Source organism: Paenibacillus sp. Leaf72 (genome assembly GCF_001422685.1).
GTDB lineage: Bacteria > Bacillota > Bacilli > Paenibacillales > Paenibacillaceae > Pristimantibacillus.
In genome coordinates, this window is the sequence record NZ_LMLV01000012.1 from 115,344 (window position 1) to 230,686 (window position 115,343).

Below are 115,343 nucleotides of genomic sequence, written 5' to 3' on the forward strand. Positions count from 1 at the left end.
ATACGGATGCTTATACAGAAGTGTCTGCGGCGCTCAAAGTATGCATGATCAACATGTCCAAGATCGCCAATGACTTGCGCCTGATGGCTTCCGGGCCGCGTGCCGGATTCGGGGAATTGAATTTGCCTGCCCGCCAGCCGGGTTCGTCCATCATGCCAGGCAAGGTCAATCCGGTTATGGCGGAGGTTGTCAATCAGGTGGCGTTCCAGGTCATAGGCAATGACCATACGATTTGTCTGGCTTCTGAAGCCGGTCAGCTTGAGCTTAACGTCATGGAGCCAGTACTCGTATTTAATTTGCTTCAGTCCCTCAGCATGATGAATCAAGTATTTAAAGTTTTTCGCGCTCATTGCTTGGAAGAAATCGAAGCGAATGTCGAGCGCTGCAAAGAGTATGTGGAGAAAAGCGTCGGGGTTATCACTGCGCTCAACCCGCATCTTGGCTATGAGGTTGTAGCCCGAATTGCGCGAGAAGCGATTTTGACAGGCCGTCCGGTTCGTGAGCTTTGCCTGCTTTACAACGTGCTGACGGAAGAGGAGCTCCAAATCATTCTTGATCCGTATGAGATGACGAACCCGGGCATTGCGGGAGTGGAGCTTTTGGACCAAAGATAAAAAAGCAATTTCTAGAAATAGAGTGACCCACAAAGGAGAGAGCGAGATGTCCGTAACAAGTGGTGCCAGTACCTATATGATATTTCGGCTGCAAATAGATAAACAACTAACTTCTCTCGGCGATATCGCTGCTGCAATTGAAAGGACAAGCGGGGATATCGTGGGGATTGACGTTATCTCGTCGAGCCGTACGAGCACCGTCCGCGATATTACCGTTAATGTATCCGATCAGGCACACAGCAAGCAGATTGTCGAATCGCTTGAGAAGCTGCAAGGCGTTAAAGTCATTCATGTGTCGGACCGGACCTTCCTTGTGCATTTGGGCGGTAAAATTGAGATCACCTCCAAAATACCGGTGAAAAACCGTGATGATTTATCGCGGGTATATACACCCGGTGTCGCCCAAGTTTGTACAGCGATTGCGGAAAAGCCGAATAAGGCCTACTCGCTGACGATCAAGCGCAATACGATTGCCGTTGTTTCTGACGGAACAGCTGTACTCGGACTTGGCGACATCGGGCCGATGGCGGCCATGCCGGTGATGGAAGGCAAGGCCATGCTGTTCAAAGAATTTGCTGGTGTGGATGCTTTTCCGATATGCCTGGATACGAAGGACACCGAAGAAATTATCCGCATCGTAAAGGCCATCGCTCCGGCATTCGGAGGCATCAATTTGGAAGACATTTCGTCACCGCGCTGCTTTGAAATCGAGGAGCGTTTGAAGCAGGAATTGGACATCCCTGTGTTTCACGATGACCAACACGGAACCGCTGTGGTCATCTTGGCCGGGCTGCTCAATGCGCTCAAAATTACCGGTAAGCAAATGTCGGATATTAAAGTCGTTGTGAACGGTATCGGCGCAGCAGGCATTGCTTGCTCGAAGATGCTTCTGGCCGCAGGCGTGCGCAATTTGATTGGTGTGGACCGCGAGGGCGCCATTAATCGGAACATCCCGTATGGCAATCCTCATTGGAAGGCGTTTGCCGAGCTGACGAATCCGCATCTGGAGACAGGCAGCTTGTCTGAAGTGATCAAGGGAGCGGATGTATTTATCGGCGTATCGGCTCCGAATATTCTCAAGGTCGAAGACGTACAGTCCATGGCGAAAGACCCGATCGTCTTTGCAATGGCGAACCCGGTACCGGAGATCGATCCAGAGCTGGCCGAGCCTTACGTTCGAGTGATGGCGACAGGGCGGTCCGACAAGCCGAACCAGATCAATAACGTGCTTTGCTTTCCGGGCATTTTCCGCGGTGCCTTGGATTGCCGGGCGAGTGAAATCAATGAAGCGATGAAGCTTGCAGCCGCTCAGGCGATCGCATCCGTTGTGACGGATGAAGAATTGAGCGAAACGTATATTATTCCGAGCGTATTCAACCAGAAAGTAGTGGAAAAGGTAAGAGAGGCCGTTATAGAAGCAGCCTATAATACCGGAGTTGCCCGAAAAAAATTGAGAGATTCCAATAAAGAGTAATTTCGGCTACTATTACGGTGCGTTGCGAAGCTTACTCATAGGAGCAGTTATCACAAAAGTGTTCTTTTGTGATAACTGCTTTTTATCATTTAGGCAGTAAAACTGGTTTACCCATATTACCAAGAACTTTTTCCAAAATATGACATGTATCCTGCTTGAGCTTGTCCTTCAAATACTCTTGGATGTAAGGGACAGCCAGTTTGCGGGGAAGGGTACCGTCAATAGAGCTGGATGAGTCTATCTCAATGATTGTCTTATCGGGAGTGCAGAGACCTACAGCTACAGAAAGCACTGTGACTGAGACCACGCAGTTTTGGAAGCTCATTCCTTTTTTGGCGGACTGAGCTTCCGCTATTCTAGCTCTTAATCCCATTTCAGGTCGTAAGCGGACAGGAGATTCGCTATTGCTCTCACATTCCTCTCAAAATGAAGATAGGCAGCACATTAGCGGCTCCTGTGTCCGAAGCCTGTACCAAAACCAGTGATTCGGTTGAATTAGCGGATGCTGTGTCCTCCAAGTTATGCCATTCTCGATAGTAGAGGGTAGAAGTTGAAACGCTGGTTTCTTTCGGGATCCAGCTCGCTTACGTTTGCATACAGGACCTAGCAACAAGTCTTTCATTATTCTTTCACGGGGATTTGTTAAAATTTCAACTAGGGAATTTTAACCAAAATTTTTGGCATGAAAGAAGGCGTACATATTGTCATCCAATCAATTGAGAAAGCCGGTTTACCTTGTACTTATCCTTGTGCTGCTAATGGGATTGCTTACACCCTATGGGCAGAGCACCGTCTATGCAGCACAAGAGGGCATGCGAAGTGTGAAGGGAGTACAGATTTCCGCAGGAGCCAACCATTCCGTCATGTTAAAAGCGGATGGTACCGTCGTCGCATGGGGACTCAATAGTGGGGGCCAAACGAATGTACCGAGAGGCCTTGCTAATGTAATCTCTGTTGCTGCTGGGAGTGAGCATTCACTCGCTCTGAAAGCAGATGGGACAGTTGTCGGATGGGGGAACAATAGCTCGGGCGAAATAACAGTGCCGAATGAATTAGCAGCGGGAGGGGTGACAGCGATTGCTGGAGGAGGAGGTTCTTCACTCGCCTTGAAAGCGGATGGCACGGTCGTTGCATGGGGTCAGCCTGGCGCAACGAATGTCCCTGCTGGCCTGAGTGACGTAGTATCGATTGCCGCAGGGTCCTTATTTGCGATGGCATTAAAAGCGGATGGCACGATTGTTGCATGGGGAAACAACGCTAGTGGTCAAACGGTAATTCCAAATGCAGCGGCAGATGGCAAAGTCATATCGATCTCTGCAAGCAGGGCGACTGCGACTGCTCTGAAAGCGGATGGTACTGTTGTTGCTTGGGGAGAAAATGATGCAGGTCAGACGAACGTACCGGCGGGACTGCATGATGTGGTTGCGATTGCTGCCGGCTGGTTTCATACACTCGCCTTGAAAGCCGATGGCACAGTGGTCGCGTGGGGGAGCAACGCTAATGGTCAGAGGACCGTTCCAGCGGATCATGCTTCGCCCATTAAAGGGAGCAGAATCGCAGCGGGCTGGTCTCACACGCTTGCCTTGAAATCGAATGGTACCCTCTCCGCTTGGGGAGACAATGGCGATGGACAAAGTGCGATACCGGCTGGACTGGGAAGCGTGGAGTCGATCGCTGGAGGAGCGAATCATTCACTCGCGCTGAAATCGGACGGCACTGTTGCTGCGTGGGGAAGCAACAGCAATGGTCAAAGTAGTGTTCCTATTGGACTGGAAAATGTAGCATCGATTGCGGCGGGAGCGAATCATTCGCTTGCGCTGGAAGCGGATGGGACGGTCACTGCATGGGGAAACAATGCTTATAATGAAAGCACGGTTCCGATCGGACTCGATGAAGTGATTGCAATTGCTGGAGGAGAATTTCACTCGCTCGCCTTGCAATCAGACCATACGGTCGTCGCGTGGGGAAGAAATCATTACGGTCAAAGCACAGTTCCGGCTGGACTGGATCAAGTTGTGTCCATTGCTGCCGGCGCCAACCATTCGCTAGCCCTGAAATTGGACGGCACTGTCGTTGTCTGGGGAAATAATAATAGTGGCCAAAGAGCGGTGCCGAATGGATTGGCAAATGTAGTGTCCATTGCCGCTGGCGCTGAGCATTCGCTTGCCTTGAAAGCAGACGGAACCGTCGTCGCATGGGGAAGCAATGCTAGCGGTCAGATTAACGTGCCAGCTGGATTGGCAAATGTAGTGTCCATTGCCGCTGGCGCTGAGCATTCGCTCGCTTTGAAAGCAGATGGAAGCGTCATTGCCTGGGGTAACGACGATTTTGGCCAAAGCACCGTACCGGGCAAGCTGATCGATTTGAAGCTGCAAGAGGGCGATTTTACGGAAGCCTTTGACGTCACTGTTACCTCCTACACCTATTATTATGACGGGCAGTCTTTGTCCAGTGCCCATATAACACCGACGATGACAGACCCTGACCAAATTTTGGTGTATGTGAACAATCAGTCTATATTGAGTGGCGGTGCGGCGACAATCAATGTAGCGGGAGCGACGGCTGATACGGTCATTCCTGTTCGCGTCGAGCCCTATTTCTTTCCTAATCAAAGGTATACGATTACGCTAGAGATTGATTCAACTCCACCAGTGGTAAAGTTCAGCACTGATGGAGGGTTAACGCCTGCAACAAGCGTCTCAAGCAAAGTAACGGTTAGTGACACGCAAAGCGGCGTGGAGCCTGCCTCGCTGCTGTATGCTTGGACGCAAGGAACAGCCGTTCCGACGGGAGGCTGGACGGCCTTCAGCAGCGAGGATACGTTAAGCCAAACAAATGTTGATGGCGATTGGTACTTGCACATTCAAGCCAAAGATAAAGTGGGTAATATTGTAAATTCTGTATCCAATCCTTTTGTGCTGGACAACACGGCACCGACAGTAACGGTAACCAGTTCAGCAAGCCAAACCGTGAATGCGGCTTTTCCGGTGAACATATTCTTCAACGAGAATGTAAATGGTTTCACCGTGGATGACCTTGTAGTCGTTAACGCTACAGCATCTAATTTGGTTTCCGTTAACGCATCGACTTACACAGCGACCATTACACCGCTGACGAGTGGTCAAGCTGTGACGGTATCGATTGGTGCGGGTGCAGCAGTAAATGCCGCAGGACTGGAAAATACAGCATCCAACATGCTCAGCCTGTTGTTTAACACGGCACAACCCGTCACTGCATTCGGTGGCTTTACCGATCAGCAAGCATTCGTTGTGCCGCCTACTCAAGTCTCCGTGACTGTGAGCGAATCGGTATATTGGATTAATGATGGGGCTCCACTCACCTCTGCAAATGCAAAGCCTCTGATTAGCCTGACGAAGGACGGACAAGCATTTACTTCTTATACGACAACGTTTGATGAATCTTTGCTAACGTATACGTTGACGTTTAATGGCACGCTTAACAATGGCTTATACAGGGTGAATGTGGCTGGAGGCGAAGTGGAAAATGAATATGGCAATGCGCTTGATGCAGCAACTGCAAGCTTTAGCATAGTGAGTGCAGCAACGCCGCCATCCGTAACACGTTCTAGCAATGCAAACCTAGCTTATTTGAACGTCTTTGCAGGCGGTAAGGCAGTAGAGCTGTCGCCTGTATTTACACCCGGGACTACGGAGTATAGAACGAAGACGGATGCAAAAGAAGTTGAGCTGCAATTGGCACCTGCTCATGTCATGGCAGCGGTTAGATTGCTGGGAGAACAAGTAATAAAGACAACTTCTGTACCTTTGGTCATGGGAGAAAATGTGTTCGCCATCACGGTTCAAGCCGAGGATGGAACGATAAAAACGTATACGTTAAAGATTAATCGTATTTCTGATAATGGAAATACAGGCTCTGCATGTACATTTGAAGATATTAATAATCATTGGGCTGCATCAAATATTTGCGAAGCAGCGAAACTTGGAATTGTGGAGGGTATGAGTGCCGATGCCTTCGTGCCTAATGGCTACGTAACACGGACGGAGTTTGCTCTTATGCTGCTTCGCACCCTTCAAATTCCCATTGGCAATAAATCGATTGCGATGCCCTTTAGCGATAAGGACAGCATTCCAGCCTGGGCACAACAGGCCGTTCAGACAGCGGTAGCTGAGGGTATTCTCGAAGGGTATTCCGATGGAACATTACGGCCGCAGCAAACGGTAAGCCGAGCGGAAATGGCTGCGATGGTCTCCCGGGCAATGAAGTGGGAGATTGACACTCAGGAAGCTGCTTCCTTTACCGATGATGCAAATATTCCAGCCTGGGCCAAAACGCATGTTCACAATGCTCGCGCGAATGGGCTGATAGAGGGCCGGGAAGGCAATAAATTTGTGCCAGCTGGACTTACAACTAGAGCCGAAGCTACTGCCCTGCTGTTGCGGCTTTGGAACTTTCTTTATTAATCCAACAAATTTTTATTTAATAGGCTGCAGTACTCATCCCCCGATGCTGCAGTGCCCATCCCCCGATTTATAACTTAGATTGGCTGAGTATGTCATTGGTTAATGATATGCTCGGCCAGTCTTTTTTTTGACTTTCTCTATACGCTGCGGCTTTAGCCCCTTATCCCATGCTGTCGAATAATTGGGTTTTTTGATGAAATAGGAGGAGGCATATATTGCGCTCCATGGTTTCGTATTCGTATACTGTATGAAGAGAGTAAAAAGTTATTATTCTATTTATGTCAAATATAGAGGGACTATCCTTATGGATTCCACAATAGAGCTCGTCTCTATGATTGCTTCATTAATCATGATGGGGATTATTTTATTATCGGAGTATGGTTTTAGAAGAGTGCGCGGAGTGGGCTATCTCATCGGTTTGACGATTTGTCGAATGATTTTCTCCGGTGCCATCATTATGGAGCAGAGCCGTTCTCTATTAACGGAAAAGCTGATTTTTCGTAATATTCAGCATACGATGCTTAATTTAATGGTGCCTTTCTTAATTCTATTTGTCTATTATTTGATCGGTTCCGACAAGATCATTAAGCTTCGCTGGAAGGTCCTGCTGTTCACGGTATTTGTGCTATGGTCGCTGCTGGTGTGGCTCAACCCTGAGCTTCATTTGATTTTTCGCACGATTGAGCTCTATAATGGCGAATTAATAACGACAAGAACTATTTATTCCATCATATTTACGCTAGTTTGCTACAGCATCGTGGCTGTATGTATTTATTTTTTAATTCATTATGTGCGTAATATTCGAGATGATTTTCGCAAGCCAGGCATGTGGGTTCTATGTCTAGGATCATTGCCTCTGGTGCTTGAGATTATTAAATTCGTGAATCCTGAAATGTCGTCATGGCTGCTAAGGCTCTCGGTTTATTGTGGATTTACAGGTATGATCATGCTGGTCATTGCCATGCGGTATAAGTTTTTCTCTATTGTTCCTTATGCCAGGGATGCCGTGCTCGATACGCTTCAGGAAAGTATATTGATCGCGAATGCTTCAGGAAAGATCATCGACAGCAATAAAAAGGCTGTTCAGTGGTTTTTAGAGCTGGGCCATGCCGAGATTTATGACCGGGAAATGGCGGAGCTGCTAGCACCATGGCCGCAATGGCAGAAGTTGTGCATGTCCATGCAGCAGGGCAGTGTGGAAATTGACACTTGGCTTAATGGCGAGAGGAAAATTTACAGCATAAACGTGTATCCGCTGCAAAAGCAGAGCAAGCATACGCAGGGCAGTATTTCCCTTATCTTCGATATAACAGAGAAGCAGCGCCATCTGGAGCAGATCGCACAGCTTAACCAGCTGAAGGATCAACTGTTTACGATCGTCTCGCATGATATCCGCAGTCCACTGGCATTACAGTTCCAACTGATTGAGCTTCTAGAAGAGGACAGAGCCAGAATGGAGAGCGATCACCGGGAAATCGTTAGGCGCTAGGTGGCCAGATCCGCAATACGCTCGGCATAGCCAATAATTTGCTGGAGTGGTTCCGCAGTCAGCGGGAAGATGTGTCCCTCCGGCTACAGCTGCTGGAGCTGTCTGAGGTTGTGGAGGAGTGCATCCATCTGCTGCATATTACAAGCGAGGCCAAGCAAATAAATGTACATCATACCATTGCTGCACAGACTTATGTGTACGCTGATCAGCAGGTGCTTGGCTTAGTTATCCGCAATTTGTTATCCAACGCGATTAAATTTACTGGGGTGGGCGGCTCCGTTCATATTGACGCCCAGCTATCAGAGGACATGGTAATCGTTTCAGTTCACGATAACGGAGTTGGGATGGACGAGAATCAGGTTCACAGGCTGCTTAGTGAGCAGCAGTTGGACGCATTGACGGGTACTTTAGGGGAAAAGGGAGCGGGACTTGGACTGCTTGTAAGCCGGCAATTCGTCAAACTAGGCGGGGGAAATTTATGGGTGGAAAGCAAACTAGGACAAGGTAGCCTATTTCAATTCAGCGTGAGAGGCGGAACAGAGCGATGAAGGTGGTTATCGTTGACGATGAGCCTGCTATGCTGCTTGCTATGAAGCGGTTGTTATCCACTATGGATGACGTGGAGCTTGTTGGAAGCTTCCAGAAGGCAGCTGAGGCGCTGGACTTTGTTCGGGCAAATGACGTGGAGCTGGCGTTTCTAGATATCAAGATAGCGGGGGATGATGGGCTCAAGCTCGCCCACAGCTTGCGTTCCCTTCGTGCTAAGCTGGATATCGTATTTACGACATCCCATTCTGAATATGCCATTCAAGCTTTCGATGTTTATCCGTTGGACTACATGGTTAAGCCGGTTACCCGCAAGCGCTTAGCCCAGACCATTACACAAGCGGCGAGCAGACAGGATGCTTCTTCCCATCCTACGGGGGACCTCTCCTCTAATCGACTAGTGGTTCGTGGTTTAGGGTGTTTCGAGGTGAGCAGCAGGCAAGAAGGTACCGTAAGATGGATTTCTAAAAAAAGCATGGAATTATTCGCCTATTTGCTCATCAACCATGGCCGCAGCACCTCTAAAACCCGTATTTTAGAGGACATTTTCTCAGAAATGCCTCTTAAAAATGCAGAAACGTATCTCCGTACAGCGGCATACCAGCTTAGAAAAGTCTTGTCGCCGCATGGGTTGAAAGAGGTGGTCATTTCAGCGCAAGAGCAGTATCGGATTGACTTGAATCAGGCTGATGTCGATTTTATTCAATTTGAGCAGCAGGCGAAGGCTTTATATGAAATCAATGAATCCAATGCAGCGACAGCTATAGAGCTGGAGAAACAATTTACAGGCGATTTGTTTGATGATAAATCCTTTGAGTGGGCGGCTGTCGAGCGTGAGAGGCTGGCCATTATCTATGATTCCTTGGCGAAGCGTCTCGCAAGCTGGCTGCTGGACCAGAAGCGTTATAGAGAAGCGGCGCAAATAACGAGAAGAATCGTAGCGCGCAATGAATTTGAAGATGAATCAAATCTGCTGCTGCTGAAAATCCTCGTGGCTATGGGAGATCGGCAATCCATAAGCGGCTATTATGAGCACTATACGCAATTGCTGTTTGATGAGCTTGGCCTGCAGCCTTCAGAGGAATTTCTTCAGATTTATAAAATATACCAGTGATCGCCTCCTCCTATATGGAGGGGGTCTTTTTTATAGAAAAATACACATAAAAAAAGGGCTGCTGGAAAACCTCCCAGTAGCCCTTTCCTCCCGAAATCCCTCATAACGAGCTTAAAATCATTTTAGGCTTGCTTCGCCTTGTAGCTGTTCAGCCACTTGTAAGCGGCAACGGCCAGCACCGAGCCGGCAAGCGGGGCAATAAGGAATACCCACACTTGGGATAACGCCTCGCCGCCAAGCAGCAATGCGGGTCCCAAGCTTCTTGCCGGATTGACGGACGTTCCGGTTAAGGCGATGCCAAGAATATGGACAAAAGCGAGCGTCAGCCCGATAACGAGGCCCGTTACATTTCCATTGCCCTCCGTAGAGGTCACTCCCAGTATCGTATAAATAAATACGAAGGTTAAGATGATTTCGACAATAAATGCCATTAGTGCTGAAATTCCGATTCCGTACCCAGGGCCAAAACCGTTCTGGCCGAGCCCTGTCGTAGGCAGGCCTGCGGAGACGATGATGGCGTACAAAACGGCGGAGCCTGCAATAGCGCCAGCGATTTGCGAAACCACGTATCCGATGAAATCCGCCCCCGATAGCTTCCGGCTAATAAGCATGGCGAGTGAAACCGCCGGATTGATATGACACCCCGATATCGGTCCGATGACGTAGGCCATCGCCACAATAGACAGCCCGAATGCCAATGCAATGCCCAAATAGCCAAGCTCAGCTCCCGCTGTAGCCGCACTGCCGCAGCCGAATAGAACAAGGACGAAGGTTCCAATAAATTCGGCTGCATATTTTTTGAATGATGCGTTCATAACTTACCTCCCAAGGATTAAAAATCTTTTTGATTATAAAGGAGGCTTATCTACAAAAACTGAACATGGTGCGGAGAAGCGCTCAATTAGAGGTTATATACAACCAGAGACGGTGCCCAATTTCATTCATGCGATGGATTTAGAAGGATCGACAGTGAAGTAATATGGAATGATCAGCTGAAATGATATGGAATGGAAAGGAACACATGAGATGAAAACCGTTTTAAAACCAGCCTTAATGATTAGCACCATCCTGATTGCACTAATCCTGCTAGCGCTCTTCTTCCCGACATGGACGCCCCGTATAAAAGGCGAGAATAGTATAAGTGTGCTGGAACACGTGGATCTGAACGGTACCAAACAAGAGATTATGATTCGGGGCAACGATCGGAATAATCCGGTTATTTTGAATGTGCATGGAGGGCCAGGTGCTTCGGAAATTCCTTTTGCAAAAAAAATGCAGGATCTACTGGAAACGAAGTTTACCATCGTTAACTACGATCAAAGGGCGAGCGGCAAATCCTATCATTTTTCCGAGGACTATTCTAACCTTTCCTCTGATTTGCTGGTGAAGGATCTGCTCGCGGTAACGGATTACATAGCAAAGCGGCTTGGCAAAGAAAAGATTATCCTGATCGGGCATTCCTACGGCACCTATCTTGCTACGCAAGCTGCTTCCAGAGCTCCTGAAAAGTACGAAGCCTATATCGGAATCGGTCAAATGGGGGATACGGTAGAAAGCGAGATCGACGCTCTGCATTACGTTTTGGAACAGGCTGGGCAAGAAGGAAATGCGGAGGATGCAGCTCAACTGCAGCAATTGCAGGAAGCTATTGAGAATGGTGATGCTCTGACTCCTCGCGACTATGTTAATAAATACGGCGGGGCTTCCAGACTAACCAAAATTCCAGACGCTATGACATCATCCCAAGCAGCTCGGCATTATTTTGACAGCATTGAAGCTGAACACAAGGAATTCCTTCCTTATGCGGAATCGGCGCATTACCCGCAATATGAAGAAAAGGAACGTTTTGTTAAGTGGATGTCGGATACCTTTCTAGATTAGTAAAATAACGAATAGGCTCCCCCTATAGCAGACAAGTTTGTCATAAAACCTGTGCTGTAGGGAGAGCCTATTCACCTTCTCATATTGAAAGCACAATATAGCTGGCTGGCCTTGGTGGCCTTGCTATAACGTTTAGCCTTTGACCGCACCAGCGGTCAGGCCTTTCATGAACGTTTTCGAACCAAGAATAAACAGAATCAGGACGGGAATCGTCGTCATCGTAAGGGCAGTCATTCGCGCTGCGTAATCCGTCCGGTGAACAATACCCAGATTTGAGATAAAGATCGGAAGCGTGTACCACTCGGACTTGTTAATCGTGACGAGCGGCAGCAAATAGTTGTTCCATGACCATAGAAACACCAGCGTTGCCAGCGTCGCCAAGCCCGGTTTCATTATCGGCAGTACAATGCGAATTAAGATACCCGGCTCGGAGCAGCCGTCAATACGCGCGCATTCCAGTAAATCGGTTGGAATCGAATCGCGCATGAACTGGATCATAAAAAATGCACCGAACGGAAATGCCGCCCAGACGAGAATGACCGGCCACAGCGTATTGCCGACACCGAGATGTCTCATTTCAATAATATAACCGATTAATCCGACCTGGGTCGGTACCATCATCGTAATAATAACGAAGGTCTGAAGCAGCTTGCGACCGCGGAATTCAAATTTCGCCACGGCATAGCCGATGAGTGTGCTGGTGAGTGTCGCCAGCAAGACAGAGGCAACGGATACGATCAAGCTGTTTCCGTATACTTTTAGAAAATCGGCCTGCAGGACCGTCTTCAGGTTTTCTCCCAAATAGTTGCCCGGAAGAATCGGAATTCCCTTGAATAAATCCTCGCTGTAATGCGTTCCCATCACGATCATAATATAGAACGGAAAGAGCGAGAGCAGGGAGATGACAATTAGACAAAACCACATGCTGGCTGTTTTCATCGTTTGTCCTCCTTAGGTGCTGTGAGTTTATAGCTAAGAATGGAGAATAATACGATTAGCAGGAACAGCGAGTAGGCAATGGCCGAAGCATAGCCGAAACGTGTATTGGAACCGAATGACTCATCCACAAATTTCCAAATAATAGTGAGGGCTGTGTTATCAGGACCGCCTACCTGTGCGGAGCCCGACCATCCGCCGTAAAGCAGCTTTGGCTCATCGAACAATTGCAATCCATTAATAACGGAGGTGACGACGAGAAATACGATAATATTTCGCAGCAAGGGCATCGTAATTTTGCGGAAGGTATGAAGTCCCGTAGAGCCATCCATCTTGGCCGCTTCGTATACGTCTTGCGGAATGACGGTCATGCCGGCCATGAAAATAATCATAAAATACCCGAGATTGCGCCAAATGACCATTAGAGCAATAATAGCCCGGGAGCCCCATGGGTCTTGAAGCCAGTAAAAACCTTCTTCCAATAGGCTGAATTTCGTAAGGAGCAGGTTCACAAGACCGGTCTGCCAGTCAAACATGTAGGAAAAAATAAAGCCGATGGCTACCGGAGTCGTAATATATGGCAGTACATTAATGGTCTGAAATAATCTCTTGCCGCGCGTCAAATGGAAAGTCCAATACGCCAGCGTGAGCCCTAAAATCAAGGTTACTGGAATAAACATCGCCATCATAATCAGGGTGTTCCACAAGGACTTAATGAACAAAGGGTCATTCGTCCAAAGCTGCACATAGTTTTTAAAGCCGATAAACGTCTTGTCGCCTATGCCGTTCCAGTCATGCAGACTGAGCACGAATGAGTAAAGGACTGGATACAATTGAAACGCCGCATACGTCAGCACGAAAGGCAGGGCGAAAAGATAGGGCCACATGCGTGGCCCCCATCTGCGTTTGCTGGATGCGGCGGAAGTCTTAATTATGCGTTCCGCATTCACGGTCATCCCTCGTTTTCCCAAAATTTACTTGATGGTCGCGTCGGACGCTTTGTTTTTCGTTTCTTGGATGAACTTTTGCAGCGCGGAGTCGGCAGTGACCGATCCATCCTTCATCCATAGCGGGTACAGCGCGTTAAACACAGAGTCTACGACGGAATCGTATTTGGACTGTGCTTCGCCTTTCATATCTGGAACGATATTTTCGACGAAGTATTTCGCAAGATTTTGACCGCCGAAAAATTCATCATAAGGCCCCGGCGCGTCGATGAGAGCTTTTTGGGTTTCATAGAACGACTTGGAGCTGGTCATGTTGCCGAACGTCTTAAAGTTGAAGGCCGAGCCTTCATCGGACAAGTAAGCGTATTGGATAAATGCCCAAGCGGCCTCTTTAACTTTGCTGTCCTTGTAAATGCCGATCGCCGTTCCGCCGCGGGTGAATCCGCCTTCTGGCGCTTTGAGAAGACCCCAGCGTCCCGAACCGTCCGGATCGTTCGCGGATATATGCCATTTGGCTCCCCATGGCGCCATTGGATAGAACATGAACTCGCCTTTCGCCATGGAAGCAGACCAAGCTGGCGTCCACAGTTCATTTTTGCCGATAATGCCAGCGTCACGCATCTCAAACAAGCGGTTCAAAGGCTTTTGCAGCTTGCTCGTCAAATCGATTTCTGTGCCGTTTACGTAGGAAGCAAAATTCTGACCTTTCAAAGCGAGAAAGGCGTCACCCAGACCAGGGAACATGAGCACCTTGTCAGCACTTTTCTCTTTAAGCTCCTTGCCGGCAGCGATGAAATCATCCCAAGTGGAAATCTTTTTCTCTAGCTCAGCTGGATCATCTGTGCCCCAGTATTGCTTCGCCAAATCTCTCCGGTAAGCGAAGCCAGCAGGCGTTAGCGATTGATCAACGGCAATGACTTCGCCCTTGGAATTAGAGACGTAAGGCACAACGTAATCTATAATGGTGCTTTTATCGAAGTTATAAGGCGCCGCTTCCAGATTGTCGAGCACACCAAGGTCAAACAGCTTGCCGCGGTAGGCCGACTCCCCAAGAATGACGTCCGGAACGTCAGAGCCGGAAGCGATACCGCTTTGCAGCTTCTGCAAGTAATCGTTCGGATTAACGACCGTTACTTCGACTTTGATGTTCGGATATTTTTTATTAAATTCTACGATCATGCCCTTCTGAAACGCTTCATCCCAATCCCAGACTTTAACGGTGCCGCTAATCTGTGTTGGATCGGTGCTGGCCGCAGTCGACGCCGCAGGAGCAGCAGTGCCTCCGTTGTTGCCAGTACCGTTGTCTCCAGTGGTGTTGTTGCCGCCGCAGGCTGCGAGCAGCCCAGTCAGCATCAGCACAGATACGAAACCGCCCACCCATTTGGCCTTCTTTTTGATGTTCATGTTGGTGAGTCCCCCTAAAATAATTTTGTAAGTGCTTACACTGCTATCGTAACTCAGGACCCTGTTAGGCGGTAATCAGCCAAAACGGTGATTTCGTATAAAATCCGGTGATCAAGTCGATTTCACCCGCGAAACGGWAGCTTTGCCGCCAGAGGGCAGCGTCAGCCGTTTACGCTTGAAATATAGGAAAGCATATGATTTTTCCATCCTTTCTCTATATTTCTCATATGATTTTTCCATCCTTTCTCTATATTTCTCCGCGAAACGGWAGCTTTGCCGCCARAGGRCRGCGTCAGCCGTTTACGCTTGTTCCATCCAAGGAAGCTTAATTCGTATCAGGGTGCCCTCTCCCCATTCGCTAAATACTTCCAGCCGCGCCGAAGCGCCAAAATGGGTTTGCAGCCGCTCCTGAATGTTGGACAGACCGATTCCCCTCGTACGCTCAGGCTCTTGTCCCACCTGTCCTATTTGCATCCTCCAGCCTTCCTCGGGCACCGTCATGCCTTGCCCGTCGTCCTCCACTTCCAAAACAAGCTGTTCCCCTTCCCGGTAAGCCCGCACAATAATCGTGCCCTCTTCCAGATCCGACGGAATGATGCCGTGCACTATAGCGTTCTCCACGAGCGGCTGAAGCGCCAGCCGGGGAACCGAACGGTCAAGCAGCGTCTCATCCACCTCCCAGACGAGCCGGAATTGGCCGGGGTAACGCGTCTGCTGGATGACCGTATATTTGTCGATAATCCGCTTTTCTTCCGACAACGGCGCGCGCACAGCTCCCTCCCCCGTCTTGATCGTGTTTTGCAAAATAGAGATGAGCGCCTGCGTCACTTCGGCCGCTTCTGCTCCGCGATTGGCATGCGACAAGTAAATGACGGTGTTCAAGGAGTTGTATAGAAAGTGCGGATTGATCTGGGCCATCAATAAATCGATTTGCATTTGCCGTTTCACCGTTTCGTTCTGTACGGCAGTGTCCATCAGGCTTTTCAAGTCTCTAACCATTCGATTGAAGCCTGTTCCCAAAATTTCCAGCTCGTCCCCGCTGCGGATTTGGACGCTTGTCCCGAGATCGCCGACCGCTACGCGCTTCATCGCATTTGTCAGCCGGATCAATGGTCTCATTAGATTGACGATAATAGGAAGCATGACGACGAGCGTTACGATAATGGCGGTAATAATGATGATGATATAGAAAAAGAAAACGCGATTAATTTTCATAAATAATTTGCTCTTAGACAGCAAAGCCGCCTGTTTCCATCCCTGGCTCATCGCATCGTCGGTCAACACGATGGTGCGGGCGTCCTCCGCGAACGGCTGGCCGGAATGCAAGGTGCTCGCCATAAACGCCCGGTCTGCATCCGGCAGCTTCTCATTCGCCTCCAACAGCAAAGCCCCTGAGCCGGTGAACAGCTCGATTTGCTCGAAATCCTGAGCGCTTTGCAAGAAGACGTTGGATAGTTCGGAATAGGCAATATCGATAACAAGATAGCTATCCGCCTCTAAGTCCTGCCCGATCGGACGGTATTTCAGCACGTAACTAAATACTTGGCGGTTGCCGCTAATAAAGAAGAAGGAGTGCGGCTCGCTATAGGCAGCGCGTGTATCTTTCATTTTCACAAACCAGTCCTGCTTCAAGTACTCGGAGAAATATTCCTCATATCCGCTATAATTCGAATAGGTTTCCTCGTTCGGTGCAACGATCACGACATTCAGAATAAAATTGCTGAGCGCCACGAACCGCCCGAGCTTTTCCTGTACGGCCTGCTTGCGAAAATAGTTCACCTCAATATCCTCGCTTGCTGGCGCGTTAATAAGGGCGGTTATCTCCTCGTCGGATACGATGTACTCTGCTGTCTTGACGACCTGCTCCTGAATTTTCTTCAACTGGAACGAAATTTGCGCGAGCTTCGTCCGGCTGTCCTTAATCGATTGCTCGCGAATAATGTCCTTTGCGTAGTCATAGATGAAGAAGCCGCTAAGAATAAGCGAAATGGAGACGACTAGAACGGTGCTGGCGATAATTTTGGTGCGTATCCTCATGCGCATTGCAAGTTCACCTGCGTTTCTCCATATATTCGAGCGGGGTCATGCCCGTCGTCTTGCGAAAGACTTGGCTGAAATACTGCCCATTGCGGAAGCCGACCCGGTCAGCGATTTCATACACCTTGAGATTCCCCTCTTCCAGCAGCTGCTTAGCCTTCTCCATCCGGATTTCTGTAAGCCGGTCGAGTGCCGTCTGGCCCGTCTCCAGCTTGAACAAGTGGCGGAAGTGGTCGCGCGAAATGCCGAGCTGCCTTGCAATCGCATCTGCATCGAGCTCGGGATCGCCGTAATGCCGTTCCATCTGCTCGAGTGCCTGGCGCACTTTACGGGACACCGCGGGCAGCCCGGATGTCGCTTCTGCAAGCGCATTTAACTCCGACAAAAACCAATCGCGAATCCCCGTAAGCGAGGTCCAATCGGCTGTTGTGCCGGGGCCATCTGCCCAAGCTTCTGCTAGAGAAGGCAGTCCGCAAGTGGAGCGATAGCGGTTCAATACGGCGACCAGCTGCCGGCACAGATCGGCGAAGCCAACCGCATCCTTTGCCGCCAAAGCTCGCGCGAACAAAGCCGAAATCTCCCGTGCTGCTGCTTCATATTGGTGGCCCGGCAGCAGTTCTTTCGTCTTCGCCAGGCCTTCTTCCCACTCCAAATGTATGGGGGCGTTCTCTTCTGCACGCGGAAGCTCGTTCAGCCGGAACAGGTGGCTAGGGGCATAGAATATGGCCTGCGACAGCCATTTCAAAGCTTCAGCCAGCTTTGCCGGAACGTCTGCCCGGTTTGGCAAACCGTAGGCCATCGCCATTGATGCAGAGCGGCCCGTCAACTGTTCTATCGTCCGGCGTGCCTCGACCGCCTTCTCCTCCAGCAGCTCTCGCATCTTGCCCTCACCCCTGCTGCTCTTATCCCCGTAAATAAGAACAAAGCAGCTTTCTAGAAAGGGGATCGCCGCTAGCAGGCTGGAATCTCCTGTATCGGGCCACTCTGTCGGCCATTCGGGTTTACCTATAGCCGTGCCGGGCAGCAGCGGAGTAATTCGGGCAGGCTCAAGCACCAGCAGATGAAGCCGGTCGAACGCTTCGCCCACCTCAGCCGTCGCCGTCCTCCACTGTGCGTCCGACAGAGGTCTCCCGCCGAGCCAATCAATGAGCAATCGGCCGCGATCATTTTTTCGGAGCCGCTTATCGCTCTCGATCTCTTCCCTTAAGCCGCCAAGCTCCCGCTTGACCGCTTCCGCATCCATCTCATGCTTAATCCAATAATTCGAGACGCCGAGCTTTAGCGCTTCCTTGGCGTACTCGAATTCCTTGTAGGAGGTGAGCAGCACGATTTTCAGCACCAGTCCCTCTGCCAGCAGCTCCCTGCTAAGCGCCAGCCCATCCTTTCCGGGCATGACGATATCCATAATGATCAGGTCCGGTCGGTGCTCCCGCGCCAATTTTACGACCTGCGACGGCTTATTCGCCGTGCAGACGATCTCATATCCGAGTTGCTGCCACGATATTAAATTTTTCATATGCTCGATCGCCAGCACTTCATCATCCACGAGCATCACTTTAACCCAGTTCATCTTTTCCTTGCCTCCATATTCTTAATACTTAAAATGAAGTTATCATTTTTTTGTGCCATGTAACTAAATACGACTGAGCCTGTCTCTTTCAAATTCTTTCTCTATGTAAAATAATTTCCTGTATGCCCTATTTCATTCATGGAGGGCTCGTAAATGACAGATAAATTAGAGGACTCAAGGTGCTCTTAGAAATAGACTAACTTTCGCCAAGTATACGACGAAAACCTGAATAATTGTATTTTTATATGACTGTTCCTCACTAACGTTGCGATCCAGACCTGATTGTAGACAGCTTTCTCACTCGTGCCGTTTGATACGGCTTATATTTTGTCGGCTAGCCGACTGTTTTTGTTTTGAACCATGGATTATAATTGCAAATACCGATAGGTAAACTTTGAATTCACCAACAGCTAGAGAAGGGTGGAACGACGATGGACCAAGAGGGTATGTCCTCCTATTGGGAAGGAAACGTAACGGATAGCGGTGAAGCCGAGCAACTCACGTTGGCAAAGCTCTTCCAGGAGTTTGGCTCTTCTCGTGTCATGAAGAAGAACTCCTTTATCTTCAGGAGCGAGGAAGAAAGTCAGGATATCTATTTTGTCCAGGACGGACTGGTGAAGATTTCGCAGTTTGCGCAAGAGGGCCAGAGCATCACCTTGTTCCTGAGGCACAAGGGCGAGGTGTTCGGTGCGGCCGAGGTGCTGACGGGGCAGAAGAGACAACGCTATGCGCGATGCATCACGGACAGCTGGATCCTCTCGATTCCGGCTTCCCAATTCACCAGCTTGCTGAAGAGACATCCAGATGCCCTCTATGCGCTAACGGTGGTCAACGCCCGTCGTCTGCTGCAGACACAGCGTTACGTTGAGACGCTCATCTCACGGCCGGTTGCTTGGAGGCTGGCTCAACTACTCATGCAGCTCGGAGTTCGTGTGGGGAAGGAGACGGTCGTCACGCTTTCGCTTACCCATGAGGAGATCTCCTATGTCATCGGCTGCAGCAGGCAGACGGTTACGGAGACATTGGGTCGATGGCGGGAGGAAGGCATCATTCGCTATGAGAGGAAAATGGTTGTCATTCACGATACCGACGAGTTCCAACAGCACTTGTAACGATGTGGAAAGCCATGGGGGGGCGGGAGCATGATCCAGGTAGAGGGAGTAGGTAAGACGTTCGCGCAACGGGGCAGAGCGGGCTATACTGCGTTGAAAGACATTGACTTCAAGATTGGAAAGGGAGAGTTCGTCTCCATCCTCGGTCCTTCCGGCTGCGGCAAGTCCACGCTGCTTAACCTGGTAGCAGGGCTGGAGCGGGCGGATTACGGCCGAGTAGAAGCGAATGGCAAGGAAGTCACGGCCCCAGGGCCTGATCGGATCGTCGTATTCCAAGACCATGCACTGTATCCTTGGCTTACCGTGCTGGAGAACGTCGCATTCGGTCTCAAGCAAAAGGGAATCAAAAAGAAGGAGCGCCGCGAGCGAGCCATGGAGCAGATCCGGGCTGTCCATTTGGGGAAGTTCGCGGACCGCTATCCTCATGAGCTGTCGGGTGGGATGAAGCAGAGGGTGGCAATAGCGCGGGCGCTCGTCATGGACCCAGAGATTCTGCTCATGGATGAGCCGTTTGCTGCACTGGACGAACAGACTAGGCTGCTGCTGCATAAGGAGCTGGAGCAAATATGGCTGAGCACGGGGAAGACCATTCTGTTCATCACGCATAACATCCGGGAGGCGGTCATACTGTCGGACAGAGTGCTCGTCATGTCTACCCGGCCGGGACGGATTAAGAAGGAGTTCCGCGTACAGGCGGCACGGCCGCGGGAGCCTGGCGATTCTCTTCTGCACCATATCGAGAGTCAGATTATGGATACATTGGCCGCTGAACTGGAGAAGGTGGCGAAGGAGGAATATGGCAATGACTACACTCTGGAGAAAAGCCCTCTTTCTCATTCTACTGCTAATAATCTGGGAGACGGCATATAGGACGATGCATTGGGGCTGGCGCTTTCCATCGGCGCTGCAGACGGTGCAGACATTCTACGATGGGATGGCAAATGGGCAGCTACTCGAAGCGACGCTTAGCAGCTTGAGGCGAATCCTCATCGCGTTCGTCCTCTCGTGCGGCATCGGCATGACACTCGGCGTCTTGTTCGCTCGGAGCCGGCTGCTGGACGAGACGTTCGGCTTTGTCGTCGTCGCTTTGCAGACGGTGCCGAGCATCGCTTGGTTACCTTTCGCTATCATATGGTTCGGGCTGAACGACTTCGCCGTATTGTTCATCACGACGATTGGGGCGACGTGGACGATGACGATTGCGAGTCGGAGTGGGATCAAGAACATTCCTTCAATCTATCTGAAGTCGGCGCAGATGTTTGGAACAGGTCGCGGGTTCCGACTCTTTTACCAAGTGATGATTCCCGCGGCTATACCACAGCTCATTACGGGCATGCGTATGGCCTGGGCGTTCGCCTGGCGGGCACTCGTCTCCGGTGAGCTCATTGCGCGCGGCATCGGCTTGGGGCAGCTGTTGGAGGAGGGGCGAAGCCTCGGCGACACCTCTCTTATGCTCTGCATCGTACTCGTGATCGCGATTCTCGGTACGATCTCCGACCACCTCGTCTTCAAGCGCATAGAGGAGCGGATCTGGACCCAGTACGGTCTGAATACGGCCAAAACGTAAGCTTAACTAGGAAAAGGGGAATGATGCATGTTTAGAAAAGCGGCTTATTCGAGTCTTATGATCGTCTTGATTCTGACTCTGCTTTCCGGCTGCGGGACCTCTGGCTCGGGAAGCAATGGAAGCTCCAAATCGGTCGACCCCATTACGGTGCGGATCGGCTTGCTCAAGAACGTGACCCATGCTCCGGCTTTCGTAGCGATCAAGAAGGGCTATTTGCAAGACCGTCTCGGCGCTAATGTGAAGATCGAGGTACAGGGTTTTAACAACGGCTCCGACTTCTCGACTGCAATGGCGACAGGCCAGATTGACATCGGGTACGTCGGGCCAAGCCCGATAATCAACCAATATGTAAGGAGCAAGAACATCAAGATTCTGTCAGGAGCGAACAACGGCGGCGCCGTGCTAGTGACGAGGAAGGGCTCGGGCGTGACGAGCGTCAAGGACTTGTCGGGCAAGCTGGTCGCTATCCCGACAAAGGGGAGCACGAATGAGATCTCTCTGCGTCTGCTTCTTCAGGAGCAGGGCCTGAAGGTGTCCACGGATAAGAGCGGAGTTCAGCTTATTGCGATGGCTCCGGCAGATACGCTGACGGCCATGAAGCAAGGCCAGGTAGACGCGGCGCTATTGCCGGAGCCATGGGGGACGCTGATCGCGAATGAAGGCATCGGTAATATCGCCGTCGATTGGGATCAAATTCCGCCGAACAAGGGGAATTATCCACTTACGATTATCGTAACTAGTGACGACTTCCTGAAGGATCATCGGAATTTGGCCAAATCCGTTCTTCTGGCCAACGAGGACGCAATTAAGTTTATCAAGGAAAGTCCCAGCGACACGTATTCTCTCGTTAGCGATGAGTTGAAGGAACTGACGGGCAAGGGCTTGGATGCCGAATTGATCAAGGCCACACTGTCTCATCTAAATCTGACGATGAACATCGACCAAGATTCCTTGAAGCTAATGGCGCAGGTAGCCGTCGATGCCGGCTATATCAAGGGAGTCGGAGCAGATGGCCTGGATCTGGCAGGCTTGTACGATCTGTCGCTGCTGAAGGAGATACAGGAAGGCAAATAAAACGAAGATGAGAGGGCTGACAGCGATGTATATCCAGCCACAAATGAATTTGAGGCCAGACTACCACCCAGATCTGACCGTCGTTCTGCTCGGGACAGGTTCTCCCCGTGCCTTCTATGGGCGAGCGAAGCCCGGAGCAGCGGTGCTCGCGGGAGACAAGACGTTCCTCGTTGATTGCGGGGGCTCTACGGTGGACCAACTAATCAAAGCGGGCATCATGCCTCAACGGATATCCGATGTCCTGTTTACCCATCACCATTACGATCATAACGGAGGATTTTTCGACGTGTTCATCACGAGTTGGCGCACGCATATTACCGCAGAACGTGTCTTCGAAGGTCGTTCAGTGCCTATGCAAGTGTACGGACCAGAGACGACGAAGGCGATCATTGGTAAAATGCGGGAGTCCTTCGAGTTCGACGTCAAGCTCCGAATTAGTTACAATCTGTCGGATGAAGCGGGCTCGCTAATCGAATATACGGAATGCAACGAGGGTGTTATCTACGACAAGGAGGGCATCCGAATTACCGCCTTCGAAGTGGACCATCGCCCTGTCTATCCGGCTATCGCCTACAAGTTCGAGTATAACGGCAAGACGGTCGTTATATCAGGCGATACGATTCCGGTGGCCAATATGGAGAAACAAGCGACTGGGGCAGATCTGCTCGTTCACGAAGCGTACAACAAGTCATGGCTTGACGCCCTGATCGCGCAATACCCGAATCACGAGAAGGCGCTGTCAAACCCTGCGAAGTATCATACGACGACGCTGGAAGCGGCTGCAATCGCGCAACGGGCGGGAGTCAAGCATCTCGTGCTCACGCATCATATTCCCGCACCAGCGGTGAATCCAGAGGCCGAGCAAGCGTATATCGAGGGGATGGCTGGAATTTACGCCGGCCCGATCACAGTAGGTCGCGACCTGATGGTCTTCGACTTAAAGTAGCTGACAGGGCACCCCTTCCGGGTGCCCTTCTATATTGTTTTAAGTGACATACATGTCAAGAAGTATAAAGGGACGATGTATCTGAAAATTAAAGATTTAAAGAAAGTCGGACTTATTGAATCAGATTAAGTAATTCTATTTCATTAATTATTAGGGCGCCGATTTGGGCGTCCTTTTTTGTATGGCAGTCGGACTCTTGACGGTTGAAACGGCGTATTTGATTGGGATGTGCTATCATAAAAAGGGATATTATGAAAATAAGTAATGTGCAGGCGGGCAAGATGGCATGCAATCACTTTCAGAAGGCAGGATTCGTTTAAATGACTGTTAATCATACACAACGCTATCGTTTTAGTGAAGCGCCTATATGGCATATTCAAAGGGAATATTTTGAAGAAGAAGGCATGAAGGCTTGGAACAATGATCAAGTCCCTCAATATATAACGAGTAATCCTATGATTGCGGCGGCCTATGCCGAGATGATATTCGGACTCCTCCAAGATCGGGCAAATAAGGGAAACGGCTCAGAGCCTGTGTTTATTGTAGAGCTCGGGGCGGGAGCAGGCCGTCTCGCCTATCATGTGCTGCATGAGCTATGCCAGCTGAGAGACTATGCGGGGATATCACTCCCCCCTTTCCGCTATATTATGACCGATTTGGCTATGAAAAATGTTCTAGCCTGGCAGCAGCATCCTGCCCTGCAAGCTTTTATCGCTGAAGGCTTGCTTGATTTTGCACGATTTGATGCGGTTCATGATACGGCATTAAGCCTCGCCCAGTCAGACACAATCATTAGAGAACAGGACTTAGAGCAACCATTAGTCATTGTCGCCAACTATTTTTTTGACAGCATTCCACAAGAATTAATCTATGTAGGCGACGGGCAAATTTATGAAGCGGATGTTTTTGTCGAATATCCTGAAAATCGGGATGCCCTTAAACCAGCCGAACTATTAGATCAAATCGCTTTGTATTATGAGCACAGGCGGGCACCCGAGTATGAGCAAGACGACTATCCTTACCGTGATGTCATTGCCGTATATCAGGAACAGCTGGAGGATTCGCATATATTATTTCCTGCCGCGGGTTTAACCTGCTTGGAGCGCTTGAATCGGTTGTCCCAGGCAGGCTTTCTATTAATAACTGCTGACAAGGGCGACCACCTGCTCGATAACTGGAAATTTGCCGAGCCGCCGGAGCTGTTTCTGCATGGCAGCTTCTCCTTAACCGCCAACTACCATGCGATTCAGCATGTGTTTGAGCAAAGAGGAGCCCAGGCGTTATTTCCCCCGCATCATTATAAAAATATAAATGTCGGCTGCATTCTCCATTTGGATCAACCGATGGCCTACTCAAATACGAGACTAGCTTACCGCCGATTTGTCGAGCGCTTTGGCCCGGACGAGTTTTTCAGCATGAAAATGTGGGTTGACCGCCATCTTGCCAGCATGGAGCTGCAACCATTATTGAGCTTTTGGCGTTTGGGTGGATATGATGCGGAGTTTTTCATTCAGAGCACGAAGCAAATAGCCAGCCTGCTGCCGGATGCGAATGATGAAGAAATGCAGGACCTGCTAAGAGGCATTCAGCTAATGTGGTCGTCGTATTACGTCATGGAGCAGCGCTATGACTTGGCACTAGATGCTGGCTTGCTGCTGTTTGAGATGGAAATGTACGAGGAGTCCAAGCATTTTCTAGAAATATCGGTGCAGCAAGAACAAGATGAGGTCGTTTCAACCGTATTTTATTGTCTCGCTATTAGCTGCTTTGAGCTGGAGTTGGACGAGCAGGCATTGAGCTATATTCAGCAATTTCTGGAGCTGGAGCCGGGTCATGAAGAGGCATTGGCTTTGTTAAGCCGATTTGAGTAAAAAGCGTATGGCTTCACTTGTTGTTCATTACTTTTAGGCATAGACAGTTAGTGGTGACTGGATTTGAGGCGTATTACGATTTTGGTCGCAGACGATGAGGTGGAGATCGCGGATCTGGTCGCCTTGCACCTGCAAAAGGAAGGTTATTACATTATAAAAGCAGCCGACGGGAAGGCAGCCATGCAAGCTGTGCAATCGCAAACGATCGATTTGGCTATTTTGGATATTATGATGCCGGAAATGGACGGGTACGAGGTCACACGTAAAATTCGGGAGCAATACCATCTGCCGATTATTTTCTTAAGTGCCAAAACCTCGGACCTCGATAAAATCACAGGGCTGGTTATGGGCGCTGACGATTACATGACCAAGCCCTTCAATCCAATGGAGCTGGTGGCACGTGTCAATTCGCAGCTTCGCCGGTCGCTGCAATTCAATCAGCCAGCCGTCATGAATAAAGCGGTGCTGGAGCTAGGCGGACTCGTGATTTCACCCGATCAGCATAAAATCACCTTGTACGGCGAGGACGTCGAATTAACGCCGAAGGAGTTCGACATTCTTTATTTGCTGGCGAGCCACCCGAAACAGGTGTTTAGCGCGGAAAGCATTTTTAAACAGGTATGGGGCGAAGCCTACTATGAGAGCGGCAATACGGTGATGGTCCATATCCGTACACTGCGCAAAAAACTGGGAGAAGATACGACCAAGCGTAAATTCATCAAGACGATCTGGGGCGTGGGGTACACGTTTAATGATTAAAAGCAGACGAAGCTTTCGGACTACGATGATTATGCTGCTGGGCTTAAGCATGCTTTTGTCCGGTGCGATTACGTATGGCATTTATAAAATGCTGCAGCTCTATTACGTCGACGTTCGCGAGGGCGATCGATTGGCTCTGTACCGGAGGATGATGAGGGAGGTCGGGGACATTTATGTGTTCCTCATTCTTTTTATCCCGCTGGCTATTGTTTTTTTCTTCTGGTTTACGAAGCGTTATGGGACGTATTTCAATGAAATTTCCAAAGGAATCCGCCATCTGGCTAATGGGGAATTTGATAATCGGGTACATATTTCCTCAAACGATGAGTTTAACAGCATTGCGGAGGATTTGAATTTGGCCAGCGAAAAGCTGCAAGCGGCGGTCGAAAAAGGGGATTTTGCCGAAAATAGCAAGGATCAGCTGGTTGTGAATTTGGCCCATGATCTACGCACGCCGCTTACCTCGATATTGGGGTATTTGGATTTGATCGTGAAGGACAATCAGCTAACCGATGAGCAGATCAAGCATTACACTACGATTGCCTTCAATAAATCACAGCGTCTGGAGAAGCTGATTGATGGACTATTCGATATTACCCGCATGAACTATGGCAAGCTGCCGGTTCAGAAAGAGCACATTGATCTCAGCGAGCTGCTCAGGCAGCTGAATGAGGAGCTATATCCTGTTTTTGAGAAAAATCGTGTAATTTCCCGAATCGATGTGGCTCCCGAGCTTTATATTTATGGTGACGGGGAGCTGCTGGCCCGTGTATTCGAGAACTTGTTGACGAATGCGGCCAGGCATGGCAAAGAAGGCTTATATGTAGATATGAATGGGCATATCGATACCGGGCATGTGGTCATTCAAGTCGTCAATTATGGAGGGGAGATTCCGCCAGAAGATTTGCCGCATATTTTCGAAATGTATTATACGGGCGACCGCTCACGGGCGCATCAAGAGGGCGGCACGGGCTTAGGCCTGTTCATTGCCAGAAATATTGTAGAGCAGCATGAGGGAACTCTTAAGGCCGAGAGCAATGTGGTGCGGACGGTATTTGAAGTGCGATTGCCTGTGCGCTCATAATTTAAGAAAAACTTTAAATTTGCCCCACTTTTTTTTAACTAGTTTTCTCTATCCTAGAAGTATAAGGCAAGAGGAGGACGCGTTAATGACGAGGTGGGGCATTTTTATATGCTTGGTTCTGCTGGGCTATGCAGCGACGGACAGAGAGCTTTATAAATAGAACGGCGAGATTGTGACGGTGAAGGAGGAAGCCATTTGGAACAGACGGCAAATAAGACAAATAAGTGGGAACTTTTTATAGGAGCGGCGTTTATCGTATATCTGTTTTTATTATTTAAAATCATTTTGCTCAAATGGAACTTCATTAGTCTCGATGCTTTATGGTATCATTTCAAAACGTTTCTGCACCACCCGTACCTCATTTACGAGCGCCAAGCGAACTTCAAGCTATTCGATGAGATTTCAAGAGATATAGGAGATATAAATGGATTATCGATTTCAGGCTCTATTTTATTTTCGAATCTAATTGGCAATACGCTGGCCTTTATTCCGCTTGGTATTTTTATGGCGGAGCTCATCCAATCTAAAAGGGCATTATGTATAAAAGTAGTGATGCTTTCCTTTCTGCTAAGCTTATTTTTCGAATCGACTCAATTTTTTCTAGGCATCGGCATCTTTGATGTGGACGACTTGCTGTTAAACACGGTTGGCGGCATGATGGGGTACATTGCTTGGAAAATAGTCAAGGTTGGCGTGAAAGTGCTCCAGCCCACAACGGCGAGAGGAATAAAGAGAACTTCTCATACATGAGTTTGAAGGCCGGGAACCTAGTGAGGGTTCCCGGCCTTTCTCGCGTCTTATCTGAATGAATAAGGATTGGTGTTCTACGAGCTGTCTGCATTAGATTTGAATGGCACCATAAGCAAAAGCTGTTTGGCAAGGAAGGCAGGCGTATAGGGCATATCGTTGCGCAGCCATATAACGATCGTGCCAAGAAAGGCAGAGGAGCCATACCAGGCTGCAATATCATTCGGAATTTGGGGCGTGATGGTTTTGGATGAGGCATTATGATTGCCAATTTTACTTTTAATAAATTCCATCATCAGCACAGAAAGGCGCTCCGTGAATATGGGCAGACGTCTGGAGCCGAGCATGATTTTGTAAGACGCTGAATGATCGGCAAAATGCTGAATAAGCCTGACCAGCTCGGGCCATTCATCCTTAGCGGTACTGGATTGATCGGCCACATCTTCTAGCAGCTTTCGAATGTGCGTGGTCATGTTGTCCGCCATCTGATTCAACATATCCGGGATATCCCTGTAATGAAGATAGAAGGTAACCCGATTGATGGTCGCCCGCTCCGCGAGTCGATTCACCGTGATTTTCTCTAAATCATACTCTTGAATTAACTGGAGAAAAGCATCTCGAATCAGTTGGCGTGTGCGTATAACGCGCGGATCCATTTTTGAAGATTTTGTTGTCATGCGAATACCGGTCCTTTCTACTTTCAGAATAATCGTCTATACGACAGGATGGAATGAATTTGTAGATTATTACGAAGTAAAACTACATATCGTACATATTTGTAAACTATTAAACAGTATTGAAAAAGGTGTCGCTTGTAATCATAAAACGAGACGCCTATAATCTTTTACATTAAGTAAATTATACTACAGACTGTCAATTAGTTGAAGTCGAAAGGATTGAGTAAGATTAGTACAAACACTGTTTTTGACAGCAGCTCAATTAAGAAAGGTCCCTTGTTGTTTGTTTTAATCGTAGGGGCATTTGTCGCGGTATTGAATCAGACCATTATGAGTGTCGCGCTTCCCCATCTAATGGTCGAATTTTCGATTGAGGCTTCCGTCGCTCAATGGCTCACCACCGGGTATATGCTGGTAAATGGCGTTCTCATTCCGATTACGGCCTATCTTATGCAGCGTTTTACGACACGCGAGCTTTTTCAATCAGCCATGGTTATCTTTCTCGGAGGAACCATATTGGCGGCGATGGCGAATTCATTTGAAATATTGCTCGTTGGACGGCTCATTCAAGCGGCTGGCGCCGGCATTATTATGCCGTTATTGATGAATGTCATTCTTACCATCTTCCCTCCGGACAAACGCGGGGTTGCCATGGGAGTCGTTGGTTTAGCGATTGTTTTTGCACCTGCTGTTGGACCTGCTATCACGGGTTATGTCATGGAGGAATACAGCTGGCGCACGATGTTCCAAGCGATTATTCCTGTTGCTGCTTTGGTCATTATTCTTGCTCATTTTTATTTGAAAAATGTAGCTGAACGATTGTTCCCTAAGCTCGACGTATGGGGAATGATCTTCTCGACCATCGGTTTTGGTATGGTCATTTATGGATTCAGTAAGGCGGGCAGCCTAGGCTGGTCCAACACAGAAGTTGTAGTTTCACTTACAGTGGGTATTGTTTCCTTGGCCGTGTTTACGTGGCAGCAGCTGCGAGCCAAAAGTCCGCTGCTGGATCTCAGAGCGTTCAAATATAATATGTTTTCTTTAACGACCATTATTAATATCGCCGTCACTATGGTGATGTATGCTGATATGATGCTGCTTCCTCTCTATTTGCAAAATGCACGCGGATATACGGCATTGGAGTCGGGCATGCTTATGCTGCCGGGAGCCCTGCTTATGGCTCTCATGATGCCAGTGTCCGGGAAGCTATTTGACCGCTTTGGTGCAAAGTGGTTGTCGATCGTGGGTATGATTATAACAATCGGGACTACGATTGGATTTGTGAATTTGACGGACTCCACCAGCTATAACTACTTGCTGCTGATGTCTACGGGACGACGGATCGGTATGGCTCTCTTCCTAATGCCAATTACTACTGCGGGTCTGAATCAGCTTCCAGCGAGACTGAATGCGCACGGAACAGCTATCTCTAATACGATTAAGCAAGTGGCTGGCGCGATTGGTACCTCCTTGCTCGTAACCGTCATGACGTCGAGCACCAAAACCCATCTGACGGATACGATGGTGACTAGCGGCACACAGACGGCTTCCAAGGAAATGATGGTACATGCGAACATTCAAGGTATTAATGATGCTTATCTTGTTATTGTTGGAATTGGCGTTATTGGACTTGTGCTTTCTTTCTTTATAAAAAGTGTCAAGCAAGGTGAAGAGGAAGGCGTTAAAATGCCTGCAAGCAATAAAGTGCCAGCTGGAATCGGGCATGCTAAAAAATTAAAAAACAGCTAATAAAAGAGATGCTCTTCCTATTGGTGAGATGCATGTCATGCAAAAAAAGGCCGGGACCCCATTGAGGGGCTCCCGGCCTTTTTTGCGTACATCTTGATTCTATTAAATTTAAACTCCTGTAGGCTGGTCAGGAGTTGGTGTTGTTGGTGCTGTTGGTGTCGCTGGTGGGGTAGCTGGCGTTGGAAACAGAACAGCTGCCGAAGGATCGGACAACGCATTCGCACCGCTTTTGGCTACCGAAAGCACATACACCCGATAATTGGTGTCGTAAGCGAGTGGCTGACCACTAGCATCCGATGTGTTTTTGTTTATTGTTAGTATGGCTTCAGCTGGCGATGGTGTGTAAATGCTGGATGCACTTGCCGAGGCTAGGTTAAAGCTGCCAGCATCTGCTTCTTTAACGATAAACACGCGGTATTGCGAGATATTTCGCTCATCAGCCGGTTTCGTGAAGGATACTTGAATATCCTGGCCGCTCGCGAGCAGGGTTGCATTAACCGCTGTTGCTGCCGCTGCTGGAGGCAGCGGTACAGGAAGTGTAATAGTCGCAGAGGCAGAAGACAGTGCATTGGTGCCTGCCGAGCTGCCGCCGCCAACGGACAATACAAACACTTGATAGCTGACGCCGGCTTGGATGAACTCTCCGCCTGTGTCGCGTGTATTGCGAGTAAGCACTTTGCTCGGTGTATCGGTTTTATTGACTGCCGTAAAATAATCAGGCAAAGTAATCCGATTCGCTGCATTCAGGTCAAAACCGCCAGCATTCGCACTTTTGACGATGAAAATACGGTAATGGTCGATATTGCTTTCGTCCGAAGCTTTTGTAAAATCGACTTTGATATCTTGACCGCCATTGTATTCAGCTGCAACCACATTGGCTGCCGCAGATACACCTTTAGCTGCTAGCGTAATTGCTGCTGAACCGAGGGACAGTGCATTGGTGCCTGCCGAGCTGCCGCCGCCAACGGACAATACAAATACTTGATAGCTGATGCCATTTTGAATAAGGTCGCCGTTAACGTCCCGCGCAGTTGCAGCAAGCACTTGGCTAATATTTCCGCCTGTCTTAGCTACTGTCGTGTAGTTATTGGCGTTGCTCACAGCGTTAGCCGCTGCTAGATTAAAGCTGCCCGCATTAGCAGTCTTAACGACGAAAATACGGTATTGGTTCAGGTTGGTCTCATCGGCTGCTTTGGTAAAAGCAACAAGCAAATCTTGACCGTTGTTAAGCTCGTTTACGTCGCTGACAGCAACATTGGCTGCTGCTGTTACAGCGCTAGCTGACAGGATAATCGGAACTGAGCTGCCAGACAGAGCATTGTTGCTAGTCGAGCTTCCGTTGCCGACGGACAAGACGAATACCTGATAGCTGACTCCGTTCTGGATGAGCACGCCATTAACGTCACGCGCTGTCGCAGGCAATACTTGATTAATATTTCCGCCTGTTTTGGAAACGGTCGTATAATAGCTGGAATTTGTAATATTGTTTGCTGCAGCCAGATTGAAGCTGCTTGCATTTGCCGTCCTAACGACGAAGATGCGGTAATGGTTCAAGCTGCTCTCGTCGCTAGCTCTAGTGAAGGAAACGCGCAAATCCTGTCCATTGTTATAGTCGCTCACGTCGCTTACGCCTACATTGGTTACACTGCTGACTCCTGTGCTATAAAGCGCAATACTGGAGGAAGCGGTGGACAAGGTGCTGGAATAGGAGGAGCTGTTATTCGTAACACCCATTACAAACACACGGTAGGCAACGCCATTCATAATGGAATTTCCCTTCACATCTCTTGCGCTGGAAGAGAGAATTTGGCTGTAGCTGCTGCTTCCCGTTCTAGAAACATCGGTATATCTTCCCGACGCTACGTTATTCGCCTCTGTTAAATTAAAGTTGCCGTAATCAGCCTCTCTTACTACGAAAATCCGGTAATAGCTAATCCGGGACTCATCCGATGCCCGATTAAAATTAACGCGCAAATCGCGGCCATCTCCATAGTTGCTGACATCGGCTACGCTCGTAATCGTCGGATTAAATCCGGAAGAAGAGCCAAGTGTCACAGACGAAGAAGCCGAAGACAAGGTATTAGCAGTAGTACCTGCGCTGCTGCTCATGGAAAGGACATAAGCGGTATAGGCAACGCCATTTTTAATATATTCACCCGAAGTGTCCCTTGCCGAGGAGCTGAAGCCTGTACTCATCGTACTGCTGCCCGTTTTGGAAACCGTCGTGTAATAGGAGCTATTAAGCGTATTGGCTGCTGCCAAATCAAATTTGGAAGCATTGGCGGTCTTCACAATGATCACCCGGTAGCTGGAAATGTTGCTTTCATTGGAAGCCCGTGTAAAGCTGACCGAGAGGTCACGGCCGTCGCCGAAGTCGCTAACATCGCTAATGCGTACATTCGAAGCAGCGTCTACTGTCGATTTGACGCTCAGCGTAATGGAGGCAGAAGGGCTGGATAGCGCGTAACGATCGTTATTGCCAACAGTCAAAATAAAAACTTTATAAGGCAGATTAGAACGAAGCAACGCCCCGTCTGTATCTCTTGTTTGAGCCGTTAGTACATTGTTTTGGTATGCGGACGATGTAGGAAGCGCCGTATAATTCGTACCGCCTACAATTTGCGCCTTAGCCAAATTAAAGGAAGACGCTTTGTCTGCCGGAACGACGAGTATGCGGTAGCTGTTCACATTCGTCATATCGGTTGGAGGTGTGAAATTAACCTGCAAATCTCTTCCGTCTCCATTTTGGCTAACTGTGGACACACTCACCGAGGTGGCTGCGCCAATACTTACGGATGCAGATGTTGTAATGCGTACACTTCTTGTTTTCGCATCCCATTTCACATCCTCGCCAAGCGATTCGCTGACGAAGCGGACAGGAACGACGGTTCTGCCTTTAATGGAACGGGCAGGGGCGTCCAGTGTAACGGTTGTATTGTTAATCGTAGCCGTTCTGGCACCCAGTTTAAGAACAACGGTTGTATCGCCCTTCGTAGCGGTTACCGTTTTGGTTTTTTGACTCCATAATACTTTGGCATCTAAAGCTTCAAAAATCCCGCGCAAGGGCACAAAGGTGCTGCCCGAAATAATAATAGCGGGTTGATCAGTTTGCAGCACTTGTCCATCGATATAAATTTTAATATCGGTTGTTGCTGCCTGCGCTACAGGCTGAAGTAACACAAAAAACAGCGTTGCAAAAGCAGCTAGAGCGGAAACCATTTTTCTCATAACGTTCATATCCCCTCTGGATCGTTCTTCCATCATTTTCTGGATCGATAATAAGACGAAGCAAGAAGGGTAAAAGTTTCTACTTATTCATATTTTGTTCATAAAAATCTGGCGCCTAGGATAAAAGGGGGGACGAGAGATTTGAAATGGGTCAATTAGAGGAGGTCTTTTGTCGGAGTTTGTCATTTTGCTGTCATTGGGGTGGATTATACTTAGCTGGAATAGTGGGCAGGAAGGTTGCTCATTGAAAGACATGCCGAATACGAGAATGTACAGGGGAGTGAAAGATTCATGTTAAAAGGTTGGTTTAAAGTAAAAGCGCAAGGGAAATCTAGCTTCACCGTGTTGTCTATGATGTTGGCGCTAGTCGTAGCGCTGTCTGTTCTGCCAAGCACGGCTTTGGCTGCTCCAACTCCGGTTTCGGTGAGCCCGAATCTCAGTACAGTTGCCTTGGAGACAAACAGAGGAATCGTTACACAAGGTAAAGTGAAAGTGACGGGCCTTTTTAATTCGAATAGTACAGTTGTATGGTCGACCTATGGAAAGGCAAGTGCAGAGGTGGTGCCTGAAACAGGGACATCGTTCAGCACGATTGCGGGTGCTTATAGTTATAACCTGAACTATAATCCTTTTGTACCGGCTGCTGCTGGCGATATCCTTTCTATCGTTGAAGTAGATGCTCAAAGCGGAGAGGTTGTAGGCTACACTTCGCTAGCGGTTGGAGCTAATCATGTTGGTACGGTGGCTCCTATGGTCGATCGGAACTATGTTTTCCCTGGAATACAAGCTGGTTATAATCAATTTTTGCAGGGTGCCAATTTTTACGATACACCCAATGGAGTAACGCTTAGCAACTTCATAAGCTCTGATACCGCTATAGCTTCTGCAAGTCCAAATGGTTGGTATTTTTATATTAATGGGGTTAGCACAGGTACGGCTACTATAAGCTTTGATGCCGCAGACAATCTGACAGGGGATAAAATAAGAACAACAATGCCTGTTTCGGTTGTGACATTTCGCCAGCCATATCTAAATAATAATGAAGATTACTATTTTACTGGAAAAGCCTTAACGATTTCCGTTAATCCTCCAACTGCACAATGGGCGCCGGACTCTATTGAAGTAAATGGAGTGACTGTGTCAAGCGAAAGCTATACTTATACACCTGGGGTCTTTGGTCAAATTGACGGCGAAATTGTGCTGCAAGCCAGCGTGCTGTCAGAAGGTGAAAATAAAATCGTTGTGAAGACCTATGATACGATAGATGGGGTGTACGAAACTACTCTTCATCAATCCGAGCATTCCTACTATATGAGCGAGCCTCTTATTGATAGGGCGAGCGGCGGACTAACCGCATCCGTCAAATTCGTAAGAAACATCACTAACAATAGTTATAATGATCAAGCAACCGTTATTTTTCAGCTTATGAACGGCGATGTGCCAGTGGATACCGTTTCTGTTACGACTGACAGGCTGAATGGCTATCAGACAAATCGCGCACATTTCAATTTAGCGGATGCGGCAACAAATCCGAACTACTCGGTCCGTGCTTTTCTCATTACAGGAGACAATGCCGATCCTAGCAACCTAGGCTATAATCTTGTAACAGAAGTGGATGCGACAGAGTTTGAGCAGCGTTACCAAGAATGGCGCAACTGGGATTGATAGTGGGCTTATATTTCACCCTCGAAACGGTAGCTTAGCCGCGAGAGGACAGCTTTAGCCGTTTACGCTTAATTGAATAGAAAAGAGGTATGTCTGAAGTGAGAATACGTACATGGAGCTTAACTCTAATCATTGGTCTATGCCTATCGCTGTTTCCCATCTCCTTATGGGCTGCTGTCTCGGTCAATCCGGTGACAGGCAGCATCCATCCTGGCAGCCAAATTAATATCACAGGAACCTCAGACCTGTCCGAGGTCATTATTAAAGTGTACCGTCCTGACCGCAGCATTCTATATTTTAATGTGGCCAAGGTTAGCAATGGCACATACAGCGACACCATTACCCTTGGTGCTAATGAAGTGGTCGGAACGTATGAGATTAACGTTGGACAAGCTGACCAGATTTCATCCACCAATGTAGTGGTAACGACAAGCACAACGACGGCTGCCCCTGTGGCAAATCCGGCGAGTGGAGCCGTTGCAGCGGGTACAAACGTGACGCTGAGCAGCTCGACAGCTGGCGCGGCTATTTACTACACGACGAATGGCAGCAACCCAACCACAAGCAGCACCTTGTACAGTGGACCGATTGTCGTGAGCAGCGCGCTGACGATTAAAGCTATCGCTGTTGCCAACGGCAAAGCAAATAGCGAAGTGATGAGCGCAAGCTACACGATTTCAGCCTCAACTGGCGGCGGTGGCGCTGTTGGTGGCGGCGGTTCGACGACTGTGCCTAGCACGGACAAAGTTATCTCAACGAATGGTAATCTGACGCTTCCAGTTGGCAAAGCGGGCGAGGTAAGCTTGAATAGCGAAGTCATCGTCTCGATTCCAGCTAATGCGACAGCGAAAGAATTAATCATCTCCATTACCAAATTGCAAAATGTACAAGGCCTGCTCACAAATAAGGAAACACTGGCTAGCTCCGTCTTTGAAATTTTGAAAAATTTCACGGAAAACTTCAGCAATCCTGTTACATTGACGTTCACTTTCAACAAAGCAAGTCTGAAGAGTAACCAGAAGGCTTCGGTGTTCTATTTTGACGAAGGGAAGAAAGCATGGGTAGAAGTCGGTGGAACGTTTAGCGGCAACCAGATTACGGTAGCGGTGGATCATTTCACGAAGTATGCGGTTATGGCTGTAGCTCAACCTATTGTCGATCCTATAAATCCAGCTCAGGAATTCAACGATATTTTCGGCCATTGGGCGGAAGCAAACATTAAGAAAGCAATTGGCGCAGGCATTGTCAGCGGATATCCGGACGGCAGCTTTAAGCCGAATGCAACGGTAACACGTGCAGAATTTGCAGTGATGCTGATGAACACGTTGAAGCCGGAGGAAGAGGGGCCAGCACTCACCTTCACCGATACAGCGACAATTGGCGCATGGGCGCAAAAAGCAGTTGCGCAAGCGGTACAAGCTGGCATTACGAAAGGCTACGCTGATGGCGCATTCCATCCGAATGCTCAAATTACGCGAGCGGAAATGACAGCTATGCTGGCAAACGCAGCAGGTATTCCTGCTGATGAGAATGCGGCAACTGGTTTTGCAGATGATAAGGACATCCCAGCATGGGCGAAAAGCGGCGTGGCTTATGCGAAGCAAGCCGGCATTGTACAAGGGAAAGGCGATAATCAATTCGCGCCTCAAGCCTATACAACAAGAGCGGAAGCGGTAACGGTATTGCTGAATATTTTGGCGCTGCAAAGCAAATAAGGCAGTAAACCATTTATAAAAAAGAAGAAAGCAGTCCCTGCTCAAGGGGCTGCTTTCTCTGCTGAAATGGCCCTGTTTTTCGCCATATTAGGAAATCCAGTCCATTCATAGGCTGGTCCGTTCGCGGACTGGCTCTTTTTTATATTTTTTTTCCTAGTCTTCTGATAAGATATGAAGGGCATCATAAAAGAATAATCTGCTAAGGGGCACTCAGCCATGCATAACAACTTATATTTATCCGCCATGCTCTTGGCAGTCACTTGCTGTTCCCTAATCATCTGCTATCTTTGCTTCAAAAGAAGAGAGCTTCCCATTGCCATTAGCTATGGATTAGGAATGTTGACGGGTACTTTTTATACTTTCGGCTACGCCTTTGAAATCGTCAGCAATTCTTTGGAGGATATCCGGTTTTGGCTGCATATTGAATACATCGGTATTCCATTTGGCACGATATTGTGGTTCATTATGGTATTGCAGTATACCGGACGGCAGGCACTTGTCACCAAAAAACTCGTCATTCTTCTTCTCTTTATTCCCTTCATTAATTTTCTAGCCCACCATACGAATGAGTGGCATCACCTCTTTTATACAAGCATGACTTTAGATCGTTCAGAAGGCTTTCCGCTGGTTGTTTTGGAAAAAGGGCCTTTCTACAAGCTTCATGTCGCATACGCTTATTCTTTTTTTGTCATTGGCATGATCCTCTTGATTCAAATGTTCTTTAAATCGGCTTCGCGGATGAAAAAACAAATTGCGCTTATGTTTATTGGCTCGTGGGGTCCATACGGCTTCACTCTCGTTTATTTAAGCGGCATTCTTAACATGCCGTATGATATTTCTCCATTTGGTTTTCTAGTCTCCGGCATATTTTACATGTGGGGCATTTACCAGTTTAATATGCTGCGATTGGCACCTCTGGCACTGCAAAAGGTATTTGCCTCCATGCAGGATGCCGTAATGATCTTCGATCTGGATCATACGCTCACGAGCTTTAATGAATCTGCCAAAAAAGTGATAACAGGCCTTCACAATAGCTGGATTGGGCAGCCGGCCGCTTACATATTCGCACAATATCCCACTCTACTTGAGAAAATAGCTCGAGGCCCCACTATTGCTCCTAAAGTGCGGCTTGCTCGGGAGGGTGATGAACGGTTTTATAATCTTCATCTCTCCTTTATTCTTGATAATCGGCTCAGACCCGCTGGCCAGATCCTATTGTTAAGCGATGTAACCGAAAGCGTCCGCAACGAGGAACGGCTGCAGGAAAATGCAAAACAGCTCCAGGAGCTCAATACGTTCAAGGATAAAATGTTCAGCGTAGTAGCCCATGATATCCGTGATCCGCTTGCGGTATCGCTGAATCTGATGGAGCTAATGGAGGATGAGCTGCTGGACTACGGGGGCAAGCACGATGAAATCGTTCAGGAGATGGGCCAGCAAATTCAGAAGACGTTTGCTCTCGTAGAAAGCTTGCTCGAATGGTTTCGCAGCCAGCGGGGCGGGATGGTGTTTAATCCGGTGGTGCGGGATCTTGCCCAGACGGTACAGCTGAATGCGCGTCTCTTGCAGGTACGCAGTGAAAGCAAAAGCATCCGTATTATTTCCGAGATTCCACAGGAAACGTTTATTTTTGCCGATAAGGAAATGCTTGATCTCATTATTCGCAATTTGCTGTCCAATGCGATTAAGTTTACGGATTACGGAGGCAGCATTCGTTTAAAAGCAGAGCTTGTGGAGGGCAAAATGGTCGTATCGGTCAGCGATACAGGCGCGGGAGTGCCAACGGAGCAGGTGGATTCACTATTGCAGCAGGATGCTTATCCTGTGCCTTCCATAGGAACCGCGGGCGAGCGCGGCGTAGGATTAGGCCTTACTTTATGCCGGGAATTCGTCCACTTGAACGGGGGCGAGATTTGGTTCGACACGGCGCCCCAACAGGGGAGTACATTTTATTTTTCATTGCCTCTACCTCCATTAGCACCAGCTTACCCCCATGAACAGTCAGAAAGGAGAGGGACAGGATGAAGGTCATCATCATCGATGACGAACTGGCGATGCACCTGATTATGAGCAGAATGCTGGGCAAAATCGACGAAGTCGAGATCATGGGCAGCTTTCAGGAGACGGCTGCAGCCTTCGCTTTTTTGCAACAGCAGGAGATTGATATGATCTTTATGGACATTAGCATGCCGAAGGAGAGCGGGCTGGAGTTTGCTCAGCGGTTACGGGAGCAGGGCAGGCAGACGAAGCTGGTGTTTGTAACCTCGCATAAGGAATATGCGCTGCCTGCGTTCGGCGTCTACGCTTACGACTATATGGTAAAGCCCGTCGTACAGGAAAGGCTTAGACAGACTATTCTCAAAGCGTTATCCGAAGGTACTCCCGCTATGCCGGCGGAGGAACAGAAGGCTGCCCCGACCAAAGTGCTGTTCAATTGTCTCGGTAGAATGGAAATCCGCAGTGCCCGTGATGAAATTATAAAATGGAAGACGAGCAAAAGCGCCGAGCTATTCGCCTATTTATCGCTGCAAAAAGGCCGTCTCGTTTCAAGGGCGCGGCTGATTGAGGATATTTTTGGCGGCATGCCCCGAAAAAATGCGGAAAGCTATTTAAACACAACTGCTTACCAGCTGCGCAAGCTTCTTGAAGCTAATGGACTTAAGGGCAGCCTGCACTCCGACGGTATTCATTATGGCCTGAATTTGAATGAGGCGCGCTTCGATATGTTCAGCTTTGAAGAGGGCTGCAAGCAAATGGCACTCGTTCTTGACGAGAATATCGGGCGGGCGCTTGAGCTGGAGCAGCTTTATGTCGGGGATTTGTTTGGAGATCGCGCCTATCCGTGGGCATGGAGCGAGATCGAACGGTTCTCGCAAATGTATATCGCTCTCTCCCAGAGGCTGTGCAGCGCCTTGCTGCTTAGAGGAGATACAGCAACAGCAATTCGACTGCTCGCTAAGCAGTCTGCTATAAACGAGCTGGATGAAGAGACCATAAAGCTGCTGATGCGCGCCCACGCTCTCCAGAAAAACAAAGAAGCGTTAGTCCAGCAATACATGAAATTTGTAGACATGCTGCATCATGAGATGGGTGTCGGTCCATCGCTTGAGATAACCGTACTCTATGAGCAGCTGCTGCGGGAACTGAATACTTACTGAAAGTAGAGCACAAAGAGGATATATAAAGATATAGATGAATTTTTGTATAGATTTGGAAGACAGTGTATTCATTGTGTGATACAATAAATCACTGAGCCGGCCAAATCTAACGGATTACTTATAAGAGGAGCATAGAATATGAAGAATTTCGCTGATGTGCTTATTGAAGAGATCCTACATAAAAACTCTGTATTAGTCGTAGGGTTAGATCCCGATTTACAATACTTCCCGGATTTTTTAGTGGATAACGATGAGATTAGCAACCAACAAGCTAGTGAAGCCATTTATCATTATAATCGAATTGTAATTGATGCAGTAGCCGAGCATGCAGTAGCTGTAAAGCCACAGCTGGCTTATTATGAGGTTTATGGCAGCGAGGGAATTCATGCATTAGAGAAAACGATTGCCTACGCCAAATCAAAAAATTTAATCGTCATCAATGATGCAAAACGTGGAGACATAGGCTCTACTTCAAGTGCATATGCAAAGGCATTCCTTGGGAATGGCTCTCTTGCAGGAGACATGGTTACCGTTAACCCCTTTCTGGGCAGCGATGGTTACCTCCCTTTCATCGAGGAAGCTGGAAGAAACGGTAAAGGTTTATTTTTACTAGTGAAAACCTCTAATCCCTCTTCACATGAAGTACAAGATGTTAAGCTGGAAAACGGAGAATTGCTTTATATTAAAATGGCTGATGATATCAACAAACTGGCGCAGCAAACATTGGGGGAAAATAATTACTCCTTTATTGGCGCCGTTGTTGGGGCAACCTACCCAATGGAAGCTGAGAAGGTGCGGAAAGTATTGCCAAGCTCTATTTTTCTAGTTCCGGGATTCGGCGCACAAGGCGGAACGGCTAATGATTTAAAGCCATTTTTTGATGCAAAAGGATTAGGTGCCTTGGTTTCCTCATCCAGAGGCATCATCTATAACGGTGCAAAGGAAGAGAAGAAAACAGAAGCTATTCTATATGAATTTATTGCGAAGGCTGCTAGAGAGTCTAAAGAAAAAATCAACGAGGTACGGCTTAGTAATTAATTTTTTAGATGTTTAATACATTTTATTATGAAATATTATTATGAAACTCAAATAGAAGGGCTTTATCTCGGAAGCGGAGATGAAGCCCTTTATTTTTTTATCACAATACTCCATGGGACATTCTAAAGAAATGACCACTAATAACCGCATGAAAAATTAACCGATTGTAAAGGTATCGATTGACATCTTTTACGTTCTATACTATTTATATCTAATTGTTGGAAATATTTGAATAGAAGGGGTGAAGTATCGTGGTCAGTAATATTGTAATCAATCATGTGGTTAAAGGTAAGATTCATACCATCTTTGGAACGATGGACTTATATCGTTTTAGTATGACAGATCTTTTGCAAGCGCCTTCAGAAGCCGTTGAACACTTAGCAGTAGTGAAACGCAATGGAGTAGATTGGGAAGGTCCAGTATTATGTCGTTTTAATTCGGCTTGTATAACAAGCGAAGTGTTTAATTGCACTCGATGTGACTGTAAATGGCAGCTGGACAAGGCTATGGAGTTGATTAGTGCAGCGGGACAAGGAATTATTACCTATCATGCCTCCCATGAAGGACGAGGTTTTGGCCTGGCCACGAAGCTTCTTTCTTACAATATGATGGATGAAGGACTTGATACGGTTGAGTCGTACTCCCAATTGGGGACGGGGATGGAGGATGCTAGAAATTACAGAGCTTCTATCGCCATACTCAATCATTTTAACATAACTCAAGTTAGGCTTATAGGAAATAATAAAAAGAAATATGAAGCCACACGTAACGCAGGTATTCATGTCGTTGATAGATTTGCTTTAGTTTATGACGGGACGGATCAGAAGGTTCTGAAATACTTGAGCAATAAATCGAAAGAGCCTGAGCAAGATCTATTAAGAGATAGAATGAAAATGAATGTATAAGGGTGATATATTGGACAAAATTTTAATAACGGGTTCTGGAGGAGGCATAGCTTCAGAGCTAATCAGGCAGTTAAAGGAGCGGGACGTTCAGGTCATCGGTATGGATTTGAAGACTAGCTGTGCAGCGGTGGACATTCCTATACAGTGCGATTTAAGTGACGAGCATCAAATAAGGAAAGCATTCGACTTATATAAAGATGATTTGAAAAATATAACGGGTATTGTTCATTTGGCTGGAATATATCCGAACCTCAGTCTATCGCAATACGATTTATCATTATGGCAGAAGGTTCACGCTGTAAATGTAACTTCTTTATTTATTATCGTGCAATTATTGCTAGAACAAGGCTGTGATTCTTTAAGCAGTATTATTTGCACCTCAAGTACAGCTGCTAAAGTTGGAAGTCGAGACCCTGCATATGCATCATCGAAGGCGGCACTTCTTGGGCTTTCAAGAAGTCTTAGTCTTTCATTGGCTCCGAAGGGAATAAGAGTTAACTCCATACTGCCGGGAATTATAGATACGGACATGTCCAAGGTGCAATCCTCAGAGCGCCGTGACTATCATCGAAAAAAAACGCTGTCAAACACCATTGGCAAACCTGAGGAGGTCGCTAATGTAATTGCTTTCCTACTCGGAGACCACTCCTCATATATATGGGGAGCTTCAATAGACATTAATGGAGGAATGACATTTTGAGTGGACTTTTAATTGCAATGTGCGGGTTGGATGGAGCAGGGAAGACTACACAAATCGGAATGCTTACCAAATGGTTTGAGCTTAATAATGTGCAATTATACAACACCAAGCAGCCAACTGATCAATATAGAAATGATCCGAGGGTACGATCCTATCTTGATGATGGACATGCCCCTGACATGAGAGTCATTGCGATGCTGTCTGCTGCTGATCGAATAACCCATATGTATGATTTGGAGCAGCGCTTGGAGTCGGGCGTTAACATTATATCTGATCGATATATTTACAGTTCTTATGCCTATTTCAAAGTTCGGGGAATGGATATCAATGATATTAAAAATCTTTATGGCTCCATACGCAAACCAGATTTAACTGTTTTTTTAGATATTAAGCCCGAAATAACCATTAAGAGAATACAGGCCCGGGATGGGCACCTAAAATATGAAGAAAAAGACCCGTCTATCTTTATTAATGTAAGGGAAGCTTTTCGAACGGTATTGCCTGAAGATGCCTTAATCATGGATGGGGAAAGAGACCCCCAAGCTATTCATTCTGAAATTATATTACATTTAGAAACGATTATGAGCACAAAGGGAGGATATTCGTATGGTATTAAATAAATTTGTTGAAGTTATAGATCGTACATTTACCTTAGAAAGCAAAAAGGAATTAGAGCTGATGTGCGGCTTGCTAAAGGAACAGGTGAATCTACAGAAAGTTACAGAATGGCTTTCAGAATTGCGTCAAGAATCTGAAGATCAATTAGGTAATTTAGCGTCACTCATGGAAATTCATCCTTTGGGATTTGAAAAGTATGTACTGTGGAGCGGCGAAAATTCGGGAATTCGTGGTCGCTTGCATTACTGGCCGCAAAATAAATGGCCTTTTGAAAGCATACATGATCATAGGTTTAATTTTGCGGTCATCATGTTATGCGGTGAATATACCCATGAGGAATATAATGTCACGGAACTTGAGATGGATAAAGTAGAGGTTGAATTAACCCGCAGCTCTAAGGTAGTAGAGGGCGATACTTATTTTTTTGAAGCGGGCAGCTTCCATCGAGTCATTCCAAGCAATAAAATGACGCTCTCCTTAATTGTTAGAAGCAGGGCCATATTGCCTTATTCAAGGGTGATAAATCCAGAAGATTTAAAGATGAGAAAGGCTTTTGGCAATGTGAAAAAGTTTAAAGATAAGCTTCTAACCCTTGAAAACGCATTAATATGATGGAGGATTTATGAAATTGACGAGAGAGCAAGCGGCATTATTGGAAGTGTCAAAAAGTGTAATAAATAATCATCCATTAACGGCTGATGGTTTTCAGGATGTGGATTGGTCCATTTTAATGAATTTGCTGCAGCAGCATAAAATTTTTGCCTTAACCTATCAAAATATATCTCCTGTCCTGCCGGATAGCTTAAAAAAATCGTGTGAAACCCTATACCAAAACCATGTGGAAATTATTGATGAGAGAATACAAGAAATTAAATTATTATTTAATAAAGCAAAAGAAATGAATATAAATATTGTATTAAACAAGGGAATTGCCTTATCCATCCTCATATATGAGGATGCTTATAAGAGGGATTCTCGGGATATAGATTTGCTCATTAATGAACATGAGATGGATCAAATTAATGAGTTGCTGCGTGTATGCGGCTTTCATAGTGCCATAGGAAATAAAAACACGTATCACATAGACAGGAAGGACCCAAACGATTTCTTTTATTTGGATAAGCCAATATTGAAAGCTCCAGATAGCCATGAATTTTTCGAATACTGGAAACATACCCATTCTGGAAGATACGTTGTACTTGAGACGGGAAGGCATCTGCATCAATCCATTAAAGAGATTACTTCCTTTCTGGAATCCACGCAATATATGAATATTCAGGGCAATGAAAATGTGAAAACCTTAGATCTCGAGCATAGCTGTATCGCCTTGCTTGAAAATGCATTCAATGATGCCGAGGGCTTCGATGAGCGAATTCCAGCACTTAAAAACTATATGGATATAGTCATGTTTTTTAAAAAATATGAGCAAATGGTAAATTGGGATAACGTAAATAAATGGATAGCTAAGTATGAATTGAACAGAGAGTTTGCTCTAGTTATAAAGCAAATTAAAGAGATATTTGCCGGCGTCGATCTATCATGTCTAGATTATATTAGAGCAGACGAAGCTTTAAATCATAATCAATCATTTTATGAATGGGATATCAGCATAACAGAGAGATTGTTTCTTGATGGTGAGCAGCGCAAGAAAATGATCGCTTTAATGAGTAAAAAAGCAGCGTTTAGCGATCATAATATCAATTATTGCGGGCCCATAAAAACAAACGATAAGCAGTGGCGGAAGTTGTTAGTAAACGATGATAAATTTGATCTGCGCTATAACTTTGAATATGAGGCGAATCGCCTTATACTCCGTTTGAACCTTTCCGAACCAACTTTAAATAACCTTACTGAAAATCAGGAAATAATGATTTTTCTGGTCGATCCGGATCTGGATTGCCCAGACTATTTCACACATCAAGTCATTATTCGTAAAGAAAACAACAGGCTCCAGCCAGTTGAAAGATCTAAATTTGCCCATGTGAGAGAAGAAGATGTCCTGCGAGGCTGTTCTCATTTTCAAAACGATAATGGAAACTTGATTATTTATTTGCCTTATGAAAACCTTGGAAGTGGCGACTATATTGGATATTTTATAGGGGTCATAGATAATTTGCTGGGCAGAATTCCACATTGGCAAACGGCGCCGCCGTATCATAAGGATTTTTGGACCAGTATGCCCGTCGTAGAGGTTAGGGATCATTAAGTGAAAAATGGGGGCGTCATAGTAGTATGGCTATTATTTCTGTAAATGATATCACCAAAACTTATCGACAGTATAGAAGATTCCCGGGGCTCATTGGTTCCGTTAGGAGTTTATTTACGCGTGAGTATATAGAAGAAATGGCCGTTCATCATCTTAGCTTTTCCATTAAAGAAGGCGAAGCGGTAGGTTATTTGGGCCCTAACGGTGCGGGGAAATCAACAATGATTAAGATGATGACCGGAATTTTGGTGCCTACTGCTGGAGAACTGCGAGTACTTGGAAGCGTGCCTCATCAAGCGCGTAAAGTTAACTCCCGGCAAATTGGAGTGGTCTTCGGGCAGCGAAGCCAGCTATGGTGGGACCTTCCGGTTAAGGACTCCTTTGATCTACATAAGTACATTTATAAGATACCTGCGGCAACTTTCGAGAACAATTTGGAATTTTGCGTGGAATTGCTATCCATCAAGGATTTTATTCAAAAACCAGTAAGACAATTAAGTCTAGGGCAGCGGATGCGTGTTGAAATTGCAATGGCGCTCTTGCATGAACCCAAAATTCTTTTTCTCGACGAGCCTACAATTGGTCTCGACGTGATCGCCAAGGACCAAATCCGGCAGTTTTTGCGTACGGTAAATCGTGATAAAAGAGTAACCATCGTTTTAACGACACACGATATGAAAGATATAGAGGAAATATGTCCGAGAATGATTGTGGTGAATAAGGGGAGCGTCGTTTACGACGGGTCTGTTGTAGAGCTCCGCAACAGACTAGGTAATGAACGCCAAGTTGTCATTGATTTTCGGGAAGAGCCAGGTTTAATCGATATGCCGGGAATAACCTTGCTTCAAGAGGAAGGGCTAAGAAGAACCTATTCTTTTGCAAAAAGTGATGCCAGCGTATTTGATCTTGTGAGTCGAATTGCAGCGAAGTATCCCGTTGAGGACGCTTCAATTGAAAGTGCGGATATCGATTCCGTTATCCGGCAGCTATATCATCAACTAGCTGAAGCCGATTTAAAACGCCAAATTGGTTAAGGTGGGTTAGTAATGAGAATGTATCTTATGTTCGCAATGAAAGCTTTTTCTAACCAGTTAGCTTACCGTTCGGAAGTTTGGCTCCGTTTACTGGGCAACTTTGTCACGATCCTGATCCAGGTTGAAATCTGGCGAGCCGTTATTGGTAGCGGCAGTGTAGCGGGTATTAAGGCCGAACAAATGATTACATACAGCATTATCAATACACTGCTTTTTGCCCTGTTATTAAATGGGGTAAGCAGTAAAGTGGATGGAAGCTTAAAATCGGGAGGAATCGCCTCAGAATTAATCAAGCCGCTATCGTACCCGTTATATTTGCTTTTTGATGGGCTAGGCAATTCCCTCTATCAACTAGCCTTCACTGTTGCGCCGTCTCTCCTTATAGCAGGGCTGTTTTTCGGAATACTCCCACCTGCGACCTTAACAAACCTTTTCGCTTTTTTATTGGCACTGATGCTGGCTCTTATTATTTCTTTTCTTCTAGGTTATCTAATCTCATTACTAGCATTTTGGTTTATGAATCATTTTGCTCTTAGTTGGATGATGGGAGGCCTAATCACTATCTTCTCTGGCTCTTTTTTGCCACTTTGGTTTTTCCCCCCTTCATGGGCTTCTGTAGCGAAAATGCTGCCATTTCAATATATGGGTTATGTCCCGGCGGCCATATATCTAGGCAATATAACGGAAACTGAACTATGGCAGGTGCTTGCCATGGGGGTAGGGTGGATCGTGGGATTACTTGTCCTCGTTCAATGGCTTTGGACTAGAGCCGTGCGTCGCTTAGTTGTGCAGGGCGGATAAAGAGGAAGGCGGAAATTCATGACACTGCAGTTGTTTGGCAAGCTAGTTCGTTTATTATTAAAAGAAAGAATGGAGTATCGGGCTGATTTCATCCTTTCCGCTTTTGCTCAAATCATCGCATATGCCGGGGACTATATTATAATCTGGTTGTTTATCCAAAGGTTTAACACGATAGCTGGTTGGACTTGGCCGGAAATAGCCCTTTTGTATAGCATCGGCCTCTTTACGTATGCACTAGGGGCATCCTTTTCTTTTGTACAGATGCGCGAATTGGAAAGCCAGGTTAAACAGGGCACGTTTGATATTTTGCTTATAAAGCCTGTAAATCCCTATTTATACTTAGTAAGCAGGGGCTTCAACTTAGGGTACATCGCCCATATTTTAATCTCTGGTTCTGTACTTATTTGGGCCATCTCGAAGCTGAATATGCAATGGACGCTGAGCGAGTACATCTACTTAATACTAGTCGTTGTCAGCGGTGCTATGATTTATGCCGGAATCCTCACCATTATCGGTGCTGTTTCTTTTATATGGATTAGAACTAATTTTATGTTTACCCTATTTTTCAGATTAAAGGATTTTATTGCGTACCCTTTGCCGATATTCGGAACGTTTATTCAGTTATTGCTTACGGTTGCTGTACCACTCGCCTTTGTTAGTTTTTATCCAGCGGCATTCCTTTTATCTAATGATGCAACGCTTTTACCGCAGTGGGCAATGTGGATGGTGCCACTTGTCGGCCCTCTTTGTTATTGGGCAGGCTATAGGTTCTGGATGTATGGTGCGAACAAGTATCAAGGTGCTGGCGGCTGAGTTAATGAGAAGATAGACCTCAAACGGGTCAAGATATATCAATATATATCAATATATATCAAGAAGTATAGGAGCAGCTGTCCTCAACCGAGGAGGCTGCTTTTTCTCTTGCTACAAAAACGATCCGTATTTCTTCCAGAGTTTCATGCTCCTTGTCGGAGTTTGTCATTTTGCTGTCATTGAGTAGGGCTATACTTATTTAATTAGTAGGAATAAAGAACCAACTATAAAAAGCAATAATCATTAGGAGGACTATCGTGAAAAACAAACTGGTTAAGAAGCTCGTATCGTCAGCTGTTGCAGCATGTCTATTGTTATCGTCGTTTGGCGTGGCATTTGGTGCCACTACGGCAGCAAATGCTCCCGCGGATATTGAAGGGCATTGGGCACAAAGCCAAGTTTCAGAGTGGATCAGCAAGGGGCTGATTACGGGTTATGAGGACGGCAGCTTTAAGCCGGAAAATCAAATTACAAGAGCTGAATTTATAACACTGGTCAATCGTGCATTCGGCTTTACCGAGCAAACGGAAATTACGTTTAGCGATGTACCCTCTACAAACTGGGCTTATGCAGATATCGCGAAGGCGGTAAAAGCAGGCTACATTTCAGGCTATGCGGATGGAACAATCGGAGCCTTTAAGCCGATTAGCCGTCAAGAGGCTGCGGTCATTGTCATCCGTCTGCTGAAAATCAATCCGGCAGCCAGCACTACGGCAGCAGCCTTCGCAGATGCGAATCAGTTTGCCAGCTGGAGCAAGGGCGCGATTGGCGCAGTTGTAGCTAAGGAAATTATGAAGGGCTACAGCGCAGATAATACGTTTAAACCGGCAGCCTTTATTACTCGCGCAGAAGCGGTAGTAACGCTGAACCGTGCAATGGAGTCGCAAGCGATCGTTTATGACGCGGCGGGAACTTATGGTCCAGCTGCTGGAGTTGAGACGGTTAATAAGAACGTCGTTGTTAGCGCAGCTGGCGTAACGCTGAAAAACATGGTCATTAATGGCGATCTGTTATTGGGCGAAGGCATCGGCAATGGCGATGCGTTCTTGAACAACGTCAAAGTAACGGGAACCGTAACCGTTCAAGGCGGCGGCGAGAACAGTATCCATTTTAACGACTCGGTGCTTATTGATATTGTGATCGACAAAAAATCAGGTACAGGAACTGTGCGTATCGTGTCGGAAGGCACAACAACGATTGCGCTTGTTATGGTTAACTCTCCTGCGATTATTCAAGAATCAGGCTCAGGAGCAGGCTTTGGCAATGTAAACTTAAATGCAGTACTGCCAGCAGGTGCGAAAGTAACCCTGCAAGGCTCATTCAACACGGTCAATGTCAGCGCTCAGCAAATTCAGGTTGACCTGCCGACAGGTACTGTCCAGCAGTTGAATGTCAACTCAGGGGCAACTGGCTCGACGGTGAATCTCAGCCAAGGCAGCAGAGTCAACACGCTTGTCCTAGATACGGTTGTGAAAATGTTAGGCCAAGGTACAATTGTACTGGCTACCATTAATACTGGAGGAGTGGGTACGACTTTTGAAAATCCGCCAGCTACTCCAGCTCCAACAGCAACTGTAACAACGGGATCATCAACACCAGCGCCGTCGACAGCAACGCCGACGCCAAGCGCAACGCCAACTGCAACACCAGAACCAACAGCAACGCCAGAGCCAAGCGCGACGGCAACGCCTGAACCGACGGTAACGCCGGAGCCAAGCGCAACAGCAACGCCGGAACCAACGCCAACACCAGTGCCGCAGGCTCCAACGGCATCCGATGTTTTTATTAGCGGGACAGCGACTGTTGGGGAAACGCTAACGGGCAACTACACCTACCAAGATGCAGATGGCGACTTGGAAGATGGAACAGCTTACGAATGGTATCGTTCGGATGATGAGAATGGATCAAACTATACGCAAATTGACGGAGCAAATGATTCAACCTATCTGCTGAGCGAGGAAGATGCGGGATATTACATCACCTTCGAAGTTACACCTGTGAATGCGGCAGAGCCAACAATTGGAGATACTGTTAAAAGTGCAATTACGGGCGCAGTGAAAAACGCTCCCGTTGCTCCATACGTAGAAGGAGTCCAAGTGACAGGTGTACCTGCAGTAGGCCAAACGTTAACAGGGGATTATTACTATTGGGATACCGATGGGGATGCAGAAGAGGGAACAACCTATCAGTGGTATCGCTCGGATGACTACGAACAGACCATTAATTATACGGCAATTGATGGAGCGACAAGCCTTACTTATGTGCTTGGCAGCGAAGATGCTGGCAAATATATGACGTTTGAAGTGACACCGAAAAATACAGCGGCTCCTACAACAGGGCAGGCAGCGAAAGCGGTAAGTCAAGAAAGCGTCATGGGGCAGCCTGTCATTTCAGTAGATGGCTCGTATTCGAACCACTTGCCAATGATTACGATTGGCGAACTGACTGCTGGCAGCGTGGTAACCGTATACGATACAGATGGCACGGCAATTCTGGCCTCGGGTACGGCGATAACGGATACTCTGACGCTTGCACTGAATGCTTTAGCATCGGGAACACATACGATAACCGCTCATGCAGCAGATTCCATGCGGGGGGCGAGTCTGGACTCTGAGGAACTGGAGTATGAAGTGAATGAAATTGCTATTTTGCCGCAAAATCATTTCTCATTAGGATCGAACCATGCTATAGTGCTGGACGCGATGGGCCAAGTGCTCACATGGGGTGCTAACTGGAATGCGCAAATTGGCGACGGGACGACGACAGCTTCCCCTAACCGATTTACAGTGCCTAACTTGCCAAGCGATATTATTGCCGTACAAGCTGGCTTTGGCCATTCCCTGATTCTGACCTCGAAAGGCGACGTATGGCAATGGGGCAGGGGATCAAGCAATACGCCAGTTAAAGTGAACGGGATTGATCATGCGATTGCTATTTCAGCAGAAGGCGGCACGAACTCACTTGTGTTGAAAAGTGATGGAACGGTATGGACATGGGGAGATTATTCACCGCTTGTTCAAGTACCAGGCTTGGATCATGTGCTCGAAATCCAAGCTAGATACGCTTCCTCTTACGTTTTAAAAGCTGACGGAACCGTATGGGCTTGGGGAGACAATACAAATGGTCAGCTTGGCAATGGGACGACAACAAGCAGCAATGTTCCGGTTCAAGTATCGGGACTAACTAATATCGTTTCCATGAAGATGGGCAACCAGCATGCTCTTGCCTTAAGCGTGACAGGAAGCGTATATGCTTGGGGCTTTAATCAAATGGGCCAAGTCGGCAACGGGACGAATGTTAATCAATTGCTTCCAGTTGAACTTGAAGATCTACCCAAAATCACGCTGCTTGGTGCAGGGAATTATCAATCTTTTGCACAGGATGAAGATGGAAATGTATATGCTTGGGGCAGTAACCAGAGCGGCAAGTTAGGTTTCGGCCATACCAATGATACAAACACTCCTGGGATCATTAATGGTATATCTGATGTCCTCGTGATTAACGGGGGCGGCAGCAATACCACTTATGCTCTAAAAGCAGATGGCAGCTTATGGGCTTGGGGCGACGGTTACGATGGCATGCTTGGTGAAGGCGGCAGCGGTGAACGGTATACGCCTGGAATCGTCAATAATTTGAATTTGCTGTTAGCACCATAAAAATTAAAAAGAAGATAAACAGCAGGCTGCCCCGTGGCAGCCTGTTTTGTTTTTTTATATCCTGTGATGGCCTTCGATACAAGCGTTATCATAGCAGTTCCCTCTTCGGCTTATGCTCGCCTTCATCTGGTGCGTTTGAAGTATTATCTTTCAGCAGATGGCTGACAGGGAGAATATGGTTCAATATCCGTTCAGAACGATTTGATATGATGAATTTAGTGAAAGCTTACAAGCTTTTACAGGAATATAGCCGATAGAAGAATGGAAGTAATCTGGTTTTTCGCTATTTAATGAGGAAAATACAGGGAGGCGAAGGGAATGCCAACGAAAGAAAATATGGTTGGTGACAATAGGCCTGCACAGCAGAATATGGAGCAGGAGTGGCTGGCTAATCAATTAAAGTATTCGAATGTTCAGCGAGGTAAGAAGGGCAATACGATTTATTTAACAGCTGCTGATTTGACTTTGACATATGAGGATTTAAGGGATACCACATGCAATTATGTCATTCATGCGGATACCGTTTGTCTAGCAGGCAAGCTTGAAACAAAGGGAAGAGATATAACAATTAATGCGCGTATTATCTCTTCAGAAGCAGAGGCTGTTATCGATGCGTCAGGTCCAACAGCTAATATCAATTTCACTACGGAAAATCGTGCTAAAACGGGTGTTGCGGGAGCCAAGCCGGGCGATAAGGGATTATCCGGTGCAAATGGGGAACGTGGTTCAAACGGCTATAATGGCGGCGCTATTACTTTGGCAGCGGAGCGTTTTGAGCTGAAAGGCGAGTTGAAGCTAATCGCTAACGGCGGACAAGGCGGGCGTGGACAGGAGGGCGGAGACGGGGGCAAAGGCGCGAACGGCATTGATGGAGTAGACTACAAATTCAACATTTTCTTTCCCGACGATCCAACGCCAGGCACCGACGGCGGCAATGGCGGAAACGGTGGAAATGCCGGAGAATCGGGAGATGGCGGCAACGGAGGGGATATCATTGTCGGATACGTAGTATCGGCCAATGAGCACTACATTAAGATGGAGAGCCGGGCGGGCAGGGCCGGTGAACAGGCAAAGCCGGGCAAGGGAGCAAGCGGCGGAACAGGCGGCAAAGGCGGCCGTTTTTATGATAAAGAGCCTGCACCGGCATGGATGGACAAAAATTATATTTATATTATTAGTGAGACAAACAGAGCGAAAAGCGGGACAGACGGAACAAATGGCAAGAATGGCGACTCTAAAGCTCCCGCAGCAGATGGCAGGCCGGGGCGTTGTGGAATTAATAGCGAGGGTAAACCTGCTCTTATTGAATATACCGATTTCTTCGGTAGCTTTGAAGTGATCCATAGGCAGGATGCTCCCAAGCTGCTTTACTTTGATCAGCGGTTAATGGGGTCTCTGGAGCAGAAAAGCCTTACGCTGCATAAGGCCGGCATCGCTTATCTGGCCTCCAGCGAGGAGCGCCTGAATGAAGCGGCGATTTTGCTCGAATGGATGCTTAAAACAATGCCGGATGCAGATTGGTTTGAAGAGCTTCGCTACGCTGCGCTTCATGAGGTGCATGAGGATGAGGCGCATCGGTTTGAAGAATTCAAAAGCCGCATGCTGGAGGTTTCGCTTCAATGGCTTGCCCTGCGAAACAAAGCCGCCATTCTGATTGCCCAACTCAGCCAAGGACTTGATTATTTCGGGCATCCATGGAACTGGGTTCCGCTTATGCCGTTCGACCGCTATTTGGAGCTTGGCGGCAGCTTAATAACGGCCGCCCAGCAAGCGGAGGACTTATATAAAGATTATTTAAGCGTGCAGGCCAATCAGGACAGCCGGGTCGGGGTAATCAAGGAGGCCATGTCTCAATCCGCGGACAAAGCCGCAGAAATTACTAAACGCAGGGAATGGCTCATTAAAGAAAGAGACGAGCTTAAGCATAATATCGATGCGATGCTGAAGGATGTCCAAAGCAAAGGTGAGGAGTTGCAAAAGAAAGCGACCGCTTTTGTCGAGGCACTGAAAAACGAGCTTCGCATGGAATCGTTGAAAATAACGGTTGATTTAATTGTCACGGGCGTTTCATTGGCTACGGGTGTGGCTCCTGTAGTAGGAGCACTCAAAGTGGGCGGCGCTTTGCGATCGGCTATTAGCAATTTCACGTCTGAAGGCAAGACGATTATCATTGACGAAGCCTTCAAAAGCGATAAGTCGATTAAAAAGGAAAAGAAGGAGAAGGAGAAGGAGCTATCCAAATCACTGGATTCGGTCAAGAAGACCGCTGCTGCTGGCCGCGCGCTATGGGAGCAGGGCGGAGGCTTGGTTGACCTGACGAAGCAGATGAACAGGGCACAAGAACGGTTCGGTTATGGTTCGACGCTGATGACGATGACTAGGGAGGAATTTGAGGAGCTGCTGAAGCCGGTTTACAGCAAGGTTCCCGAAAAAGCGGGGGAATACCGCACGGTATTTTATGAATTCCTGAATGTTGTCGAGGATTATCAAAATAAGGCGTCGGCCTACAGCGCCTATTTTCTGGAGGATGAGAAGCTGGCGGCCGAGCTGATCGAGCTGCAAGCCAATGACGATCGTTTGCGCCAAAACCTGGGAGACGGTATGGATGCTAGCTTGCCGTTGTTCCATACTTATATTTTCGAACGCTTCAGTCAGGCTAGACTTGCCTTGATTGACTTCCTCTATCAGGAATATCAGGCATTCCGCTATATGACATTGGGCAATGAGCGTTTCCCGAAAATCAAAGACAGCCATGTCGCAGAGCTGAGCGGGATTCATGCCGATGTAATCGTCAAGCTGAAAAATATGCTTAATGCTTCGGATAGCGCTATTCAGCCGTTTGAAAATATCAAATTTATTTTTAAGGAGGAGACATTCCCAGAGCAGTTTGCAGCGATGCGCGCAGGCGACGCGGCTGTATTCTCTCTATCGCTTGACAACCTTCTCATCCGGAGCAAAATCGCCGGAAAAGCACATATGATGGTGAGCGGCTGCCGGGTTGTGCTGCCTGGAGCGCGTGAGACGGACGGGGAAGTGCATGTTGATTTTGCGCATTCCGGGTCTTCTACCTTCCTTGACCGAGAAGCGAAGCGCCATGATTTTATTCATAAAAGCAGCTTAGGCTTGTATCAATATGAAGTGAACCTTCAGCCTGATGGAGAGAAGCTCAGCTTTAAGGCAGGCGGCGTAGTAGGTGATGGTCGTACCCGAATTATGCCAGGATTGTTATCCGTCTGGTCCATTAAGGTTCCTACCGTTGATTTGGCGGGCATGTCCATTAACGAAGGTGTCGATTTGAACAACGTCAACAGAATAGAGATGATGGTTGAAGGCAAGGCAGAGGCTTACGCCGTGCGGCGGACAAATGAGAACTTGCAAAGCTATAAAGTGCCTGTCAAGCCTATTTGGGAGTCACCGGATCACGAGCTGCATGCGATGGCGCCAAATTCAGAGCAGGAAATTAAATATACGGTAATTGAGCTGTAAGCGGCATTTTCGAATGAAATACTGGAATAGATGACTTATAACTTATGATTTATAGTTGGAGCCAGCTCAGTAATGAGCGGGCTCTTTTTTTTCCTGTAAGGGACATACTCAAAAAAAGGGTAGCTCTAATATATTTCCCGTCAATCTGTTCACCGTGAATCGTTTTGTAATTTCTCCCTTGTCATCTAAACCGACTATAACCTTCAGCTCATCAGTGCCATACAGTTCTTCATTCCATTCCGCTGAATTATCATAAATGTAATTCAAGCGGTTAAGCCCATCTTTGTCTTTAACGTAGTCTGTCATTAGAGCGAGAGGGTCCAGATAAGTCAGTCCTTTATAGGGGTCTCTTACAAAGGTTCGCTCATCACTATAGGCCTCTAGAACGCCTTCTATATCGGTATCCATTTTTAAAGTTATAATAACGCGATCAGGTTCCAGCTTTATCGTGCCGGTTCCTTTTCCTGCATAATCTTCCAATAGAAAAGAGCCCTCATTGTCTGTAAGCTTGATTTCTGTGGACGAGTCCATCACACGATCAGGATTATATAAATAGAAAGACAAGCTGCCTGTATCGCTGTCTGTACTATAAATATCAATTCCACTAAAGCAATTATTACAGAGATACTGATTAAATACTGCATCTGTCCAACTGCCAGAGTAGTCGCTTAAAGAATGGTAATAAGTACTATCTGTAGGGCTTATTGTGGAACTAATAAGAGGCTCGGCAATTGGGATTGCGCTGGGACGCTGCTCTTGCGGATTTTCCTGCTTGATTGAGCAGGCGCTGAGCAAAATGGACAGGATGATAAGACAACAAGAACACAACTTTACTGCTAGACTTTTATTCAATAATTAACCCCCATATACTTCTTGGTTACAAAAAGAACTAGTCTATTTTACTATAGGTTTGTAAAAATTTCACTTTTAATAATGGAGCAGTATGAGGAGGTTGTTTAAAAAGCTAACGCTTGCAGGACCCTCCTATTCCGCCTCTTCAATGTTTGGGAGGTCCTCTATAAGGGGAATAATATTGCAGCAATGGCTCGCAGCGTATGAAATCTGTCCTTTCTTCACCCGGTGTCAGGATGAATAGAGCTGCTTGCAAGGCTGTAACCCAAACTTGGAAGGGGTGCTTCACATGACAAAATTAACGGTTGGATCGGAAAATAATGCTCCTATTGAGCTTTTTTATGAGGATCGGGGTACAGGAAAACCGGTGGTGCTCATTCACGGCCGTCTTGGCGGCAGCTGTCCCGCCATACCTATATAAAACCGAGGGCAATCCTGATGGCGGCGTTGATGATGCCCTGATCAAGGAGTTCGAGGACGGGGTAAAGAAGGATCGTCTGGCCTTTCTTGATGGATTTACTAAGAACTTTTTTGCCGCTGGGGAAAAGTCGGATTTGGTAAGCGAGCCGGCTCGCTTGTATAACCGCGATATTGCCGCTTTTGCTTCACCGAAGGGGACGCTGGATTGCATCAAGGCGTTTGGGCGCACCGATTTTCGCGATGATTTAACAAAAATAAATGTACCGACGCTCATTATCCACGGCGATTCCGATGCTATTGTGCCATTCGAAGTAAGTGGAAAACGTTCGCACGAAGCCATTGCAGGCAGCAGGCTTGCTTTAATTAAAGGCGGTCCGCATGGCGTTAATGCGACGCATCCCGAGTCATTTAATAAAGCCTTAATTGCGTTTCTAAACGGGTAGAAAACGGTCTAACAAACAAGAACCGCTGAATGACCAAATTTGCAGCACATTAGCGTCTCCTGAGTCCGCAGCCTATTCCATAACCCGTCAATCTGTTGAAATAGAGTCTGCTGTGTCCGCCAAATCTATCTTTGTACAGGGAGCAGATTCACGAAACGAAAAGCATGAAGCTGCCCTGCCTGGCTTCAGGTTTTCATGTAGTAGAGTAAATGGTATAATTTAGGGAGTCTTTGAAAGAGGAGGATGACGTTATTAAGATGAAAGCCTTGAAGGAGATTGGCAGCTGGGTCAGCACTTTCGGCATTGCAGTTGTACTTTCATTAATTATTGGTGTATTTGTTATTCAGCCCTATAAGGTTGACGGTCATTCAATGGACCCGACTTTGCAGGATAAGGAACGAATTTACGTTTCGAAAATCTCGCACACGTTGTCCAAGCTTCCGGAATATGGCGATGTGGTCGTGATCGACAGCCGGGTGAGCAGAGAACGGGATTTGACAGATGATCTTTTGGAGCACCCGCTGCTTCAGCTTTTTATGAAAAATAATACGAATGACAACGCCGTGTTTTATGTGAAAAGAGTGCTAGGCAAACCTGGCGATGTGCTGGAGTTTAAGGATCATAAAACCTATCGCAACGGTGTGGCGCTGGACGAGCCTTATCTGAATGAAACGATGAATTTTGTTTCGGATCAGCAATGGAACGTTCCTGAAGGGCATATTTTCGTCATGGGCGACAATCGCAATCATAGCTCGGACAGCAGGGAAATCGGATATATTCCGCTCGATCATGTGATGGGCGTTAAAAAGTTTCCTTAACTTTTGGTTTAGCTCCTCTTCCTCATCGTATAGCATCCGTAACATAACCTAAGGGCCCTCAAAGTGAGGGTTCTTTGCGTTGTCCAAGACTTTGTCATTTTCCTGTCATTGGCAAGGGCTATACTAGTGCTAACGGGCATTTATTAAGACGATAAGGAATGAGGGAAAGCAATGAAAAAAAGTTCAACAATGAAATTGGGTTTGGTTTTAATTTTGACTCTCGCTTTGTTAAGCGGTTGTATCTCCTCGGGCAGCCTTGTAACAGTCTATTATAATGGTGGGTTGCCAGACGCTTCAGAACATGCATTTATACGGTATTCCGATGGAACGGTCACACAGGTTCCGGATGTTAACGCAGGGGAAACATCGGTAACCGTAAATACCTATGCTGATAAAACGATGATGGGCGGGTATGTAACGGATGGTCAGGTCAGCTGGATTCCCGGACGTTCTTATGGCGGCCAATCCGTATCATTATCCAACATTCAAACGTACAAACCGACAGAGGCTGTAGATTATGTTGCTTTGGCCGAGCTGCCACATACGGATGTCAATCATCCGGATTATACAAGTGTCACTTTTTCTGTTTATGATGCGGATGACGAGCTCGTGACGGGACGAACAGAAATATTTATTCATACGAGTAATCCGAATTTACTCTTTTATGATATGGATCCTGATTATATTTCGAATGCTTCAATATTCGGGGGGATGTCCTCCTATACGAATAGCGGACTCGTGACGTTTTTAATTAAAAATAACGATGTTAATGTTCCTGTGACTTTGGCACAATTAGCTGTATACTCTGGTCCGAAATTGATTACGGATAACTTTTTTCATGTCGTAACAGATATTCAGGTCAGTGGGTCTGGCGGTATCGATACGGTCGATGTAGGTCAATCTTTAGCGTTAAATGCAGCAGTGCTTCCAATCGATGCGGCTAATCCAGCGGTTGTCTGGTCTGTTGTGGACGGTACAGGCTCAGCGACGATTGATGCAAACGGGCTGTTGACGGCCGTATCGGCCGGAACAGTTACAGCGAAAGCAACTGCCGTTGACGGCACTGGTATTGTAGGGAGCAAGGACATAACGATAAACGTGCCTGCAACGCCGACACCAACGCCGACACCAACGCCAACGCCAACACCAACACCAACACCAACACCAACACCAACACCAACACAAGAGCCGACGCCAACAGCGACACCTGTGTTGGTAAACTCCGTCTTGGTATCGGGGCAAGCCGCTGTTCAGACTGGCGGTACCATCCAATTGGCAGCAGAAATTGCACCTGTGGATGCAGCGGACAAATCGATCGTTTGGTCGGTTGAAAATGGTACAGGTGTCGCCTCCATTAATGCCAGCGGCTTATTGACGGGCGTGTCCGCAGGTACGGTTACTGTGAAAGCAACGGCGGCCGATGGTTCGGCTGTGTTTGCCTCCCATAGCGTTGTTGTTCAAGCGCCAGCTAGTGGTGGAAGCAATGGAGGCGGCTCTTCGACTACGCCTGTAGCGACAGCAACGCCTACAGCAACGCCAGCGCCGACACCGACATCGGTGCCAGCGCCCCAAATAAAGTTCAATGATAAAGTCGTCAAGATTGATGATGTGATCACAGGACTTGCGAAGCAAGTAGATGAAGCTAAAGCTAATCCAACAATCATCCCATTTACGGATACCGGCTCCCACTGGGCAAATAAGACGGTTGACGTCTTTGCTAAGCTCGGCATCGTTAATGGATATGAGAACAATGCCTTCCGTCCGAATGCAAGCATTACCCGCGCTGAATTCTCGGCCATCATTTCCAAGTTATTTGGCATATCCAGCCCTGCTGCAGGCGGCAGCGTGCTAAGTGATGTTTCGGGCCACTGGGCGGAAGCGGCGATTGGAAGCCTGCATGCAGCAGGCGTAATTTCAGGCTATAAGGACGGCACATTTAAGCCGAATCAGGAAATTAGCCGTACTGAAATAATCGCAATCCTTGCTAAAATTATTGATCTTGATAGTGTGAATGCAGCGAGTGTGCCTGCTTTCACCGACATTAATCAAGTGTGGAACAAGGGGCAAATTGAGAAAGCCGCGGCAGCTGGCATCGTCAGCGGAGCTGGCGACGGAACGTTCCAGCCGAATAACCAAGCGTCCCGTGCGGAGGCTTTAACAATGGTGCTGCATGTTCTGCAATTGAATCCTGAGCTTAAAGCGCTGCTGGAAACATTGTAGTTTGTTTATAAAAAAAAGAAACCAAGCAGCGCGTGCCGATCCCCGATCAGCACGCGCTATTTGCATGTGTCAGAAGCGGGCGCAGCGATTTTCATGTTGACCAAAGCTATAGCTTCACTATATATTTGTAATACAGAACTTTAATTCTTATTACTAATATTTTGAGGAGGGCCACTATGAACCCCGCTTATCATTATGATGTTCACCTGCCAGCGCATGCGGAGGCAGGCCAAACCTATCCTGTTATTTTCACCCTTCATGGGAAAGGCTCGAATGAGGCAAATATGCATGGGCTTGTAGCGCCTTTAGAGGACAAGTTCATCATCATTAACATCCGAGGCGACCTTAGGCTGGGCGCCGGTTACCAATATTATGAGCTGAAGAGCCTCGGCAACCCGATTCGGGACATTTTTGACCGGGCTGTGCAGCAGCTTGAAGGTTTTATTGCTTATGCAACGGAAAAATACCCGATTGATGCGAGCCAGCGTTATTTGCTTGGCTTCAGCCAAGGTGCGATTTTATCGATGACGCTTGCCCTTACGATGGGGGACCAGTTGAAAGGCATTGTTGCGTTGAACGGCTATGTGCCAGAGTTCGTCAAACACGAATATGTTTTGCAATCACTGGAGAACGTATCCGTGTTTGTCTCGCATGGTGAATTTGATTCCATATTTCCGATTCGAATTGGACACGAGACAGCGGATTATTTTCAAGCGCTGACGCCGCAATTGACCTTTAAGATTTATCCGACCGACCATGGCGTGTCCGAAGAAAATCAACGGGATTTTCTTGCATGGCTACTTGAGAACAAGGGGGAACAAGCACAATGATGCCAGCATACTTTTTTGCCCATGGCGCGCCGTCCATTGTATTGGAGAATAATGGCTATACGGCTCTATTGAAAAGCTTTAAGGAGCAGACGCCAAAGCCGAAAGCGATTGTCCTTTTTTCCGCCCATTGGGAGCAGACGGTTCAGACAGTGGGCGCTGCTCCAGCGTACAGCACGATTTATGATTTTTCGGGCTTTCAGGATGAGCTGTACCAGATGACGTATCCGGCGGAAGGCAAACGCCAGCTCAGTGAAGACATTCAAGCCTTGTTCGCTGAACATGGCATTCCAAGTGTGCTGGATGAGGAGAGAGGACTTGATCACGGCGCTTGGGCCGTACTCAAGCTGATTTATCCGGATGCGGATATTCCCGTCGTCGCGCTTTCGGTTAACCGTTATTTGACCAATGAGCAGCAGTATGAGATCGGCAAGGCATTAGCTGCGCTTAGGGAGCAGGATGTGCTGATTATTGGAAGCGGCGGAACCGTCCATAATCTCAGAAAGCTGAATTGGCAGTCTGAAGGCATTGACGAATGGGCGGAAGCATTCGATAATTGGCTGCAGAGCAAGCTTGAGGCATGGGATCTCCCGGCACTATTCAATTATAGGGAGCTGGCTCCCTTTGCGCAGGAGGCAGTGCCGACGAGCGAGCATTTTATCCCGCTCCTGCTGGCTATGGGCTCGGGTGATAAGAACCGTCAAGCAACGTTGCTTCACCGCAGCTACCAGTACGGCAATTTAAGCTTAAGCTGTTGGAAGTTCAACTAGAGAGCAGAAGCAGAAGAGAAGGCGAAGGTCATGACAGTTGGGACAAAGGCAGTGATCGATAGAGCAGTTATTTTCGCTCTCGCTGCCGTTTTTATTTTACAGCAGTTTACGCAGTGGGGGCCGCTTGTTTATGTGCTGGGCGGACTTTCCTTTATGGCGGTGCTCCTGCTGCTGCCTAAGCTCAAAGGAATCGCGCTGTGGCTGAGTCTTTTTTTTATAGCTGGCGGGGTCGTCCTGATGCTGGCACAGCAAGCGGATGCCGCATATTGGTTTAAAGCCGCGAGTATGAATGCGACGTTGGTTACCTTATTCGTATTTGCTCCCTTGTTCGGCATTCCGGTACGGCTGCCGGATTATGTTGCTGCTCTGAAGCGGTTCTATGAAACGCGTATGCGCAGCACGACAGCCCTGTTCATCGGTACGCAGCTTATGACGCATATAATGGGCGGGTTTATAAACGTCGGGTCTATTCCCGTCGTTTATCATTTGGTATTCGTTAAGCCCCGCTCCGGGCGCTTATCCGGGCTGCTGGCGAACGCCTTGAATCGCGGCTTTGGAGGCGCGATTTGCTGGTCGCCTTATTTTGCAGCAATGGCGCTTGTCACCTCGGCGCTTAAGCTGAATTGGTCAGCGCTGCTGCCCTATTTGATCGGGCTGTCGCTGATCAGCCTGTTGGTAAGCTTGGCTGTGGACTTTAAGCAGCTGCGTGCAAAGGATGAGGCAAGTGAGCTTGCAGCAGCGCAGACAGATGAGCTGGGCCAGGAAGCCATGGAAGTCACGGAAGTCACGACAGTCACGCGATCCACGAAAGCGATCGAGAATCAGCGAGGCCAAGGCATGGAGAAGGAACACGGAAGACGGGCCTCCTTTCCGATGGGACTCGCTATTTATTTGCTGTGTGCGACGGCGGCCATTTTGCTGCTGGAGCAGCTGATTGAGCTTCCGATGGTGCTGATTACTTGCATGGGGGCGGTTGTTTTTCCGCTGCTGTGGTGCCTTGCGAAGGGAGCACTCCCGACATTCCGGCAGGGACTGACGAATCATTTGACCGTTACGCTGCCCGCTTTGCAAAAGGAGATTACGCTGTTTTTAGCCGCAGGCTTTTTCAGCGGATCGATTAGCGCTACAGGTTTTGGGCACGTCATTCCCTCCCTGCTCGGGCACATACCTCTGCCTATTGCATTATCGTTTTCTATTTTCACAATCGTTATGATTGCTGCTACCTCATTAATTGGCCTTCATCCAATTGTATGGGTGACGATTCTCGCGACCAGCATTGATCCGGACGTCGTGCAGATCAGCCCGATTTATTTCGCCGTTTTGCTGCTCGGAAGCTGGGGGCTGTCCAATCCGATTTCTCCCGCTTCGGCGGTGAACAATTTGCTGGCAGGATTATTCAACAAGTCAGTTTTCGAGCTGGCGAGGCCGAATTATAGGTTTGCTGCCGTTATGGGACTGGCGCTCTTATTGTATTTAATGATGGTCTGAATGGAGAAAGGGCACCCTTCGGGGATGCCCTTTTTGATTTTATAATGGCAATCATGGTTAAAATCATGTTCAAAATAACGCTTCAAATAGCCTAGCGAAGCTGCTACTCCTTCAAAATCAACCCAAACAGCGCCACAAACACATACGCCTGCTCTCGCGAAATGACGCAATCCTTCAAATCCTCGGGGGCAACGGCAATCCCGTTAAATTCGCAGGTGCTTAAATCAAGGCCAGCCAGCTTCGTATTTGAAAATTGGGCTTGGTCAATTTGGCATTGGAAAAGCTCGAGTTTTTGCAGCTTTGCAAAGCTGAAATCACTTTTGCCCATCGAGTTGTCCTGGAAGGATACCTGCTTCATATCAGACATTCTGAAATTGGAATAATCCGCCAAATTGTCCTTCCAGATCATGTTTCGCAGCGTAGCTCCGGTCAGATTCATGCCAATCATTTTGCAGTTTTTGAACACAGTCCGGTGGATAATGGCATCACTAAAGTCGGCATTCGACAAATCACATTTGTCGAAAATCACATCCGTCAATTCGACCTCGTTCAGTGCAGTCTCGGTAAACGTGACATTTTTGAAAATAATTTTGTCGAAAATCACCTTGCGAGCCTGCTGTCCATCCCATACGCAATCCTGAATAATGCCCATTTCAAAAAAAGCATGAGATTGCAGCTCGGTCTGCTCCAGCACAGGAAGCTCAATCGGCAGGATCGGTGCCTCAATCGCCATCGTTTTCTTCTTTTTACTCAAGTATGATCATCTCCCAAACTTCTTCCAGCTCATTTGTCCGTATGCAACCTTTAAATATTAAGCGGTGTCGAGTATAAAATATTGCGATAATCACTCGGCGTCATGCCCTCATAATGCTTGAATGTTCGCAGAAACAGCTTATAATCGGAAAAACCGCATTCGCCAGCAATTTCCTTTACGCTCAAATTCGTGTTCAGAAGCTTCAGCTTCGCCCGGCTGATTCGCTGCGTCAAAATATAAGCTTTAATGCCCATCCCTTTCTCCCGCTTCACAACCTTCGAAATATAATCCTTATTAAAGTTGAACACCTCTGCAATTTTACGGACATTAATGTCCAGATGCAAATGGGCATCAATCCACCTGCAAATGTTGTCGACGATGGCGTGCGGGGCATGATTTTGCTGGTCAATCGTCCGCGTAAGCTCATTCAATAATAACAATAGAGCGGCATTTGCCTCCTCCGCCGAAAAAGAAGAAACATGCAGCAGCTGCTTAAACAGCTGATTAATCGTCGACGGACCATCAATCGGCACATGGGTCGGATAGCTCCGATATGGCTCCGCCTTCGTACCGTAATGTACCCAATAAAAGCTGACGGGCGACTCGCTATTCCGATAACCAAAATGAGTCATGCCGGGCTGCAGCAGCAGCATATCACCTGGGCGGACGACATATTCCCGCTCTTCCTCAGCGATATACATCTGTCCTTCCAGCATCATAATGATTTCATAATGCAGCGCATTTCGTTTCATGTGCGACCAGTTGCCTTCGGATATGAATTTACCGCATAAGTAATGGCTCAGCTTTTCATTCATGTAGACTGATTTATCCACCTTTTCTTTGATTATGAGTCTGATTATTTCAAATTTGATTTGATAAGATACTATCATGAATGGTAGCCACTGAATAGCAAATAGCTGATTTTAGGTCTAGGGAGGACTCATAAATATGGAAAAAATAAATCAAGGCTTCGTCAGCCAAAGCGACGTATTGCTACTGGACGGCCTCTTTAAAACGTCACAGGAAGTTGGCGAGCGTTATCTGCACGCGCTTGATATCGACCGTTTTCTCGCCCCGTGTTATGAGGCGCATGGCTTGGCTCCCAAGCAGCCGCGGTACGAAGGCTGGGAAGCCAGAACGATCAGCGGTCATTCGCTCGGGCATTATATGTCGGCACTTGCCGTCACCTATCAGGCAACGGGCCATGAGGCGCTAAAAGCGAAGCTGGATTATGCCGTATCGGAGCTTGCAGGCATTCAAGCGGCGACCGGCAGCGGATACGTTGGAGGCTTGGTCGAAACTCCTTTTATCGAAGCGTTTAAAGGCACGGACATTGGCGGTTTTAGCATGAACGGGTATTGGGTTCCGTGGTACAGCGTGCATAAAATTTATCAAGGCTTAATTGATGCGTTCACGCTGACTGGAAATGAGGAGGCACTGCACGTTGTCAAAGCCTTTGCCGATTGGGCAGTAAATGGACTCTCGCAAATGTCGGAGGAGCAGACGCAGCATATGCTGGAATGCGAGCATGGCGGCATGAATGAAGTGTTTGCGCAGCTGTATGGCCTCACGGGACAAGCTGTCTATATGGAAGCAGCGGTTCAATTTACGCATAAAGCCATCATTTCGCCGCTGGAGCAGGAGCGGGATGAGCTGCAGGGCAAGCATGCCAATACGCAAATACCAAAGGTCATTGGTGTGGCCGAAATGTATGAGCAGAACAAGGATTTTACAACCTATCGCACAGCTGCCGAGTTTTTCTGGCATACGGTGGTCGGCAGACGCTCTTATGTTTTTGGCGGAAGCAGCCTCTCGGAGCATTTTGAAGCGATGGATATGGAAAGCTTGGGCATTAAATCAGCAGAGTCGTGTTTTACACATAACATGCTTGTGCTGACCCAATATTTGTTTAGCTGGGAGCAAAACAGCGCGTATATGGATTATTATGAAAACGCCTTATACAATCACATCCTCGGTACACAGGACCCGCATACGGGCAATAAAACTTATTTTGCCTCGACGCTGCCGGGCCATTTCAAAATTTACGGCACCCGCGATTCCGCTTGGTGGTGCTGTACCGGAACGGGCATGGAAAACCCGGGCAAATATGCCGAGGCGATTTATTTTGAAAAGCAGGATGATCTGTATGTGAATTTATATATGGCCTCCGAGCTGGAATGGAAAGCCAAGGGGCTGGTCATCAGGCAGGAAACAAGCTTTCCGTATTCAGACACCGTGAAGCTTGTTATTGCCGAGGGAACGGCAGAGGCTAATCTTAAGCTGCGCGTCCCATCCTGGCTGCCTTGTGAGCTAGTGGCGGTCGTCAACGGCGAGCGCAAATATGTTGAAAAACAAGCCGGATACTTGACCATCAGCGGGACATGGAGCAAGGGGGATCATATTATTGTCACGCTGCCGCTGGCACTGAGGAAGTACACCGCCAAAGATAGCGCAAGCAAAATCGCCTTTCTTTATGGCCCAATCGTGCTTGCGGGAAGGTTTGGCGCTGATGGCCTTCCGGAGGATACGATCGTCGATGAGACCGCATTAAGCATGAAGACGGCGGATGTGCCTGTGCTTTGGACGGAAAGTGAGAACCTGTCTGACTTCATCAGGCTGAAGGACGCCGAAACGCTGACATTTGAAATAGCGAAGGAAGTGACCTCCGATGGGAAGGGGGCAGCACTCGTGCCTTTCTACGCGCTGCATCATGAGTTTTATACGCTGTATTGGAATTTGAATGACGAAGGCGATGCTTTTGAGAAGAAGCTAAATAAGGTGACCATCGATAGCGTACAGCCGGACGGGCAGCAGGATGAAATCGGGCATCAGCTTCAAGGCAACTGCTTAACGAGCCCCTATAACGGGTCGTTCACGGACAATCAGAACAAGCTGCATATGTGGAGAGAAGCGTTTGGCGTCAGCGATGCTTACTTCAGCTACCGGCTTGCGGTTGATGGATCGAACAAAAATAATCTTTGCGTAGCTTATTGGGGCGGCGATCATTTTCGCTTTGAGCATGAAGGTACGGCATATAACCGCGAGTTTGAGGTGCTGGTCGATGACGAGATCGTCGGAGAGCAGACGATTCATTGCAATAAAATCGGCCATATTTTTTATGTGACCTATGAGATAGCAGAGCCGCTCACACGAGGGAAGGCTAGTGTCATTGTCACGTTTAAAGCCAAGTCGCCTGCGAGCTGTGCGGGGCGTGTTGCGGGAGTTAGAACGACAAGTGCGATAGTCAGCCCATAGGGCTGCGGTACAAAAGAGCGAGACAACACCATGGTACAAAAGATCATGGTACAAAAAGATCAAAGTACAAAATCAAGGGAAGCAACTGGGGCCATAAAAGGCTCCGGTTGTTTTGGCATTTTCACCGATTGAATCACAGTTGCAAGCAAACAGCGAAAACGGTTCGATGAAAATCGAACATTGAAACTTTATCCCCAGTATGTTATTTTCTTAAAATATAGGAAAGACATGATTTCGCCAACCTTTCTCTATATTTCTCGGACTGAAACGCGCTGCGCCGCCAGAGGACGACGAATTCGTTTTTGCTTGAATACAACGATAGCTGTACTTTGAAAAATCTTTATTGTGGCTCGGGCCCCAGAATGCCGCCCGGTAAAATGGATATATTAGTTTAAAACAAGGAAGAAGGTTTTGGAATCATGAACGAAACTTTAAATAATCGGATGATCGTGTTGGCAGCACGGCCTGAGGGCATGCCGACAGAGCAGCATTTCGCGATGAAGGATGCTGCGGTGCAGCAACCGGCGGAAGGGCAGGTTGTCGTCCGCAGCCTGTATTTATCGGTTGATCCATATATGCGGGGACGGATGAATGACAGCAAGTCATATATTCCTCCATTTGCTTTAGACGAGCCGATTGTCGGCGGTGTTGTTGGCGAGATTGTCGAATCGAAATCCGAGCAGTTTGCAGTTGGAGACAAGGTGCTCGGCATGCTGGGCTGGAAGCTGTACAATGTCGTGGATGCTGCCAGCGTTCGCAAGGTAGATGATCAAATGGCGCCATTGCCCGCTTATTTGAGCGTTTTGGGCCTTACAGGGCTGACTGCTTATTTCGGCTTGCTGGATATTGGACAGCCTAAGGCAGGAGAAACCGTCGTCGTATCTGGCGCAGCAGGCGCGGTCGGCATGATTGTCGGGCAAATTGCGAAGCTCAAGGGCGCTCGTGTCGTTGGTATCGCAGGAACGGATGAGAAGACCAGCTATTTGAAGCAGGAGCTCGGCTTCGATGAGACGATTAACTACAAGACGGTCGGCGATCTGGGCAAAGCGCTGGAAGCGGCATGTCCGAATGGAGTCGACGTTTATTTCGACAATGTCGGCGGCGACATTTCCGATCAGGTGATGCTGCTGCTGAACACGCATGCGCGCATTCCGCTATGTGGAGCTATTTCCTCATACAATAGCAAATCGGGCGACATCGGTCCCCGGATACAGACGCAGCTGATCAAGACGCGTTCGCTTATTAAAGGCTTTGTGCTGGGCGACTATGCCGACCGTACGGCTGAAGGCATTCAGGCGCTAGGACAGTGGCTCGAAGAAGGCAAGCTGAAATACGAGGAGACGATTGTCGAAGGCTTCGACAAAGTGCCTCAAGCGTTCCTGCAGCTGTTTGAAGGCAAAAATATGGGGAAAATGCTGGTTAAGATTCCTTAGAAAAAGGCATCGACAGAAATGTCGGTGCCTTTTTCTAAGCTTTTTTCTTCGTTACGGTCTCTTAAAGGTAAGGCTGGTATGATTATTGTAAGTATAAATTGACACAAAGAAAGGACAGGTGCGCTGCCCTGTCCTTTCTTAATAGATATGAGGATAAACGCGTGATGAGTTTACGGTTCGAGCAAGGTTACAGGCTACAGATCGACTCTCAAGGTGCCCAGCATCTTGGCGAATTTCGGATCGTGGTACGATAAAAAAAGACTTTCCCGCGTATCGAGGGCGGAAATTTGCTCGATATCGTCAGCGCTCAACTCAAAATCGAAAATGTCGAAGTTTTCGACGATCCGCTCTTTGCGCACCGATTTTGGAATAGCTACGATTTCACGCTGAACAAGCCAGCGCAACACAACCTGGGCGACGGACTTGTTGTGTTGCGCTGCAATCGAGGTCAGCACTTCGTTGCCGAACATGTTGCCCAGTCCTTCAGCGAACGGCGCCCACGACTGGTGCTGTACTCCCTGCTCTTTCATAAAAGCGGCGCTCTCGAGCTGCTGGTAGAACGGATGCGTTTCAACCTGGTTGACAGCAGGCACGATTTCGTTATGCACGATGAGGTCCATTAGACGGTCGGGCAGGAAGTTGCTGACACCAATCGCCTTGATTTTGCCTTCGCGGTACAGGTCTTCCATCGCGCGCCAAGCGCCGTAGTAATCGCCGAACGGCTGGTGAATAAGGTACAGATCAAGATAGTCGAGCTGAAGCTTATTCAAGGATTTGGAAAACGCCAGCTTGGCACTCTCGTAGCCGGCATCTTGAATCCAGAGCTTGGTCGTGATGAACAGCTCTTCACGCGGAACGCCGCTGCGCTTGATCGCGCGTCCGACCGCTTCCTCATTCAGATAACCGGCGGCGGTGTCGATCAGGCGGTAACCGGCTAGCAGCGCTTCATATACCGCGTTCTCGCATTCTTCAGCATCGGGAATTTGGTAGACACCGAAGCCGATGATTGGCATTTTCACACCGTTGTTCAAGGTTACAGTTTGCATTGTAATTCCTCCTATTGTTCAAATGTAATAGGGCAAACGGCCGTGAATCCCGGGAATCGTGCACCGCAGCGGCTGATTTCGTGAACGGCCGATTTGCATTATAATAAGCTTATCGCCTTCGTGTTACACGAAGTCAAGCGGTCTTATCATTTTTCCCAAGGAGGATTACTCATGCATACGGTCAAAGAAGCCGCCCTGTTAACGGGACTTACCGAGCACGCTGTACGCTTTTACACCGATAAAGGGTTGGTGCCAAGCCTACAGCGCAATGAGAATAATATCCGGCTGTTCGACGCAGAATCCATCAACTGGCTGTATGGCGTCAAATGCCTCAAGCAATCCGGGATGCCGATTGAAATCATCAAAATGTACGTCGATCTCTGTATCGAAGGGGATTCGACCATTCCGCAACGCTGCGAAATCATGATGGAGCATAGAGAAGCGGCGCTCGTTCAGCTCGAAGAAGCCAAACAGCGCGTCGCCCATTTGGAAGAGAAAACCGCCCTATATCAGGCCATTATGGAGCATCGTACTCCAGACACGACCAATCCCGGCAACTGGGAAAAATTCCGGCATATCCATGCTGACGTATTTTATTCGCCCTCTGTTCCACGAGGAGGCGAATAATGAACGCTTAGTCGTAGTATTCGCACGAGCCCCATGCTATCATTAAGAAGAAAAGAAGCAGCTTTTACAGCAATACCATACTAACGGAGGTGTTTTATGAAAGCGCTATTTATTGGAGGAACGGGAACGATTAGTTCTGCCATTACGAAGCAGTTAGTAGAGAGTGGATGCGAGCTTTATCTTTTGAACCGGGGAACTAGAAATGCTGATTTGCCAGCAGGTGTACATAGCATTAAAGCCGATATTAATAATGAGGAGCAGGTGGCGGCGCTTATCGCCGATCTGTCATTTGATGTAGTAGCGGATTTTATCGCCTTCAAGCCAGAGCAGCTCGAGCGCGATTACCGCTTATTCAAGGGAAAAACCAAGCAGTTTATGTTTATTAGCTCAGCTTCAGCCTACCAGACGCCGCTGTCGGATTATCGCATTACCGAAGGAACGCCATTATCCAATCCGTATTGGGAATACTCCCGCAACAAAATTGCATGTGAAGAGTATTTGACTAAGCAGTACCGCGAGCAAGGCTTCCCGATCACGATTGTAAGGCCAAGCCATACGTATGACGAGCGCTCGATTCCGCTGGGCGTGCACGGCAATAACGGAAGCTGGCAGGTCGCAAGGCGTATGCTTGAAAATAAACCGGTCATCATCCATGGCGACGGCACGTCCCTCTGGACGATGACGCATAACAGCGATTTTGCCAAAGGCTTCATCGGCCTAATGGGCAACATCCATGCGATTGGTGAATCCGTGCATATCACGTCGGATGAGTCGGTGACCTGGAATCAGATTTATGAAATTATTGCGGATGCGCTTGGCGTAAAGCTGAATGCGGTGCATGTATCCTCTGATTTTCTCGCTGCGAGCAGCAAATATGATTTCCGGGGCGGCTTGCTGGGCGACAAGGCGAACTCCGTCGTCTTTGACAATGCGAAGCTGAAAAAGCTTGTTCCTGAGTTTGTAGCTACGACGCGGCTTGATCAAGGCATCAAGCAGACGGTTGCCCACATTTTGGCCAATGCTGAGCATCAGAAGGAAGACGAGGAATTCGATCTTTGGTGCGATAAAGTAGTGAATGCTCTGGCTGCTGCCGAAAAAGCTTTAGCCGAATAGCTCGTTTGAAGCGGCTGCTTCAGCATGATGCTTGTCTCTCATGCTGGAGCAGCCAATTTTTTCGGGATAATCCGCCTCCATAGCCGCCCAATTCGCCGTTTGAATTGATAACGCGATGGCAGGGAATAAGGATAGCCAGCTGATTGGCATTGGCTCCATTGGCCTGGGCGACCGCGCGAAAGGCTGTCGGCTTTCCAAGTGCTGTCGCAATGTCGGAATAAGAACGAGTTTCGCCCGGCGGTATTTGCAGCAGCTGTGCCCACACGCTTTGCTGAAACGACGAGCCTAATAAAAATAGCGGCGTCTTAAATTCCGTCAATTTCCCGTCAAAATAAAGCGCCAGCTCCCGTTCAATGGACTGAATGGATGCTGTTGTGCCGGGAATGATCGCGGATTTGGTCCTTTTGCGCAGCCGCTCGACCTCGCGCTCAAGACCCCTCCGATCTACAAACTCCAACAAATACAAGTGCTGCTCATTGCCAATCGCCATCATCGGCCCAAGCCGAGTATCAATCCATGACGCCTTCAGCACTTTGTCATCTTCCAATAGAGTAGGAGCCGCCCCCATAATACGGGAGAAAGCATCGCGAAACCCGCTGCTGGATTCATAGCCGGTTGTGAGCTGTGTATCCATAACCGATTGGCCAGCTCTAATGTTTTTCAAGGCGATGCCCATACGGCGGGCACGGGCATATTCGACGAAGGTCATGCCGAAGCGCTGCTTAAATTGGCGGCGAGCCGTTGATTCATCGACGGATAGATTTTTGAAATCCTGGCCCTTCCAGCGTTTTTCCGGGTTTTGCTCTACCGCTTCGACGAGCAGGCGAACGACCTCTGACACTTGATTGGGATGGGAAAGCGGCTGGCAGCGCTGGCAAGGGCGGAAAGACGCAAGCAAAGCCTGCTGCGCCGTTTCATAAAACTCGCAGTTTTCAAATTTGGGCTTGCGAGCGGGGCAGGTTGGCCGGCAAAATACGCCCGTCGTTTTGACTCCAACGTAAAAAACGCCCTCATATTCGGTATTTTTCTCTACTAAGGCCTTATAGCATTCGGGATAACGTTCGGCAGGTATCATGGCGTGCGCCCCTTACTTTTTCTGATGGATTTTATTATATCGATTCCTGCCTGCCGTTGCAGCCGAAAATCAGGCATTGATTTTTCCGCGAAACGGCAGCTTTACCGCCGGAGGACGGCTTCAGCCGTTTACGCTTGCTATTTTACCGTTTATAATGAAACTTCCAAGCAAAGTCGTAACGATTATAGTAACAGGAATGGAGGGCATGAATACATGTCTAGCTTGCCAAATTGTCCACAGTGCCAGTCGCCATATACATACGAGGATGGGCTGATGCTTGTTTGCCCGGAGTGCGCGCATGAATGGAATGCAAATGCACAGGATAATGCCAATGAGGATGAGAAGGTTGTAAAGGATTCGAACGGCAATGTGCTGAGCGACGGTGATTCCGTCACGGTCATTAAAGATTTGAAGGTCAAAGGCAGCTCGCTCGTCGTCAAAATTGGCACCAAGGTCAAAAACATCCGGCTCGTCGATGGCGATCATGATATTGATTGCAAAATTGACGGTTTTGGCGCTATGAAGCTGAAATCGGAGTTTGTTAAAAAAATATAGAGTGGAAGCAGGAGGGATTGTACGGTGGAAATAGGAATTAGTACGTTTGTCGAAACCTCGCCCGATGTAGAAACAGGAGAGGTTATGAGCCATGCCCAGCGTATTCGCGAAGTCGTTGAAGAAATTGTGCTTGCGGATCAGGTCGGGCTGGACGTTTATGGAGTAGGCGAGCATCATCGCGAGGATTATGCGGCCTCCTCTCCAGTCGTTATTTTGGCGGCTGCTGCCGCACAAACGAAGCAGATTCGATTGACGAGCGCTGTTACGGTGCTGTCCTCGGCTGATCCTGTGCGCGTGTTTCAGGATTTTGCTACGCTGGATGGCATCTCAAACGGTCGTGCGGAAATTATGGCAGGGCGGGGCTCCTTCATTGAATCGTTTCCGCTGTTCGGCTATGATCTGGACCACTATAATGAGCTGTTTGATGAAAAGCTGGCGCTGCTGTTGAAAATTCGCGAATCTGAAAAAGTAACGTGGGCAGGCGGCCATCGCCCAGCCATTAACAATCTGGGCGTTTATCCACGCCCTGTTCAGAACCCTTTGCCGGTATGGATCGGCAGCGGCGGCAACCAAGAATCGGTTGTCCGCGCGGGCCTGCTCGGCCTGCCGCTTGTGCTCGCCATTATCGGGGGCAGTCCGATGAATTTTGCACCGCTGGTGCAGCTGTACAAGAGAGCCGCAGCCCATGCGGGGCATGATGCCTCGAAGCTGCCCATCGCTTCGCACTCGCACGGTTTTATTGCAGAGACGACGCAGCTCGCAGCAGACAAGTTTTTCCCTTCGACGCAAGCGGTTATGAATGTGCTCGGCAAAGAGCGGGGCTGGGGGCATTATGACCGTTCCAGCTTTGACGCTGCCCGCAGCATTGAAGGTGCGCTTTATGTCGGCGATCCCGAAACGGTTGCCCGTAAAATCATTAACCTGCGCAAGCATGTCGGCATTACGAGATTTTTGCTCCATACGCCGCTCGGCACGATGCCGCATGAGGACGTAATGAACGCAATCAAGCTGCTTGGCACGGAGGTTGCACCGCGAGTGCGCGAGGAAATTGCCAAGTGGGAAGCGGAAAACGAAGGAAAGACGAACTAAAATAGTGTGATGCCATAAAAAAGCGCCTCTTGCTTGCGGACCAGCTCTGATAATGAACTGGACCCGTAAAGGAAGAGGCGCTTTGTCGTTTCTGTTGGTGCATGGCTGAAGACGGCCAATAGATAGCTGCAAGATTTAAGAGGTTTTGGACAAGTTGTCTCCCAGCTTCTCGACACCGTCAAAGATGTGGTAGCCGTAGCCCCAGAAATCATTGAAATCGATAATGAATACTTTTTTGTTTTGGATAGCGGACATGCTTTGCAGAGCTGGATTTTCATAAATATTTTTCACGGATTCATTGATGTCCGGTCCGCCTTTATAATCCGAGATGACAAGGAAATCAGGGTTTTTCGCAACGAGCTGCTCCGCGCTGATTTCACCGGAAACGTCGGCGAAGCTGTTGGTCACCTTCAACAGGCTAAGCGCCTCGGCTTGGAAGGTATCATTATTTGCGCTGTAGACGGCAATGGAATCCGGCGTGCTGCTTCCAATAAAAGCAAAGCTCTGCTCCTGATTGCCGGCAAACCGAGTCTCGATATCCTTGGCGCGCTGCTGCAAGCTTTGGACAAGCTCCTGCGCCTTATCCTGTACGTCGAAAATTTGGCCCATTTGCTCAATGTCTTTATAAAGATCACTGAGTACAGCACCCGGACGGGAGTTGTTTTGAATAAAAGTAGCAATATTAAGCTCGTTCAGCGAGTCAACCGTTCCGACGCCCCAATCTGCATCTGCAAACAGGTCGCCACGGCCGAGGACGATATCCGGCTTCGCTCCGACGACAAGCTCCTTGCCGACATATGTCTCGGATAAGACAGGGATTTTGGCGAATGGCTCGGCAATGTCAGCCTCCACATCGCCGTAAAGGGCGGCGACGCCAACGACTTTATCCGTCAAACCAAGTCGGATCAAAATTTCCGCAGCGGACTGCGTATTGGCGACGATGCGCTCCGGTGCTTTCTCGAACGTTTGCGTTTTCGGCTGGAAGGAGCCGCTTTCTGCCGACAAATTGAAATTTTCAAGGGTGAGCGGATAAGCGGTTTTGCCGCCGGGGCTCGGAGAAGCCTCTACTACTGCTGCTGAAGCCGTCGCTTCGGCGGAAGGGCTCGGGGAACTGCTTGGCGAATTGGTCGAAGCGGAAGAACAGCCAGCGGTTACTGCCAGAGCAAGGGGAAGTGCAAAAAACGTCATTTTACGCAAAAAACGAAACATATCCTACTAACCTCATTTCATATATTGTCTTTAATTGACGAAGAGAATCATTATCAATTATACTTAAAAACAGTCAGTTGTAAACTAAAATCGGAACAATGAATGAAAAGGCAGGGTAAATCGGGATGGCAGAGGTTAGTGTAAGCAGGCAGGAAGAGAAAGAAGCTCTCATTCGAAAAAAGTCGCTGTTTTTAACTTTAATGCTCGTACTCGCGGCTGTTATCGTGGTGTCGATTGGCGTTGCCGTATCAATCGGGCAGGTAAAGATTCCGTTAGGGGATTCTTATCGGATTTTGCTCTACAAGTTATTAGGAATCCAGCTAGGCGACGGGAGCGCGATGGAGACAAGCTCGTTTGTCGATATTTTATGGCAAATTCGGTTTCCACGCGTATTAATGGCGCTATTTATTGGGGCGGGGCTTACGATGTGCGGTACGGTCATGCAGGCGGCGGTGCAAAATCCGCTTGCTGATCCGTATATTCTGGGCATTTCCTCGGGCGCATCGCTCGGTGCGACGTTTGCAATTTTAATTGGCTTTGGCGCGGGCGGTCTGCTCGGGCAGACGGGGGTTGCCTTCTGGGCATTTACAGGCGCTTTGGGCGCATCGCTGCTCGTCTTTATATTAGCAGGCATTGGTGGCAAAATGACGTCGGTTAAGCTGGTTTTGTCGGGGATGGTCATCAATGCTTTATGTACGGCTTTCGCCAATTTTATTATTTATATCGCAAACAATGCCGTTGGCATTAAGACCGTCACGTTCTGGACAATGGGCAGCCTGGCTTCGGCAAAATGGGACAAGCTCCCGCTCATATCGCTCGTCGTTGTTGGGGCTGCGCTGTTCTTCCTTTTTCAGTCGCGGATATTAAATACCATGCTGCTTGGCGATGATACGGCGGTGACGCTGGGCGTTGATCTGGCGGTGTTCCGCAAAATTTATTTGCTGCTGGCTGCGCTTATTACAGGCGTCATTGTGGCGAGCTGCGGTATGATCGGGTTCGTCGGGCTTATTATTCCTCACATGGTGAGGGGACTGGTCGGCTCGGATCATAGAAGGCTGATGCCGGCCTCCATTTTGGTTGGCGCCATTTTTCTCATCTGGACCGACGTCATTGCCCGGACGATCATTCCAAGCGTGGAGCTGCCCATCGGCATAATTACGGCGATGATTGGCGCGCCGCTGTTCATGTACATGCTGGTCAAAAAAGGCTACGCCTTTGGAGGGAAATAACGATGAAGCTGACGGTGGATCATATTTCGGTATCGTTTGCGAGTACGGACATTGTGAAGGATATATCGCTCAAGGTAGACAACAAGCAATTTGTAGGCCTTATTGGCCCTAACGGCTGCGGCAAATCAACCTTGCTCAAAAGCATTTATAAAGTCATTAAGCCCAAGCAGGGACAGGTATTTCTCAGCGGCACGGATGTGCTGAAATCCAAGCCAAAGGTAGTATCACAGCAGCTTGGCGTTGTCGGACAGTTCAATGAAATGAGCTTTGATTTCAATGTGCGGGAGATGGTCATGATGGGCCGGACGCCCCATAAGGGAATGCTGGAGACGGACAATCAGCGGGATGAGGAAATTGTGGAAGAGGCGCTGAGCAAGGTGAATTTGTCCCATTATGCGGAACGAAGCTACATGTCGCTCTCAGGCGGGGAAAAACAGCGCGTCGTGCTGGCGAGGGTGCTTGCACAGCAGCCAAAGTTTATGATTTTGGATGAGCCGACGAATCATTTGGACATTAAATACCAGCTGCAAATTTTGAGCATCGTCAAAGGGCTGGGCATCGGCATTTTAGCCGCCCTTCATGATTTGACGCTGGCAGCAGAGTATTGCGATTATTTGTATATCATTAAGCAGGGGCAAATTTACGCCAGCGGAACGCCAGAAGAAGTATTGACGAAAGAGATGATCAGCGACGTATTCGACGTCAATTGCGAAATTTATAAAAATCCGGTAACGGGCGGACTCGGCATCGCATATTTGAATTCGCAGTGAGTAATTAGCAAGCGCCCAGGTCGCATAAGGCAGAGAGAAGGAATACAGGGAAGCCTGAGTTTCTTCTCTTTTTATGTTTCTCGCCCCAGACGGTTGTTCGGCTATTGGCAGCTCAAGACTGGCTCTATTTAAATAAAACGGTCCATGTAAAAAGCCCCCCGCGCAGGAGATGGAAATCCGGCGCGAGGGCTTGGGGGGAGTGTGGCGGTCAACCTTTGACCGCGCCAGCTGTAAGGCCGCTGACGATGTATTTCTGTGCGAACAGGTAAAGCACAAGCACAGGGAGCGAAGTCATAACGAGATCGGCGAAGATCAGGTTCCAGTCCCGGCTGTATTTGCCGTAGAAATTGTAAACGGATAGCGGCATCGTCCAGTCGGAGCTGTCGGTGAGGAAATAAAGCGGAATCGTAATATCATTCCATACCGACATAAACACCATAATCGCCACAGTCGCGTTCACCGGAACGATGAGCGGTGTAATAATGCGGAAGAATACAGCAAGCATGCTCGCGCCTTCCAGGAAAGCTACTTCATCGAGAGCTCTCGGTATCGATTTGATAAATCCGCTATACAGGAACACGCTGAACGCGACGTTCAAAGCGGCGTAAATGAAAATAACACTCGTAATGCTGCCATAGAAGCCCAGCCATTGTACGACACGAATCGTCGTAATAATCGACATCGGAGCAATAAGTCCCATAAAGAAAAACATATACAGGAAGCTCGACAGCTTTGATTCTCTTCGCACCAGAATGAAAGCAGCGGCTGAAGAGGTAATAATGTTGACGATGGAAGATACGCCAGTAATCAGCAGCCCATTCAGGAAGGCACGGCCGAGGCCGCCTTCTTTAAAAACCTGCGTATAGTTGGTGAACATCCACTTGTCCGGAAGCGCGAGCTTAAAGCGCAGCACCTCAGAGCTGGTCATGAAGGAACCGAAAATCATCATGAGCAACGGCACAATAATGATCAGGGAAGCGGTCAGCAGAAAAATTTCGACAATATAGTTGCGAAGCGCAAGTTTGCGTGTGTAGCTCATTATTCAGCAACCTCCTTACGACGCATGAAGATCAGCAGTGGAATGGAAATAACGGTAACCGCCGCGAACAGCAGCGTATTGATCGCTGTACCCATGCCCCAGTTGCCTTCTCCGAAGGCGCGGAGAATAATCGTTCCGACAACCTGGGAAGCGTTCCCCGGTCCGCCGCCTGTAAGGACGAATACTTCAGAAAATACCTTCAAGCCGCCAATGAGCGTCAGCATGAGATTGATATTGATAGCGGGCAGCAATAACGGGAGCGTAATTTTGCTGAACGTGCTCCACACGCCTGCTCCGTCAATCGTCGCTGCTTCATAATATTCTTTGGAAATAGACTGGAGTCCGGCCAAATAAATCGCCATCTGGAAGCCGGTATGCTGCCAGATCGACACCAGGGCAACGGTCCAGATTACAATGGATGGATTGGTCAGCCACGATTGGCCAAAGACACCTAGGCCGATGGCTTCCAGAAATTTATTGATGGTGCCATCTGTACGCAGCATTGGCGTGAACACAATACTGATAACGAGAACGCTCAAAATCGACGGCGAATAAAAAATCGCGCGCAGCAGATTTTTGGATTTCAGTCGCATGTTGAGGCCAATGGCTAAGGCGATACCAAGCACGTTTTTTCCGATAACCGTAACAATCGCGAAAATAAAAGTATTTTTCAGGGCTAAAATAAGCGTCTTGTCGGAAAAAATCTGTTTGAAATTGTCCCAACCGATAAATTTAAGCGTTTCGCGGTCAAGCCGCCAGTCCGTAAAGGAGTAAAACAAGCCGATGAGGGCAGGCAATACGAAAAATACACAATAAACGAGCAGGGCCGGCCATATTAGATAATAAGGATACAAGCTTTTTGTCTTCATCTGTAATCACGCTCCATAACAGCTTGGGCAGAATAAAGCCCTGAAGGACCTTATTCTGCCTAGTGTTCTATCAATTAAAATCCGGCAACGCCTTTATCTTTCATCAATTGTGCAAACTTGTCGTTCCAAGCAGACAATACTTCTTCCGGTGTTTTGGCACCAGCAAACTGATCCTGCAGGTTTCTGTACAGCTCACTGCGGTCTACCAGCATATGCGCATCTGTAGTCAGAACGGTTTTCTTCGGTGTAATGTAGTTATCTACGATTTCCTGCTTGTAGTCAGGCAGCTTAGGAGTCGTCACATCGTTGAAGTTGGAAACATAGCCCTGTGAATCAACAATTTTTTGTGCCTGCTCTTTGGAAGCGATGAACTCAAGGAATTTTTTAGCTTCAGCCATATGCTTCGCTTTTTTAGGAATGAACAGCTGTCCACCAAGCGGGCTTGCGCCAAGGCTTGCATCTTTGGAAGAAGGAATCGCGAACAGTCCAAGGTGGATGCTAGGATCTTTTTCCGCTACGTTCTCGATCAGCCAGTCGCCCATGAACATCATAGCCACTTCTTTGTCCAGAAATTTACCAACGGCCATATCGTAGCTGTCGCTCAAAATATCAGGATTCGTGTAGCCTTTTTTGAATACTTGGTACTGCTGGTCCAGCAAAGTTGCGAACTCAGGGATGTCTGTCCATTTTTTCTTATTGCTGTTCAGATCATCGAACAACGTTGGGTCATTTTTCGCTGCATAATCTGCGAATGCGGCTGCTGGCCAGATGTTGGCTGCCCAATTATCCTTGAACGGCATGAATACCGGTGTTACGCCGCTTGCTTTAATCGCTTCGCATACCGCAAGGAATTCCTCGAAGGTTGTCGGAATCGACAGGTTCAGCTCCTTGAACATATCCTTGTTGTACACAACGCCTTGCATGCCTGTGTCTTGGCTGACATGGAAGCTGTATACATGATCATTAGCGGACAGCACATCTTTGTTCAACAGACGGCCAACCCATGGCTCGCTATCCAAAATTTCAAAGTTGCGCTCCAAGTTCAGGTCGGTTACGGCGCTTGCCAGGTTGTACTGGATAATATCTGGAGTTTCATCAACCGCCAGCTTCGTTTGCAGCACGGTTGCTGTCTGCTCAGCTGGAAGCAGTTGAAGATTAACTTTAATGTTTGTCTCTTTTTCAAAAGCATCAAGAAGGTCTTGCGCTACAAAAGCGGAGTCCTGCGAGCTCTTGGAGATGGCTAGCTCCAGCGTTACTTTACCGCCGCTGCTGCCGCTTCCTCCGTTGGTTGCTGTACCTGCTGGGCTATTGCTGTTTGATCCGCATGCCGCCAGTGACAAAGCCAGTAAGCTTGCGATGACGCCCGTTGCAGCTTTTTTCATCTTGTAATTCATTTTTATATCCCCCCGTATTGAAATGTATGTGAATCATTCTGAATGCGGTTACAGGTTCGATTATAGACTTTAGAGCCAGATAGGTACATGTTTGGCATTTACCTTTCATGTGTAATATTCTGAACCGTCCACTCTGAGCCATTCACCGCTTGTCCGTCGATATCTGCAAATGGTACAGTAGGAGCATTAAAAGGTTCAAGGAGGAATAGGGCTGGCTATCATGAATCGCAAGTTCGGTAAAAACCAATTCCAGGCGAGTCTACAGACCAAGTTTTTTCTAACGTTCGTTGTGCTGCTGCTTATCGTGCTTGGCAGCTTTCTGGTCTATGTCAACCTCGTCGTTATACAACCGCTTAAAGAGAAGACCGAAAATGAAAAGCTGATGTCAGCAGAGAAGGTCAGCGATCAGCTCGATATTTATATCGATAGCCAAAATCAGCTATCCCAACGTATTTTGTCCAATAAAGATGTTTATATTTTGCTGGCCGATGACGCCGCTTCCCAAACGTTTGAAGGATTGTCCCGCAGCCGCAAGCTGAAGGATATTATGTTTCAGGCGATTGGGCCAAGCTTGAACATTCAGGATATGATTATTTACAACCTCGAAGGCTCTGCATTGGTCTCCTATATAGGCTACGACCGAACGCCGCCTTCTTTAAAGCCGCTGCTGGCAGACAGCGAAACTTCAGCGATTTGGAGCAGAAGCGGCTATTTGCTCAATCGGGAGGAGGCAGGAAAAGTCTCGTTTATTCGCCCGATTATCAATCAAAATGGTGAAATTTTCGGCTATTTGTCGATCCAGCTGGATCAAGCTTATTTGCAAATGCCGGCGGAGGGGCTGGCAGACAGCGAGGTATTTGTTTTGGCGCAGGACGGTCAGCTCATCTCAAGCTCGCAAAATGCAGAGGTCGACAAACTGCTGTCTACGCTGGAGCCGCGGTCGGGAGCAAGCGGCATGTATATGGATCATCAACAAAACTACATTACGTATTACAAATCCAGCAGCTCCGATTGGACGACCTATATTGTCACGCCAAAACAAGCGGTGCTCGGCCCCGTCAGCTCGATCAGCAACATTTCCATCCTGCTCATTACTTCGCTGATGCTGTTTTCCTTTTTTTACATTTATTTTTCCGCCAAAAATTTATTGCTGCCGATTCGCAAGCTGCGCAATCAAATTTTGCGTGTCAATTACAGCAATATGAATGTGAAGGTGGACAGCCGCTCGCATAATAATGAGCTGATTTTGCTCAATGAGTCGTTTCAGGAGCTGCTGGAGCGGCTGCAGCAATCGATTGAGCGCGAGAAGCTGGCGCTGCATGAGGAAATTAAAGCGCGCAATTCCGCGCTGCAAGCGCAAATCGCGCCTCATTTTATCCATAATGTGCTGTATTTGATTAGTATTGCTGCCCAGGAGGGCAAGGATCAGGTCGTTCAGGATATGTGCAAGCAGCTGTCGGACAGCCTGCGTTATGTTGTATCCTCTCCCTATCAGCATGTATCGCTGTCGGACGAGCTGGCATATACGCGCAATTATTTATCGCTCGTCCAGCAGAAATACGAGGATGATTTGGAGTGGGACATTGAAGCTGATGATGATTTGACGGGCTTGATCCAGCTTCCGCGGCTCGTCATTCAGCCGTTTGTTGAAAACTGCATTGAGCATGCATTCGAAAATACAGACCCGCCTTGGCGAATATCGATTCGCTTCAAGCTGTATAACGGATTGTGGGCGATTGAGATTAGCGATAATGGCGAAGGGCTCGCCGACGATAAAATCAAAGAAATACTCGGGAACATTGATGATTCCGATTCGGGAGCGCTTGAGCTGAAAATGAACAGCACGGGCATTGGCAATATGGGCATGGTGAATACGGTCAACCGGCTCAAGCTGATGTACAAAAACCGCCTTTTTTTCAATGTTTACAACAATGCAGAAACGGGCAAAGGCGCAACGATTCAAATTATTGCATCACTGACGAAGGATTTTTACTGATGAGGAGGGATAAGCGATGTACCAGGCTTTAATTGCAGAAGACAGCAAGCCGATCCTTCGCAATATTAAAGCGCTGCTGCAAGCAACCGAGCTGCCCATTCATATTGCCGCAACAGCGGCGAATGGCGAGGAAGCGCTGGCAGCTATGCGGCAGCATCGCATCGACATATTGCTTACGGACATTCGGATGCCGAAAATGGATGGGCTGGCGCTTATCGAGCAGGCGAAGCTGCTTCATCCGCAGCTCAAGGTTGTGCTGATCAGCGGCTACAACGATTTTGAATATACGCGCAAAGCGCTGAATTTGCAGGTGTTCGACTACTTGCTCAAGCCTGTTGAGCGCCATCAGCTGCAAGAGGTTATGGAGCGGATCATTGTCCAACTGAAAGAGCAGCAATCGGGGGAGGCCGGGAGCTTCAAAGATATCGTTGATCCCGATTTTCATGCAGAGCTTAGGCTGGGTCCGGAATTTCGGGAACAGACGAAAGCGCCTTTTCTCATCCATAAGCAGCCCTTCTCGCCGAATAAGGAGCAATGGAAGCTGAGCGTGCTGCAAGCCGGCTTGACGGAGGTTTTTGCTCCGCATGACTGTTGGGTTTTTCCAACGCAGCAGCCCTATCAGTTTTTTGTCCTCGTTAATCTTTCGGTAAAGGATAAATACCCTTCCGCTTATGAATGCATGGAGGCGGCGCGCAGCGGCTTGCTGAAGGAAGGCTTATATGCCTCGCTATGCGGCCAGCTGCAAGCAATCCCAGACGGCCGCTTGGCGGAGTTTTATCAGCAAATGTCGCGGCTTATGAAGGAACAGCTATCTATCACGGGCCCGCTGCTGCTGGATAAAGGCTATTCGGCGCTGCCGCTTGGCGCTGATTCTGCGATGACGGAGCTGCTCTCGAACAGCTTCGTGGACATGATTCGCCAGCGCCAGAAGGAGCGCTTCGCCTTAAAGCTGGCAGAGCAGCTGCAAAAGTGGCAGAGCAGCAACGTTCGGCTGGCTGAGCTGGAGCGCTTTCTGGTGCTGCTGACCGAGGCTTTCGGCAGCTCCCTCTCTGAGCAGGACCCGTGGAATAGGCTCAAGCTGACGGAACAGGCGAATAAGCTGCTGGAGTTGGACAGCTTTGCACACTTTACCGAGCAGCTGCTGCTCTGGACCGAGCAATGCTTTGAGCTGCTGCAAAATCAAAATCGCAAAAGCGGCTCCGAGCTGTTTCAGCAAATTGACGAGTACGTGCAGATGAACATGTATTCGCATGTGTCCATTGCCGATCTTGCGCAGCGATTTCATGTCAGTCCCTCCTATATCAGCCGAATTATGAAGAAATATGCGGAGAAAACCTTCGTCCACTACTACTTGAATTTGAAAATCAAGGAGGCGTGCCGGCTGCTGGAAACGAAGCCGGAGATGAAAATTAAAGAGCTGTCCGATGTGCTATCGTTCAGCGACCAGCACTATTTTTCCAAAGTGTTCAAGGAATATGCAGGATGCAGCCCGACGGAGTATAAAGAGCAGCTCAAGAGCTTATAAAGAGCTTTTAATAGACTTGTAAAGAGCGTATAAAATCGGCAACTGGTTTCGTCCAATATGAAAATAGGAGGGTCTACGATGAGGACAAGCTGGCTTTATGAATAAAACAGAGCGATTGTTAGCGATTTTACTGGAGCTCCAGCGTAAAGGCATGATGCGCGCCGAGGATTTGGCTGCGGTATTTGAGACGAGCGTTCGCACGATTTATCGAGATATGCAGGCGCTCAGTGAATCCGGTGTCCCGATTATCGGAGAGCCGGGTGTCGGCTATTCGCTCATGGAGGGTTATTTTCTGCCGCCTATTAGCTTTACCGTGGAGGAAGCCGTGACCTTATTGATTGGTACGGTTTTTGTCGAGCAGCAGTTCGATGAGGGATATACGTCGAAGGCGAGAGTCGCTCGCGGGAAGATCGAGGCTATATTGCCGGAGCGTGTCCGTGAGGAAGCGGACCGCACCAGTGCAGCCATCAAGCTGCTGGCACCCTATGATCCGCTTGCGGGCGGATTGGATAAACAGAAAATCAATCTTTTGCGCACTGCAATACTAGAACAGCGTAAAATACGTCTCCATTATAAGAAAATATATGCTGATGAGGACGGAACCCGGCATAGCACTCGGACAGTCTCGCCATATGGACTCGTGCTTTCGCAGGGCAATTGGCTGCTGCTGGCCCATTGCGAGCTAAGGGCATCGCTGCGCCATTTCCGCTTGTCGCGCATGGAGCAGCTTGCTTTGCTGGATGAGCGCTTCAGACGGCCACAGGACTTTGATCTGCATGCTTATGTACCCGAAAATGACCGCAAGCTGCCTGTGCGTATACGGGTAAATCCCTCTATAGCGGATAAAGTGAAGGAACAAAATAACTTTTATATGGAATCATTTGAGGAGAACGAGGACGGCTTGTACGTGAATTTTCTTGTTCGTGTGCAGGAGGAGCTGCTGCATTGGATACTTGGCTGGGGTTCAGGCGTCGTTGTGCTGGAGCCGGAATCACTGCGCCATCAGGTTCGGGAGGAAGCTGCTAAAATCTTGGAAAGCTACTGAAAAAGTTACTGACATACTGATGTCAGTAGCTTTTTCTTATACTGGGGCTATCTTACTTAAAGGGGCTGTGCAAATTGATAAATACGCTGCAATCTTTGAAGCAATTTGAACCATTGAAGGAGCAATATGAACGGGAGCTGGACTTGTTCACGCTCGAACAGCTGCAGAAAAAGCCGGCTGAAGCTGAATGGTCGATCGGTCAAGTTTATGTCCATCTAATCAACAGTGCGCTATACATGCAGCTTAGTTCTGCTGAGCAATGCTTGAGCGGGGAGTCGCCAGCTTCCGATAGCCCTGGTGATTCAACTAGTGAAATGAAGGAAATAAAGGAAATGAAGGAAAGGAAAAACGCCATTTATGCCGAAGGCAGCTTGCCGCCAATTCGCGTTCACGTTGATCCTTTTCCGGGATATACACCCATTCAGCCTAGCAGCAAAGAAGAGCTGATCCAAGGAATGGCAGAGGTGCTTCACCGCATGAAGGAGCTGGAGCCAGCGGTTGCACAGGCACCTGAGCATCAGACGGTTCCGCATCCGGGTTTTGGCGAGATGAACGCTAAGGAATGGTTCTTGCTCGTAGAAATGCATTTCCGCCATCATCTGCGCCAGCTGGAGCGCTTGAAGCCCTTCGTTGCTTCGATTTAACAGCTAAAGAGTCGACTGCGACTGCGGGAGCTGGTCCATATTGTGCTTCCGCAGCTTGCGTTCGCGCTTAAGCTTGTACATTGCTTTATCTGCACGGTTCAGCAAGGAATCCCCATCTAGTCCGTCCTGCGGATAAATACTGATCCCCATACTGAGCTTCGCGAACAACTGCTCATTGCCATAGCTCAGCGCTCGGCTTGCAAAACGTTCCTCTATTTCAGGAATAATCTCGTGGACGCAATCGGTGGCAGGGAGCGGGCTGATAAATAGGACGAATTCGTCGCCTCCCAGCCTAGCTGCCATGCCTTGACCACCGACACTTTCTTTAATGAGCCCAGCCGTATGCCGCAGCAAAGCATCGCCTGCATCATGCCCGAAGCGGTCATTCGTTTCTTTAAATTCATCCAGGTCAATCAGCACGACAGCGAGCTGATGCTCCTTCCGCGCAGCTTCCGCAATAGCTGCCGCCAGCCTTTCATAGAAGAAGCGGCGGTTTGGCAATTCGGTCAGCGCATCATGGTAGGCGAGAAAGGCAATCTGCTCCTGATGCTCCTTGATCAGCGTAATATTGCGGAAAATAAGAATGACATGCGGTTCATTATCTACCGTTATATAATCCCCATCAATCAGCACCGTGAGTTCTCTTTCTCCATTATGAATTTTCGTCTCCAGCTCTTTAATTTCCAGCTGGCTTCTGAGCCGTTTTTTCAGCTCGGCACTAGCTAGCGCATCCAGTCCAGTATGCTCCAGCTGCAAATGGTCAAACAGCTGCTTTGCACTTGGATTGGCTTCCTTAATGTTACCGGAGCTCTCAACGAGCAAAATCGCGGCTGGATTTAAATTGAATAGTCGCTCATATCGCTGTTTATTGCAATTGAGAAACTCAAACCTCTGCATAGCGAGCCGCAGCATAAAGCACCAGACAAGACCGCCGTATAAATAAGAGTAAGGGGGCAGTGTATTTTCGAATTGGAAATAGCCAAAGAAACCAACCCAAAGCATCGTAATAATGGTGCCGGCAATCATAAGCCGATAAATAGGCTCACGTTCGCGATCCTGAGAAGCTCTAACCCGGGCTTGACCAAGCAATAGAAAAACCAGATAGACAATGGCAATCAGAATGCTGCCCGTCATGGCGGCGAAATAAGGGAAATTGTATACGGGATATTTCCAAATGCCAACTTGAACGAAATCTTGGGAGGAAATGTATTTTTGGCTACTAAAAATGTTGAAGGGAATAATCAGCAGTGGGATGTAGAAAATATAGGGATAAATCCAACGCGGAAGCCGCTTGTCCATGCCGGAAAATTTGGAGATGAAATGTACGCCAATTCCAGGTATGGCGATGCCAACGTTAGAAAACCACAACGCTGTAAGAGCTGGGCTGTATTCAATGGGAAGCAGAAACCGAACATACTCCTCCATAAACAAAATAAAATAACAAACGATAATAAGGCTGACGAGCTGATGCTCGATCTTCTTCGGGTTGCGGTACAGCACATCCAGACCCATATAGAAAAATAAAAGCATCGGGAGCAAGTAAGCACCCAGTGAAACTAATACTTCCGACAGACTCAAGGCCTCTCTGCCCCTTCCGGATTCATCTGATCTGCATGCGCTGCAAACATCTAACCTCATTTTAGACAGTTCGTCGCTATTTGTCGATTTGAAATATATTTTCGTTTTCATTGGAAAATAGGGGCAGCAAAAAAGGAGGGGACTATTCCCCTCCTTAATGGCCCAAAGGCAGCTCGCACCGCCTCGCGCGGTCATCTATACCATTTTTTAAGTAGATTAGAAATTGAAGTTGTCTGGATCTGAACCTACGCGCACATTTTGATTCAAGCCGTCGATTTGTGCCATTTCTTCTGCGGAAAGCTCGAAGTCGAAGATGGCGGCATTTTCGATAATCCGATTTTCTTTAATCGATTTAGGGATGGTGATGATGCCATTTTGCAAATCCCAACGCAAAATGACTTGAGCCGTCGATTTGCCATGCTTGTCCGCAATGGCTTTCAGCACAGGCTCATCGAGCAATTTTCCCTGCATGAGCGGTGACCAAGCTTCAATAACGATACCGTGCTCGCTTGCGAAGCTTCTGATCTCTTGCTGCGTCAGGCGGGGGTGAAGCTCAATCTGATTGACCATCGGCACAATTTCTGCGCCATCCAGCACATCTTGCAGATGATGGACATGGAAGTTGCTGACGCCGATTGCTTTCACGCGGCCTTCTTTATACAAGGTTTCGAGCGCACGCCAAGCTTCCTTATATCTGCCCGGCTTAGGCCAGTGGATTAAATAAAGGTCCAAATACGCTAGTCCAAGCTTTGCAAGGCTAGTCTCATATGCGGCAATTGCCGTCTCATAGCCAAGATCGGAATTCCATACTTTGGAAGTAATGAATAGTTCCTCACGGGCAACCCCGTACTGTTCCATCGCTTCTTTGATTGCTTGGCCCACGCCTTCCTCGTTCTGATATACGGCTGCGGTATCGATGCTGCGGTAGCCATTTTTGATCGCGGCTTTAACCGAACTGACGACTTCCTCGCCGTCTTCTACTTTAAATACGCCAAGTCCGAACCAAGGCATTTTGACGCCGTTATGAAGCGTGACCGTATCCTGCAAATGTTGTGCTGTCATGAATGAACTCTCCTCCTGAAAAATAAAATGTATACTTGAGCCGCAATGTCATTTGCAGCGTTTAGCTCGTTGCTGGCTGACAACTGTAATTATGCACCCTTACACCCGAAATAAACAGTACGTACTTTAAAGTACCCATATTACTATAAAGTAATCTTTACCTACGGCCGCCACGGAGCCATTTTCTCCATGCCCCTTGTGTTCGGGTAGTATTTTTGGGACAATAATGATAAAGAAGAACGGATCGGTCGTTCAATGCAGTGGAAAGAGGAACAATCATGATGAAACCATCCATTTATGGATTAACCTTTGAGCAGCTAACCGCCTGGCTGCTGGAGTTTGGACATAAGAAGTTCCGCACGACACAGGTGTGGGAATATTTGTACCGGAAACGGGTTACGTCCTTCGAGGAAATGACGGATGTGAATCCGGAATGCTTGAAGGTGCTCGAAGAGCATTTTGCTATCCAGACGCTGGCAGAGCACACGCTTCAGGAGTCGGCTGATGGAACGCGCAAATTCCTGTTCAAGCTCAGCGACGGCAATCTGATCGAGACGGTGCTGATGCGGCATAAGTTTGGCTTATCCGTCTGTGTGACGACGCAGGTAGGCTGCAACATCGGCTGCAGCTTCTGTGCGAGCGGACTGCTGGCGAAGAGCCGCGACCTGACGAGCGGAGAAATCGTTGAGCAGGTGATGAAGGCGCAGCTGTATCTGGATAAGGAGCAGCAGGGCGACCGCGTCAGCCATCTGGTCGTAATGGGCATTGGCGAACCGTTCGACAACTATACGAATTTGGTCGATTTTCTGCAAGTGATCAAGGATCATAAGGGGCTGGCGATTGGCCCGCGGCATATTACCGTGTCGACAAGCGGTTTGACGAAGAAGATTATGGATTTCGCCGACAACGATCTTGGCGTTAATCTGGCGATTTCGCTGCATGCGCCGAATAATGAGCTGCGCACGCGCATTATGAAGATCAATCGCGCATTGCCGATTGAGAAGCTGATGGAAGCGATCGATTATTATTTGGCGAAGACGAAGCGGAGAATTACGCTCGAATATATTTTGCTCAAGGATATGAATGATCAGGTGGAGCATGCGCTTGAGCTAGTAGAGCTTGTTGCGGATAGAGGGTCGCTCGTGAATGTGAACCTCATTCCTTATAATCCGGTCGATGAGCACAGCCAATATCAGCGCAGCGAGCCGGAGTCGATCCGGGCGTTCTATGATACGATTAAGAAAAATGGCCTTAGCTGCAGCGTGCGTCTGGAGCATGGCACGGATATTGACGCAGCCTGCGGACAGCTTCGCAGCAAGCAGATCAAGGCGTCCAAGGATCAAGTGCCGCAGGAAAGCGCGGCGAGATAGAGCATAGCAGGCATATAGGCATATAGCAGCAAGGCATACGGGCATTTCCGACTGCTTTTTTACAGGCGGCAGGAAGTGCTTTTTCTAAAATATAAGCATTTATTAGTTTCACACTTATTCTAGGCTTATATTTCTCGGACTGAAACGCACCGCACCACCAAAGGCTGGCGACAGCCGGAACCAGCGATAAATGAAAGGCAGTCTTCGCAACTTGACGCAAATTAGGTTAGAATGAACAATAGAATGCTGGACAGGAGCTGTTATGATGTCGAAAGATAGAGAAGAAATTATATTAACGCAAGAGGGGCTTGCCCAGTTGGAAGCGGAGCTTGACGATCTCAAATATGTGAAGCGCAAGGAGCTCGCAGCCCGGATCAAGCTGGCCATCAGCTACGGCGATTTGAAGGAAAACAGCGAATACCATTCAGCTAAAAACGACCAGTCTTTCATGGAAACCCGAATTATTATTTTGGAAAAAATGCTCAAGAAGGCCCGCGTCATTGATGTGGAAGCATTGGATACGAGCCGGGTCAACATTGGCTTCACCGTGATTTTGAACGATGTGGAGTTCGCGGAAAAGCTGGAATACAAAATCGTCGGCACAGAAGAGGCTGATGTTGCAAGCAATAAAATATCCTACGAAAGCCCGCTCGGCAAAGAGCTGATGGGCAAAGAAGTAGGCAGCATTATTAGCGTGAACGCGCCAATGGGCATCATTAAATACGAGCTGCTCGAAATTAAGGCGTAACGCACCAACTTATTCGTGGTCAAATAGAGGAGAAATGGACAATGGCTAGAAAAAAAATCGTTCATACGACGGTAGAAGACAAGCTGAATCATAAACTAACGGTGCTGCTCAAGGAATGGGCGGGACAGAGCGGCTTTTTTGGCTACAAGGATATGGATTTCGAGCAGGTGCTGGCTTTGGTGAACACAGCTGGCTGGAAGACGGAGCTGGATCATTCCGATCCGGCGATTCGTTCCGTACGCATGGTCAAAGAGGATACAGTCAGAAAAGCGAAGTTTATTGTGGATGACAAGGGTCGCGTTATTAAAATCGACTAAGGCGCAAAGCGGCCGGACTGGAATCGACTGCCTAGCCTTCCATTACACCATACCGAGTTGCCGTGGCGAAAGCCCGGCGCGCAGAAAGCGTTCCCTTGTGGGGAAAGCAGCCTGTGCGTCGGGCTTTTTCCTATTTCACAGCCGATATTGAATCCAAGCTCCATATTTTCGAAAAAAACGGCAATGCTAATGTTACGAAGTTTACAAAGCATTTACCGTACTCTAATACAGCTATAAACTTTCAAACGTATACTAAGGACAAATAATGAAATGAGGCGTTCTATGACAGCCGATCCGATTGCTCAATTTGAGAAGAAGATGATCATCCGCAATATAGAAACGGCAGATATCGACCAGATTATTGCTCTGCAGCTCATTTGCTTTCCTAATATGGCCCCATGGAAAAAAGTTCAGCTTGAAAGCCATCTTCGCATTTTTCCAGAAGGGCAAATTTGCGTGGAGCTGGATGGCGAAATTATTGGCTCCTGCTCCAGCCTCATCGTCAACTTTGATGACTATTTGGAGCAGCATACGTATTCGGAAATTACGGATAAAGGCTTTATCCGCAACCATAACGCGCGTGGCGAGAGCCTGTATGGGATGGAGGTTATGGTGCACCCCGAGTACCGGAGGATGAAAATCGGCAGACGGCTGTATGAAGCGCGCAAGCGGCTGGCCGAGAAGCTTAATTTAAAAAGCATTATCGTCGGGGGGCGTATTCCCGGCTATCACAAATACAGCGACAAGCTGACGCCGCGGGAATATGCGGAGGAAGTGCTGCAGCAGAACATTTATGATTCGGTGCTGACGTTCCAAATGATGAACGGCTTTACGCTCAAGCGGATTTTGACGAACTATTTGCCCGATGATGACGATTCGATGAGCTATGCCTCCTTGCTGGAATGGAACAATATCGACTACAAGCCGAGCAGCAGCAAAATCCATTATAAGCTCTCGTTTCCGGTGCGCATTTGCGTCGTGCAATATATGATGAAAAAAATCGACTCCTTCGAGGAGTTTGCGACGCAGTGCGAGCATTACGTCGATGTAGCGGCCGATTACAAATCAGATTTTGTCGTGTTTCCTGAAAATGTGACGATGCAGCTGCTCTCTTTCCTCGATGACCGGTCCCCCAGCCTTGCGGTGCGCAAGCTGACGACATTCACAGCGGAATACGTGGAGCTGTTTACGGAGCTTGCCGTTAAATACAATGTAAATATTATCGGCGGCTCGCATTTTGTGGAGCGAAATAATCGCATTTACAATGTGGGGCATTTATTCCGCCGCGATGGGACGATCGAGCAGCAGTACAAGCTGCATATTTCGCCAAATGAGCGCAAATGGTGGGGCATCAACGGCGGAGACCGGCTGGAGGTATTCGATACCGACTGCGGCAAAATTTCCATTCAGCTGAGCAGCGATATTGAATATCCCGAGCTGTCGCGCGCAGTGGCGGAAGCCGGTGCGCAGCTGATTTTTATCCCTTTCTGTGCGGAGGATCGCCAGACTTTCCTGCGGGTTAAATATTGCGCGCAGGCGCGGGCGATCGAAAATCAGGTGTTTACAGTCACCTCGGGAACGGTCGGCAATTTGACGCATGTGGACAATGTCGATATTCAATATGCGCAGTCTGGTGTATATACGCCAGCTGATTCCTCATTCCCGCGCGACGGCATTGCCGGAGAGTGCAGTGAAAATACAGAGACGATTATCATGGTCGAAGTCGACATGGAAATTTTGCAGCGCTACCGCAAGTCCAAGGATGTGCTGACGTTCCGCGATCGCAGGACGGATATCTATTCCTTGCAAATTCATTCGTAGCATAGGAGGCGCTTATGAGGCCATTTTTGGTTGCAGCTGTGCAATATAGCTTGACGGGCATTACGGCCGAGGAAGCATTTTGGCAAAAAATCACGGCTACCATCCAAGAGGCCGCAGGACGGGGCGCGGATCTTATCGTGTTTCCCGAATACATGACCGCACAATTGCTGGGCTTTACGGAGGAAATGGATCATGAGGCAGCCTGCCGTTACTTAGACAGCTATACCGAGGATTATATGGCCTTGATGCAAAAAAACAGCCGCGAGCAGGGCTTGATGATTTTGGGCGGCACCCATATTTGCAAGGAAGACGGGAAGTTTTACAATAAAGCCTTCCTGTTCTTCCCGGATGGACGGATAGAGACGCAATGCAAGCTGCATCTCACGCCTGAGGAGCAGACACGCTGGCCGCTGGCGGCAGGGAACAGCCTCAATATTGTGGAAACAAGCTGGGGCAAGCTGGCGATGCTGACCTGCTACGATATCGAGTTTCCCGAGCTGGCTAGGCTTGCTGCCGATCAAGGCGCGGAGCTGCTGTTATGTCCGTCTTATACGGACACCTCCTTCGGCTATTACAGGGTGCGCCTTTGCGCGCAGGCGCGGGCGATTGAAAACCAGCTGTTCGTTGTGCTCAGCGGTATCGTTGGGGAGCTGGGCGAGGATCGTCCGCAGGTCGACCGCGGCTATTGCCAGGCGGGGCTGTTCACGCCCTGCGATGTTCCTTTTGCCGAGGATGGCATATTGGAGACGGGCGAGCTGAATCAGGACATGTTCGTGATGGCCGAGTTGGATTTTTCCATGCTGCGCACAAACCGGGAGCAGGGTATGGTCGCTCCTTTTTATGACCGACGTCCTGACCTTTATAAACACCAAGAAAATAGGCTGCTGAGGGAGTGCTGAAGATGGAATATTCAACGTATGGCCGCCATGTCGCAATGGACGCTTGGGGCATTGCATTCGAGCATTTGAACGCCGCTGATCTTTTGAGTCAGCAGATGGTACAAGCAGCAGAGGCGAGCGGCGCGACGATTTTATCCGTACAAGCGGAGCAGTTCGAGCCGCAGGGGGCGACAGTGCTCGTCATGCTGTCGGAAAGCCATATGTCGATCCATACGTATCCCGAGAAGGGCTTTGCTGCGCTTGACTGCTACACCTGTGGCGATACCGTCGATCCTCATGTTGCGATTCAGGCGATGCTCGTGTTTCTTCAACCAGAGGAAACAGCGGAGGTGAAAATAACGAGGGGCATGGGCGAGCTCGTTATTAATCGTTTCCCGCTTGCGAATCGCGCGGAGTGTGACGCAGCAATTCCAGCTTCGGTCCTTGGGAGCCAGCAAGAGGAAGGGAAAATGAAGCCGTAGCCGAGCGGAGTCGCGGTACCAGTGTGCCACGAATGCGAATCCGAATGCGAATGCGAATCTGAATACGAATCCGAATGATTCTGCCGTATTCCCACTGCTGGCGGACACCAGAGCCGTTATTTTCGGGAAAATAACGATTTTGGGATTTTCACGGACACCAATGACCTTATTTTGTTGTTTTCCTCTTCTTTATACGCCGTTTCGGTGAAATAACTGATTTGTAGTCCTCTCAAGCAGATTTTGTTCCACTTTTCTTCAAATAGTGGATCTCGTGTCCGATAGAATGAACAAGCGCCGGGTGTTCCGCCCTGTCTCCAGATAACCACGATCGCGTGGCAAATAAAGAAATAGCGCCAAGCCGGCAGGCTTGGCGCTATTTGTAATCGCATAGGCATAGAATTAAACTGCTTGCTGGAATTGCTAGCCGATGCGGCTATGATCAGCCAGCGTTGCTATCACTAGACCGTGCGGCGGAAATAGTGGCGGTGCCAACCGCATCGTTGGCCGGAGCGGCAAGGGCTGTCGCATCGTTATTAGCGCTAGGTATCCGCTCATTGGCAGCTGTCTCATAGCCGATGAAACCTAGCTGTAGCAGCACGACTATGGCGATGAGCCAAACCCTGTTTCCAATGAAAAATCCGGGTTTATCGCTTCCCTCATAGTGGCCCCCACTCTTCAACAGGCGGCTTGCGAACCAATAGGACAGTCCGAGTGCGACAATGCCAAGCAGCGCAAGCGTGACCGATTTGTTCAGCAGCGTCCACAAATAATCGTAATATTTGATTGTGAGAAAGAGGAGCCAGAAGAAGAAGCTTCCCGCTGTTTCCAGCGTTTGCTCACGCTTGATGAACAGGAATACTGCAGCCGTCAGCAGAATGAAGGCAAGCACATTAAACAGGACTACTGAATAAGCAAATACCGGGTCCAGCGATGTCATCCATAAGAGAAAAATATAGCTGAACAGCAGGCTGCCCTCCCTCATATGGGCGCGCCGCTCGCCATTCAAACCAGCGAATGAGCTGCCGTATACCACTGCATTTAGCACGGTCAAGGAAATGATGATGATCGAATAAGCATCGCGCATGTTTTGGAATAGCTGATAGAGCACAATCGCAGCGGCAATATTCATCAGCATATAGGTGATCAAATGCTGCATCCGTCCTTGAAGGCGAAGCCAACTGATGACGGCAATAGCCAAGAAAATGACGCTCAGCGGCGCTTTCCCGATCCAGGCGATGGACACGAGTCCCATGGCGAAGCCAACCGTAAACACCGTGTAGCGAACGACCGCATTTACGCGTGGCAGCAATAGCATCGGTACGATGAACAGCAGCGATAAGGCATAAAGGGCATATTGCGTCTTCAGCGGCCCGTTCTCATCCGTTAGCAGCACGACAAGGCCAATAACAGAAATGCTGCCGATGATGATGCCCACAATCGTAATAACTGTTGAGACGATGCTGCCCAGCAGATGGTGGTCAGTGGTCTTTTCTGCTGTAGTATTCACGGACTGCTGAGCAGCTTCCGAAGCAGACTCTTTAACACTCTCTGTCGTTCTCTCGGCAGCAGTGGTTTTATTGCCTAACTTGTTCATATAGCGGAAAAACAGCACATTTGCCGTAAGCAGCACGATAACGAACAAGATGCCTAGCACGAAACGGAAGACGGACTCGGTCTCCAACGAGAAACGGATGAATTTTGCTACCGTATAAGCGGATGCAGCGAGTGCGGTAAGAGTCAGCATCGTTTTATCAAGCCGTATGCGCATGAAGTAATAGAAGCAGGTCGCAATGACGGCGATATCCAAAACATTCATGAAGAGCGATAGGCCGGCATGGTCAAAGGCGCCAGCGAGGTTGAGCAGCGAAATATGCAGCATTACAAAGCTTGCCAGACGAACGATTTCAGAAGCAAGCCGCTTAGTCTGTGCCAGCAGGAACAGAGCTAGATTGAACGCCACAAAAGTGGAATCGGCCAGCAGGGTGTTCATCTCCACATTAGGAGTAAACAAACGATAATCGAATAAAAAATACAGCGTGAAATGCGCCAGTATATAAGTCAGCACATATAGCGGCTTGTATCGCGTTATCCAAGCGAGCAGCAGGCTCGGCAGAGTTGAAATGAGACAAATGACGTAAGGAGGCTGATGCAGATTATATATTTGGTCAGCAAGCGCTGCGGCTGCTCCAAAGGCGATGCAGCCTGCGATGAGGAGGATGCCGCTTAGAAAAGCGGACAAGCCAAGCGGAAGCTTGCTCCGGGAGAAGCCGAAAGACAGCACATAGAAAAATAAAACGAATCCGCCGGAGGTCAGCATTTTGTGAGAGCTGCTGAGTCCGCTCCAATTCGCAGCGAATAAATAGAAAATAGCCGCAAGCAGCAATGCAATGCCCATCAGGAAGCCCATTCTTATCATGTTTATACGCAGCATAGCGTTCACTTGCCTTTCTCTGGAAGTATACGCCTCATTATATTCTCCTATTTGCCAGCGAACTAGTACTCACTTTTTATAGTACCGAATCGCCTAACAGCAGCTCGAAACTATTTTCCTGATTTTGGCGTTTAGATCATAGGAGTAGATGGAATGAGAGAAGGGGTTGGTTTCTAATGGTTCTGAAAATAGTGCAGGCAGCAGCTGTTTGTATTCTGCTGCTCACAGGCTGCTCCGCAGCCGAGAATGCGCCGCAGTCCGATACAGCGGCATCCGCCAACACGGCATCACCTGAAGCTGAAGCGACGCAAGTGCCGGAAGCTGGTTCGGCGCTGGAGCCAGAGTCTTCCGCGGGTTCAAGCCCGAGTGAAACGGCTGATGCATCCGCCAACACGCTCGCCGATTTTGAACCGGGGATGGACATTGATTGGGAAGCGGCTCAATCCGAGCTGAAGGAGCAAGGGATGGCGGAAGCGCTGCACGCGAATTTGGAGGCGCTGCTGAAGCAGGATCAGAAGGCATTTAACAGCACCTTTCTTGATCAGGCGCATGCGGAGCCGTTTCAGTTTTATTTGAGCTATTACCAATATTATTTTACGGGAATCGGAGATGTCACTTACTTTGACTCTGGCAATATCAATGTAGTTGTAAAGGTCAATTTATGGTCGGAGGCAGGTTTCGAAGAGAACAGCGCAATGACCTACACCTTCCAAAAAAACAAAGAAGGCGGCTACAAAATCGCCGTTATCGATTAAGCGGTCTATACCGTCGGCTTGCTTTTTTACCGTAAAACGCAACTTCATCTTAGTAGGAAGCGTCTATATTTTCAGCATATCAGAGGAAAAAATGACTAAAAAATCTGGAGGTTTTAAGGAAATGAGATTCAAACGGGCGCTTCTGCTCCTCTTATTATTTATATTGATGATCCCGGCAGGCGTAGCGCCAGCTTCTGTACAAGCTGCGGCAGCGCCGACGATTCAAATTGTACTGGATGGCAAAGTGGTAAGCAGCGATGTCCCGCCGTATTTGCGGGAGGATTTGAACGTAACGATGGTGCCGCTGCGCGTCATTAGCGAAAGTCTGGGCGCACAGGTGAGATGGTCGCAGGCGGCTAAGCAAGTAACGATTAGTCAGGATGATACGATTATTACGATGGTTTCGGGGCAAAATAGCGCATTCGTGAACGGCAGCGTCATTACGCTCGATGCGACGGTTCAGACCGTGAGCGGCCGTGTCATGGTACCGCTTCGTTTTGTCAGCAATCAGCTGGGCGTTGCTGTGAGATGGGATAATGAAGCCAAGGTCGTTAATTTGTACAAGGATACCGTTAGTCCGGTACCAAGCACGCCAGCGAGCCCGGCCGCAACGCCTGCTCCAACACCCTCGGCTACCGCGAAGCCGAGTCCAACGGCGACTCCGATACCAACTTCTACACCGGCCCCAACTCCTGCTGCTACAACAGAGCCGATGCCGCCGGTAGTCGTACCGACTCCCGCTGCGGGCACCGAGCTAAGAGGAGTTTGGGTATCGACGATCTACAATTTGGACTTTCCTTCAACGGCTTCCTATGGAAAACAGGCTGTGCAAGAGAAGGAATTTAAAGCATTGCTCGATGATGTGCAGGCGATGGGGATGAATGCCGTATTCGTACAGGTTCGTCCATCGGCTGATGCGCTTTACCCATCATCGCTTGTCCCTTGGTCGAAGGTGCTTACGGGCAAGCAAGGAGTAGCGCCTACCTACGATCCGCTGCAATTTATGCTGGATGAGACGCATCGCCGCGGCATGACGTTCCATGCCTGGTTCAATCCATTCCGGGCGAATACGGATACAGATACGAGCAAGCTCGCTTCCAATCATGTAGCGGTGGAGCATCCCGACTGGATGCTGACCTCTGGCTCGCAGCTGCTCATTAATCCGGGCGTTCCGGCCGCACGCCAGCATGTGATTGATGTCATTATGGAAGTTGTGAACAATTACGATATCGATGGCGTGCATTTGGACGATTATTTTTATCCGTCCAACATTACGCTGAGCGATGATGCCACATTCAAGGCCTATAACAGCAAGAAGCTGGCGACCAAGGCGGAATGGAGACGCAGCAACATTGATGAATTCGTAAGGCAGCTCGACGAGTCGATTCATAGCGTCAGGCCGACGGTTGATTTTGGCATCAGCCCATTCGGTGTATGGCGCAACAAATCGCAGGATGCGAACGGCTCCGAAACGAATGCTGGAGTCACTGCCTACGACAGCATGTCGGCTGATGTGCGCAAATGGGTCAAGCAGGGCTGGATCGATTATGTCGCTCCTCAAGTGTATTGGAGCATGTCCCTCTCCGCAGCGCGTTACGATAAAGTGGTAGATTGGTGGGCAGCCCAAGTGGCGAACACGGGTGTCGATCTTTATATCGGCCATGCCGCCTACAAGCTGGGAACGAAAGAAACAGGGTGGCAAACCTCGGAGGAACTGATCAAGCAGCTGAAATACAATACGAAGCATCCTGAGGTGAAGGGCGATATTTATTTCAGTGCCAAAGACCTGCGCAAAAACCCGCTCGGCATAATTGAAGCTTTGAAAAGCTACTACGGGAAGTAAGATCGAACAGCGTCCAAACGCACTTCTATATTTATAAAATAAAGCCAAAACAGCCGCTGTCCCCTTTTTAAGGAAGGGAACAGCGGCTGTTTTTTATTAGCCTCCAAGCAGCAGCGTGCCTGAGCCGTTTGATTTACAAAAGGTCCTGACGTGCCTGCTTCAACGCATCCTCAAGCCCGCCTTCAACAATCGTAAGCGGGACGGACAGCATGAGGTTGGTTGGCAGCTCGAAGTTTTCTACCTGCATGCCATCCTGATACAGTCCGGTTTGCGAATTGATGCCCGGCAGCAGCTTCTCTGCCTGTGTGCGCTTATCGCTGACGAAGCCGTACAGCTTCTTATTCATCGCGTAGCCAAGCCCGCACTCAAATACAGTGCCGGAATCCGGCTCATGCCCGCGAAAAGGGTTCAAGTTGGCGATGATGACATCGGCCTTCTGCACAAGCTTGACGTTGCCAGCGAATATCGCCTGCGCCGTCTCCCATTTTGTCGGTGAAGGCTTAATATCTTTATCCAGTGGGAAAATGCCTTCAAAGCCGTATGCTTCGCACAGCTCCTTCATTTGCTTGCCCAGCTCCACAGCATCGGTGCGGAACACCTCAAAGCCCGCCATGTATACTTTTAGTTTCCCAGTTGTCGTCTCGTCCATTCCCATTCTCCTTCGTGCCTAAGGCACGTTTTTAAGCTTTATTCTACTACGTCTCTAATTAAAGTAGCAATAAAAAGGCAGCTGCCCGGCTTGACTGGCTGGTCATCCAAGTCTATACTGGAACTAATTTGAAGAAGGAGGCTGATGTTATATGAGCACAATGAGCAGAGGATTGGTTGTTATGGCGTCGGTCTCTACGGACTTAAGCTAAGAAGACGGATAGAGCATTAGGCTTATGCTGGGCAAGGCGCAGCAGGGCTGCTTTTGAAGCTTTTTTGTGTCCGCAGGAGACCAGGTTGGTGTCTTGCGGACTTTTTTTCATGCGAAAGGGGCTCTGGCCGCCGAAAGGTGGAGACAGACAGCCCTTTGCGCTTGTGCATACGGATGCTGCTCCCCAGCATCGCTGTGCGAGAAAAAGACCGCAGGATCATGCTGTGGTCTTTTTTTGTTGTACCTAAATAAATAATCATTCGACAAACGGAGGAATACGATTTGACATTGAAACCAGAAAATCAAGAAATCAAGCAACAACCGGATACACAGAAACAAAAAACGCTGCTGCAAGCCTATGGCTGGAATGAGCATTGGGAAGCGGAGCTGCAGCGTGCAAGAGCAAGGGCAGGAGCAGGAGCAGGAGCAGGAGCAGGAGCAGGAGCAGGAGCAGGAGGTGTACCGCTGGTGGCAGCACGTGTAGTAGCACAATTTTCGCATCAGTACCGAATTGTGACGGAGGCAGGCGAGCAGGCGGCCGTTGTCACCGGAAAGTTCGAGTTTGAAGCGGTCAATCGCGGTGATTTTCCAGCGGTAGGGGATTGGGTGCTGGTGCAGCCGCTTCCCGGTGAAGCGAGGGCCGTTATTCATGCGCTGCTGCCTCGCCGCTCAGCGATGGTGCGCAAGGAGGCGGGACAGCGGGTCGATGTGCAGGTGATCAGCGCCAATCTGGATTATGTTTTTATAACGAACGCCTTGAATCAGGATTTTAATTTGCGGAAAATAGAGCGTTACTTGCTCGCTGTCTGGGAAAGCGGGGCGAGGCCGGTTGTGCTGTTGACCAAGGCCGATCTTTGCGATGACCCGGATCATTATGCTGCACTGGTGGAGGGGGTAGCTCCCGGCGTTCCCGTCCATGCCGTGAGTGCTTTTGAAAATCAGGGGCGGGAGGCGCTATCCGAGTACTTGCTCCCCGGGCAGACGATTGCGATAACCGGCTCCTCCGGTGTTGGCAAATCAACGCTGCTTAACTGGCTGGCAGATGCCGAGAAGCAGCGCGTCCAGGACATTCGCGAAAGCGACGCCAGAGGGCGGCATACGACGACGCACCGCGAAATGTTTGTGACGCCGAGCGGCGCGATTATCGTTGACACGCCAGGTATGCGGGAGCTGCAATTATGGGAGTCGGATGAGGGGATGGATACGACTTTTTCTGATATTGGAGAGCTGGCTGCCAGCTGCCGTTTTCAAGATTGCCGTCATGAGCGGGAGGAGGGCTGTGCGGTCAAGCAGGCGATTGCGGATGGAACGCTGGAGCAGCGCCGCTTCGCCAACTTCAAGAAAATGGAGAAGGAGCTCGCTCATATGGCACGTAAAGAGGAATCGGTGAATAGGCGCACGAAAAAACAGGCCGAGAAGCGCGTATCCGCCAAATCGCGGGTAGGCAGACGAGCGGCTTCGGTCTATGCGGGCGATATAGGCGATGATGAATAAATAACTCAACAGCGACTAGAAATATGCTGAATACAGGCTCTGAAACTGCGAATAACGAAAAACCGTCTGCTCCCGAAATTCCGGAGGCAGGCGGTTTTTCGTGTCCAGCATACGCTGGATCTGCGATTTAAAAATCCCGCTCAGCGTCAAAAATGTCGATCAGCTTGTCCAAATCCACCTTGATGCCGGATTCGGCGAGGTTCAGCTTCGTATTTTTCAACAGATCGTGCAGCACCTCGTAAATTTCCTCGCGCTCAATCGTCTCAATGAAGCCGCTGCGGCTGTCCATTTTATTGAGCGTAGCTGTAAAATCCGTCACGAGCGCCGCCAGAGCAGCGTGTACTTCCGCGGCATTCATGCCGGAGGCGGCTTGTTTTTCCAATGCCCCGAGCTCGCCCAGCATTTTTTTATAGAGATTCATCGCTTTTTTGGCGTTGGTGCTCGTAATATGCTCGCGGCCGTCCCAGTCGCGAAACGGATTGGTCAAATTTTCAGCCATCCATTCGGGCTTGCGGGGCTTGGTGACGGATAGATCAAGGCCGCTTGCGGCCGCTTTTTTGTAGCGGGCTTTGATCGTCTTGGCGGCATCAGCCGGAAGGCTGTCCAGCCATAGCATGCTGAGCTGCGGCAGCGTATCTGGCAGCGGAAACTCCTCGCCGGTGAAGCCAAACAAATCATAGGTTGTAAAGGTATGGAGGCCTATTAGCTTGACGATTTTGCCCATGTTGGCAGCGTACCCTGGCGCTCCCCAAATCCGCAGCTCGTGCAAATGAGGAAACTGCCCGGCGAGCTCGGCCAAATCGATGTCCGCCACTCCGCGAATATTCAGTGCCCCTAACTGGCTCAGTCCGTAATGGCTTGTCGCTTGTTTATCCACCATGAGCAGAAGCTCCTTGCCATCATGCTCCGCGTAAATACGCAGCTTCTCGGAAACGGTGCCGACCAAGGAAAGCTGGCTCAGCCCTTTAGGAAGCGTTAGCGATTCTACATCATCAGCCTTTAAAATAAGGCGGTTTAAGCTCGTGCCTGTGAAATCCAGCTCTGTAGCGCGGGGATCGTCCAAGCTCAGCTCAGTTATAAACGGTGTGTCTCGCAAATAGTCGATCAGTTCCGGCTTATACGGGTGCGAGGTATGAATCGCAGTTAAGCAGGGCAGCTTATGCAGCTCCGACCAATCCTCCAGCTGCTCCAGCGCTCCTTGGCGTATCGTGCTTGTTGACAGCTTTGCCGGAAATCCGGCAATGTTCACCTGTTCGTCGGAGCCCGCTGCTGCTTTAAAACGGGCGCGAAGCTCAGCTGGAATCGCCTCCCACTGGAGCTGGCGATATAAGCTGCCTCCCGTCCTCCAGCTGGCATAGCTATTGCATTCCGCTTCAATAAGCGGAGGAATATTGCCGACCAAGCGATAATGCTTGGGCACATTGGCGTCCACAAAGCTGTAATCCCAGCGGTCGTTCCAAAAATAATAATTGCATACGAGTGGCTTTATATGCTGAAGCTCAACCTCAGTCGGCAGCTGGTCGCTGTGCCAATCCAGTTCCAGGACGGCGGCCAAAACTTTGTGACGGCTCGAAGCTTGCTCTTTTATCCTAATAACCTGACAGGCGGCATATTGCTGAAGCCGCTCTTCATATACAACATAAATATCTCCAATCTTGGCGATCATCTTATCATCCTTTCGGTACGAAGCACAGCTATAAGAAAATTATACCAAAAAGGATAGGAGCAGCCGTCCGCCGGAGGGGCTGTTCTTGGGCAGGGCGGTTAGGGCTGTGGGCTTAAATCCAGCTCATACAGCGGTCATATGGTCATTATGCCACAGCTTAAGCGGTGACTAATACGCCATTTTTCAAATGTAAAATGCGGTCACATAAATGCAGTACACGCTCATCATGGGTAACCATAACGGCGGCTTTTCCATGTGTTTTCACCTCACGGGCGAGCATCGCCACAACATCTTGTCCACGGCTCGCATCCAGGCTCGCCGTCGGCTCATCGGCAAATAAAATAGCCGGGTCATTCATCCAGGCACGCGCAATGGCAACCCGCTGTTTTTCTCCGCCAGAGAGCTGATTCGGATAGGCTGACCGCCGATGCAGCAATCCCAGACGCTCCAGCAGTATCGCTGATCGTACCTGAGCCCCTCGTTTATCCCTATCAGCCAGCTTGGCGACGAGCATAAGCTGCTCCTCCACCTTCAAATATGGAAGCAAATTAGCGCTTTGAAAAATAAAACCGATGTTATGCAGCCGCAGCTTGCTGAGCTGCTGCCCGTTTTTGCCGGCAAGCGATTCGCCGTCGATGAGCACCTCGCCGCTTGTCGGCGTCAGAAGCGCCCCTGCGATGGATAGAAAGGTGCTTTTGCCTGAGCCGGAAGGCCCCATAACCGCGACGAGCTCTCCCGCCTTTACTTCAAGCGATAGCTTATCCAGCACGGTCAGCTCGGTATCGCCATCATGATAAACCCGTGTAATTTCATTCAGCATAAGCTTTGTCGTTGTCATCCTGCAGCCCTCCCTATCGCATCAAGCGCATCGGTTCGCGTCACTTGAAGGACTGAAACAAGCGAGCCAAGCAGCGACATGGCGATAAACAGCAGGCAAGTATAGCCGATTGTCACTGGCGATAGCTGAAATGGCATGGAAGCAGGCAGCGCCGCCTCCATGACCGCGACCAGCATGCAGCTTACGGCTAAGCTTGCGACAGCGAGGACAAGTGCTTGAGCCACAACGCTGCGGGCTAAATAGATGGTTTTGGTGCCAATTGCTTTAAGGATGCCGAATTGGCCTGTCTTCTGAATGGTAATGACGTAGAAGAAGACGGCAAGCACGAAAGCGGAAATGACGAACAGGAAGCCGATCATCATCATTAGCGAGCCTTGCTCTTCCTTGTAGCCGGGAATGCTGGCTACCGCTTGTTTATTCGTAATCATTTCCGTACCTTCAAGCTGCTGTGAAAGCAGCTCCGCTTCTGCATCCGTTGCTTGAATGGCGATGGCGTTGAAGGGAGCGGCAAATGAGGGATCAGCCGCAGCCCGGCCTGCCATTTGCTGCTTCAGCTGCTGCCAGTCGCGCAGGTTCATAAATACGGCAGGCGTATGGCTGAACGACTGATTTTCCGTAAAGCCGCTAACGGTCCACGTGAGTCCCGTCGTTTGGTCATGCAGCAAGCTGCCGACGGTAATGCCTTCCTCCGCCAGCTTGCGGTCTACGACAACTTCCCCGGCTCCCGTGTTTGTGACGGCTGAGCCGGAGACGACCGTCGGAGCGAGCCAGCTGCCCATGTCCACACCAAATAACGTAATGTCTGTTTTCATCCCGTCTGTTCCGCCGGTTACCGTCGTCATCTGCACGCCAAGCCGCTGGGCATTCGCGTCGCCAACGACCGAACGGGCGGTGTTAAGCTCCTTCTCCCCAACGATGGAGCGGGCGAAGCGCTGGCTCGCGTCCTGCTGCATAAGGAAATGGGTAGCAGGCATATTTTCAACCGCAGAGGCATTCGCATAAGCGAGCCCGCCCGCAAGTCCGGTTACGAACAGGACCAGAAAGGAAACGAGCAGCATAATCGCCATAATGAGCAAATAACGGGTTTTGGCAAAACGCATTTCTCTAAGAGCCAAATACATTCTCATCCCTCCTACTTGTGATGCCACAAGTGTAGAAAGTGAAAATGAACGGCGTATGAACGGCAAATTACAAATGAGGATAACCATAAAACGATAAGTTAGGGTTGGGGAAGTGTCACGGTGAAGGTCGTGCCTAGACCGGGCTCGCTTGCAGCCTCAATCGTCCCGTTATGCAGGTGGACGATCTTTTGGGTAATGGCGAGCCCTAGCCCAGAGCCGCCCGAGTCGACCGAGTAATCTGGACGGTCGTGCGGGCCAGAGTCTCCACCGATCCCTCGTTCTCTGGCCCGATCGGCGCGGTAGAAGCGATCGAACAAAAACGGCAGCTGCTCCTTGCTGATGCCATCTCCCGTGTCGGTGACCCGAATGACACAGCATCCTCGCTCAAGCTTGGCTTCAATCTCAATCGCCCTTCCTGCCGGCGTGTATTTTACAGCATTGGACAGCAGATTCATCCACACCTGATTAAGCAGCATTTCATCGCCATCGAGCATGAGAGAGCTGGGGACAGCGATCTTGAGCGCAAGCTCCTTCTCCGTCAGCTGCCACTCCATCACTTGCGCAACCTGTCGCAGCTGAGTACGCAGAATGAAGGGCTTGCGCTGAAGCACATCCGCTGCCTGGTCCAGCGAGGAGAGCAGCAGCAGCTCCTTGGTGAGTGCCGCAAGGCGGCGGCTTTCCTCGCCAATGATAGCGGCGTAATGGGTGCGTTCCCCAGCTGGCACATCCTTCTCCGCCAAAGCTTGGGCAAAGCCTTGTATGGAGGTAAGCGGCGACTGGATTTCGTGCGAGACGTTGGCGACGAACTCCTGCCGCGCTTGCTCTACCCGCTCCAGCTCCTGGCTCATGGTTGTAAAATGGGCGGCGAGCTGCCCGATTTCATCCCGCCGATTCGTATTTAGGGACAAGGCATAGTGTCCTTGGGCAATTCGCTTCGTTGCTTCCGTCAGCCTCGTGACGGGCTTGACCAAATAGCGGGTGCTGAGCAGGAAGCAGAGCAGGCTGAAGGCGACGGTCAGCAGTCCGATCATCGCGAAGAAGCTGCGCAGCTCGCCAAATTGCAAAATGACATCCGGGCGTATGAACAGGGCGTACTGCTTGCCGTCCAATTGCAGCGGAACGCCAACCGTATTGCTGAGCGTGTTATCGAAAAAGCCCGTAATGAAAGGCTGATTGGGAAACTCTGCGATGCCGTGGTATTGCCCGCCGGCAAGTACGCTGCTCAGCACGTCATCCGCCAGCTCTTTTTCACGAAAGGCACGCCCGAAAAAAAGCTCCTCTTCCTGACCGTCCGCCAGCAATATCTCATAGCCGAGCTCGGCTGCATTGGCAAAGTAAGCGGTGGCCAGCTCCGGCTGGGCTTCAGCGAACTGCTGCATTTGCAGGGCGATGCTCGTCAGCTTGGCATCGTTATAGGGCTTGAGCTTGTTATGATAATAAAGATTGGAGACCAGAAACCCGAGCAGGCTGCTGCCAATAATCGCCGCCATTGCCACTAGAAATACTCTGGAGTATAGCGACTTCATGGCGCTGCCGCCTCGATCTTATAACCGATGCCCCGCACGGTCGTAATGCGAAAATCTTGATCATGAGCGGCAAAACGCTGCCGCAGCCGTTTTATATGCACATCCACCGTCCGTTCATCCCCTTCATAATCCGCCGCCCATACGAGCCGTATAAGCTCCTCGCGGGAAAACAGCCGTCCTGGGTATTCGGCAAGCTGCGCCAGCAGCTCAAACTCCTTAAGCGGCAGCAGCAGCATCGCATCGCCATCGGCAATCTCGTAGTTTCTACGGTCAATGGTGAGGCGGCCGAGCTGGATTTTGTCACTGGAGGAAATGGAATAACGGCGAAACAGCGCCTTGATGCGAAACAGCAGCTCCTCTGGTTCAAACGGCTTGGTGACATAATCGTCAGTGCCGCGCAAATAACCCTGCTCCTTATCGGTCAGCTGCTCCCGCGCCGTCAGCAAAATAATAGGCATATCATAATTCGTCCGAATGTACCCGCAAAGCTCCAGTCCATCCATCCGCGGCATCATGACATCTAGTATCGCAAGATCCACCGAATGCTCCTTTAGCTTATGCAAAGCATCCTCTCCCTCTTTTGCCTCAACGACGCGATAGCCTTCTTTCGTCATAAAGTGCCTCAGCAGCGTGCGAATATGGGGATCGTCGTCGACTACAAGCAGCGTTTTCATCGTAACCTCCTGAATAAAGCGAATGAATTAGAATTTCCTTATATTTCTAACTGTAGCATTTGCGATAATGTTACAATACAGGAACTATACAAAAATTCAAAGCGTGGAGGTACGGATGGTGAAGGTATTGATTCTGGGAGGAACGCAGTTTTTCGGAAAAAAGCTTGTGCAGCGGCTTATTGATCAGCAGGCGGAAGTGACGATCGTTACTCGCGGCATTAAGCCTGACCCTTTTGGCGACATGGTAAAACGCATATGTGTCGACCGAACTGACGCGGCCGCATTAGCTGAAGCTGTTGGCGGGTCAAGCTTCGACGTCATCTACGACAATATTTGCTTCTCGCCTAAGGAAGCGCGGGAGGCCGTTCACCTATTTAGTGGTCGCACGAGCAAATATATCGTCACTTCTTCGATGAGCGTATATCCATTCGGTGAGGAACCGCTCACGGAGCAGGTTTTTGATCCTTATACTTGCGAGTTGCCCGAGCCGGATACATTCTCCTCCCTCAGTTATGCCGACGGAAAACGGCTAGTTGAGGCGGTTTTTATGCAGGAGGCGCCGTTTCCGGTAGCAGCGGTTCGCTTTCCGATCGTCCTCGGGCCGGATGATTACACCCGCCGGCTGCACTTCCATATTGAACATGTGCAAAAAGAAATAGCGATTGGCATGCCTGCTCCCGCAGCGAGGCTTTCGTTCATTCACTCAAATGAAGCGGCTGAATTCCTTGATTGGCTTGGTAAATCTGAGCTTACAGGGCCGATTAATGCTTGCTCTCAAGGAAAAGTTGGCTTGAATCAAATCATGTCGCTTATTGAAAGAAATGTGGGTAAACGTGCAAAAATTGTTGAAGAAGCATCCGAACAACATCAGTCGCCGTTTGGAGTGCCTGCTTCATGGTATATGGATACAAGCAAGGCGGAATCGGCAGGATTTGCATTTAAGCACATAGATGGTTGGCTGCCAGAATTGATTGATTTGCTGGCAAAAACGAAGCAATAAAGTGATTTTATAAAGAGGAGAAGAGGCTGATGCTGGAAAGGTTTGAAGGCGATGATACGGTGCTGGAGCAGGCTTCATTCCTCGCCGATGAAGTCGCCTATAATATCATTTACCGAGTTTGTGATTCGGAGACGAAGCTCTGCTGGAAGACGGCGGATGATACGTTGATTTTTGCAAAAACACCCGGCAATAGCGGCTGGCTGTGGATGGCGCCCGGGCTGCCGGACGCGGTTCGTGAGAAAATGGCTCGAAATCTGGCGGGGCAGCTGTATAGAGAAGGCATTGAGGTGACGGGGATATCGGGCAGCCCAGAGCTGGCTGGACTTTTCGCCAGAGTGTATCCGCCGTTAACAGGGCAGAGCCAGCGTCTGCATATAAAGCTGGAGGCTTATCGGTGCCCAGTTGTACGGCAGCCTTCAGGCATCGCGGGGGCCATAAGGAAAGCGAGAGCGGAAGATATTAAGACGGTGGCTGGCTTCATCGCTGCGTTCACACAGGAGGCATACGGCCAGCAGGTGGAGGTAGCTAGCCAAATTCCGGCTGCTGCGGAAATGGTAGAATCGGGTGAATTATATGTGTGGGTGGAGGCGGAGAAGCTTGTATCCATGGCAGCGATAGCCCATCGGACGGCAAGGCATGCTAGAATTAATGCGGTTTATACGGAGCCGGATGCGAGAAATCACGGATTTGCCAGTGCATTGGTTGCAGAGGTGAGCGCCATTATTGTGGCAGGGGGGCTAGAGCCGATGCTGTATGCGGAAGTGCAAAATCCTGCCGCAAATAAAGCGTATCGCAATATTGGGTTTCGCCCCAGCGGACAAATTTTTGAATACCGCTTCACCTAGTACGTCCTGTACACTCGCCGCTTGTTGCTCGCAAGTATGTTAACCTTCGTGATATAATTTGGTTAACAGTGAAAGCGAGAAGCGGGAGGAAGTGTCATGAACATTCGTTTGCGGGGCCATCATTTATTTTGTCTGCTCGGTTATCGAGGCAAGGGCTACTCGGAGGGCTTCTGCGTCAATATGACAGCCGTTTATGAGCAGCTGCGTCAGCAGCCGGATACGGTCATCGAAATTATTGACGGGCCTGACGATATTTGCAAGGCGTTCCCGACGGATAAGCCGTCCCATTGCCAGAATACGAGCGTCTACCAGAAGGACCAAGCCATTTTGAAGGAAGTTGGTTTAACGATAGGCAGTGTGGCAAAATGGTCCGATGTGTGCGAGTCAGTCGCAAGCCGCATTGTGCCTGACGATATTAACCGCCTATGCTCGGACTGCCCATGGCAGCCGTACGGCATGTGCCAGGAGGGCATCAGCCATATCCGCGAATCTCGAGAGCTAAGGGCGCTCCCGGTCCCTTACTTTGAATCTACGTCTAACTAGAAAGTTGCGTGATATATGATATTGGGCAATATTCTAATTTATGGGTTCCTCTTCTTTTATGTTGTTATATTTCTTTTGATCACATTCATAATAAGGAAAAAGTCAAAAAGTAAGATAACACATACGGGTTATTGGATTTTAGCAGTTTTATTCCTATTGTTAGGTATTAGTACTTGGTTACTGTTGGATGGTGCTAATAAGGCTGTAGCTGTTCTCATTCCCGTTATCATGCTGTCAATGATCACTGTCATTAAAATGATGAGGACGCAATAAAAGAAGAAGCAATCCCGAGAGGTTAATACTCGGAATTGCTTCTTTTTGGTTAATGATCATAACGGGCTTGCCAACTATAATTAAAGCGGTTCACCGCTAATTTCCATGCCCCGAACGCCATCCATGGAGGCCATGACGAGCGTTAGATCGCTGAAAAGGCTTGTTCCTTTGAATTTCACCTGAATAATAACATTCATCGTCTTCGAACCGCCCATTTGCTCGGAGGAGTCATCGTCATCATCCAATATGGTCAGCTTATGAATTTTCATGCCGTGCTCATGGAAGGTGGCGACTATGTCCTGCAAGCCGGAAGAGTGCTTCGCCAGCTTAAATCTAATTTCATGAATGCGTTTTGCCCGTGAAAATGTTTTTTCCAGTTTGTTGAACACAAACAAAGATATCACCGCCAATGTAGTAGAGATAGCTGCTGCAACATAAAATCCAGCTCCAACCGATAGACCGATGGCTGCTACAACCCACAAAGAAGCTGCCGTTGTCAGGCCCGAAATGCCATTGCCCTTGCGGAGAATGGTGCCAGCTCCCAGGAAGCCGATGCCGCTGATGACCTGCGCCGCGAGCCTTGCCGGATCGAGACTAACACGAGGCTCGTTCGCGAATGCAGCGAATCCGTACATGGATAGCAATACGACGGTAGAAGAGCCTAGAGATACGAGAATATGCGTACGGAAGCCTGCGGAGTGGCCGCCGAATTCGCGCTCCAGGCCGACAAGCCCGCCAAGCACGACTGCGAGCAGCAGGCGAATGGTCAGCTCATAATAGCTGATTTCCCACACGGAAGAAACGGCGTTCGTCATGTTAATCTCCTTTCCTGAAGAGTGGCGGCTGCGGCTGCGGGCGGGTAAACGAATCAGGTTTATTTTTCAAGCAAAAATAAAAATCTACACGCAAGTACGCTTCCTCCCCATCTTATGCAATTAATGATGCCGTCAACACTGCTGCGGTTTATCAACGATAATACGATCGAATGACCGCATAGTCAATAGCTGGAAATTCCGGAAAGCAAGTGGAATGAAAGCGCTATACCTAATATTAGTTTAGCAGAAAGCACGTACCCGCGCAGTACAATGGCGCAAAACGGCTGAAATAAAAAGACGAAAAAATGAAATATAATAACTTTATAATGATTGATTTGATCAAATAGAACTGTGGAAACCGCTCCTTTACAAGCCCGGCCTGCTAATGAACCCACACGGTGATTAATTCGAGCGAAACATATAAATACTAATTGGTGAAAAGGGGGAGCGCATATGGGTGCTGGGGTTGTGGTAAAGCAGGTTTTACTAGCGGAGGAGAAGGGGACCTTCGTAACCCGCGAGGTGCCAAGCATTGAAGTGCAGCTAGGCGGGATTCCGGGCGACCGTCATTATGGACTGCTCCGTCCAGCGGATTCTCGGCAAAAAATTTATTCTCGCGGCACGATGATTGCAAACCGCAGGCAGATCAGTATTGTGTCGGCAGAAGAGTGTGCGATTATCGCGGAAAATATGGGCTTGCCGCTTATTAAACCGCAGTGGCTAGGGGCTAACCTGCTTATTAGCGGCATCGAGAAGCTGACGGAGCTTCCGGTAGGGACGAGACTGCTGTTTCCAGATGGTACAGGCTTAATTTGTGAAGGTGAAAATCTGCCGTGCATCGCCCCCGGCAAGGTCATCGAGGAGGCAATTGGACATGCAGGGCTGCACAGCAAATTTGTTCCTGCCGCCCGCAAGCGCAGGGGAATTGTCTGTTCCGTTGAATGCGAAGGCAGCATTAAAACGGGTGACAGCGTACGCGTCATGAGGGTTAAGGCTGAAGGATAGAAACGTGCAAAGCATATTTTGCGGCTGAAAAGGGTACGCTGGCTCGTATAGGGTGGTGGTCGCAAGTGGTAACCCCGTTTCATCAGCGAATGGCGGAGCTGTGGCTGCAAAGCAAAAAAAGACCGCTTTCGCCAAGCGAAGCTGCAGAGCTGGAGCAATGCCAGCAGCTCAATGTGAATTATGTCAGCGAAGCCGCTTATTTGGCGAATATGTCGCTGCTTGCTTCAATGAGCAAGGATGTAGATTGGCAGCATGAAATATGCAAGGAAATCGAGCAATTCCAGCTGACGGGCAAACGGAAAAAATCCGGCACGGCAGGTGCGGAATAAATGCTAAATCCAATAAGCAGCGCAAAGTACCGTTTCTCCGGGCGACAGTCTGGAGGAGCGGTATTTTCTATTTCGGATGGGTAAAACGGTCATATACACTTGTAGGGGCGTTTAAGGGTAAAATAGAGAGAGGAGTAATGAATTTTTTTTAAATATAGGAAAGGATATGATTTTTTTATCCATTCTCTATATTTCATCGCGAAACGGTAGCTTTGCCGCCAGAGGACGGCTTTCGGCCGTTTACGCTTGGGAAATCGGGGGAGTTTTGATGGAAACGGAATGGGAAGAGCGTATGGTGCAAGCTAGCAAGAGTGGAAATATTGCAGCGATTGAAACGCTTATTTCCGAAGGCATGGATTTGAATGATTTAAAAAATCCAGCAATCGTTACGGCTTCGAAGCAGGGCAAGCGCCCCGTATTCGAGTTTTTGCTTAAGCAGGGAGCGGACATTAATGCGGTGTCTCATGTGGGCAGCTCTGCCTTGTCTCATGCTGTCAGCTGGGGAAATGCTAAGGCGGTAGAAGTGCTGCTGGCACTTGGCATTGATGTCACCTTGCATGGCGGCCTTGCTTTGCGCGGTGCGGCGGGCGGGCGTCTGGATTTGGTCAAGATGCTGGTAGAGGCAGGAGCGCCTGTTAATTTTAATGAGCCGGACATGGTGCGCCCGTATGGCGGAACACCGCTGCAAGCAGCTGCCGGCATCGGGCATTTGCCAATCGTTCGTTATTTGCTGGAGGCAGGTGCTGATCCGGCGATTAAGGACAGCTATGGAGAGCGGGCTTACACCGATGCGAAGCGCTATAAGCATAAAGAAGTGATGGAACTCATCTATTCATACGAGCCGAAGGAGCTGCATGATTTCGATAACCGAGCGGCTCAATTGAAAAAAGCAGGCCTTCCCGCCGCCATTATACGCGACCTAGGAGAGACAAGCAGCCGGGTTGAAATGCCGGATTGTGAGCAGGTATCCTATATTGAATTTGGTTCGGTATTGGACGTCTCGGAACTGGAATATGGGGGGCTCAAGCTGCTTAATTTACTTGTTGATATGGACAATTATTCGTCGCTAGGCATGTTCGTCTGGGTGCCGGCACATAAGAAATTCGCCAGCTACGATGTGGAGCATCAGGAGCTGATGCTGCTGCCGGACGCGACATGGGCGAAGCTGCGGAAAAAGCCGGGAGCGTTCATCGACCGCATATTAAACGGCGAGTATGAGCCGGAGGCGCGGGCGGACTGACTCGGGAACACAGTCGGTCCGGTTGCATACAAATCAATAAAGAGACTTCTGTTCAAGCAGCTGCTGCTTACGGAAGTCTCTTTATTTTTGCAAGCTCATGGAGAGAACTAGCTATATCAAAAAGGTGTTGCGTTAAGCTGTTGCTTTCCCTTTTCTGAGGCTCATGCCTACCCATATGCAGTGCGCCGCGAGAATTGCAATAATAAGCAGATCCGGACCGATGGCGCTGCGATCGTTGCCCAGAAACTGAATCAGGTTATGGACAAAATGGAATAGAATCAGCGGCACAATATTGCGATTTTTCACCATTAATAACGCAAGGGAAAGGCCGACTGCCAAGGAGTAAACGATTTGAATCGTCGTATCTACCGCATTTTGCCCCGATAAAGCGTTCAAAATATGAGTGACACCAAACAGCAGGCTGGACACGATGACCGCGGTGGAAGCCGATTTGCGCAGCAGGATGTTTAGAATAAGGCCGCGGTAAACCGTCTCCTCTACAAAGCCGACAAGCAAGGTGAAAAAGATGAAGAAATAAATTTCGCCCGGTGTAAGCGCCTTGAGCCCATTCGTGCCAATTACGACCAGCACAGCTACGAGCGGAAGGTAATACTTCCAGCCGCCTTGCGGAATGGCAGACAGCGGGCGAAAGCCGGCAAAGCCCCATTTTTTTCGCAAAGTTAAGTAGATGATCAAGGCAAGCGCAATAGGGATGAAAGAGAGCAGCACAGGTGCGGTATAAGCCAGTTCTTTAATGGTGGCGTAGGCTCCGGCAGCAGAGACAGCAAACAGCAGCAGCAGCTGGATGATAAGGATTGCGAGCACAGGTCTCTTTTCAGAAAAAGTGGGTTTATTTAGGGGGCTCTTGTTCGTTGCGGTCATCATTTAAATCCTTCCTCTCTTTAATCGCTTGAATCCACTTCTGCTCCATTAGAAAATAGTCGAGTCCGTAGGACAGCACGGACACTCGGTAATAGTAGTTCTCCGGATTAGGAACTTCCTTCAACTCTCCAGCAACAATGCCGGAGGTGGCCTTCAGCCTGCCAATTTCCTGACCTAAACGCATCTGGTATTCACTAAGGCGCTGCTGGCGGGTGTCTTCATCCAAATAGTCGAAAAAGAAAACCTTGAGCAGCAGCTCGCTTCGCGACAGCTGAATCGGTTCCGCCAGCCAGGCGAGAAAGGTCGCTTTGCCTTCTGGCAGCAGTGTGTAGAGCTTTTTATTTTTGCTATGATCAAGCTCCGCCGATACGCTAACCCAGCGCTTAGTCTCCAAACGCTTTAAGGCGGGATACAAGCTTCCAAAGCTCGCCCGATAGAAAATGCCGACGGAATGGTCAATCGTCTTCTTCATGTCATAGCCGCTCATTGGCTGCTCCATCAACAGCCCCAATATTATGTTTTCTAGCATCGTGATTCACTTCCATTCAGGTATTTGAATTTGTTTATAATGTATCTAATCGATATATCTATTTGATATATATGAGCATACCTCGTTTTGGGAATTCGTCAACCATTTTTTGGAGAGGAGGCAGGCCCGCATGTTCAAAAGTTGAAGGGTGTGTAAGTTTTATTTATTATTTTGACAACTTTAGTTTACATTATGTCATGAATCCTGTATATTAAACGCATGGAGGTGGCCGTATGAAGCTCGATAATCGGGTTCGCGAATTACGGGCTCGTTTTCGAATGAGCCAGACGGAGCTGGCGGAAGCCATCGATGTCTCTCGGCAAACGATCAGCTTAATTGAACGGGGCGACTATTCCCCGTCAGTGGTTCTAGCGTTAAAGATGGCGAAGCTGTTTAAGGAGCCTGTGGAATTTATTTTCATATTGAATGATGAGGAGGAGGAACTTCAATGAGCAAGGGGAAATCACGGAAGCTGCAGTGGGTGCTTATTTTTGTCCTTAGTGGACTATTAGGATTTGGAGTTAGTTATTTTGGCATGTCGAATGCAGGGAAGTTGAATTTCGAAGGGATATCGGTGGGACTTTTTCGCCTTGATATCATCCATATGCTGTTTCTGGTCGCTTCTGTAGGAACTTGGGCTGCGAGCGTAAGGTACTGCCTGAAGTTTAACCAGGAGGAGGATAAGGAAGCGGGAGAGAAACTGCTTAGCTCCAGCATGATGCTGAACACGTTCGGTACGTATACGGCAATCGTTGGAAGCATGACGCTGCTTTCACAGATGATCATTGAGGACTTGCACGGCAAGCCAGTGCTCGCCCTTTTGATTATTTCGATATTGCTGGTGCTGGCGC

The 115,343-nt window shown here is 48.7% G+C and carries 95 protein-coding genes and 1 pseudogene (2 of these 96 cut by a window edge); 67 read left to right on the top strand and 29 right to left on the bottom strand.

Annotated elements, in window-relative coordinates; genetic code table 11:
• The 6 genes from aspA to ASF12_RS15285 form a co-directional block, all read left to right on the top strand.
• Nucleotides 1-614, top strand: partial view of an aspartate ammonia-lyase gene (aspA, locus tag ASF12_RS15255; protein ID WP_056036256.1) — the final stretch only. 808 nt of this gene lie to the left of the window's left edge; only the last 614 of its 1,422 coding nucleotides appear in the window; its start codon lies off the left edge, out of view; its stop codon occupies nt 612-614.
• 46 nt (nt 615-660) lie between these two features.
• Nucleotides 661-2,088 carry an NAD-dependent malic enzyme gene (locus ASF12_RS15260; protein WP_056036258.1) on the top strand — a complete coding sequence of 476 codons (1,428 nt, stop codon included), beginning with the start codon at nt 661-663 and terminating at the stop codon, nt 2,086-2,088.
• Between the two features lie 701 nt (nt 2,089-2,789).
• Nucleotides 2,790-6,530, top strand: a complete 3,741-nt coding sequence (locus ASF12_RS15270; RefSeq protein WP_056036262.1) for an RCC1 domain-containing protein — start codon at nt 2,790-2,792, stop codon at nt 6,528-6,530.
• A gap of 304 nt (nt 6,531-6,834) precedes the next feature.
• Complete coding sequence (locus tag ASF12_RS15275; RefSeq protein ID WP_056036264.1) at nt 6,835-8,019, top strand: histidine kinase N-terminal 7TM domain-containing protein; 1,185 nt, start codon at nt 6,835-6,837, stop codon at nt 8,017-8,019.
• A 71-nt stretch (nt 8,020-8,090) separates the two neighbouring features.
• Nucleotides 8,091-8,567 (top strand): sensor histidine kinase, encoded by a 477-nt coding sequence (locus ASF12_RS15280; protein ID WP_162241898.1) that lies wholly within the window; start codon nt 8,091-8,093, stop codon nt 8,565-8,567.
• Entirely contained in the window at nt 8,564-9,679 is a 1,116-nt protein-coding gene (locus ASF12_RS15285; protein WP_056036270.1) for a response regulator, read from the top strand. The genes ASF12_RS15280 and ASF12_RS15285 overlap by 4 nt, the downstream gene beginning before the upstream one ends.
• Before the next feature lie 122 nt (nt 9,680-9,801).
• On the opposite strand, the gene ASF12_RS15290 is transcribed toward ASF12_RS15285, so the two are convergent.
• Entirely contained in the window at nt 9,802-10,494 is a 693-nt protein-coding gene (locus ASF12_RS15290; RefSeq protein ID WP_056036272.1) for an MIP/aquaporin family protein, read from the bottom strand.
• Nucleotides 10,495-10,705: 211 nt separating this feature from the next.
• Between ASF12_RS15290 and ASF12_RS15295 the strand changes: the two genes are divergently transcribed.
• Nucleotides 10,706-11,560, top strand: a complete 855-nt coding sequence (locus ASF12_RS15295; protein WP_056036274.1) for an alpha/beta fold hydrolase — start codon at nt 10,706-10,708, stop codon at nt 11,558-11,560.
• A 132-nt stretch (nt 11,561-11,692) separates the two neighbouring features.
• Here the strand turns inward: ASF12_RS15295 and ASF12_RS15300 are convergent, their stop codons facing one another.
• The 5 genes from ASF12_RS15300 to ASF12_RS15320 form a co-directional block, all read right to left on the bottom strand.
• Nucleotides 11,693-12,499: a carbohydrate ABC transporter permease gene (locus ASF12_RS15300; protein ID WP_056036276.1), complete on the bottom strand. Its 807-nt coding sequence runs from the start codon at nt 12,497-12,499 to the stop codon at nt 11,693-11,695.
• Nucleotides 12,496-13,383, bottom strand: coding sequence for a carbohydrate ABC transporter permease (locus ASF12_RS15305; RefSeq protein ID WP_063892567.1), 888 nt, complete (start codon nt 13,381-13,383; stop codon nt 12,496-12,498). The genes ASF12_RS15300 and ASF12_RS15305 overlap by 4 nt, the downstream gene beginning before the upstream one ends.
• An 87-nt stretch (nt 13,384-13,470) precedes the next feature.
• Entirely contained in the window at nt 13,471-14,847 is a 1,377-nt protein-coding gene (locus ASF12_RS15310) for an ABC transporter substrate-binding protein (RefSeq protein ID WP_056036279.1), read from the bottom strand.
• 300 nt (nt 14,848-15,147) lie between these two features.
• Nucleotides 15,148-16,890 carry a sensor histidine kinase gene (locus ASF12_RS15315; RefSeq protein WP_056036281.1) on the bottom strand — a complete coding sequence of 581 codons (1,743 nt, stop codon included), beginning with the start codon at nt 16,888-16,890 and terminating at the stop codon, nt 15,148-15,150.
• Between the two features lie 7 nt (nt 16,891-16,897).
• The gene (locus ASF12_RS15320) at nt 16,898-18,454 is read right to left on the bottom strand and encodes a helix-turn-helix domain-containing protein (RefSeq protein ID WP_056036283.1); all 1,557 of its coding nucleotides are present in this window, start codon (nt 18,452-18,454) and stop codon (nt 16,898-16,900) included.
• A 431-nt stretch (nt 18,455-18,885) separates the two neighbouring features.
• Here ASF12_RS15320 and ASF12_RS15325 point away from each other — a divergent pair, with 431 nt between their 5' ends.
• The 9 genes from ASF12_RS15325 to ASF12_RS15365 all read left to right on the top strand — a co-directional run bounded on the left by ASF12_RS15325 (nt 18,886) and on the right by ASF12_RS15365 (nt 27,617).
• Nucleotides 18,886-19,566: a Crp/Fnr family transcriptional regulator gene (locus ASF12_RS15325; RefSeq protein WP_056036285.1), complete on the top strand. Its 681-nt coding sequence runs from the start codon at nt 18,886-18,888 to the stop codon at nt 19,564-19,566.
• Nucleotides 19,567-19,596: 30 nt separating this feature from the next.
• The gene (locus ASF12_RS15330; protein WP_056036287.1) at nt 19,597-20,436 is read left to right on the top strand and encodes an ABC transporter ATP-binding protein; all 840 of its coding nucleotides are present in this window, start codon (nt 19,597-19,599) and stop codon (nt 20,434-20,436) included.
• Nucleotides 20,437-20,440: 4 nt separating this feature from the next.
• Complete coding sequence (locus ASF12_RS15335) at nt 20,441-21,133, top strand: ABC transporter permease (protein WP_235533173.1); 693 nt, start codon at nt 20,441-20,443, stop codon at nt 21,131-21,133.
• Nucleotides 21,134-21,160: 27 nt separating this feature from the next.
• Nucleotides 21,161-22,207 carry an ABC transporter substrate-binding protein gene (locus ASF12_RS15340; protein WP_056036289.1) on the top strand — a complete coding sequence of 349 codons (1,047 nt, stop codon included), beginning with the start codon at nt 21,161-21,163 and terminating at the stop codon, nt 22,205-22,207.
• Between the two features lie 25 nt (nt 22,208-22,232).
• Nucleotides 22,233-23,153, top strand: coding sequence for an MBL fold metallo-hydrolase (locus ASF12_RS15345; protein WP_235533174.1), 921 nt, complete (start codon nt 22,233-22,235; stop codon nt 23,151-23,153).
• Between the two features lie 320 nt (nt 23,154-23,473).
• Nucleotides 23,474-25,024, top strand: coding sequence for an SAM-dependent methyltransferase (locus tag ASF12_RS15350; RefSeq protein ID WP_056036293.1), 1,551 nt, complete (start codon nt 23,474-23,476; stop codon nt 25,022-25,024).
• Nucleotides 25,025-25,087: 63 nt separating this feature from the next.
• Nucleotides 25,088-25,783, top strand: a complete 696-nt coding sequence (locus tag ASF12_RS15355; RefSeq protein WP_056036296.1) for a response regulator transcription factor — start codon at nt 25,088-25,090, stop codon at nt 25,781-25,783.
• Nucleotides 25,776-26,867, top strand: coding sequence for a HAMP domain-containing sensor histidine kinase (locus ASF12_RS15360; RefSeq protein ID WP_056036298.1), 1,092 nt, complete (start codon nt 25,776-25,778; stop codon nt 26,865-26,867). The genes ASF12_RS15355 and ASF12_RS15360 overlap by 8 nt, the downstream gene beginning before the upstream one ends.
• Nucleotides 26,868-27,062: 195 nt before the next feature.
• The gene (locus tag ASF12_RS15365) at nt 27,063-27,617 is read left to right on the top strand and encodes a VanZ family protein (RefSeq protein ID WP_056036299.1); all 555 of its coding nucleotides are present in this window, start codon (nt 27,063-27,065) and stop codon (nt 27,615-27,617) included.
• Between the two features lie 74 nt (nt 27,618-27,691).
• On the opposite strand, the gene ASF12_RS15370 is transcribed toward ASF12_RS15365, so the two are convergent.
• Nucleotides 27,692-28,291 carry a TetR/AcrR family transcriptional regulator gene (locus ASF12_RS15370; RefSeq protein WP_056036301.1) on the bottom strand — a complete coding sequence of 200 codons (600 nt, stop codon included), beginning with the start codon at nt 28,289-28,291 and terminating at the stop codon, nt 27,692-27,694.
• A gap of 228 nt (nt 28,292-28,519) precedes the next feature.
• Between ASF12_RS15370 and ASF12_RS15375 the strand changes: the two genes are divergently transcribed.
• Nucleotides 28,520-30,040 carry a DHA2 family efflux MFS transporter permease subunit gene (locus ASF12_RS15375; RefSeq protein ID WP_056037024.1) on the top strand — a complete coding sequence of 507 codons (1,521 nt, stop codon included), beginning with the start codon at nt 28,520-28,522 and terminating at the stop codon, nt 30,038-30,040.
• A 108-nt stretch (nt 30,041-30,148) separates the two neighbouring features.
• On the opposite strand, the gene ASF12_RS15380 is transcribed toward ASF12_RS15375, so the two are convergent.
• Nucleotides 30,149-33,268 (bottom strand): copper amine oxidase N-terminal domain-containing protein, encoded by a 3,120-nt coding sequence (locus ASF12_RS15380; RefSeq protein ID WP_056036303.1) that lies wholly within the window; start codon nt 33,266-33,268, stop codon nt 30,149-30,151.
• 291 nt (nt 33,269-33,559) lie between these two features.
• Between ASF12_RS15380 and ASF12_RS15385 the strand changes: the two genes are divergently transcribed.
• From ASF12_RS15385 to ASF12_RS15460, 15 genes are all read left to right on the top strand, one after another.
• Nucleotides 33,560-34,933, top strand: coding sequence for a hemoblobin-interacting domain-containing protein (locus ASF12_RS15385; RefSeq protein ID WP_056036305.1), 1,374 nt, complete (start codon nt 33,560-33,562; stop codon nt 34,931-34,933).
• A 98-nt stretch (nt 34,934-35,031) separates the two neighbouring features.
• Entirely contained in the window at nt 35,032-36,648 is a 1,617-nt protein-coding gene (locus tag ASF12_RS15390; RefSeq protein ID WP_056036308.1) for an S-layer homology domain-containing protein, read from the top strand.
• Nucleotides 36,649-36,864: 216 nt separating this feature from the next.
• Entirely contained in the window at nt 36,865-38,673 is a 1,809-nt protein-coding gene (locus tag ASF12_RS15400; RefSeq protein WP_081418835.1) for a sensor histidine kinase, read from the top strand.
• Nucleotides 38,670-39,806, top strand: coding sequence for a response regulator (locus ASF12_RS15405; protein WP_056036313.1), 1,137 nt, complete (start codon nt 38,670-38,672; stop codon nt 39,804-39,806). Before ASF12_RS15400 ends, ASF12_RS15405 begins: the two co-directional genes overlap by 4 nt.
• A 138-nt stretch (nt 39,807-39,944) precedes the next feature.
• Entirely contained in the window at nt 39,945-40,844 is a 900-nt protein-coding gene (gene pyrF / locus ASF12_RS15410; RefSeq protein ID WP_056036314.1) for an orotidine-5'-phosphate decarboxylase, read from the top strand.
• 251 nt (nt 40,845-41,095) lie between these two features.
• Entirely contained in the window at nt 41,096-41,749 is a 654-nt protein-coding gene (locus ASF12_RS15415) for a hypothetical protein (RefSeq protein ID WP_056036316.1), read from the top strand.
• Nucleotides 41,742-42,449, top strand: coding sequence for an SDR family NAD(P)-dependent oxidoreductase (locus ASF12_RS15420; protein WP_056036318.1), 708 nt, complete (start codon nt 41,742-41,744; stop codon nt 42,447-42,449). The genes ASF12_RS15415 and ASF12_RS15420 overlap by 8 nt, the downstream gene beginning before the upstream one ends.
• On the top strand, nt 42,446-43,069 hold the full coding sequence (tmk, locus tag ASF12_RS15425) for a dTMP kinase (protein ID WP_056036321.1): 624 nt from the start codon (nt 42,446-42,448) through the stop codon (nt 43,067-43,069). Before ASF12_RS15420 ends, tmk begins: the two co-directional genes overlap by 4 nt.
• Complete coding sequence (locus ASF12_RS15430) at nt 43,056-43,679, top strand: hypothetical protein (protein WP_056036322.1); 624 nt, start codon at nt 43,056-43,058, stop codon at nt 43,677-43,679. Before tmk ends, ASF12_RS15430 begins: the two co-directional genes overlap by 14 nt.
• A 16-nt stretch (nt 43,680-43,695) precedes the next feature.
• The gene (locus ASF12_RS15435; RefSeq protein WP_162241899.1) at nt 43,696-45,273 is read left to right on the top strand and encodes a nucleotidyltransferase family protein; all 1,578 of its coding nucleotides are present in this window, start codon (nt 43,696-43,698) and stop codon (nt 45,271-45,273) included.
• A 26-nt stretch (nt 45,274-45,299) separates the two neighbouring features.
• Nucleotides 45,300-46,307, top strand: coding sequence for an ABC transporter ATP-binding protein (locus ASF12_RS15440; protein WP_056036327.1), 1,008 nt, complete (start codon nt 45,300-45,302; stop codon nt 46,305-46,307).
• 12 nt (nt 46,308-46,319) lie between these two features.
• Entirely contained in the window at nt 46,320-47,108 is a 789-nt protein-coding gene (locus ASF12_RS15445; protein WP_056036329.1) for an ABC transporter permease, read from the top strand.
• A gap of 18 nt (nt 47,109-47,126) precedes the next feature.
• Entirely contained in the window at nt 47,127-47,921 is a 795-nt protein-coding gene (locus ASF12_RS15450) for an ABC transporter permease (RefSeq protein ID WP_056036330.1), read from the top strand.
• Nucleotides 47,922-48,178: 257 nt separating this feature from the next.
• Nucleotides 48,179-51,577 carry an RCC1 domain-containing protein gene (locus tag ASF12_RS15455; protein ID WP_056036332.1) on the top strand — a complete coding sequence of 1,133 codons (3,399 nt, stop codon included), beginning with the start codon at nt 48,179-48,181 and terminating at the stop codon, nt 51,575-51,577.
• A 318-nt stretch (nt 51,578-51,895) separates the two neighbouring features.
• Nucleotides 51,896-55,063, top strand: a complete 3,168-nt coding sequence (locus ASF12_RS15460) for a hypothetical protein (RefSeq protein WP_056036333.1) — start codon at nt 51,896-51,898, stop codon at nt 55,061-55,063.
• A gap of 108 nt (nt 55,064-55,171) precedes the next feature.
• Here ASF12_RS15460 and ASF12_RS15465 read toward each other — a convergent pair whose 3' ends face one another.
• A complete protein-coding gene (locus ASF12_RS15465; RefSeq protein WP_056036335.1) occupies nt 55,172-55,915 on the bottom strand; it encodes a hypothetical protein in 744 nt (247 codons plus the stop codon).
• 289 nt (nt 55,916-56,204) lie between these two features.
• Between ASF12_RS15465 and ASF12_RS15470 the strand changes: the two are divergent.
• The 6 genes and pseudogenes from ASF12_RS15470 to ASF12_RS15495 all read left to right on the top strand — a co-directional run bounded on the left by ASF12_RS15470 (nt 56,205) and on the right by ASF12_RS15495 (nt 62,901).
• Nucleotides 56,205-56,778 (top strand): annotated as a pseudogene (locus tag ASF12_RS15470) (alpha/beta fold hydrolase).
• A 257-nt stretch (nt 56,779-57,035) separates the two neighbouring features.
• The gene (gene lepB / locus ASF12_RS15475; protein WP_056036337.1) at nt 57,036-57,596 is read left to right on the top strand and encodes a signal peptidase I; all 561 of its coding nucleotides are present in this window, start codon (nt 57,036-57,038) and stop codon (nt 57,594-57,596) included.
• Between the two features lie 171 nt (nt 57,597-57,767).
• Nucleotides 57,768-59,816, top strand: coding sequence for an S-layer homology domain-containing protein (locus tag ASF12_RS15480; RefSeq protein ID WP_056036338.1), 2,049 nt, complete (start codon nt 57,768-57,770; stop codon nt 59,814-59,816).
• 176 nt (nt 59,817-59,992) lie between these two features.
• A complete protein-coding gene (locus ASF12_RS15485) occupies nt 59,993-60,646 on the top strand; it encodes an alpha/beta hydrolase (protein ID WP_056036340.1) in 654 nt (217 codons plus the stop codon).
• On the top strand, nt 60,643-61,413 hold the full coding sequence (locus tag ASF12_RS15490; protein ID WP_056036343.1) for a DODA-type extradiol aromatic ring-opening family dioxygenase: 771 nt from the start codon (nt 60,643-60,645) through the stop codon (nt 61,411-61,413). Before ASF12_RS15485 ends, ASF12_RS15490 begins: the two co-directional genes overlap by 4 nt.
• A gap of 30 nt (nt 61,414-61,443) precedes the next feature.
• Nucleotides 61,444-62,901, top strand: a complete 1,458-nt coding sequence (locus ASF12_RS15495; RefSeq protein ID WP_056036345.1) for a hypothetical protein — start codon at nt 61,444-61,446, stop codon at nt 62,899-62,901.
• A 103-nt stretch (nt 62,902-63,004) separates the two neighbouring features.
• Here ASF12_RS15495 and ASF12_RS15500 read toward each other — a convergent pair whose 3' ends face one another.
• Both ASF12_RS15500 and ASF12_RS15505 read right to left on the bottom strand, forming a co-directional pair.
• Nucleotides 63,005-63,655, bottom strand: a complete 651-nt coding sequence (locus tag ASF12_RS15500) for a pentapeptide repeat-containing protein (RefSeq protein WP_056036347.1) — start codon at nt 63,653-63,655, stop codon at nt 63,005-63,007.
• Between the two features lie 50 nt (nt 63,656-63,705).
• Nucleotides 63,706-64,470: a helix-turn-helix transcriptional regulator gene (locus ASF12_RS15505; RefSeq protein ID WP_081418836.1), complete on the bottom strand. Its 765-nt coding sequence runs from the start codon at nt 64,468-64,470 to the stop codon at nt 63,706-63,708.
• Between the two features lie 133 nt (nt 64,471-64,603).
• Between ASF12_RS15505 and ASF12_RS15510 the strand changes: the two genes are divergently transcribed.
• A complete protein-coding gene (locus ASF12_RS15510; protein WP_056036350.1) occupies nt 64,604-66,910 on the top strand; it encodes a beta-L-arabinofuranosidase domain-containing protein in 2,307 nt (768 codons plus the stop codon).
• A gap of 419 nt (nt 66,911-67,329) precedes the next feature.
• Nucleotides 67,330-68,343, top strand: a complete 1,014-nt coding sequence (locus ASF12_RS15515) for an NADP-dependent oxidoreductase (protein WP_056036351.1) — start codon at nt 67,330-67,332, stop codon at nt 68,341-68,343.
• 194 nt (nt 68,344-68,537) lie between these two features.
• On the opposite strand, the gene ASF12_RS15520 is transcribed toward ASF12_RS15515, so the two are convergent.
• Nucleotides 68,538-69,389: an aldo/keto reductase gene (locus ASF12_RS15520; protein ID WP_056036353.1), complete on the bottom strand. Its 852-nt coding sequence runs from the start codon at nt 69,387-69,389 to the stop codon at nt 68,538-68,540.
• Between the two features lie 171 nt (nt 69,390-69,560).
• On the opposite strand from ASF12_RS15520, the gene ASF12_RS15525 reads away from it, so the two are divergent.
• Both ASF12_RS15525 and ASF12_RS15530 read left to right on the top strand, forming a co-directional pair.
• Complete coding sequence (locus ASF12_RS15525; RefSeq protein WP_056036355.1) at nt 69,561-70,016, top strand: MerR family transcriptional regulator; 456 nt, start codon at nt 69,561-69,563, stop codon at nt 70,014-70,016.
• Nucleotides 70,017-70,112: 96 nt separating this feature from the next.
• Nucleotides 70,113-71,129 (top strand): SDR family oxidoreductase, encoded by a 1,017-nt coding sequence (locus ASF12_RS15530; RefSeq protein WP_056036356.1) that lies wholly within the window; start codon nt 70,113-70,115, stop codon nt 71,127-71,129.
• Between the two features lie 19 nt (nt 71,130-71,148).
• Here the strand turns inward: ASF12_RS15530 and ASF12_RS15535 are convergent, their stop codons facing one another.
• Nucleotides 71,149-72,204, bottom strand: coding sequence for a bifunctional transcriptional activator/DNA repair enzyme AdaA (locus ASF12_RS15535; protein WP_056036358.1), 1,056 nt, complete (start codon nt 72,202-72,204; stop codon nt 71,149-71,151).
• A 213-nt stretch (nt 72,205-72,417) separates the two neighbouring features.
• Between ASF12_RS15535 and ASF12_RS15540 the strand changes: the two genes are divergently transcribed.
• Nucleotides 72,418-72,759 (top strand): zinc ribbon domain-containing protein YjdM, encoded by a 342-nt coding sequence (locus ASF12_RS15540; RefSeq protein WP_056037031.1) that lies wholly within the window; start codon nt 72,418-72,420, stop codon nt 72,757-72,759.
• 24 nt (nt 72,760-72,783) lie between these two features.
• Nucleotides 72,784-73,848 (top strand): LLM class flavin-dependent oxidoreductase, encoded by a 1,065-nt coding sequence (locus tag ASF12_RS15545; protein ID WP_056036360.1) that lies wholly within the window; start codon nt 72,784-72,786, stop codon nt 73,846-73,848.
• 135 nt (nt 73,849-73,983) lie between these two features.
• On the opposite strand, the gene ASF12_RS15550 is transcribed toward ASF12_RS15545, so the two are convergent.
• Entirely contained in the window at nt 73,984-75,057 is a 1,074-nt protein-coding gene (locus tag ASF12_RS15550) for an ABC transporter substrate-binding protein (RefSeq protein WP_056036362.1), read from the bottom strand.
• 125 nt (nt 75,058-75,182) lie between these two features.
• Here ASF12_RS15550 and ASF12_RS15555 point away from each other — a divergent pair, with 125 nt between their 5' ends.
• Both ASF12_RS15555 and ASF12_RS15560 read left to right on the top strand, forming a co-directional pair.
• Complete coding sequence (locus ASF12_RS15555) at nt 75,183-76,286, top strand: FecCD family ABC transporter permease (protein WP_056036364.1); 1,104 nt, start codon at nt 75,183-75,185, stop codon at nt 76,284-76,286.
• Nucleotides 76,287-76,288: 2 nt separating this feature from the next.
• On the top strand, nt 76,289-77,056 hold the full coding sequence (locus tag ASF12_RS15560) for an ABC transporter ATP-binding protein (RefSeq protein WP_056036365.1): 768 nt from the start codon (nt 76,289-76,291) through the stop codon (nt 77,054-77,056).
• A gap of 208 nt (nt 77,057-77,264) precedes the next feature.
• Here the strand turns inward: ASF12_RS15560 and ASF12_RS15565 are convergent, their stop codons facing one another.
• The 3 genes from ASF12_RS15565 to ASF12_RS15575 form a co-directional block, all read right to left on the bottom strand.
• On the bottom strand, nt 77,265-78,095 hold the full coding sequence (locus tag ASF12_RS15565; RefSeq protein ID WP_056036367.1) for a carbohydrate ABC transporter permease: 831 nt from the start codon (nt 78,093-78,095) through the stop codon (nt 77,265-77,267).
• Nucleotides 78,095-78,964, bottom strand: a complete 870-nt coding sequence (locus tag ASF12_RS15570; protein WP_056036369.1) for a carbohydrate ABC transporter permease — start codon at nt 78,962-78,964, stop codon at nt 78,095-78,097. Before ASF12_RS15570 ends, ASF12_RS15565 begins: the two co-directional genes overlap by 1 nt.
• Before the next feature lie 74 nt (nt 78,965-79,038).
• On the bottom strand, nt 79,039-80,358 hold the full coding sequence (locus ASF12_RS15575) for an ABC transporter substrate-binding protein (RefSeq protein WP_056036370.1): 1,320 nt from the start codon (nt 80,356-80,358) through the stop codon (nt 79,039-79,041).
• 220 nt (nt 80,359-80,578) lie between these two features.
• Here ASF12_RS15575 and ASF12_RS15580 point away from each other — a divergent pair, with 220 nt between their 5' ends.
• From ASF12_RS15580 to ASF12_RS15595, 4 genes are all read left to right on the top strand, one after another.
• The gene (locus tag ASF12_RS15580) at nt 80,579-82,354 is read left to right on the top strand and encodes a sensor histidine kinase (RefSeq protein WP_056036373.1); all 1,776 of its coding nucleotides are present in this window, start codon (nt 80,579-80,581) and stop codon (nt 82,352-82,354) included.
• Between the two features lie 16 nt (nt 82,355-82,370).
• The gene (locus ASF12_RS15585) at nt 82,371-83,879 is read left to right on the top strand and encodes a response regulator (protein WP_056036375.1); all 1,509 of its coding nucleotides are present in this window, start codon (nt 82,371-82,373) and stop codon (nt 83,877-83,879) included.
• 97 nt (nt 83,880-83,976) lie between these two features.
• On the top strand, nt 83,977-84,924 hold the full coding sequence (locus tag ASF12_RS15590; protein ID WP_056036377.1) for a helix-turn-helix transcriptional regulator: 948 nt from the start codon (nt 83,977-83,979) through the stop codon (nt 84,922-84,924).
• A 77-nt stretch (nt 84,925-85,001) separates the two neighbouring features.
• A complete protein-coding gene (locus ASF12_RS15595) occupies nt 85,002-85,568 on the top strand; it encodes a DinB family protein (RefSeq protein ID WP_056037032.1) in 567 nt (188 codons plus the stop codon).
• Nucleotides 85,569-85,571: 3 nt separating this feature from the next.
• On the opposite strand, the gene ASF12_RS15600 is transcribed toward ASF12_RS15595, so the two are convergent.
• Nucleotides 85,572-87,146 carry a sensor domain-containing diguanylate cyclase gene (locus tag ASF12_RS15600; protein WP_056036379.1) on the bottom strand — a complete coding sequence of 525 codons (1,575 nt, stop codon included), beginning with the start codon at nt 87,144-87,146 and terminating at the stop codon, nt 85,572-85,574.
• Between the two features lie 216 nt (nt 87,147-87,362).
• A complete protein-coding gene (locus tag ASF12_RS15605) occupies nt 87,363-88,208 on the bottom strand; it encodes an aldo/keto reductase (protein WP_056036381.1) in 846 nt (281 codons plus the stop codon).
• A 278-nt stretch (nt 88,209-88,486) separates the two neighbouring features.
• Between ASF12_RS15605 and rlmN the strand changes: the two genes are divergently transcribed.
• The 6 genes from rlmN (at nt 88,487) to speD (ending at nt 93,824) form a co-directional block, all read left to right on the top strand.
• Nucleotides 88,487-89,578: a 23S rRNA (adenine(2503)-C(2))-methyltransferase RlmN gene (gene rlmN, locus ASF12_RS15610; RefSeq protein ID WP_056036383.1), complete on the top strand. Its 1,092-nt coding sequence runs from the start codon at nt 88,487-88,489 to the stop codon at nt 89,576-89,578.
• 262 nt (nt 89,579-89,840) lie between these two features.
• On the top strand, nt 89,841-90,326 hold the full coding sequence (greA, locus tag ASF12_RS15615; RefSeq protein ID WP_442952530.1) for a transcription elongation factor GreA: 486 nt from the start codon (nt 89,841-89,843) through the stop codon (nt 90,324-90,326).
• A gap of 41 nt (nt 90,327-90,367) precedes the next feature.
• Nucleotides 90,368-90,643: a hypothetical protein gene (locus ASF12_RS15620; RefSeq protein ID WP_056036385.1), complete on the top strand. Its 276-nt coding sequence runs from the start codon at nt 90,368-90,370 to the stop codon at nt 90,641-90,643.
• Nucleotides 90,644-90,913: 270 nt separating this feature from the next.
• Complete coding sequence (locus tag ASF12_RS15625) at nt 90,914-92,464, top strand: GNAT family N-acetyltransferase (RefSeq protein WP_442952531.1); 1,551 nt, start codon at nt 90,914-90,916, stop codon at nt 92,462-92,464.
• Nucleotides 92,465-92,478: 14 nt separating this feature from the next.
• A complete protein-coding gene (locus ASF12_RS15630; protein WP_056036388.1) occupies nt 92,479-93,363 on the top strand; it encodes a carbon-nitrogen hydrolase family protein in 885 nt (294 codons plus the stop codon).
• A 2-nt stretch (nt 93,364-93,365) separates the two neighbouring features.
• The gene (speD, locus tag ASF12_RS15635; protein ID WP_081418838.1) at nt 93,366-93,824 is read left to right on the top strand and encodes an adenosylmethionine decarboxylase; all 459 of its coding nucleotides are present in this window, start codon (nt 93,366-93,368) and stop codon (nt 93,822-93,824) included.
• A 439-nt stretch (nt 93,825-94,263) separates the two neighbouring features.
• On the opposite strand, the gene ASF12_RS15640 is transcribed toward speD, so the two are convergent.
• Nucleotides 94,264-96,255, bottom strand: a complete 1,992-nt coding sequence (locus tag ASF12_RS15640; RefSeq protein WP_162241900.1) for a DUF2157 domain-containing protein — start codon at nt 96,253-96,255, stop codon at nt 94,264-94,266.
• A 176-nt stretch (nt 96,256-96,431) separates the two neighbouring features.
• On the opposite strand from ASF12_RS15640, the gene ASF12_RS15645 reads away from it, so the two are divergent.
• Nucleotides 96,432-97,010 (top strand): hypothetical protein, encoded by a 579-nt coding sequence (locus ASF12_RS15645; protein WP_056036392.1) that lies wholly within the window; start codon nt 96,432-96,434, stop codon nt 97,008-97,010.
• Between the two features lie 121 nt (nt 97,011-97,131).
• The gene (locus ASF12_RS15650) at nt 97,132-98,853 is read left to right on the top strand and encodes a family 10 glycosylhydrolase (RefSeq protein ID WP_056036393.1); all 1,722 of its coding nucleotides are present in this window, start codon (nt 97,132-97,134) and stop codon (nt 98,851-98,853) included.
• Between the two features lie 133 nt (nt 98,854-98,986).
• Here ASF12_RS15650 and ASF12_RS15655 read toward each other — a convergent pair whose 3' ends face one another.
• Entirely contained in the window at nt 98,987-99,502 is a 516-nt protein-coding gene (locus ASF12_RS15655) for a nucleoside 2-deoxyribosyltransferase (protein WP_056036396.1), read from the bottom strand.
• Nucleotides 99,503-99,994: 492 nt separating this feature from the next.
• Here ASF12_RS15655 and rsgA point away from each other — a divergent pair, with 492 nt between their 5' ends.
• Nucleotides 99,995-101,206, top strand: coding sequence for a ribosome small subunit-dependent GTPase A (gene rsgA / locus ASF12_RS15660; protein ID WP_235533176.1), 1,212 nt, complete (start codon nt 99,995-99,997; stop codon nt 101,204-101,206).
• Nucleotides 101,207-101,333: 127 nt separating this feature from the next.
• On the opposite strand, the gene ASF12_RS15665 is transcribed toward rsgA, so the two are convergent.
• The 5 genes from ASF12_RS15665 to ASF12_RS15685 form a co-directional block, all read right to left on the bottom strand.
• A complete protein-coding gene (locus ASF12_RS15665) occupies nt 101,334-102,872 on the bottom strand; it encodes a hypothetical protein (RefSeq protein WP_056036398.1) in 1,539 nt (512 codons plus the stop codon).
• A 157-nt stretch (nt 102,873-103,029) separates the two neighbouring features.
• Nucleotides 103,030-103,710 (bottom strand): ABC transporter ATP-binding protein, encoded by a 681-nt coding sequence (locus tag ASF12_RS15670; RefSeq protein ID WP_056036399.1) that lies wholly within the window; start codon nt 103,708-103,710, stop codon nt 103,030-103,032.
• The gene (locus ASF12_RS15675; RefSeq protein ID WP_056036401.1) at nt 103,707-104,831 is read right to left on the bottom strand and encodes an ABC transporter permease; all 1,125 of its coding nucleotides are present in this window, start codon (nt 104,829-104,831) and stop codon (nt 103,707-103,709) included. Before ASF12_RS15675 ends, ASF12_RS15670 begins: the two co-directional genes overlap by 4 nt.
• A gap of 98 nt (nt 104,832-104,929) precedes the next feature.
• Nucleotides 104,930-106,357: a sensor histidine kinase gene (locus tag ASF12_RS15680; RefSeq protein WP_056036403.1), complete on the bottom strand. Its 1,428-nt coding sequence runs from the start codon at nt 106,355-106,357 to the stop codon at nt 104,930-104,932.
• Nucleotides 106,354-107,031, bottom strand: coding sequence for a response regulator transcription factor (locus tag ASF12_RS15685; protein ID WP_056036405.1), 678 nt, complete (start codon nt 107,029-107,031; stop codon nt 106,354-106,356). Before ASF12_RS15685 ends, ASF12_RS15680 begins: the two co-directional genes overlap by 4 nt.
• A gap of 115 nt (nt 107,032-107,146) precedes the next feature.
• On the opposite strand from ASF12_RS15685, the gene ASF12_RS15690 reads away from it, so the two are divergent.
• From ASF12_RS15690 to ASF12_RS15700, 3 genes are all read left to right on the top strand, one after another.
• On the top strand, nt 107,147-108,031 hold the full coding sequence (locus tag ASF12_RS15690; RefSeq protein ID WP_056036407.1) for an NAD-dependent epimerase/dehydratase family protein: 885 nt from the start codon (nt 107,147-107,149) through the stop codon (nt 108,029-108,031).
• 29 nt (nt 108,032-108,060) lie between these two features.
• A complete protein-coding gene (locus tag ASF12_RS15695) occupies nt 108,061-108,876 on the top strand; it encodes a GNAT family N-acetyltransferase (protein ID WP_056036410.1) in 816 nt (271 codons plus the stop codon).
• A 96-nt stretch (nt 108,877-108,972) separates the two neighbouring features.
• Nucleotides 108,973-109,419 (top strand): DUF1284 domain-containing protein, encoded by a 447-nt coding sequence (locus ASF12_RS15700; protein WP_056036412.1) that lies wholly within the window; start codon nt 108,973-108,975, stop codon nt 109,417-109,419.
• 353 nt (nt 109,420-109,772) lie between these two features.
• Here the strand turns inward: ASF12_RS15700 and ASF12_RS15710 are convergent, their stop codons facing one another.
• Complete coding sequence (locus tag ASF12_RS15710) at nt 109,773-110,507, bottom strand: MgtC/SapB family protein (RefSeq protein ID WP_056036414.1); 735 nt, start codon at nt 110,505-110,507, stop codon at nt 109,773-109,775.
• Nucleotides 110,508-110,960: 453 nt separating this feature from the next.
• Between ASF12_RS15710 and ASF12_RS15715 the strand changes: the two genes are divergently transcribed.
• The 3 genes from ASF12_RS15715 to ASF12_RS15725 all read left to right on the top strand — a co-directional run bounded on the left by ASF12_RS15715 (nt 110,961) and on the right by ASF12_RS15725 (nt 113,081).
• Entirely contained in the window at nt 110,961-111,512 is a 552-nt protein-coding gene (locus tag ASF12_RS15715; RefSeq protein ID WP_056036415.1) for an MOSC domain-containing protein, read from the top strand.
• A gap of 65 nt (nt 111,513-111,577) precedes the next feature.
• Nucleotides 111,578-111,841: a DUF7667 family protein gene (locus ASF12_RS15720; RefSeq protein WP_235533177.1), complete on the top strand. Its 264-nt coding sequence runs from the start codon at nt 111,578-111,580 to the stop codon at nt 111,839-111,841.
• A gap of 268 nt (nt 111,842-112,109) precedes the next feature.
• Nucleotides 112,110-113,081, top strand: a complete 972-nt coding sequence (locus ASF12_RS15725; RefSeq protein ID WP_162241901.1) for an ankyrin repeat domain-containing protein — start codon at nt 112,110-112,112, stop codon at nt 113,079-113,081.
• A 132-nt stretch (nt 113,082-113,213) separates the two neighbouring features.
• On the opposite strand, the gene ASF12_RS15730 is transcribed toward ASF12_RS15725, so the two are convergent.
• Both ASF12_RS15730 and ASF12_RS15735 read right to left on the bottom strand, forming a co-directional pair.
• Nucleotides 113,214-113,966 carry a CPBP family intramembrane glutamic endopeptidase gene (locus ASF12_RS15730; protein WP_235533178.1) on the bottom strand — a complete coding sequence of 251 codons (753 nt, stop codon included), beginning with the start codon at nt 113,964-113,966 and terminating at the stop codon, nt 113,214-113,216.
• Nucleotides 113,932-114,492: a PadR family transcriptional regulator gene (locus ASF12_RS15735; protein WP_056036418.1), complete on the bottom strand. Its 561-nt coding sequence runs from the start codon at nt 114,490-114,492 to the stop codon at nt 113,932-113,934. The genes ASF12_RS15730 and ASF12_RS15735 overlap by 35 nt, the downstream gene beginning before the upstream one ends.
• Before the next feature lie 233 nt (nt 114,493-114,725).
• On the opposite strand from ASF12_RS15735, the gene ASF12_RS15740 reads away from it, so the two are divergent.
• Both ASF12_RS15740 and ASF12_RS15745 read left to right on the top strand, forming a co-directional pair.
• A complete protein-coding gene (locus ASF12_RS15740) occupies nt 114,726-114,944 on the top strand; it encodes a helix-turn-helix transcriptional regulator (RefSeq protein ID WP_056036420.1) in 219 nt (72 codons plus the stop codon).
• A protein-coding gene (locus ASF12_RS15745; RefSeq protein ID WP_056036422.1) for a DUF3169 family protein crosses the window boundary here: on the top strand, nt 114,941-115,343 show its 5' portion. The gene runs 311 nt beyond the window's last position; only the first 403 of its 714 coding nucleotides appear in the window; the start codon lies at nt 114,941-114,943; the stop codon falls past the right edge of the window. Before ASF12_RS15740 ends, ASF12_RS15745 begins: the two co-directional genes overlap by 4 nt.

Coding starts and splice junctions, on each gene's coding strand:
- ASF12_RS15325 (WP_056036285.1), top strand. CDS start 18,886: ATGGACCAAGAGGGTATGTCCTCCTATTGGGAAGGAAACGTAACGGAT.
- ASF12_RS15580 (WP_056036373.1), top strand. CDS start 80,579: ATGAATCGCAAGTTCGGTAAAAACCAATTCCAGGCGAGTCTACAGACC.
- ASF12_RS15605 (WP_056036381.1), bottom strand. CDS start 88,208: ATGACAGCACAACATTTGCAGGATACGGTCACGCTTCATAACGGCGTC.
- ASF12_RS15715 (WP_056036415.1), top strand. CDS start 110,961: ATGGGTGCTGGGGTTGTGGTAAAGCAGGTTTTACTAGCGGAGGAGAAG.
- ASF12_RS15620 (WP_056036385.1), top strand. CDS start 90,368: ATGGCTAGAAAAAAAATCGTTCATACGACGGTAGAAGACAAGCTGAAT.
- lepB (WP_056036337.1), top strand. CDS start 57,036: ATGAAAGCCTTGAAGGAGATTGGCAGCTGGGTCAGCACTTTCGGCATT.
- ASF12_RS15710 (WP_056036414.1), bottom strand. CDS start 110,507: ATGACGAACGCCGTTTCTTCCGTGTGGGAAATCAGCTATTATGAGCTG.
- ASF12_RS15725 (WP_162241901.1), top strand. CDS start 112,110: ATGGAAACGGAATGGGAAGAGCGTATGGTGCAAGCTAGCAAGAGTGGA.
- ASF12_RS15675 (WP_056036401.1), bottom strand. CDS start 104,831: ATGTATTTGGCTCTTAGAGAAATGCGTTTTGCCAAAACCCGTTATTTG.
- rlmN (WP_056036383.1), top strand. CDS start 88,487: ATGATGAAACCATCCATTTATGGATTAACCTTTGAGCAGCTAACCGCC.
- ASF12_RS15535 (WP_056036358.1), bottom strand. CDS start 72,204: ATGATACCTGCCGAACGTTATCCCGAATGCTATAAGGCCTTAGTAGAG.
- ASF12_RS15305 (WP_063892567.1), bottom strand. CDS start 13,383: ATGTGGCCCTATCTTTTCGCCCTGCCTTTCGTGCTGACGTATGCGGCG.
- ASF12_RS15735 (WP_056036418.1), bottom strand. CDS start 114,492: ATGCTAGAAAACATAATATTGGGGCTGTTGATGGAGCAGCCAATGAGC.
- ASF12_RS15450 (WP_056036330.1), top strand. CDS start 47,127: ATGACACTGCAGTTGTTTGGCAAGCTAGTTCGTTTATTATTAAAAGAA.
- ASF12_RS15575 (WP_056036370.1), bottom strand. CDS start 80,358: ATGAATTACAAGATGAAAAAAGCTGCAACGGGCGTCATCGCAAGCTTA.
- ASF12_RS15260 (WP_056036258.1), top strand. CDS start 661: ATGTCCGTAACAAGTGGTGCCAGTACCTATATGATATTTCGGCTGCAA.
- ASF12_RS15565 (WP_056036367.1), bottom strand. CDS start 78,095: ATGAGCTACACACGCAAACTTGCGCTTCGCAACTATATTGTCGAAATT.
- ASF12_RS15680 (WP_056036403.1), bottom strand. CDS start 106,357: ATGAAGTCGCTATACTCCAGAGTATTTCTAGTGGCAATGGCGGCGATT.
- ASF12_RS15480 (WP_056036338.1), top strand. CDS start 57,768: ATGAAAAAAAGTTCAACAATGAAATTGGGTTTGGTTTTAATTTTGACT.
- ASF12_RS15310 (WP_056036279.1), bottom strand. CDS start 14,847: ATGAACATCAAAAAGAAGGCCAAATGGGTGGGCGGTTTCGTATCTGTG.
- ASF12_RS15690 (WP_056036407.1), top strand. CDS start 107,147: ATGGTGAAGGTATTGATTCTGGGAGGAACGCAGTTTTTCGGAAAAAAG.
- ASF12_RS15420 (WP_056036318.1), top strand. CDS start 41,742: ATGTATAAGGGTGATATATTGGACAAAATTTTAATAACGGGTTCTGGA.
- ASF12_RS15335 (WP_235533173.1), top strand. CDS start 20,441: ATGCATTGGGGCTGGCGCTTTCCATCGGCGCTGCAGACGGTGCAGACA.
- ASF12_RS15300 (WP_056036276.1), bottom strand. CDS start 12,499: ATGAAAACAGCCAGCATGTGGTTTTGTCTAATTGTCATCTCCCTGCTC.
- ASF12_RS15630 (WP_056036388.1), top strand. CDS start 92,479: ATGAGGCCATTTTTGGTTGCAGCTGTGCAATATAGCTTGACGGGCATT.
- ASF12_RS15285 (WP_056036270.1), top strand. CDS start 8,564: ATGAAGGTGGTTATCGTTGACGATGAGCCTGCTATGCTGCTTGCTATG.
- ASF12_RS15445 (WP_056036329.1), top strand. CDS start 46,320: ATGAGAATGTATCTTATGTTCGCAATGAAAGCTTTTTCTAACCAGTTA.
- ASF12_RS15495 (WP_056036345.1), top strand. CDS start 61,444: ATGACAGTTGGGACAAAGGCAGTGATCGATAGAGCAGTTATTTTCGCT.
- ASF12_RS15460 (WP_056036333.1), top strand. CDS start 51,896: ATGCCAACGAAAGAAAATATGGTTGGTGACAATAGGCCTGCACAGCAG.
- ASF12_RS15645 (WP_056036392.1), top strand. CDS start 96,432: ATGGTTCTGAAAATAGTGCAGGCAGCAGCTGTTTGTATTCTGCTGCTC.
- ASF12_RS15430 (WP_056036322.1), top strand. CDS start 43,056: ATGGTATTAAATAAATTTGTTGAAGTTATAGATCGTACATTTACCTTA.
- ASF12_RS15385 (WP_056036305.1), top strand. CDS start 33,560: ATGTTAAAAGGTTGGTTTAAAGTAAAAGCGCAAGGGAAATCTAGCTTC.
- ASF12_RS15700 (WP_056036412.1), top strand. CDS start 108,973: ATGAACATTCGTTTGCGGGGCCATCATTTATTTTGTCTGCTCGGTTAT.
- ASF12_RS15485 (WP_056036340.1), top strand. CDS start 59,993: ATGAACCCCGCTTATCATTATGATGTTCACCTGCCAGCGCATGCGGAG.
- ASF12_RS15560 (WP_056036365.1), top strand. CDS start 76,289: ATGAAGCTGACGGTGGATCATATTTCGGTATCGTTTGCGAGTACGGAC.
- ASF12_RS15585 (WP_056036375.1), top strand. CDS start 82,371: ATGTACCAGGCTTTAATTGCAGAAGACAGCAAGCCGATCCTTCGCAAT.
- ASF12_RS15360 (WP_056036298.1), top strand. CDS start 25,776: ATGATTAAAAGCAGACGAAGCTTTCGGACTACGATGATTATGCTGCTG.
- ASF12_RS15320 (WP_056036283.1), bottom strand. CDS start 18,454: ATGAACTGGGTTAAAGTGATGCTCGTGGATGATGAAGTGCTGGCGATC.
- ASF12_RS15290 (WP_056036272.1), bottom strand. CDS start 10,494: ATGAACGCATCATTCAAAAAATATGCAGCCGAATTTATTGGAACCTTC.
- ASF12_RS15380 (WP_056036303.1), bottom strand. CDS start 33,268: ATGAGAAAAATGGTTTCCGCTCTAGCTGCTTTTGCAACGCTGTTTTTT.
- ASF12_RS15400 (WP_081418835.1), top strand. CDS start 36,865: ATGCATAACAACTTATATTTATCCGCCATGCTCTTGGCAGTCACTTGC.
- ASF12_RS15520 (WP_056036353.1), bottom strand. CDS start 69,389: ATGCAAACTGTAACCTTGAACAACGGTGTGAAAATGCCAATCATCGGC.
- ASF12_RS15625 (WP_442952531.1), top strand. CDS start 90,914: ATGAGGCGTTCTATGACAGCCGATCCGATTGCTCAATTTGAGAAGAAG.
- ASF12_RS15550 (WP_056036362.1), bottom strand. CDS start 75,057: ATGTTTCGTTTTTTGCGTAAAATGACGTTTTTTGCACTTCCCCTTGCT.
- ASF12_RS15295 (WP_056036274.1), top strand. CDS start 10,706: ATGAAAACCGTTTTAAAACCAGCCTTAATGATTAGCACCATCCTGATT.
- ASF12_RS15330 (WP_056036287.1), top strand. CDS start 19,597: ATGATCCAGGTAGAGGGAGTAGGTAAGACGTTCGCGCAACGGGGCAGA.
- ASF12_RS15405 (WP_056036313.1), top strand. CDS start 38,670: ATGAAGGTCATCATCATCGATGACGAACTGGCGATGCACCTGATTATG.
- ASF12_RS15490 (WP_056036343.1), top strand. CDS start 60,643: ATGATGCCAGCATACTTTTTTGCCCATGGCGCGCCGTCCATTGTATTG.
- ASF12_RS15540 (WP_056037031.1), top strand. CDS start 72,418: ATGTCTAGCTTGCCAAATTGTCCACAGTGCCAGTCGCCATATACATAC.
- ASF12_RS15640 (WP_162241900.1), bottom strand. CDS start 96,255: ATGCTGCGTATAAACATGATAAGAATGGGCTTCCTGATGGGCATTGCA.
- ASF12_RS15345 (WP_235533174.1), top strand. CDS start 22,233: ATGTATATCCAGCCACAAATGAATTTGAGGCCAGACTACCACCCAGAT.
- ASF12_RS15740 (WP_056036420.1), top strand. CDS start 114,726: ATGAAGCTCGATAATCGGGTTCGCGAATTACGGGCTCGTTTTCGAATG.
- ASF12_RS15350 (WP_056036293.1), top strand. CDS start 23,474: ATGACTGTTAATCATACACAACGCTATCGTTTTAGTGAAGCGCCTATA.
- pyrF (WP_056036314.1), top strand. CDS start 39,945: ATGAAGAATTTCGCTGATGTGCTTATTGAAGAGATCCTACATAAAAAC.
- ASF12_RS15695 (WP_056036410.1), top strand. CDS start 108,061: ATGCTGGAAAGGTTTGAAGGCGATGATACGGTGCTGGAGCAGGCTTCA.
- ASF12_RS15685 (WP_056036405.1), bottom strand. CDS start 107,031: ATGAAAACGCTGCTTGTAGTCGACGACGATCCCCATATTCGCACGCTG.
- speD (WP_081418838.1), top strand. CDS start 93,366: ATGGAATATTCAACGTATGGCCGCCATGTCGCAATGGACGCTTGGGGC.
- ASF12_RS15275 (WP_056036264.1), top strand. CDS start 6,835: ATGGATTCCACAATAGAGCTCGTCTCTATGATTGCTTCATTAATCATG.
- ASF12_RS15370 (WP_056036301.1), bottom strand. CDS start 28,291: ATGACAACAAAATCTTCAAAAATGGATCCGCGCGTTATACGCACACGC.
- ASF12_RS15590 (WP_056036377.1), top strand. CDS start 83,977: ATGAATAAAACAGAGCGATTGTTAGCGATTTTACTGGAGCTCCAGCGT.
- ASF12_RS15555 (WP_056036364.1), top strand. CDS start 75,183: ATGGCAGAGGTTAGTGTAAGCAGGCAGGAAGAGAAAGAAGCTCTCATT.
- ASF12_RS15665 (WP_056036398.1), bottom strand. CDS start 102,872: ATGATCGCCAAGATTGGAGATATTTATGTTGTATATGAAGAGCGGCTT.
- ASF12_RS15510 (WP_056036350.1), top strand. CDS start 64,604: ATGGAAAAAATAAATCAAGGCTTCGTCAGCCAAAGCGACGTATTGCTA.
- ASF12_RS15730 (WP_235533178.1), bottom strand. CDS start 113,966: ATGATGACCGCAACGAACAAGAGCCCCCTAAATAAACCCACTTTTTCT.
- ASF12_RS15340 (WP_056036289.1), top strand. CDS start 21,161: ATGTTTAGAAAAGCGGCTTATTCGAGTCTTATGATCGTCTTGATTCTG.
- ASF12_RS15315 (WP_056036281.1), bottom strand. CDS start 16,890: ATGCGCATGAGGATACGCACCAAAATTATCGCCAGCACCGTTCTAGTC.
- ASF12_RS15570 (WP_056036369.1), bottom strand. CDS start 78,964: ATGAAGACAAAAAGCTTGTATCCTTATTATCTAATATGGCCGGCCCTG.
- ASF12_RS15515 (WP_056036351.1), top strand. CDS start 67,330: ATGAACGAAACTTTAAATAATCGGATGATCGTGTTGGCAGCACGGCCT.
- ASF12_RS15525 (WP_056036355.1), top strand. CDS start 69,561: ATGCATACGGTCAAAGAAGCCGCCCTGTTAACGGGACTTACCGAGCAC.
- ASF12_RS15505 (WP_081418836.1), bottom strand. CDS start 64,470: ATGAATGAAAAGCTGAGCCATTACTTATGCGGTAAATTCATATCCGAA.
- greA (WP_442952530.1), top strand. CDS start 89,841: ATGATGTCGAAAGATAGAGAAGAAATTATATTAACGCAAGAGGGGCTT.
- ASF12_RS15670 (WP_056036399.1), bottom strand. CDS start 103,710: ATGACAACGACAAAGCTTATGCTGAATGAAATTACACGGGTTTATCAT.
- ASF12_RS15530 (WP_056036356.1), top strand. CDS start 70,113: ATGAAAGCGCTATTTATTGGAGGAACGGGAACGATTAGTTCTGCCATT.
- ASF12_RS15655 (WP_056036396.1), bottom strand. CDS start 99,502: ATGGACGAGACGACAACTGGGAAACTAAAAGTATACATGGCGGGCTTT.
- ASF12_RS15650 (WP_056036393.1), top strand. CDS start 97,132: ATGAGATTCAAACGGGCGCTTCTGCTCCTCTTATTATTTATATTGATG.
- ASF12_RS15440 (WP_056036327.1), top strand. CDS start 45,300: ATGGCTATTATTTCTGTAAATGATATCACCAAAACTTATCGACAGTAT.